The organism is Halomonas icarae, from assembly GCF_009901955.1.
GTDB lineage: Bacteria > Pseudomonadota > Gammaproteobacteria > Pseudomonadales > Halomonadaceae > Halomonas > Halomonas icarae.
Map to the genome: position 1 here is coordinate 2,938,575 of NZ_WUTS01000001.1, position 111,451 is coordinate 3,050,025.

The 111,451-nt window shown below is 65.2% G+C and carries 115 protein-coding genes and 1 tRNA gene (2 of these 116 only partly in view); 50 read left to right on the forward strand and 66 right to left on the reverse strand.

Translation table 11 applies throughout. The annotated features are described in order from the left end of the window. The 8 genes from rseP to rpsB form a co-directional block, all read right to left on the reverse strand. A protein-coding gene (gene rseP, locus GRB80_RS13380) for an RIP metalloprotease RseP (RefSeq protein WP_161423892.1) crosses the window boundary here: on the reverse strand, positions 1-41 show its start. 1,318 nt of this gene lie to the left of the window's left edge; 41 of the gene's 1,359 nt are visible here — the first part of the coding sequence; its start codon is at positions 39-41; its stop codon lies beyond the left edge, outside the window. Between the two features lie 48 nt (positions 42-89). Next, positions 90-1,289, reverse strand: coding sequence for a 1-deoxy-D-xylulose-5-phosphate reductoisomerase (ispC, locus tag GRB80_RS13385; protein ID WP_161423893.1), 1,200 nt, complete (start codon positions 1,287-1,289; stop codon positions 90-92). A gap of 1 nt (position 1,290) precedes the next feature. Then, positions 1,291-2,091 (reverse strand): phosphatidate cytidylyltransferase, encoded by an 801-nt coding sequence (locus GRB80_RS13390; RefSeq protein ID WP_161423894.1) that lies wholly within the window; start codon positions 2,089-2,091, stop codon positions 1,291-1,293. Next, a complete protein-coding gene (uppS, locus tag GRB80_RS13395) occupies positions 2,084-2,872 on the reverse strand; it encodes a polyprenyl diphosphate synthase (RefSeq protein ID WP_161423895.1) in 789 nt (262 codons plus the stop codon). Before uppS ends, GRB80_RS13390 begins: the two co-directional genes overlap by 8 nt. A gap of 58 nt (positions 2,873-2,930) precedes the next feature. Beyond that, positions 2,931-3,488 carry a ribosome recycling factor gene (gene frr, locus GRB80_RS13400; RefSeq protein WP_161423896.1) on the reverse strand — a complete coding sequence of 186 codons (558 nt, stop codon included), beginning with the start codon at positions 3,486-3,488 and terminating at the stop codon, positions 2,931-2,933. A gap of 4 nt (positions 3,489-3,492) precedes the next feature. Continuing rightward, positions 3,493-4,254, reverse strand: coding sequence for a UMP kinase (gene pyrH / locus GRB80_RS13405; protein WP_161423897.1), 762 nt, complete (start codon positions 4,252-4,254; stop codon positions 3,493-3,495). Positions 4,255-4,365: 111 nt separating this feature from the next. Continuing rightward, positions 4,366-5,235: a translation elongation factor Ts gene (gene tsf / locus GRB80_RS13410; RefSeq protein ID WP_161423898.1), complete on the reverse strand. Its 870-nt coding sequence runs from the start codon at positions 5,233-5,235 to the stop codon at positions 4,366-4,368. A 162-nt stretch (positions 5,236-5,397) separates the two neighbouring features. Beyond that, entirely contained in the window at positions 5,398-6,147 is a 750-nt protein-coding gene (gene rpsB, locus GRB80_RS13415; protein WP_132042857.1) for a 30S ribosomal protein S2, read from the reverse strand. Between the two features lie 320 nt (positions 6,148-6,467). Between rpsB and map the strand changes: the two genes are divergently transcribed. From map to GRB80_RS13450, 7 genes are all read left to right on the forward strand, one after another. Continuing rightward, complete coding sequence (gene map, locus GRB80_RS13420; protein ID WP_161423899.1) at positions 6,468-7,259, forward strand: type I methionyl aminopeptidase; 792 nt, start codon at positions 6,468-6,470, stop codon at positions 7,257-7,259. A 4-nt stretch (positions 7,260-7,263) separates the two neighbouring features. Further along, positions 7,264-9,945, forward strand: coding sequence for a [protein-PII] uridylyltransferase (locus tag GRB80_RS13425; protein ID WP_161423900.1), 2,682 nt, complete (start codon positions 7,264-7,266; stop codon positions 9,943-9,945). 115 nt (positions 9,946-10,060) lie between these two features. Further along, on the forward strand, positions 10,061-11,272 hold the full coding sequence (dapC, locus tag GRB80_RS13430) for a succinyldiaminopimelate transaminase (RefSeq protein ID WP_161423901.1): 1,212 nt from the start codon (positions 10,061-10,063) through the stop codon (positions 11,270-11,272). Beyond that, positions 11,272-11,616 (forward strand): arsenate reductase, encoded by a 345-nt coding sequence (locus GRB80_RS13435; protein WP_161423902.1) that lies wholly within the window; start codon positions 11,272-11,274, stop codon positions 11,614-11,616. The genes dapC and GRB80_RS13435 overlap by 1 nt, the downstream gene beginning before the upstream one ends. 45 nt (positions 11,617-11,661) lie before the next feature. Continuing rightward, complete coding sequence (dapD, locus tag GRB80_RS13440; RefSeq protein WP_161423903.1) at positions 11,662-12,687, forward strand: 2,3,4,5-tetrahydropyridine-2,6-dicarboxylate N-succinyltransferase; 1,026 nt, start codon at positions 11,662-11,664, stop codon at positions 12,685-12,687. Continuing rightward, a complete protein-coding gene (gene dapE / locus GRB80_RS13445) occupies positions 12,674-13,846 on the forward strand; it encodes a succinyl-diaminopimelate desuccinylase (RefSeq protein ID WP_161423904.1) in 1,173 nt (390 codons plus the stop codon). Before dapD ends, dapE begins: the two co-directional genes overlap by 14 nt. A 7-nt stretch (positions 13,847-13,853) precedes the next feature. Next, positions 13,854-14,255: a hypothetical protein gene (locus GRB80_RS13450; RefSeq protein WP_161423905.1), complete on the forward strand. Its 402-nt coding sequence runs from the start codon at positions 13,854-13,856 to the stop codon at positions 14,253-14,255. Between the two features lie 117 nt (positions 14,256-14,372). On the opposite strand, the gene GRB80_RS16490 is transcribed toward GRB80_RS13450, so the two are convergent. Continuing rightward, positions 14,373-14,837: a cold-shock protein gene (locus GRB80_RS16490; protein WP_272922913.1), complete on the reverse strand. Its 465-nt coding sequence runs from the start codon at positions 14,835-14,837 to the stop codon at positions 14,373-14,375. Between the two features lie 95 nt (positions 14,838-14,932). Between GRB80_RS16490 and GRB80_RS13460 the strand changes: the two genes are divergently transcribed. Continuing rightward, positions 14,933-15,181 (forward strand): SlyX family protein, encoded by a 249-nt coding sequence (locus tag GRB80_RS13460; protein WP_237561995.1) that lies wholly within the window; start codon positions 14,933-14,935, stop codon positions 15,179-15,181. Between the two features lie 54 nt (positions 15,182-15,235). Here GRB80_RS13460 and trxB read toward each other — a convergent pair whose 3' ends face one another. Both trxB and GRB80_RS13470 read right to left on the reverse strand, forming a co-directional pair. After that, positions 15,236-16,186, reverse strand: coding sequence for a thioredoxin-disulfide reductase (trxB, locus tag GRB80_RS13465; protein ID WP_161423907.1), 951 nt, complete (start codon positions 16,184-16,186; stop codon positions 15,236-15,238). A 107-nt stretch (positions 16,187-16,293) separates the two neighbouring features. Then, positions 16,294-16,503, reverse strand: a complete 210-nt coding sequence (locus GRB80_RS13470) for a CPXCG motif-containing cysteine-rich protein (protein WP_132042877.1) — start codon at positions 16,501-16,503, stop codon at positions 16,294-16,296. A 216-nt stretch (positions 16,504-16,719) separates the two neighbouring features. Between GRB80_RS13470 and acnA the strand changes: the two genes are divergently transcribed. Further along, positions 16,720-19,491 carry an aconitate hydratase AcnA gene (gene acnA / locus GRB80_RS13475; protein ID WP_161423908.1) on the forward strand — a complete coding sequence of 924 codons (2,772 nt, stop codon included), beginning with the start codon at positions 16,720-16,722 and terminating at the stop codon, positions 19,489-19,491. Positions 19,492-19,617: 126 nt separating this feature from the next. Here acnA and GRB80_RS13480 read toward each other — a convergent pair whose 3' ends face one another. The 10 genes from GRB80_RS13480 to radC all read right to left on the reverse strand — a co-directional run bounded on the left by GRB80_RS13480 (position 19,618) and on the right by radC (position 28,469). After that, a complete protein-coding gene (locus GRB80_RS13480; RefSeq protein ID WP_161423909.1) occupies positions 19,618-21,297 on the reverse strand; it encodes an NAD-dependent malic enzyme in 1,680 nt (559 codons plus the stop codon). 148 nt (positions 21,298-21,445) lie between these two features. Continuing rightward, positions 21,446-21,775 (reverse strand): hypothetical protein, encoded by a 330-nt coding sequence (locus GRB80_RS13485; RefSeq protein ID WP_161423910.1) that lies wholly within the window; start codon positions 21,773-21,775, stop codon positions 21,446-21,448. 187 nt (positions 21,776-21,962) lie between these two features. After that, complete coding sequence (locus tag GRB80_RS13490; protein WP_161423911.1) at positions 21,963-23,171, reverse strand: YeeE/YedE family protein; 1,209 nt, start codon at positions 23,169-23,171, stop codon at positions 21,963-21,965. 203 nt (positions 23,172-23,374) lie between these two features. Beyond that, positions 23,375-24,400, reverse strand: coding sequence for a tryptophan--tRNA ligase (gene trpS / locus GRB80_RS13495; protein ID WP_161423912.1), 1,026 nt, complete (start codon positions 24,398-24,400; stop codon positions 23,375-23,377). 186 nt (positions 24,401-24,586) lie between these two features. Then, positions 24,587-24,901, reverse strand: coding sequence for a putative signal transducing protein (locus GRB80_RS13500; protein WP_161423913.1), 315 nt, complete (start codon positions 24,899-24,901; stop codon positions 24,587-24,589). 4 nt (positions 24,902-24,905) lie between these two features. Beyond that, complete coding sequence (locus GRB80_RS13505; protein WP_161423914.1) at positions 24,906-26,099, reverse strand: class I SAM-dependent rRNA methyltransferase; 1,194 nt, start codon at positions 26,097-26,099, stop codon at positions 24,906-24,908. Positions 26,100-26,118: 19 nt separating this feature from the next. Then, positions 26,119-26,949: a bifunctional DNA-formamidopyrimidine glycosylase/DNA-(apurinic or apyrimidinic site) lyase gene (gene mutM / locus GRB80_RS13510; protein WP_161423915.1), complete on the reverse strand. Its 831-nt coding sequence runs from the start codon at positions 26,947-26,949 to the stop codon at positions 26,119-26,121. A 103-nt stretch (positions 26,950-27,052) separates the two neighbouring features. Further along, entirely contained in the window at positions 27,053-27,208 is a 156-nt protein-coding gene (gene rpmG / locus GRB80_RS13515; RefSeq protein WP_021819788.1) for a 50S ribosomal protein L33, read from the reverse strand. A 42-nt stretch (positions 27,209-27,250) separates the two neighbouring features. Further along, entirely contained in the window at positions 27,251-27,487 is a 237-nt protein-coding gene (rpmB, locus tag GRB80_RS13520) for a 50S ribosomal protein L28 (RefSeq protein WP_132042892.1), read from the reverse strand. A gap of 307 nt (positions 27,488-27,794) precedes the next feature. Then, positions 27,795-28,469 (reverse strand): RadC family protein, encoded by a 675-nt coding sequence (radC, locus tag GRB80_RS13525; protein ID WP_132042894.1) that lies wholly within the window; start codon positions 28,467-28,469, stop codon positions 27,795-27,797. 141 nt (positions 28,470-28,610) lie between these two features. Between radC and coaBC the strand changes: the two genes are divergently transcribed. The 5 genes from coaBC to slmA are packed head-to-tail and all read left to right on the forward strand — an operon-like array spanning position 28,611 to position 33,384. Beyond that, positions 28,611-29,864 (forward strand): bifunctional phosphopantothenoylcysteine decarboxylase/phosphopantothenate--cysteine ligase CoaBC, encoded by a 1,254-nt coding sequence (gene coaBC / locus GRB80_RS13530; protein WP_161423916.1) that lies wholly within the window; start codon positions 28,611-28,613, stop codon positions 29,862-29,864. A gap of 44 nt (positions 29,865-29,908) precedes the next feature. After that, positions 29,909-30,406, forward strand: a complete 498-nt coding sequence (gene dut, locus GRB80_RS13535; RefSeq protein ID WP_161423917.1) for a dUTP diphosphatase — start codon at positions 29,909-29,911, stop codon at positions 30,404-30,406. 44 nt (positions 30,407-30,450) lie between these two features. Then, complete coding sequence (locus GRB80_RS13540; RefSeq protein ID WP_161423918.1) at positions 30,451-31,851, forward strand: phosphomannomutase/phosphoglucomutase; 1,401 nt, start codon at positions 30,451-30,453, stop codon at positions 31,849-31,851. Between the two features lie 14 nt (positions 31,852-31,865). Beyond that, the gene (gene argB, locus GRB80_RS13545) at positions 31,866-32,765 is read left to right on the forward strand and encodes an acetylglutamate kinase (protein ID WP_132042902.1); all 900 of its coding nucleotides are present in this window, start codon (positions 31,866-31,868) and stop codon (positions 32,763-32,765) included. A gap of 7 nt (positions 32,766-32,772) precedes the next feature. Then, the gene (gene slmA, locus GRB80_RS13550) at positions 32,773-33,384 is read left to right on the forward strand and encodes a nucleoid occlusion factor SlmA (protein ID WP_161423919.1); all 612 of its coding nucleotides are present in this window, start codon (positions 32,773-32,775) and stop codon (positions 33,382-33,384) included. A gap of 99 nt (positions 33,385-33,483) precedes the next feature. On the opposite strand, the gene rpoH is transcribed toward slmA, so the two are convergent. The 4 genes from rpoH to ftsY form a co-directional block, all read right to left on the reverse strand. After that, the gene (rpoH, locus tag GRB80_RS13555; protein WP_161423920.1) at positions 33,484-34,350 is read right to left on the reverse strand and encodes an RNA polymerase sigma factor RpoH; all 867 of its coding nucleotides are present in this window, start codon (positions 34,348-34,350) and stop codon (positions 33,484-33,486) included. Between the two features lie 159 nt (positions 34,351-34,509). Then, positions 34,510-35,484 carry a permease-like cell division protein FtsX gene (gene ftsX, locus GRB80_RS13560; protein WP_161423921.1) on the reverse strand — a complete coding sequence of 325 codons (975 nt, stop codon included), beginning with the start codon at positions 35,482-35,484 and terminating at the stop codon, positions 34,510-34,512. Continuing rightward, positions 35,481-36,149 (reverse strand): cell division ATP-binding protein FtsE, encoded by a 669-nt coding sequence (gene ftsE / locus GRB80_RS13565; RefSeq protein ID WP_161423922.1) that lies wholly within the window; start codon positions 36,147-36,149, stop codon positions 35,481-35,483. Before ftsE ends, ftsX begins: the two co-directional genes overlap by 4 nt. Continuing rightward, positions 36,146-37,468 (reverse strand): signal recognition particle-docking protein FtsY, encoded by a 1,323-nt coding sequence (gene ftsY, locus GRB80_RS13570; protein WP_161423923.1) that lies wholly within the window; start codon positions 37,466-37,468, stop codon positions 36,146-36,148. Before ftsY ends, ftsE begins: the two co-directional genes overlap by 4 nt. 89 nt (positions 37,469-37,557) lie before the next feature. On the opposite strand from ftsY, the gene rsmD reads away from it, so the two are divergent. Further along, positions 37,558-38,214: a 16S rRNA (guanine(966)-N(2))-methyltransferase RsmD gene (rsmD, locus tag GRB80_RS13575; protein ID WP_161423924.1), complete on the forward strand. Its 657-nt coding sequence runs from the start codon at positions 37,558-37,560 to the stop codon at positions 38,212-38,214. A 97-nt stretch (positions 38,215-38,311) separates the two neighbouring features. Continuing rightward, positions 38,312-38,506: a cell division protein ZapB gene (locus tag GRB80_RS13580; RefSeq protein WP_132044500.1), complete on the forward strand. Its 195-nt coding sequence runs from the start codon at positions 38,312-38,314 to the stop codon at positions 38,504-38,506. An 18-nt stretch (positions 38,507-38,524) separates the two neighbouring features. Here the strand turns inward: GRB80_RS13580 and GRB80_RS13585 are convergent, their stop codons facing one another. The 8 genes from GRB80_RS13585 to GRB80_RS13620 form a co-directional block, all read right to left on the reverse strand. Next, positions 38,525-38,977 (reverse strand): GNAT family N-acetyltransferase, encoded by a 453-nt coding sequence (locus GRB80_RS13585; RefSeq protein ID WP_309663442.1) that lies wholly within the window; start codon positions 38,975-38,977, stop codon positions 38,525-38,527. Between the two features lie 19 nt (positions 38,978-38,996). Continuing rightward, complete coding sequence (locus GRB80_RS13590) at positions 38,997-39,818, reverse strand: hypothetical protein (RefSeq protein ID WP_161423926.1); 822 nt, start codon at positions 39,816-39,818, stop codon at positions 38,997-38,999. Beyond that, entirely contained in the window at positions 39,815-40,123 is a 309-nt protein-coding gene (locus GRB80_RS13595) for a BolA family protein (RefSeq protein ID WP_161423927.1), read from the reverse strand. The genes GRB80_RS13590 and GRB80_RS13595 overlap by 4 nt, the downstream gene beginning before the upstream one ends. An 82-nt stretch (positions 40,124-40,205) precedes the next feature. Further along, positions 40,206-41,588: an MFS transporter gene (locus GRB80_RS13600; protein ID WP_161423928.1), complete on the reverse strand. Its 1,383-nt coding sequence runs from the start codon at positions 41,586-41,588 to the stop codon at positions 40,206-40,208. Between the two features lie 76 nt (positions 41,589-41,664). After that, positions 41,665-42,051, reverse strand: a complete 387-nt coding sequence (locus GRB80_RS13605) for a hypothetical protein (RefSeq protein WP_132044510.1) — start codon at positions 42,049-42,051, stop codon at positions 41,665-41,667. Positions 42,052-42,130: 79 nt separating this feature from the next. Further along, the gene (lysS, locus tag GRB80_RS13610; RefSeq protein ID WP_132044512.1) at positions 42,131-43,681 is read right to left on the reverse strand and encodes a lysine--tRNA ligase; all 1,551 of its coding nucleotides are present in this window, start codon (positions 43,679-43,681) and stop codon (positions 42,131-42,133) included. 159 nt (positions 43,682-43,840) lie between these two features. Next, positions 43,841-44,939 (reverse strand): peptide chain release factor 2 gene (prfB, locus tag GRB80_RS13615; RefSeq protein WP_161423929.1). Its coding sequence is split into 2 segments (ribosomal slippage): positions 43,841-44,863 and positions 44,865-44,939, totalling 1,098 coding nucleotides; the frame shifts between segments, so codons are not numbered across the junction. Between the two features lie 196 nt (positions 44,940-45,135). Continuing rightward, positions 45,136-46,488: an OmpP1/FadL family transporter gene (locus GRB80_RS13620; RefSeq protein WP_161423930.1), complete on the reverse strand. Its 1,353-nt coding sequence runs from the start codon at positions 46,486-46,488 to the stop codon at positions 45,136-45,138. 316 nt (positions 46,489-46,804) lie between these two features. Between GRB80_RS13620 and GRB80_RS13625 the strand changes: the two genes are divergently transcribed. Together GRB80_RS13625 and GRB80_RS13630 are read left to right on the forward strand one after the other, a co-directional pair. After that, the gene (locus tag GRB80_RS13625) at positions 46,805-47,266 is read left to right on the forward strand and encodes a MerR family transcriptional regulator (RefSeq protein WP_161423931.1); all 462 of its coding nucleotides are present in this window, start codon (positions 46,805-46,807) and stop codon (positions 47,264-47,266) included. Further along, positions 47,263-49,854, forward strand: coding sequence for a heavy metal translocating P-type ATPase (locus GRB80_RS13630; RefSeq protein WP_161423932.1), 2,592 nt, complete (start codon positions 47,263-47,265; stop codon positions 49,852-49,854). Before GRB80_RS13625 ends, GRB80_RS13630 begins: the two co-directional genes overlap by 4 nt. Before the next feature lie 83 nt (positions 49,855-49,937). Here GRB80_RS13630 and GRB80_RS13635 read toward each other — a convergent pair whose 3' ends face one another. The 11 genes from GRB80_RS13635 to ffh all read right to left on the reverse strand — a co-directional run bounded on the left by GRB80_RS13635 (position 49,938) and on the right by ffh (position 60,960). After that, positions 49,938-50,555 (reverse strand): YitT family protein, encoded by a 618-nt coding sequence (locus GRB80_RS13635; RefSeq protein WP_132044522.1) that lies wholly within the window; start codon positions 50,553-50,555, stop codon positions 49,938-49,940. Positions 50,556-50,635: 80 nt separating this feature from the next. Continuing rightward, on the reverse strand, positions 50,636-52,429 hold the full coding sequence (locus tag GRB80_RS13640) for a single-stranded-DNA-specific exonuclease RecJ (protein WP_374708601.1): 1,794 nt from the start codon (positions 52,427-52,429) through the stop codon (positions 50,636-50,638). 206 nt (positions 52,430-52,635) lie between these two features. Beyond that, positions 52,636-54,024, reverse strand: coding sequence for a threonine synthase (gene thrC / locus GRB80_RS13645; RefSeq protein WP_161423934.1), 1,389 nt, complete (start codon positions 54,022-54,024; stop codon positions 52,636-52,638). A gap of 3 nt (positions 54,025-54,027) precedes the next feature. Further along, a complete protein-coding gene (locus GRB80_RS13650; protein ID WP_161423935.1) occupies positions 54,028-55,344 on the reverse strand; it encodes a homoserine dehydrogenase in 1,317 nt (438 codons plus the stop codon). 139 nt (positions 55,345-55,483) lie between these two features. After that, positions 55,484-56,233: a DsbC family protein gene (locus GRB80_RS13655; protein WP_161423936.1), complete on the reverse strand. Its 750-nt coding sequence runs from the start codon at positions 56,231-56,233 to the stop codon at positions 55,484-55,486. 3 nt (positions 56,234-56,236) lie between these two features. After that, the gene (gene xerD, locus GRB80_RS13660; RefSeq protein ID WP_161423937.1) at positions 56,237-57,136 is read right to left on the reverse strand and encodes a site-specific tyrosine recombinase XerD; all 900 of its coding nucleotides are present in this window, start codon (positions 57,134-57,136) and stop codon (positions 56,237-56,239) included. Between the two features lie 118 nt (positions 57,137-57,254). Next, positions 57,255-57,611, reverse strand: coding sequence for a 50S ribosomal protein L19 (gene rplS, locus GRB80_RS13665; protein ID WP_132044532.1), 357 nt, complete (start codon positions 57,609-57,611; stop codon positions 57,255-57,257). Positions 57,612-57,764: 153 nt separating this feature from the next. Beyond that, positions 57,765-58,526 carry a tRNA (guanosine(37)-N1)-methyltransferase TrmD gene (trmD, locus tag GRB80_RS13670; RefSeq protein WP_161424355.1) on the reverse strand — a complete coding sequence of 254 codons (762 nt, stop codon included), beginning with the start codon at positions 58,524-58,526 and terminating at the stop codon, positions 57,765-57,767. A gap of 53 nt (positions 58,527-58,579) precedes the next feature. After that, positions 58,580-59,131, reverse strand: a complete 552-nt coding sequence (rimM, locus tag GRB80_RS13675) for a ribosome maturation factor RimM (RefSeq protein WP_161423938.1) — start codon at positions 59,129-59,131, stop codon at positions 58,580-58,582. A 38-nt stretch (positions 59,132-59,169) separates the two neighbouring features. Further along, positions 59,170-59,418, reverse strand: a complete 249-nt coding sequence (gene rpsP, locus GRB80_RS13680; RefSeq protein ID WP_132044536.1) for a 30S ribosomal protein S16 — start codon at positions 59,416-59,418, stop codon at positions 59,170-59,172. A 123-nt stretch (positions 59,419-59,541) separates the two neighbouring features. Then, the gene (ffh, locus tag GRB80_RS13685; RefSeq protein WP_161423939.1) at positions 59,542-60,960 is read right to left on the reverse strand and encodes a signal recognition particle protein; all 1,419 of its coding nucleotides are present in this window, start codon (positions 60,958-60,960) and stop codon (positions 59,542-59,544) included. Between the two features lie 187 nt (positions 60,961-61,147). Here ffh and GRB80_RS13690 point away from each other — a divergent pair, with 187 nt between their 5' ends. After that, entirely contained in the window at positions 61,148-61,948 is an 801-nt protein-coding gene (locus GRB80_RS13690) for a cytochrome C assembly family protein (RefSeq protein ID WP_132044540.1), read from the forward strand. Between the two features lie 79 nt (positions 61,949-62,027). Then, positions 62,028-63,293 (forward strand): HlyC/CorC family transporter, encoded by a 1,266-nt coding sequence (locus tag GRB80_RS13695; RefSeq protein ID WP_132044541.1) that lies wholly within the window; start codon positions 62,028-62,030, stop codon positions 63,291-63,293. A 22-nt stretch (positions 63,294-63,315) separates the two neighbouring features. Here GRB80_RS13695 and GRB80_RS13700 read toward each other — a convergent pair whose 3' ends face one another. Both GRB80_RS13700 and GRB80_RS13705 read right to left on the reverse strand, forming a co-directional pair. Next, positions 63,316-64,038 carry a 1-acyl-sn-glycerol-3-phosphate acyltransferase gene (locus GRB80_RS13700; RefSeq protein WP_309663440.1) on the reverse strand — a complete coding sequence of 241 codons (723 nt, stop codon included), beginning with the start codon at positions 64,036-64,038 and terminating at the stop codon, positions 63,316-63,318. Positions 64,039-64,046: 8 nt separating this feature from the next. Continuing rightward, entirely contained in the window at positions 64,047-64,652 is a 606-nt protein-coding gene (locus GRB80_RS13705; protein ID WP_132044542.1) for a TetR/AcrR family transcriptional regulator, read from the reverse strand. A gap of 115 nt (positions 64,653-64,767) precedes the next feature. Here GRB80_RS13705 and GRB80_RS13710 point away from each other — a divergent pair, with 115 nt between their 5' ends. Then, on the forward strand, positions 64,768-65,442 hold the full coding sequence (locus tag GRB80_RS13710) for an SOS response-associated peptidase (RefSeq protein ID WP_161423940.1): 675 nt from the start codon (positions 64,768-64,770) through the stop codon (positions 65,440-65,442). Positions 65,443-65,469: 27 nt separating this feature from the next. Further along, on the forward strand, positions 65,470-68,382 hold the full coding sequence (locus tag GRB80_RS13715) for an insulinase family protein (protein WP_161423941.1): 2,913 nt from the start codon (positions 65,470-65,472) through the stop codon (positions 68,380-68,382). Positions 68,383-68,473: 91 nt separating this feature from the next. Here the strand turns inward: GRB80_RS13715 and sbcB are convergent, their stop codons facing one another. The 4 genes from sbcB to minC all read right to left on the reverse strand — a co-directional run bounded on the left by sbcB (position 68,474) and on the right by minC (position 71,920). Then, positions 68,474-69,967, reverse strand: coding sequence for an exodeoxyribonuclease I (sbcB, locus tag GRB80_RS13720; protein ID WP_161423942.1), 1,494 nt, complete (start codon positions 69,965-69,967; stop codon positions 68,474-68,476). An 87-nt stretch (positions 69,968-70,054) separates the two neighbouring features. Then, complete coding sequence (gene minE, locus GRB80_RS13725) at positions 70,055-70,315, reverse strand: cell division topological specificity factor MinE (protein ID WP_132044546.1); 261 nt, start codon at positions 70,313-70,315, stop codon at positions 70,055-70,057. Further along, positions 70,312-71,130, reverse strand: coding sequence for a septum site-determining protein MinD (gene minD / locus GRB80_RS13730; RefSeq protein WP_161423943.1), 819 nt, complete (start codon positions 71,128-71,130; stop codon positions 70,312-70,314). Before minD ends, minE begins: the two co-directional genes overlap by 4 nt. Positions 71,131-71,185: 55 nt before the next feature. Continuing rightward, positions 71,186-71,920, reverse strand: coding sequence for a septum site-determining protein MinC (minC, locus tag GRB80_RS13735; protein WP_161423944.1), 735 nt, complete (start codon positions 71,918-71,920; stop codon positions 71,186-71,188). Positions 71,921-72,162: 242 nt separating this feature from the next. Here minC and GRB80_RS13740 point away from each other — a divergent pair, with 242 nt between their 5' ends. Then, complete coding sequence (locus tag GRB80_RS13740) at positions 72,163-74,937, forward strand: DUF349 domain-containing protein (RefSeq protein ID WP_161423945.1); 2,775 nt, start codon at positions 72,163-72,165, stop codon at positions 74,935-74,937. A gap of 94 nt (positions 74,938-75,031) precedes the next feature. On the opposite strand, the gene phbB is transcribed toward GRB80_RS13740, so the two are convergent. Further along, entirely contained in the window at positions 75,032-75,778 is a 747-nt protein-coding gene (gene phbB, locus GRB80_RS13745; RefSeq protein WP_132044550.1) for an acetoacetyl-CoA reductase, read from the reverse strand. 188 nt (positions 75,779-75,966) lie between these two features. Between phbB and GRB80_RS13750 the strand changes: the two genes are divergently transcribed. Next, positions 75,967-76,043 (forward strand) — tRNA-Met (locus tag GRB80_RS13750). Between the two features lie 249 nt (positions 76,044-76,292). After that, entirely contained in the window at positions 76,293-77,240 is a 948-nt protein-coding gene (locus GRB80_RS13755) for a tetratricopeptide repeat protein (protein WP_161423946.1), read from the forward strand. A 166-nt stretch (positions 77,241-77,406) separates the two neighbouring features. Here GRB80_RS13755 and GRB80_RS13760 read toward each other — a convergent pair whose 3' ends face one another. After that, on the reverse strand, positions 77,407-78,570 hold the full coding sequence (locus tag GRB80_RS13760; protein ID WP_161423947.1) for a MalY/PatB family protein: 1,164 nt from the start codon (positions 78,568-78,570) through the stop codon (positions 77,407-77,409). A 51-nt stretch (positions 78,571-78,621) separates the two neighbouring features. On the opposite strand from GRB80_RS13760, the gene GRB80_RS13765 reads away from it, so the two are divergent. From GRB80_RS13765 to GRB80_RS13795, 8 genes are all read left to right on the forward strand, one after another. Continuing rightward, positions 78,622-79,056, forward strand: coding sequence for a hypothetical protein (locus tag GRB80_RS13765; protein WP_161424357.1), 435 nt, complete (start codon positions 78,622-78,624; stop codon positions 79,054-79,056). 76 nt (positions 79,057-79,132) lie between these two features. Then, positions 79,133-79,945, forward strand: coding sequence for a hypothetical protein (locus GRB80_RS13770; protein WP_161423948.1), 813 nt, complete (start codon positions 79,133-79,135; stop codon positions 79,943-79,945). Between the two features lie 61 nt (positions 79,946-80,006). Further along, complete coding sequence (locus GRB80_RS13775; RefSeq protein WP_132044557.1) at positions 80,007-80,414, forward strand: acyl-CoA thioesterase; 408 nt, start codon at positions 80,007-80,009, stop codon at positions 80,412-80,414. Continuing rightward, positions 80,411-80,881 carry a Cys-tRNA(Pro) deacylase gene (ybaK, locus tag GRB80_RS13780; protein ID WP_161423949.1) on the forward strand — a complete coding sequence of 157 codons (471 nt, stop codon included), beginning with the start codon at positions 80,411-80,413 and terminating at the stop codon, positions 80,879-80,881. Before GRB80_RS13775 ends, ybaK begins: the two co-directional genes overlap by 4 nt. A gap of 64 nt (positions 80,882-80,945) precedes the next feature. Then, a complete protein-coding gene (locus tag GRB80_RS13785) occupies positions 80,946-81,263 on the forward strand; it encodes a hypothetical protein (RefSeq protein ID WP_161423950.1) in 318 nt (105 codons plus the stop codon). Beyond that, entirely contained in the window at positions 81,244-81,765 is a 522-nt protein-coding gene (locus tag GRB80_RS13790) for a DUF501 domain-containing protein (protein ID WP_161423951.1), read from the forward strand. The genes GRB80_RS13785 and GRB80_RS13790 overlap by 20 nt, the downstream gene beginning before the upstream one ends. A 38-nt stretch (positions 81,766-81,803) precedes the next feature. After that, complete coding sequence (locus GRB80_RS16495) at positions 81,804-81,926, forward strand: hypothetical protein (RefSeq protein WP_272922917.1); 123 nt, start codon at positions 81,804-81,806, stop codon at positions 81,924-81,926. A gap of 116 nt (positions 81,927-82,042) precedes the next feature. After that, entirely contained in the window at positions 82,043-82,597 is a 555-nt protein-coding gene (locus GRB80_RS13795; RefSeq protein ID WP_161423952.1) for an LOG family protein, read from the forward strand. A gap of 1 nt (position 82,598) precedes the next feature. On the opposite strand, the gene GRB80_RS13800 is transcribed toward GRB80_RS13795, so the two are convergent. Then, complete coding sequence (locus GRB80_RS13800; RefSeq protein WP_161423953.1) at positions 82,599-83,099, reverse strand: 3'-5' exonuclease; 501 nt, start codon at positions 83,097-83,099, stop codon at positions 82,599-82,601. Positions 83,100-83,161: 62 nt separating this feature from the next. Beyond that, positions 83,162-83,677: a tetratricopeptide repeat protein gene (locus GRB80_RS13805; protein ID WP_161423954.1), complete on the reverse strand. Its 516-nt coding sequence runs from the start codon at positions 83,675-83,677 to the stop codon at positions 83,162-83,164. Positions 83,678-83,886: 209 nt separating this feature from the next. Between GRB80_RS13805 and GRB80_RS13810 the strand changes: the two genes are divergently transcribed. Beyond that, positions 83,887-84,918, forward strand: a complete 1,032-nt coding sequence (locus GRB80_RS13810) for an NADP(H)-dependent aldo-keto reductase (RefSeq protein ID WP_161423955.1) — start codon at positions 83,887-83,889, stop codon at positions 84,916-84,918. Positions 84,919-85,011: 93 nt separating this feature from the next. Continuing rightward, positions 85,012-85,791, forward strand: coding sequence for a peroxide stress protein YaaA (gene yaaA / locus GRB80_RS13815; protein ID WP_161424358.1), 780 nt, complete (start codon positions 85,012-85,014; stop codon positions 85,789-85,791). Positions 85,792-85,999: 208 nt separating this feature from the next. Here the strand turns inward: yaaA and GRB80_RS13820 are convergent, their stop codons facing one another. After that, positions 86,000-86,575, reverse strand: a complete 576-nt coding sequence (locus GRB80_RS13820; protein WP_132044573.1) for an isochorismatase family protein — start codon at positions 86,573-86,575, stop codon at positions 86,000-86,002. Positions 86,576-86,709: 134 nt separating this feature from the next. Here GRB80_RS13820 and GRB80_RS13825 point away from each other — a divergent pair, with 134 nt between their 5' ends. After that, the gene (locus GRB80_RS13825; protein WP_202597231.1) at positions 86,710-87,549 is read left to right on the forward strand and encodes a Tim44 domain-containing protein; all 840 of its coding nucleotides are present in this window, start codon (positions 86,710-86,712) and stop codon (positions 87,547-87,549) included. A 158-nt stretch (positions 87,550-87,707) separates the two neighbouring features. On the opposite strand, the gene GRB80_RS13830 is transcribed toward GRB80_RS13825, so the two are convergent. Further along, positions 87,708-87,902, reverse strand: coding sequence for a hypothetical protein (locus GRB80_RS13830; RefSeq protein WP_132044575.1), 195 nt, complete (start codon positions 87,900-87,902; stop codon positions 87,708-87,710). Between the two features lie 444 nt (positions 87,903-88,346). On the opposite strand from GRB80_RS13830, the gene GRB80_RS13835 reads away from it, so the two are divergent. The 3 genes from GRB80_RS13835 to GRB80_RS13845 all read left to right on the forward strand — a co-directional run bounded on the left by GRB80_RS13835 (position 88,347) and on the right by GRB80_RS13845 (position 91,029). Beyond that, positions 88,347-90,227, forward strand: a complete 1,881-nt coding sequence (locus tag GRB80_RS13835) for a beta-ketoacyl synthase (RefSeq protein WP_161424360.1) — start codon at positions 88,347-88,349, stop codon at positions 90,225-90,227. A 5-nt stretch (positions 90,228-90,232) separates the two neighbouring features. Then, positions 90,233-90,712: a pantetheine-phosphate adenylyltransferase gene (gene coaD, locus GRB80_RS13840; RefSeq protein ID WP_161423956.1), complete on the forward strand. Its 480-nt coding sequence runs from the start codon at positions 90,233-90,235 to the stop codon at positions 90,710-90,712. Positions 90,713-90,780: 68 nt separating this feature from the next. After that, complete coding sequence (locus tag GRB80_RS13845; RefSeq protein WP_161423957.1) at positions 90,781-91,029, forward strand: YfhL family 4Fe-4S dicluster ferredoxin; 249 nt, start codon at positions 90,781-90,783, stop codon at positions 91,027-91,029. A gap of 95 nt (positions 91,030-91,124) precedes the next feature. Here the strand turns inward: GRB80_RS13845 and GRB80_RS13850 are convergent, their stop codons facing one another. Beyond that, positions 91,125-91,439, reverse strand: a complete 315-nt coding sequence (locus GRB80_RS13850; protein ID WP_161423958.1) for a hypothetical protein — start codon at positions 91,437-91,439, stop codon at positions 91,125-91,127. Positions 91,440-91,656: 217 nt separating this feature from the next. Here GRB80_RS13850 and GRB80_RS13855 point away from each other — a divergent pair, with 217 nt between their 5' ends. The 4 genes from GRB80_RS13855 to GRB80_RS13870 all read left to right on the forward strand — a co-directional run bounded on the left by GRB80_RS13855 (position 91,657) and on the right by GRB80_RS13870 (position 95,822). Further along, positions 91,657-92,268: an outer membrane beta-barrel protein gene (locus GRB80_RS13855; RefSeq protein ID WP_161423959.1), complete on the forward strand. Its 612-nt coding sequence runs from the start codon at positions 91,657-91,659 to the stop codon at positions 92,266-92,268. Positions 92,269-92,376: 108 nt separating this feature from the next. Beyond that, positions 92,377-93,741 (forward strand): MATE family efflux transporter, encoded by a 1,365-nt coding sequence (locus GRB80_RS13860; protein ID WP_309663439.1) that lies wholly within the window; start codon positions 92,377-92,379, stop codon positions 93,739-93,741. 172 nt (positions 93,742-93,913) lie between these two features. After that, a complete protein-coding gene (locus tag GRB80_RS13865; protein ID WP_132044587.1) occupies positions 93,914-95,224 on the forward strand; it encodes a short-chain fatty acid transporter in 1,311 nt (436 codons plus the stop codon). 70 nt (positions 95,225-95,294) lie between these two features. After that, positions 95,295-95,822, forward strand: a complete 528-nt coding sequence (locus tag GRB80_RS13870; protein WP_161423961.1) for an acyl-CoA thioesterase — start codon at positions 95,295-95,297, stop codon at positions 95,820-95,822. Here GRB80_RS13870 and GRB80_RS13875 read toward each other — a convergent pair. The 3 genes from GRB80_RS13875 to GRB80_RS13885 all read right to left on the reverse strand — a co-directional run bounded on the left by GRB80_RS13875 (position 95,819) and on the right by GRB80_RS13885 (position 97,202). Beyond that, positions 95,819-96,079, reverse strand: coding sequence for an I78 family peptidase inhibitor (locus GRB80_RS13875; RefSeq protein WP_161423962.1), 261 nt, complete (start codon positions 96,077-96,079; stop codon positions 95,819-95,821). The genes GRB80_RS13870 and GRB80_RS13875 overlap by 4 nt on opposite strands. Positions 96,080-96,258: 179 nt before the next feature. Further along, on the reverse strand, positions 96,259-96,375 hold the full coding sequence (locus GRB80_RS13880) for an entericidin A/B family lipoprotein (RefSeq protein WP_374708600.1): 117 nt from the start codon (positions 96,373-96,375) through the stop codon (positions 96,259-96,261). Positions 96,376-96,455: 80 nt separating this feature from the next. After that, positions 96,456-97,202, reverse strand: a complete 747-nt coding sequence (locus GRB80_RS13885) for a sulfite exporter TauE/SafE family protein (RefSeq protein WP_132044595.1) — start codon at positions 97,200-97,202, stop codon at positions 96,456-96,458. Positions 97,203-97,328: 126 nt separating this feature from the next. Between GRB80_RS13885 and GRB80_RS13890 the strand changes: the two genes are divergently transcribed. Further along, positions 97,329-97,772, forward strand: coding sequence for an HIT family protein (locus GRB80_RS13890; RefSeq protein WP_132044597.1), 444 nt, complete (start codon positions 97,329-97,331; stop codon positions 97,770-97,772). 2 nt (positions 97,773-97,774) lie between these two features. Here GRB80_RS13890 and GRB80_RS13895 read toward each other — a convergent pair whose 3' ends face one another. Beyond that, the gene (locus GRB80_RS13895; protein ID WP_161423963.1) at positions 97,775-98,143 is read right to left on the reverse strand and encodes a hypothetical protein; all 369 of its coding nucleotides are present in this window, start codon (positions 98,141-98,143) and stop codon (positions 97,775-97,777) included. Further along, positions 98,140-98,679, reverse strand: coding sequence for a hypothetical protein (locus tag GRB80_RS16275; protein ID WP_202597232.1), 540 nt, complete (start codon positions 98,677-98,679; stop codon positions 98,140-98,142). Before GRB80_RS16275 ends, GRB80_RS13895 begins: the two co-directional genes overlap by 4 nt. A 261-nt stretch (positions 98,680-98,940) precedes the next feature. Between GRB80_RS16275 and GRB80_RS13905 the strand changes: the two genes are divergently transcribed. After that, a complete protein-coding gene (locus GRB80_RS13905; RefSeq protein ID WP_161423964.1) occupies positions 98,941-99,414 on the forward strand; it encodes a Dps family protein in 474 nt (157 codons plus the stop codon). A 105-nt stretch (positions 99,415-99,519) separates the two neighbouring features. On the opposite strand, the gene GRB80_RS13910 is transcribed toward GRB80_RS13905, so the two are convergent. Together GRB80_RS13910 and GRB80_RS13915 are read right to left on the reverse strand one after the other, a co-directional pair. Further along, positions 99,520-100,980: an aminoacyl-histidine dipeptidase gene (locus tag GRB80_RS13910; protein WP_161423965.1), complete on the reverse strand. Its 1,461-nt coding sequence runs from the start codon at positions 100,978-100,980 to the stop codon at positions 99,520-99,522. Positions 100,981-101,014: 34 nt separating this feature from the next. After that, on the reverse strand, positions 101,015-103,198 hold the full coding sequence (locus GRB80_RS13915; RefSeq protein ID WP_161423966.1) for a tRNA(Met) cytidine acetyltransferase TmcA: 2,184 nt from the start codon (positions 103,196-103,198) through the stop codon (positions 101,015-101,017). 351 nt (positions 103,199-103,549) lie between these two features. Here GRB80_RS13915 and dctP point away from each other — a divergent pair, with 351 nt between their 5' ends. The 4 genes from dctP (at position 103,550) to GRB80_RS13935 (ending at position 108,422) form a co-directional block, all read left to right on the forward strand. Further along, the gene (gene dctP / locus GRB80_RS13920) at positions 103,550-104,659 is read left to right on the forward strand and encodes a TRAP transporter substrate-binding protein DctP (RefSeq protein ID WP_161423967.1); all 1,110 of its coding nucleotides are present in this window, start codon (positions 103,550-103,552) and stop codon (positions 104,657-104,659) included. Positions 104,660-104,750: 91 nt separating this feature from the next. Next, complete coding sequence (locus tag GRB80_RS13925; RefSeq protein ID WP_132044611.1) at positions 104,751-105,254, forward strand: TRAP transporter small permease subunit; 504 nt, start codon at positions 104,751-104,753, stop codon at positions 105,252-105,254. Next, positions 105,251-106,579: a TRAP transporter large permease gene (locus tag GRB80_RS13930; protein ID WP_161423968.1), complete on the forward strand. Its 1,329-nt coding sequence runs from the start codon at positions 105,251-105,253 to the stop codon at positions 106,577-106,579. Before GRB80_RS13925 ends, GRB80_RS13930 begins: the two co-directional genes overlap by 4 nt. A gap of 157 nt (positions 106,580-106,736) precedes the next feature. Beyond that, positions 106,737-108,422, forward strand: coding sequence for an ABC transporter permease (locus GRB80_RS13935; RefSeq protein WP_161423969.1), 1,686 nt, complete (start codon positions 106,737-106,739; stop codon positions 108,420-108,422). Here the strand turns inward: GRB80_RS13935 and GRB80_RS13940 are convergent. Further along, complete coding sequence (locus GRB80_RS13940) at positions 108,336-109,523, reverse strand: ABC transporter ATP-binding protein (protein WP_237561997.1); 1,188 nt, start codon at positions 109,521-109,523, stop codon at positions 108,336-108,338. The genes GRB80_RS13935 and GRB80_RS13940 overlap by 87 nt on opposite strands. A 224-nt stretch (positions 109,524-109,747) precedes the next feature. Between GRB80_RS13940 and GRB80_RS13945 the strand changes: the two genes are divergently transcribed. Beyond that, the gene (locus tag GRB80_RS13945; RefSeq protein ID WP_161424362.1) at positions 109,748-110,776 is read left to right on the forward strand and encodes a Fe(3+) ABC transporter substrate-binding protein; all 1,029 of its coding nucleotides are present in this window, start codon (positions 109,748-109,750) and stop codon (positions 110,774-110,776) included. 60 nt (positions 110,777-110,836) lie between these two features. Here GRB80_RS13945 and polA read toward each other — a convergent pair whose 3' ends face one another. Beyond that, positions 110,837-111,451, reverse strand: the 3' end of a protein-coding gene (gene polA, locus GRB80_RS13950) for a DNA polymerase I (RefSeq protein WP_161423970.1). It continues 2,148 nt past the right edge of the window; only the last 615 of its 2,763 coding nucleotides appear in the window; its start codon lies beyond the right edge, outside the window; the stop codon is at positions 110,837-110,839.

A 111,451-nucleotide genomic window follows, 5' to 3' on the forward strand; every position in this document is an offset into this window, starting at 1 on the left:
AGCACCACGACCACGGCCAGGATATTCTGGATCACGCCCAAGTCACTCTCCTCCTGACATCATTGACGCCATGATGTTGCGGCCTCGCCTCAAAGGCGTGCCAGATACCTCTCGGCGGCACGCCGCGCCTGGGCATCGGCCGCGAGAATCACTTCAAGCTCGGTGGCCGGCTGCACCGGTTCGGCATCACGCACCCTCGCCACCAGCTCGGCAATGCCGGTGAAGGGCAGCCTGCCGCCCAGAAAGGCCGCCACCGCCATTTCGTTGGCGGCATTGAGCACCGCCGGCGCCGTCCCTCCCGCCGCCATGGCGTCACGCGCCAGCCGTAGGCAAGGGAAGGCCTCCTCGTCGGGCGGCTCGAAATCGAGTCGCGCCACGGAAAACAGGTCCAGCGACTGGACGCCGGCATCGATTCGCTCGGGCCAGGCCAGCCCATAGGCGATGGGCGTGCGCATATCAGGGTTGCCGAGCTGGGCGATGACCGAACCATCGCTGTAGGCCGCCATGGAGTGGATCACGCTCTGTGGATGCACCACCACCTGAACCTGGTCGGGGGAGGCATCGAACAACCAGCACGCCTCGATCAGCTCGAGCCCCTTGTTCATCAGGGTGGCGCTGTCCACCGAGATCTTCTGCCCCATGCTCCAGTTGGGGTGAGCACAGGCCTGGGCCGGGGTGACCTCGGCCAGGGCCTCGGCCGCCCACCCCCGAAAGGGGCCGCCGGAGGCGGTCAGCAGCAGCTGGGTCACGCCGTGACGAGCCAGGCCGCCGCGATGCTCCAGAGGTAGACACTGGTAGATGGCATTATGTTCGGAGTCGATGGGCAACAGGGTAGCGCCATGCTGTGACACTGCCTCCATGAACAGCGCCCCGGACATCACCAGGGCCTCCTTGTTGGCCAGCAGCACCCGCTTGCCGGCACGCACCGCGGCGAGCGTCGGCAGCAGCCCCGCGGCGCCGACGATGGCCGACATCACCACCTCGGCCTCGCCGGCCTCGGCGACCTCCACCAATGCCTCGGGGCCGCTGCGCACCTCGGTGGAGAGGTCTGCCTCGGCCAGGCGCTCGCGGAGCCAGCAGGCGTCACTTTCGCGTTCGAGCACCGCCACCGCCGGCCGATGGTGCCGACATAGCGCCAGCATCGGCTCACGGGAACGGTGGGCAGTCAGGGCATGGACCCGGTAGCGCTCCGGGTGCCTCGCGATCACGTCCAGGGTGCTGGTGCCGATGGAGCCGGTGGCGCCCAGCACGGTAACCCCCTGGCGGCGCTGGCGGGTGTCGCTGCCCATGCTAGACCACCCCCGGTGCAAGAAGGGCGAACAGCGGCAGGGCCGCGGTCAGGCTGTCGATACGGTCGAGCACGCCGCCATGGCCGGGCAGCAGAGCGCTGGAATCCTTGATGCCACGATGGCGCTTGAGCATGCTCTCGAGCAGGTCACCCAGCACCGAGACCAGTGTCACCGCCAGGGTGGTCAGCACCAGCAGGACGGCGTCGACCGGCGTCAGCGCCTGAGCGAAGGCGAATATCAGGGCCAGCACCAGCGTGGCCGCCATGCCTCCCATCACGCCCTCCCAGCTCTTGCCGGGGCTGACCCGCGGCGCCAGCTTCAGTCGGCCGAAGGCGCGACCGGCGAAGTAGGCACCGATATCCGCACTCCACACCAGCAGCATCACGAACAGCAGCCAGATGCCACCGATCTCGCGCAGCACATTGAGCCCCACCCAGGCCGGCAGCAGCACCCACAGGCCCATGGCCAGGCGCCGCGCAGATGAGGCCCACTGACGCGTGTGATCGGGATAGTGGGTGACCCAGTAGAGGTTGAGCCCCCAGCCGGCCAGACCCAGCCAAAGCGGCCAGACGGCCCGAGCACCGCCGCTACCCCACAGCAGCGCCATGGTCAGGGCCAGGAGTCCGACAACGCCCAGCCGCCGAGCACGCCCGGCGATACCGGCCAGGTTGGTCCACTCCCAGCCACCCAGCAGCACGATGGCCGCGGTGAAGCCCGCGAAGGCGCCCCCCGAGAGGCCGAACAGGCCGGCCAGCATCAGCGGAGCCAGCCAGGCGGCGGTAATAATGCGCTGTCTAAGCACCTTGGGCCTCGTCGATCTGATCATCGGTCATGCCGAACCGCCGCTTGCGACGCCGGAAGTCCTCCAGCGCGGCATCGAAGGCATCGGCATCGAAGTCGGGCCACAGGCGCTGCGTGAAATGGAGCTCGGCATAGGCCAGTTCCCAGAGCACGAAGTTGGAGATGCGCTGCTCCCCACTGGTGCGGATACAGAGATCCACCGGCGCCACGCCGGCGAGGTTCAGCTCTGAGGCCAGGGCCGCCTCGTCGATGGCATCCGTGGCAAGCTCGCCGGCGGCGACCCGCTCGCCCAGACGGCGCGCCGCCTGGGCGAGGTCCCACTGACCGCCATAGTTGGCGGCAATCACCAGATGCAGTCGCGTATTGTCTCGGGTCTTGGCCTCGGCGCGAGCAATATGCGCCTGAATCGCCTCGGAGAAACCACTGCGATCACCGATGACCGTGAGGCGAATACCATTGGCATGAAGCTTGTTCACCTCGCGCTTGAGCGCCAGCAGGAACAGCTCCATCAGCGCGCTCACCTCGGCCTTGGGCCGTTTCCAGTTCTCGCTGGAGAAGGCGAACAGGGTGAGGACCCCGACCCCGCGCTCGGCGGCACGTCGAATCGTGGCCCGCACGGCTTCGACGCCGGCGTGATGGCCGCGAACGCCGGAGAGGCCACGGGCCTTCGCCCAGCGGTTGTTGCCATCCATGATGATCGCCACGTGGCGCGGAAGACCGGTCTCGGTGGCGGAGGAAGTGCCGGTGGGAGTTCCGGCGCTGGGGGGGAGCGGTGACGTCATGGGGTCTCGCTTTGGGTGTGTCGCCACGCCCGGCCGCGAGCGGGCCGGGCGGATGTCCTCAGACCTGCATCAGGTCGCGTTCCTTGGACTCCAGGATCTTGTCGATCTCGGCGATGTACTTGTCGGTCAGCTTCTGGATCGCCTCTTCGGCTTGGCGCTGCTCGTCCTCGCTGATCTCCTTATCCTTGAGCAGGGACTTGATATCACCGTTGGCATCACGACGCACGTTGCGCACGGCCACCCGGGAGTTCTCGGCCTCGTGGCGCGCCTGCTTGATGTAGCCCTTGCGGGTCTCCTCGGTGAGCATGGGCAGCGGCACGCGAATATTGTTGCCGGCAGTCGAAGGATTCAGCCCCAGGTCGGAGGTCATGATCGCCTTCTCGACCTTGGGCACCATGCTCTGCTCCCAGGGCACGACCGAGAGGGTACGAGCGTCTTCGGTATTGATGTTCGCCACCTGGTTCAGGGGCACCTGGCTGCCGTAGTACTCGACGGTCACCGAATCCAGAATGCTGGCGTGAGCTCGCCCGGTACGAATCTTGTTCAGGTTGCCGTGGAGCGCCTCGACGCTCTTCTTCATGCGGCTCTCTGCGTCCTTCTTGATGTCATTGATCACGATATCAGCCTCTGTCTATCAGCGTGCCTTCCTCGCCGCCCACCACCAGGTTGAGCAGGGCGCCAGGCTTGTTCATGTTGAAGACGCGTACCGGCATGTCATGGTCCCGCACCAGGCAGATGGCGGTCAAATCCATGACACCGAGCTTCTGGTCCAGCGCATCATCATAACTGAGCTGGTCATACTTCACCGCGTCCGAATACTTGACCGGATCCTTGTCATACACCCCATCTACCTTGGTGGCCTTGATCACCACGTCGGCATCGATCTCGATGCCGCGCAGGCAGGCCGCCGAGTCGGTGGTGAAGAAGGGGTTGCCCGTGCCCGCGGAGAACAGCACCACGTCGCCGGAAGTCAGGTAGCGAATGGCGGTACGCCGATCATAGTGCTCCACCACGCCACTCATGGGAATCGCCGACATCACCCGCGAGCGGATATTGGAGCGCTCCAGGGCATCGCGCATGGCCAGGGCATTCATCACCGTGGCCAACATGCCCATGTGGTCACCGGTGACTCGCTCCATGCCGGCCTCGTGCAGGGCGGCACCCCGGAACAGGTTGCCACCTCCGACCACGATGCCCACCTGAACGCCGATGCCGACCAGCTGCCCGATCTCCAGCGCCATACGATCGAGAACCGTGGGATCGATGCCGAACTCGGCATCCCCGGTCAACGCCTCGCCGGAGAGCTTGAGCAGGATACGCTTGTACTTCGACTTCTGAGAGCGTGGCTTGGCGGGGGCTTCGAGGTGTTCGGCGGTGGACATGGCAACATCTCCTGGCATCTGGGGTGGCATGACATGGGGCCGGTTTAACCGGCCGGATACGCGAAGGCGTGCGCTCGCGCGCACGCCATCACGGTAGCGGAACTTCTGACCTCAGCTGCGCTTGGCCTGTTCCATCACTTCCTTGGCGAAGTCGACCTCTTCCTTCTCGATGCCCTCACCCACCTCGAAGCGGGTAAAGCCGATCACCTCGCCGCCGGCGGCCTTGACGAACTCGGCCACGCTCTGGTCCGGGTTCTTGACGAACGGCTGCTCGGTCAGGCTGTTCTCGGCCAGGTACTTCTTGAGGCGACCCTGGACCATTTTCTCGGCGATCTGCTCAGGCTTGCCGGCCATATCGGGCTGCGCCAGGATGATCGCCTTCTCGGCGTCCAGCTGCTCCTGGGGCATGTCCTCGGGGCGTGCCACGGCCGGGTTGATGGCGGCGACGTGCATGGCAACGTCCTTGGCCGCCTCGGCGTTGCCGCCCTTGAGCTTGGTCAGCACGCCGATACGGCCACCGTGGACGTATTCACCGACCAGGTTGCCGTCGCCGGCCTCGACCACCACGCTGCGACGCACATCAATGTTCTCACCGATCTTCTGGACCAGCTGCTCGCGAGCGGTCTCCAGGTCGCCTGCCATCACGGCGGCCACGTCCTCGCTCTTGGCGGCGAAGAAGGCATCGGCGATCTTCGCGGCGAAGGCCGTGAAGTTGTCGTCACGAGCGACGAAGTCGGTCTCGGAGTTGATCTCGATCATCACGCCGTAGCTGCCGTCTTCGGCCACACGAGTCACCACGACGCCTTCGGCGGCGGTGCGGTCGGCCTTCTTGGCGGCCTTGAGGCCTGAGTTCTTGCGCAGGTTCTCGATCGCCTGCTCGATATCACCGCCGGTCTCGGTGAGGGCCTTCTTGCACTCCATCATGCCGAGCCCGGTACGCTCGCGCAGTTCCTTGACCTGTGAGGCGCTGATAGCTGCCATGGGTGTCACCTCTGAATATCTCGGGTAGTGGGCCGAAACCCCCGTGGCGGAGATTTCGAAAATTCGGAGAAGAAAGGGGGCCGCGGCCCCCTTCTCGTCCAACCAACGGCGCTGTCAGCAGCATGACTGGCCGACGGCCGCCGTCGATCAGACGGGCCGCGATCACTCGGCGGCGCTGTCGCTTTCCTGAGCGGCGGCCTCTTCGGTCACCTCGACGAACTCGTCGGGACGACCTTCCTTGGCACGCGCGCAGGCATCGGCGATGGACTTGACGTAGATCTGGATGGCGCGGATGGAGTCATCGTTGCCGGGGATCACATAGTCGACGCCATCCGGATCGGAGTTGGTATCCACCACACCGATGACCGGGATGCCCAGCTTGTTCGCCTCGTTGATGGCGATGCGCTCATGGTCGACATCGATCACGAACAGAGCGTCGGGCAGACCACCCATCTCCTTGATACCACCCACGGACCGCTCGAGCTTCTCCTGCTCGCGGGTCGCCATCAGCACTTCCTTCTTGGTCAGCTTGTCGAAGGTGCCGTCTTCGTGCATGGCCTCGAGGTCACGCAGACGCTTGATGGAGACGCGAATGGTCTTGTAGTTGGTCAGCATGCCGCCAAGCCAGCGATGGTTGACGAATGGCTGGCCGGCGCGAGTGGCCTCTTCCTTGATGATCTTGCTCGCGCTGCGCTTGGTGCCGACGAACAGAATCTTGTTGTTCGCCGCCGCCATCTTCTCGACCACATCGATGGCCTCGTTGAGCGCCGGCAGGGTGTGCTCGAGGTTGATGATGTGGATCTTGTTGCGTGCACCGAAGATGAACTTGCTCATCTTCGGGTTCCAGTACTTGGTCTGGTGACCGAAGTGAGCACCTGCCTTGAGCAGGTCACGCATATTGACGTGTGCCATGGATGACTCCTGAAATATCGGGTTAGGCCTCCATGCACCCCATGGATCCGACCGCTACACCTCCATTAAGAGACGCTGCGGCACCCGGGACCATGTGCCGGTGCATGTGTGTTTTCAAGGCGTTATGTTGATTGGCACCCTCGCTATCGAAGATTTCCGGCACGGCTGGGCGACCCGAGGATCACCAGACACGCTGCCACGAAGGCTCGACGATTGCAGGAAGGCGCGCAGCTTTATACCATGGAATAAGCCCGAGATGAAGCAGTCCGCGCGCGTGAATGGCTATCGCGGACGCCCTCCACCCCCAAATCCGAGACCCCATGAACGTACCCATCAAGACGCTCGACGAGATCGAGAAGATGCGTGAGGCGGGCCGCCAGGCTGCCCGTGTGATCGAGATGATCACCCCCCATATCAAGGCCGGCATCTCCACCGGCGAGATCGACCGCCTGTGTCACGACTTTATCGTCGAGGAGCTGGGATCGACCCCCGCCCCTCTCGATTACCATGGCTTTCCCAAGTCGGTGTGCACCTCGATCAATCACGTGGTGTGTCACGGTATCCCCGACGACGCCAAGAAGCTCAAGAGCGGCGACATCATGAACCTGGACATCACCGTGAAGACCGCCGATGGCTATCATGGCGACTCCAGCGTGATGTACGTGGTCGGCGAGAATATCCAGGGCGAGCGCCTGTGCCGCATCACCCAGGAGTGTCTCTACAAGAGCATGGCGCTGATGCGCCCCGGCGTGCGCCTCTCGGAGCTTGCCCGCGCCATCCAGAAGCATGCCGAGGCCAACGGCTACTCGGTGGTGCGCGACTTCTGCGGCCACGGCATCGGCGCCAGCTTCCATGAGGACCCGCAGGTGCTGCACTACGACGGCTATGCCCCCGAGGCCGATATCGAACTCGCCGCCGGCATGTGCCTGACCGTCGAGCCGATGATCAACGTGGGAGGCTACCGCACCAAGGTGTTGCGCGATGGCTGGACCGCCGTGACCCGCGACCGCAGCCTCTCCGCCCAGTGGGAGCACACCCTGCTGGTCACCGAGTCCGGCGTCGAGGTACTCACCGCGCGCAGCGACGAAGACCTCACCTTCCTCGAGCCCTGAGCCGATGCTGCTCCACCACTATCGCTTTACGCCGGACGAATCTCTGTTCGACGTCGAGGGTTTCCGGGCGGAGCTCTCTGCCAGCCACTCGCTGATCGCGCCGTTCAAGGCCGCCCTGCGCGAAATCCAGGCGCGTCTCGACGAGCGGTTTCGCGCCGGGGCCGATATTCGCGACCTCGTTCACGGTCGCGCCTGGTGCCTGGATCGGCTGTTAGCAGCGGCCTGGGAGCATCACGCTTGGCCCGATAACGGTGTATCACTGCTCGCCGTGGGCGGCTATGGCCGCGGCGAGCTGCATCCTTACTCCGATGTCGACCTGCTGCTGCTGCTCGAACACGACGATGATGCGCCCTATCGCGAGCCGCTATCGGCCTTTATCACCTTCCTGTGGGACATCGGCCTGGAAATCGGGCACAGCGTGCGCTCGCTGGCCGACTGCGAACGCGAGGCAAGGGCCGACCTTACGGTCATCACCAACCTGCTCGAGAGCCGCACCATCGCCGGCCACGAACGGCTGCGCGAGTCGATGAAGGCACGCCTGGCCGCCGATCGCGTATGGCCGGCGAAGCATTTCTTCGAAGCCAAGTGGCAGGAGCAGATCAGCCGCCACCAGCGCCACAACAACTCCGAGTACCACCTGGAGCCCAATATCAAGAGCGCGCCCGGCGGGCTACGCGATATCCAGATGATCGGCTGGGTCGCCAAGCGACATTTCGGCAGCGAGCGCTACAGCGACCTGGTGGCCGCCGGCTTCATGAACGACGCCGAGCTCCGCATTCTCAGCCAGGGGCAGGCCTTCCTGTGGCAGGTGCGCTACGCCTTGCACATGCTTGCTGGCCGCGCCGAGGATCGTCTGCTGTTTGACCACCAGCGCACCATCGCCGAGCTTTTCGGCTTTCGTGACACACCGGAGCGTCTCGCCGTCGAGCAGTTCATGAAGCGCTACTACCGCCATATCACGGCCCTGGCGGGCCTCAACGACATGCTGCTGCAGCATTTCGACGAGGCGATCCTGCATGCCGGCGAGGTGCTGCCGGTCGAGCCACTCAATGAACGTTTCGAGGTCAAGGATGGCTTTATCCAGGCGCGCTCGCGAACCGTCTTCCGCGACCGCCCCTCGGCCCTGCTCGAGCTCTTCCTGCTGATGGCCGAGCATCCCGACATCGAAGGCGTACGTGCCGACACCATCCGCCAGATCCGCGACCACCGCCACCTGATCGACGACCTCTACCGCGATGACGTGCGCCACCAGAGCCTGTTCATGGAGCTGCTGCGCTCCGGTGGCAACGTGGCACGCCAGCTACGGCGCATGAATCGTTACGGGGTGCTGGGCAAGTACCTGCCGGAATTTGGTCGAGCCATCGGCCTGATGCAACATGATCTCTTCCATATCTATACCGTGGACGCCCACACCCTGCATCTGCTGAAGTTCATTCACGGCTTCCGCAAGCCCGAGGCCCGCGAGACCTTCCCGGTGGCCGCCAATATCATCCACCAGCTGCCCAAGCTGGAGCTGCTGTGGATCGCGGGGCTCTACCACGATATCGGCAAGGGCCGCGGCGGTGACCATTCGATCCTCGGCGCCCGGGACGTCGAGGTCTTTGCCGAACGCCATGGCCTCTCCCCCCGGGATACGCGCCTGGTAAGCTGGCTGGTAGAGCAGCATCTCACCATGTCGATGGTGGCCCAGAAGCGCGATATCACCGACCCCGACGTGATCGCCGACTTCGCCCGCCTGGTCGGCGACGAGACACGCCTCGACTACCTGTACGTACTGACCGTTGCCGATATCAATGCCACCAACCCCAGCCTCTGGAACGGCTGGCGCGCCTCGCTGCTGCGCCAGCTGCACGCTGAGACCAAGCGCGCCCTGCGTCGCGGCCTGGAGAACCCCCTGGAGCGCAACGACTGGGTCAACGAGACCCGCGACGAGGCACTCTCGCTGCTTGCGGCGGTGGGGGCCGACATGGACCGGGTGCAGCGCCTGTGGGAGTCGCTGGGCGAAGAGTACTTCCTGCAGTACGCCCCCAGCGAAATCGCCTGGCAGACCCAGGGCATCCTCGCCCACGGGACGAGCCAGCTGCCATTGATCCTGCTCAGCGCTCCGGCCGACGGCATGGTCGAGGGCGGCACCAAGGTGTTTATCCACACCCGCTCGGTGGATGACCTCTTCGCCGCCACCGCCGCCGACCTCGACCAGCTCGGCCTCTCCATCCACGATGCGCGTATCGCCACCTCCAGCAACGACTGGACGCTGAACACCTTTATCGTGCTCGACGACCAGGGGCGCCCCATTCGCGACCCGATCCGCCTGGAAGAGATTCGCGCCCATCTGGTCGAGGAGCTCGACGACCCCGACGACTACCCGCAGATCGTCACCCGTCACACCCCACGTCAGCTCAGACACTTCAAGGTTCCCACCCGGGTGATCATCGAGCAGGACCCGGCCAACGAGCGCACCCTGCTGGAGTTGATCGCCCCGGACCGCCCCGGCCTGCTGGCCCGGGTCGGCCGCATCTTCATGGAGCAGGATATCGCTCTCTCCGCGGCCAAGATCGCCACCCTGGGCGAGAAGGTGGAGGACGTCTTCTTCATCACCGACAAGACCGGCCGCCCGCTCACCGACCCCGAGCGCCAGGCGCGCCTGCGCGAGCGCCTGGTGGAGGTGCTGGATGTCTCAGGCTAGCCGCGTTTGAGGCCTTCCCTGGCCTTCCCTATAATCGAGCCTCCTGCGTTCACCCCGCGACACATCATAACGACGACGCCTGCGGCCACGGCCCAAGAGGCGCGCCTGGACACCCATGAACCCTGATCTCGACGCCCTCAAGCCCTACCCCTTCGAGCGGCTGGCCGCCCTCAGGGCCGGCGTGACGCCTCCCGCGGAGCTCGCGCCTATTACGCTGACCATCGGCGAGCCCCAGCACGCCCCCTATGCCGGCGCCCTCGAGGCGCTGCAGGCGAGTCAGGCCGACTTCGCTCGCTACCCGGCCACCGCCGGCAGTGCCGAGCTTCGTCAGGCCATCGCCGACTGGGCCAGGCACCGTTTCGGCCTTGACGGCCTCGACCCCGACACCCAGGTATTACCGGTCAACGGCACCCGCGAGGCGCTGTTTGCCTTCGTTCAGGCGGCGCTGGACCGCACCCGTCCGGCGAAGGTGGCCATGCCCAACCCCTTCTACCAGATCTACGAGGGCGCCACCCTGCTCGCCGGTGGCGAGCCCTACTACCTCGACTGCAACGCCGAAAGCGGCTTTCGTCCCGACATCGAGGCCGTGCCCGCCGACGTCTGGCGCCAGGTACAGATCGTCTTTCTCTGCTCGCCCGGCAATCCGACGGGGGCGGTCACGCCACTGGCCGAGTTCCAGCGACTGATCGAGCTCGCCGACGAACACGACTTCATCATCGCCTCGGACGAGTGTTACTCGGAGCTCTATCTGGACGAGACATCCCCACCCCCCGGGCTGCTCGAGGCCTGCGCGGCCCTGGGGCGTCACGACTATCGACGCTGCCTGGTCTTCCACTCCCTCTCGAAACGCTCCAACCTGCCCGGGCTGCGCTCGGGTTTCGTGGCCGGCGATGCCGGGCTGATCGCCCCCTTCAGGCGCTATCGCACCTACCACGGTTGCGCCATGGCGCTGCCGGTGCAGCACGCCTCGATCGCCGCCTGGCGCGACGAGAGCCATGTGCGCGCCAATCGCGACGCCTACCGCGAGAAGTTCGACGCCGTGACCCGCATTCTCGCCCCGGTGATGGCGTTCCCCACCCCGGAGGCAAGCTTCTACCTGTGGCCGGCGGTACCCGGCGGTGACGACGAGGGCTTTACCCGGGAGCTGCTGCGCCATGCCAACGTGAGCGTACTTCCCGGCAGCTATATGGGCCGCCCCGCACCCGACGGCCGCAACGCTGGCATCAACCCCGGCAGCGGCCGCCTGCGGCTGGCGCTGGTCGCCGAGCCCCAGGCCACCGCCGAGGCGGCGCGCCGCATCCGCGACTTCATCGAAAGGAGGCTGTGATGTTTACCCTGTACGGCATCAAGAACTGCGACACCTGTCGCCGTGCGCGCAAGGCGATGGACAATTCCGGCGTTCCCTACCAGTTCCACGACCTGCGCGAGGATGGCCTCTCCGCGCCACTGCTCGAACATATCCTCGACAAGGTGCCGGTGCTGACGGCGCTCAACAAGCGCAGTACCACCTGGCGCAACCTGTCCGACGAGGAGAAGCGGGAGGTGGATGCCAACAGCGCCCGCGAGCTGCTGCTCGCCCACCCCACCCTGCTCAAGCGCCCTCTGCTAGATACCGGCGATGACATCCGCGTGGGGTATCGCGACGGCGACTACGACGACCTTCAGGGCTAAGCGCCCCCTCTGAACACACGACTCGACTCTACAAGGACTCTCGATATGCTGAGCTTTGCACTCGGAACCGGCACCCAGAACACCCAGGGCGACTGGCTGGAGATCTACTACCCCGCCCCCCTCCTCGAGCCCGATGCCGACCTGATCGCGGCGGTCAAGCGGGTGCTGGACGTTCCGGAAGGTAACGCTGCGGTCAGCTTCCTGCCCGAGCAGTGTGGCGAGCTGGCCGGCGCCCTCAAGGACGCCGGTCACGCCGAGCAGGCACAGCTGGCCGAGACCTTCGCCGCGGCCACTCGCCCGCTGGTGGCGATGTTTATCACCGAGGACCTGCCCCCGCAGAGCGTCCCCGAGGTCTACCTCAAGCTGCACCTGCTGTCTCACCGCCTGGTCAAGCCCCACGGTCTCGACCTTACCGGCATGTTCGGCCTGCTGCGCAATATCGCCTGGACCAGCGAGGGCGCCATCGACGTCCAGGAGCTGCCCGCCCGCCGCCTCAAGGCGCGCCTGGAGGGCCGAGCCCTCTCCGTCGACTGTGTCGACAAGTTCCCCAAGATGGCCGATTACGTGGTTCCCGGCGGTGTGCGTATCGGTGACACCGCTCGGGTGCGCCTGGGTGCCTACCTCGGCGAGGGCACCACCGTGATGCACGAGGGCTTCGTCAACTTCAACGCCGGTACCGAAGGGCCGGGCATGATCGAAGGCCGGATCTCGGCCGGGGTGATGGTCGGCAAGGGCTCCGACCTCGGTGGCGGCTGCTCGACCATGGGCACGCTCTCTGGGGGCGGCAATATCGTGATCAAGGTCGGCGAAGGCTGCCTGATCGGTGCCAATGCCGGTATCGGCATCCCGCTGGGGGACCGCTGCACCGTGGAGGCGGGTCTCTACCTTACCGCCGGTGCCAAGGTCACCCTGCTCGACGACCAGGGCCAGGAGGCCGGTACCGTGACCGCACGTGAGCTGGCCAATCAGGACGACCTGCTGCTGCGCCGCAACTCCCAGAACGGTCGCATCGAGTGCCTGACCAACAAGAGCGCCATCGCGCTCAACGAGGCACTGCATGCCCACAACTGATCCCACTGGCCTCTCGCCCACCCTGCGGCTCGCCTTCGACCTGCTGGCACGCCCTTCGGTGACGCCGGACGACCTGGGGTGTCAGGAACTGATGATCGAGCGTCTCGCGGCGCTCGGTTTCCATATCGAACGCCTGCCCTACGGCGATGTCGAGAACTTCTGGGCCACCCGCGGCCACCACGGTCCACTGCTGGCCTTCGCCGGCCACACCGATGTGGTGCCCAGCGGCCCTCACACCCACTGGGACACCCCCCCCTTTACGCCGTGTATCGATGACGACGGTATGCTGCGAGGCCGAGGCGCCGCCGACATGAAGGGTAGCCTGGCGGCCATGATCACCGCGGTGGAGCGCTTTCTCGCCGACCATCCCGATCACCACGGCCGACTGGGGTTTTTGATCACCTCCGATGAGGAGGGCCCGGCCAAGGATGGGACGCGCGCTGTGGTGGAGCATCTGCGTGAACGCCACGAGCGGCTCGACTACTGTATCGTCGGCGAGCCCTCCTCCACCGCTCGACTGGGGGACGTGGTCAAGAACGGTCGTCGTGGCTCCCTGGGCGGCGTGCTGCATATCAAAGGGGTACAAGGCCATGTGGCCTACCCTCACCTGGCGCGCAACCCCATCCATCAGGCCATGCCCGCGCTGGATGCGCTGACCCGGGAGCACTGGGACGACGGCAACGACTTCTTCCCCGCGACCAGTTTCCAGATCTCCAACTTTCGCTCGGGTACCGGCGCCACCAACGTCATCCCCGGCGAGGTGGAGGTCGTGTTCAACTTCCGCTTCTCCACCGAGGTGACCCAGGAGCAGCTCAAGTCGCGCACCGCGAGGATTCTCGACGCCCACAGCCTGGACTACGAACTGGACTGGACCCTCAACGGCGAGCCCTTCCTCACCGCCGAGGGCGAACTCGTGGAAGCCAGCGTACGTGGCGTCGAGGAGGTCACCGGACAGACCCCCGAACTCTCCACCAGCGGTGGCACCTCGGATGGACGCTTTATCGCTACCCTGGGCAGCCAGGTGGTAGAGCTGGGCCCCCTCAATGCCACCATCCATCAGGTCAACGAGCGGGTGCGGGCCAGCGACCTGGACGAGCTGAGCCGCATCTATGAAGCGATCATGAAGCACCTGTTCATCAACGGCAGTGCCCGACCCTGAGGCTTGCATGACAGCTGACAGCGAACCCCGTTATCCCGATATCGAGATCTACCTGGCCAAGGCGCCCGTGGAGGCACTGAATGCGTGGCTGGGCGAGGCCATCGGAGCCGATCCTCTGGCCCCGGCCGGCAAGGGCAAGTGGCGCACCCGTGGCCAGCATGCCGGCAACGAGATCCCGGTGCTGCTGGTGGAGCGTGCCGCCGACGGCTTCGCCAGTCTCTGGTTCGATAGCGCCCAGACTCCCTGGTCGAATGACGCGGCCTGTGCCCGCTCCGCCGCCCGTCACCTGGGCGGCGAGGTACGCTGCTCGCTGGGCGGCTGGCAACCCGGCGACGAGCCCGACCGCTTTCTGCAGGTGCTTCCCGACGGGCGTGAAGCAGAGATCCACTGGCCCGACTCCGGCCGGTAGCACGAAACAACATCGCCCCGCGGCTGCGGGGCGATGTTGAAAGGCGTAAGCACCAAAGGCTTGAGTACTACAGGTGTGAGCACAGGGCGCCCCGGAGCCAGCCGATGACGCTGCGCTTCAGGTAATCACCGTGACATCGTCGGCCTGTAGCCCCTTTTCGTTCTCCACCACGTAATAGCGGACCTTCTGGCCCTCGGCCAGGGTGCGGTGACCACGGCCACGAATGGCCCGGAAGTGAACGAAGACATCCTCGCCGCTGTCGCGAGTGATAAAACCATACCCCTTGTTGACGTTGAACCACTTCACCTCACCGAGTTCACGATCATCGCTCTCGATCTCGGCCAGGTTGACCAGCTGGGGGCTGAGGGCATTGACTGCCAGGGTGGCGACCAGCAGCACCAGGAAAACCGCCAGGGCCGCGGCAGCATAGACCACGGCGACACCGCCTAGCTGGAGGCTGTCGAACAGCGCTTCGGACAGGGCGCCGCCGGCCAGGTGAATAAACAGGGCGATCAGCAACGGCGCCGGGGCAGCTAGCAGCAGACTGATCAGACTACAGCGAAACATGAGCTTACGATTCATGGACTCGAATGACTCTCTAGTTGGCAATGAACGATATTGATAACCACGAGGAAGGTGCCACGATGAACGGTGGCACGCAGCGCAAGGATTCTAGCATGAGCACGACCCACACGTCCGACACCCTTGACGAGCGCCTCACCGCCCTGGAGAGCCGTATCGCCTACCAGGAACACTGGCTGGACACCCTGGACCAGGCGGTCGTCGCCCAGGAGGCGCGCCTGACCAGGCTGGAGCGCATCAATGACTTGATGCAGCAGAAGGTTCGCGAGCAGCAGCAGGCACTGCAGGAGGGAGGAGATGCGGCGACACCAAGCGCCGAGGACGAGCTACCGCCGCACTATTAGCCTCAAGGGGCAAGGAAAGCGTAGCGCCACCACAGGGTGAGCGGCGCAGCCGGGTTATAGCTCGTCGAGGTAGCGCTCGGCATCCAGGGCGGCCATGCAACCACTGCCGGCGGAGGTGACCGCCTGGCGATAGACATGGTCCATGACGTCGCCGGCGGCGAACACGCCCGGCACGCTGGTGGCGGTGGCGTTGCCATCGAGGCCCGAGCGGACCCGAATATAACCACCATTCATCTCCAGCTGCCCCTCGAAGATGCCGGTATTGGGGCTATGACCGATGGCGATAAACACGCCCGGTGCCGCGAGCTCCTTGGTCTCGCCGGTCGTGGTGGAGGCCAGACGCACACCGGTCACGCCGCTGTTGTCACCCAGCACCTCCTCCAGTGTGTGGTTCCACTCCAGCACCACCTTGCCCTCCTCGGCCTTCTGGAACAGCTTGTCCTGAAGGATCTTCTCGGCACGCAGGCTGTCACGACGGTGCACCAGGGTAACCTTCGAGGCGATATTGGCCAGATACAGGGCCTCCTCCACGGCGGTATTGCCGCCACCGACCACGACCACCTCCTGGTTGCGGTAGAAGAAGCCATCGCAGGTAGCACAGGCCGACACGCCCTGGCCCATCAGCTTCTGCTCGGACTCCAGCCCCAGATAGCGGGCGCTGGCGCCGGTGGCGATGATCAGTGCATCGCAGGTATAGGTGCCGTTGTCGCCCTTCAGGGTGAAGGGGCGCTCACGCAGTTCCACCTCGTGGATATGGTCGAACAGCACCTCGGTATCGAAGCGTTCGGCGTGGCGCTGCATGCGCTCCATCAGCTCGGGCCCCTGTACGCCGGTATCATCGCCAGGCCAGTTGTCCACATCGGTGGTGGTGGTCAGTTGCCCGCCCGCCTGCATGCCGGTGATCAGCAGCGGCTTGAGGTTGGCGCGGGCCGCATAGACGGCGGCGGTATATCCCGCCGGACCGGAACCGAGAATGATCAGGCGCTCATGACGCGCATCGCTCATGGAAAAACCTCGTGGCAGTAACGTTCAGAAGAAAGTGGCGTCATTGTAACAGGCACGCCGGATCATAGGGGCCGTACCCCCGACCGAGGCAGCCGTGCCGCGAGTCGCTAGAGCACCTCGTCATCGCGGCCCAGCACCACCGTCAGCACCTCGGGATCGCCGGGGTCGGCCTCGATGCGCACCTGGATAGGCGCACAGCAGACGTGGCAATCCTCCCAGGTGATCTGGCTGCCCTGGGAGGCATCCAGCAGCAGATCGAAGGGGGCATCACAGTAGGGACAACGCACCCGTCGCGGGGTCAGTGCCTCTTCATGCATGGTAACTCCCCGGCCCTGCTCGGCCTGTCATGAAAGCATGGGTTGGCGTATGGCTTTCCGGCGTTTGATCCACGCTGACGCAGATAACATGAGATGGCGACGCCCGGCGAGCATTTCAAGCACCCTCCGGGCAGCAGTTGAAAAGCCTGCCTATCATGACCATATACATTAAGGCGTACCAGGAAGGTTCGTTCACACTCCGATGGGAGGATTTCGATGAGCACCGACTCTTTTTCCGATACTCTGCAGAGCCTCGAGGCCGCAGGCCGGACCTACCACTACTACAGCCTGCCCAAGGCAGCCGAGGCCCTGGGAAGCATCGAGCGTCTGCCCAAGACCCTCAAGATCCTGCTCGAGAATCAGCTGCGCTTTGCCGATGACGAGAGCGTGTCCCGGGAGGACATGCAGGCACTGGTGGACTGGCAGCAGGAGGGACGCTCCGACCGTGAAATCGGTTACCGCCCGGCTCGTGTGCTGATGCAGGACTTCACCGGCGTGCCGGGGGTGGTCGACCTCGCCTCCATGCGAGCGGCCGTCGAGCGCCTCGGCGAGGACCCGGCGCGGATCAATCCGCTCTCCCCGGTGGACCTGGTCATCGACCACTCGGTGATGGTGGACAAGTTCGGCAACCCCTCCGCGTTCAAGGATAACGTGGCCATCGAGATGGAGCGCAACCGAGAACGCTACGAGTTCCTGCGCTGGGGCCAGGAGGCCTTCGACAACTTCCGCGTGGTGCCACCGGGCACCGGCATCTGCCACCAGGTCAACCTCGAGTACCTGGGCAGAACGGTGTGGACCAGGGAGCAGGACGGCAAGACCCTCGCCTACCCCGACACCCTGGTGGGCACCGACTCTCACACCACCATGATCAACGGCCTTGGCGTACTCGGCTGGGGCGTGGGGGGTATCGAGGCCGAGGCCGCCATGCTGGGGCAGCCGGTCTCGATGCTGATTCCCGAGGTGGTCGGCTTCAAGCTCAGCGGCAAGCTGCGCGAGGGAATCACCGCCACCGACCTGGTGCTTACGGTGACCCAGATGCTGCGCAACCACGGCGTGGTGGGCAAGTTCGTGGAGTTCTACGGTGACGGCCTCAAGGATCTGCCGCTGGCGGATCGCGCCACCATCGCCAACATGGCACCGGAATATGGCGCCACCTGTGGCTTCTTCCCGGTAGACGACGAGACGCTGACCTATATGCGCCTTACCGGCCGCGACGATGCGCAGATCGCCCTGGTGGAGGCCTACAGCAAGGCCCAGGGTCTGTGGCGCGAGTCCGGTGAGGAGCCGGTGTTCAGCGATACCCTGGCGCTGGACATGACCGAGGTCGAAGCCAGCCTGGCCGGCCCCAAGCGTCCTCAGGATCGCGTGGCCCTCTCCGACATGAAGTCAACCTTCGAGGCGCTGCTCGAGGACGACACGGAGACCAGAACCACCAAGCCGGGCGTCAAGCAGGCCGCCTCCGTGGAGAAGGGGCGCCTGTTCTCCGAGGGCGGGCAGACCGCGGTGGGCGTCGAGCGCAGCTTCGAGCATGCCGACAGCCAGGACGTCGACCTCGACGGCGAGCAGTTCAAGCTCAACCCGGGCGACGTGGTGATCGCCGCCATCACCTCCTGTACCAATACCTCCAACCCAAGCGTGATGATGGCTGCCGGCCTGCTGGCCCGCAAGGCCCGCGAGCAGGGGCTATCCACCAAGCCTTGGGTGAAGACCTCACTGGCGCCGGGCTCCAAGGTGGTCACCGACTACCTGGCCGCCGGTGGCGTGCAGGAGGACCTCGATGCCCTCGGCTTCAACCTGGTGGGCTATGGCTGCACCACCTGCATCGGCAACTCTGGTCCACTGGCGGAGCCCATCGAGCAGGCCATCAATACGGCCGACCTCACCGTGGCCTCGGTCCTCTCCGGTAACCGTAATTTCGAGGGTCGCGTGCACCCGCTGGTCAAGACCAACTGGCTGGCTTCACCGCCCCTGGTCGTGGCCTATGCCCTGGCCGGCAACGTCCGGCTCGACCTGACCCAGGAACCTCTGAGCACCGGCAAGGACGGTGAGCCGATCTACCTCAAGGACATCTGGCCCAGCCAGGCGGAAATCGCCGAAGCGGTGGAGCGGGTCAACACCGAGATGTTCCGCAAGCAGTATGCCGAGGTCTTCGACGGGGACGAGGTCTGGAAGGCCATCGAAGTCCCCCAGAGCAAGGTCTACCAGTGGTCGACGGACTCCACCTACATACAGCATCCGCCGTTCTTCGACGGCATGGGACGAGAACCCGATGTCGTGGAGGACGTCAAGGACGCCCGTATCCTGGCCATGCTGGGCGACTCGGTGACCACCGACCATATCTCGCCGGCCGGCGCCATCAAGCCCGACAGCCCCGCCGGTCGCTACCTGCAGGAGCACGGGGTCAAGCCGGTGGACTTCAACTCCTACGGTTCGCGGCGCGGCAACCATGAAGTGATGATGCGCGGCACCTTCGCCAACGTCCGCATCAAGAACGAGATGCTCGACGGCGTGGTGGGCGGCGAGACACGCCATGTGCCCTCCGGCGAACAGATGGCGATCTATGACGCCGCCATGAAGTACCAGCAGGAGAACACTCCGCTGGTGGTGGTGGCCGGCAAGGAGTACGGCACCGGCTCCAGTCGTGACTGGGCCGCCAAGGGGACGCGCCTGCTTGGCGTCCGCGCGGTACTGGCCGAGTCCTACGAGCGTATCCATCGCTCCAACCTGATCGGCATGGGCGTGGTGCCGCTGCAGTTCCCCGAGGGCGAGAGTCGCCAGTCGCTGGGGCTCACCGGCGATGAGCAGATCTCCATCGAAGGGCTCTCCGAGCTCACCCCGGGCAGCAGCGTCAAGGTGTCCATCAAGAGCGACAAGGGCGAGAAGAACATCGAGGCGCTGTGCCGCATCGATACCGCCAACGAGCTGGAGTACTACCGCCATGGCGGCATCCTGCACTATGTGCTGCGCAAGATGATCGGTTCGGCCTGACCCCCTTCGGCCGACTCAACCGCACCAGCAACAGCCCCGCCGGGATATCCGGCGGGGCTGCTTGGTTTCGAGCGTCAGATGTCGAACAACCTCTTGGCTCAGAGCGCTTGACTCGGCGCTTCTGGCCTAGAAGGAACGGCGGCGATAGCGCCGATACTCCGGGGTCCAGCTGTTGCGCTCGATGGCCTCGCGCAGCTTGATGCCGTTGGTCTTCAGCGCCATGCCCTCCCCCTGAGCCTGACCGGCCACATCGAAGGCGATCGACTTGGAGAGCTCGCGAATCTTGCTCAGCGGTGGCAGCAGCGCGCCCCTGCCCTCCTTGACGATAGGCGCCTCTCGCGCCAGCGCTCGCGAGGCGGCCATCAACATGTCGTCGGTGACTCGCCGCGCCTCGGCGGCGATCACCCCAAGGCCGATTCCCGGGAAGATATAGGCATTGTTGCACTGGGCGATGGGAATCGTGCGCCCCTCGTACTCCACCGGAGCGAAGGGGCTACCGGTCGCAACCAGCGCCGCCCCGTCGGTCCAGCGGATCACATCCTCGGGCAAGGCTTCGGCCTGTGAGGTGGGGTTGGAGAGTGGCATGATGACCGGCGTCTCGCAGCTGGCGTGCATGGTACGCACCACCTCTTCGGTGAAGATGCCCGGCCGCCCGCACACCCCGATCAGCACCGTCGGCTTGACCTGTCGCACCGTCTCCACCAGATCCTGGCCGTTCCAGTCCTCGGTGAGGGCCGCACCGTGGGCCAGACGGCTCTGGAAGTCGCGCAACCAGCTCTGGTCGTCGGTGACCAGCCCCTCCCGGTCGACCATGTAGATACGGTCACGCGCCTCGCGTTCGCTGAGCCCCTCCGCCTGCATGGCCACCACCACCTGTTCGGCGATGCCACACCCGGCGGAGCCCGCCCCCACGAACACCACACGCTGCTGAGTGATCCCCTCACCACGGGCCTTGCAGGCCGCCATCAGGGTGCCCACCACCACCGCGGCGGTACCCTGGACATCGTCGTTGAAGCAGCACAGCTCATCACGGTAGCGCGTCAGCAGCGGCACGGCATTGGCCTGGGCAAAATCCTCGAACTGCAACAGCACCCCTGGCCAGCGCCGCTTCACCGCCACGATAAACGCTTCGATAAAGGCGTCATACTCTTCCTGGGAGATCCGCGGGTGGCGCCATCCCATGTACATCGGGTCATCGAGCAGGGCCTGATTGTTGGTCCCCACATCGAGCATGATCGGCTGGGTATAGGCAGGACTGATGCCACCACAGGCGGTGTACAGCGACAGCTTGCCGATCGGAATTCCCATGCCACCGATCCCCTGATCCCCCAGGCCAAGAATGCGTTCACCGTCGGTGACCACGATCACCTTGACCTTCTCCTTGGTGGAGGAGCGCAGGATGTCATCCATCCGGTCACGATCGGGATAGCTGATGAACAGCCCCCGGTGATTGCGGTAGATATTGGAGAACTCCTGGCACGCCTTGCCCACCGTGGGCGTATAGATGATGGGCAGCATCTCTTCGAGGTGCTCCGAGACCAGTCGATAGTAGAGGGTCTCGTTGTCATCCTGAATGGCACGCAGATAGATATGCTTGTCGAGATCGGTCTGACACTGTCGGTACTGTCGGTAGGCCCGCTCCAACTGCTCCTCGATGGTCTCCACACACTGCGGCAACAGGCCGATCAGGTTGAACTCGATGCGCTCCTCCTGACTGAAGGCACTGCCCTTGTTGAGCAGCGGCATCTCCAGCAACGGTGGACCGGCATAGGGGATATACAGCGGGCGCTTGGATTCGGTGGTCATCTCAGCTCTCGATCGGTTGACGGGAACAGGCCGGGGGGCGTCCTATCGGCACCCGCCAACTACTCTACCATGCACGAAACGGCAGCGCCCCGGCCTTGGCCGGGGCGCTCAATGCTGGGTTGATAATCCCTGGCGATCAGCCTGGGTCTCAGTCGAGGTCGCCGAGGGTTACCACCAGGTCGCGACGCGACACATCAACCCCCCAGAAGGTGTAGGAGTCGCCGTCCGAGTCGACCAGCTTGATATCGAAGATAGGGCTCTTGTATCCGGTCAGCGTGACCCGACGAGTGGCACCATCGAGCATCACCTCACTTCCCAGAACATCCTCCTCCCAGGAGGTCGACTTGTCCGGGCTGACATAGAGATAGTAGATCGTATAGCCAGTGTCATTGGTGATATCAACATAATAGTCCCGCGCCTGTGCTGTCACCGCGAACAGGATCAGGAAGAGTGCCAGCAGCCAGCGTTGAATCGGCATCGTCGGTTCCTTTCATTAGAGTGGCGCACTAGCCACGGGAGTCATTATTGTTAATTTAGAATAATCACACTCATGGCAGAGTGCCAACCCCTTTCGGGTCACCGCACCTGATGAGAGAAGATCATCTCGACGCAACCACCGCTCCCCACTCATAAAACCCATTCCGAAAGCGTCTGGCGAGGTGCTGTCAGCTACCCTTGACTGGCGCGATGGATGAGGCCGATGCCTTGAAGAAGAATGGCCGCAGTTTCACCCCGAGCATATTGCCGGCGAAGGCCGCCACCAGCCACACCCAGCCATGCAGGCTGCCGGAGGCGATACCGCTGAAGTAGGCGCCGATATTGCAGCCGAAGGCCAGACGAGCACCATAGCCGAGCATAATGCCACCGATCACGGCTGCCACCACCGAGCGCAGGGGGATGCGAAAGCTGGGGGCGAAGCGGCCGGCCAGCGAGGCGGCGATCAAGGCGCCGACCATCAAGCCGATGTTCATGACGCTGGTGATATCACGCCAGATCGTGGCCTCCAGGGCGGCAGCATTCCACGAGGACTGCCAGTAACCCCACTGGCTGACATCTCCCCCCAGTGCCGTGAAGCCCTTGGCGCCCCACAGGGCGAAGGCGGAGGTGATGCCCCAGGGGCGCCCGGCCAAAGCCAGGGTGGCAAAGTTCAGCAGCGCCAGGGCCACGGCCCCCACCAGCAGTGGCCAGGGACCGACAAGCCAGCGCCGATTGCCGACATCGATCTTCGCTGCCCGCTCAAGCTGCCCGTGACGGCGCTTCTCCATCACCACCGTAAAGGCGGCGATGGCCGCAAACAGCGCCAGGCTGATCGCCATTCCGCCACCGGTGCCCGCGGTCTTGACCAGCGACACCGGCTGGAAGGCCGGCAGGCTCTGCCACCAAGCGAAATGAGCCGTACCGATCAGCGAACCGATAATGAAGAACACCAGGGTGATCAGCATGCGCGCGTTGCCGCCCCCGGCGGTAAACAGGGTGCCGGAGGCACAGCCGCCTCCCAGCTGCATGCCCACCCCAAAGAGAAAGGCTCCGAACAGCACCGACACACCAATGGGTGCCACGAAGCCATAGACCGGCTGACCCAACAGGCTGCCGGCCCCCAATGCCGGGAAGAACAGCAGCACCGCGATGGCCAGCATCACCATCTGCGCGCGCAGGCCGCGACCTCGCCGCTCGGTGATAAAGACCCGCCAGGCGGCGGTAAAACCGAAGGCCGCATGGTAGAGCACCATGCCCAGCAGGCCGCCAACCACCATCAGCCCACCCAGGCGCGCACCGAAGACGGTGCCCACGACCAGCGCTCCCAGCAGCAGGGCCCCGGCCGCCACGGCGGGAAGGGAGAGTCGCTTAGGTCGGGTCAAGGCGAATTCACTCATGGCAGGTTCACTCGGAGGCAGAGGAGTATCACGGGGAGATGGACATCACGGGACAGGATGCCCGCAAACCGGTCAGGATAACGGAACCCGCAAATCGCGTAAAAGTATTTAAAAGAAGAAATTGATGCCAAAAAGTAATTAAAGGCTTGAACGAATGTCGGCCGCCAGCAGGCGCCCGACATATCAACGCAACCGAGGTGGCGTCAGACGAAGCGACCCAGTCCTGCCGCCTGCCGCAGCCGATCCATCAACGGCGCCGCCTCGGCCCGAGCGCGCTCTGCTCCCTTCAGCAGTACCTGCTCGATATGCCCTGGGTCCTCCAGCAACGCCTGGTAACGCTCGCGAGGCTCGCGCAGGTGATCGTTGAGGTATTCGAAGACACGGTTCTTGGCCTCGCCCCAACCGATACCGCCAACATACTCCTCGCGCATGGCCGCCGTCTCCTCGGCCGTGGCGAACGCGGAGTAGATCTGGAACAGGGTGCAGGTATCCGGATCCTTGGGCTCGCCGGGCTCCAGCGAGTTGGTCTTGATCTTGCGCACCAGCTTCTGCAGTTTCTTTTCGGAAACGAACAGCGGAATGGTGTTGTTGTAGCTCTTGGACATCTTGCGTCCGTCCAAGCCCCCCAGCACCTCGACCTTCTGGTCCACCACCGCCTCGGGCAGGGTAAAGTACTGCCCCTTGTAGAGATGGTTGAAGCGACCCGCCATATCACGGGCCATCTCGATATGCTGGATCTGATCCCGCCCCACCGGCACCCGGTTGGCGTTGAACATCAGGATATCGGCCGCCATCAGCACCGGATACCCAAACAGACCCATGGTGATGCCCTTGTCAGGGTCCTGGTTGCCGGCCGCCTCGTTCTCGGCTACCGCCGCCTTGTAGGCATGGGCACGATTCATCAGCCCCTTGGCACAGACACAGGTGAGCATCCAGGTCAGCTCGGGAATCTCGGGAATGTCCGACTGCCGGTAGAAGATGGCGTTGTCGGTGTCCAGACCGAGCGCCATCCAGGTGGCGGCGATCTCCAGACGCGACTCCTGCACCCGACGGGGATCCTGACACTTGATCAATGCATGCAGGTCGGCCAGGAAGTAGTAGGACTGGACTCCCGGATCCTGGCTCGCCTCGATGGCGGGCTTGATGGCACCGACATAGTTACCCAGATGGGGGGTACCGGTGGTGGTAATGCCGGTAAGGACGCGGATCTTCTCGGAAGCTGCACTCATGGAAAGCGGACTCTGCGGTTCGTAAATGGTCGCTATGGTAACGCGCGGGCCCCCACAAGGCGACCAGGGGCAGACGCCGCTCCTCCCCCCACCCCCGATGACCAATGACCGATAGCCGAGGGCATAAGCGGGAGCGTGTGGCAAAGGGCTCGACCAGGCTCTGGGCCCGATCTCGCACCTTCGCCTTCAGGGACGTCCAGCTCCACACTTCCAGCAGGCCTCGAAGACCCCCTCCAGGGTCTCGCCGCAGCCCGGGCAGTGCCAGGCCGCGGCATCGCTCCTGCCCGTCAGGGCATCGCCTATCAGGGCGTCGGCACGCTCGCGATTATGCGACTTCACCCACACCTCGGGCTCGCACTCCCCGAGCGGCAGCTCACCGGCGCCGCCACCCAGGGCCATGTTGCGCAACTCCGCGGGGATGCCCGCCGCTTCGAGCAGGTTATACACATGGCTGACCAGCAGCGCATTGCTGTGGGCAAAGACACGCACCGACTCTCTCATCCTGTCAGTCCCGGAAGACCCGCACCCCCAGAGCCTTCAGGTAGCTGGTCTCGGGAATCGCCGGATGCACCGGGTGGTCCGGCCCCTGATGGCCTTGGAAGAGAATCTGGCCGTGGCGATCCTGATGGCGCACCGCTCCACGCACCACGTCGACCAGCCGTTCCGGTGCCAGGTGCATGGAGCACGATGCCGATAGCAGCAGGCCATCGCGGCCCAGCAGGCGCATCGCCTCACGGTTGAGCTTGCCGTAGGCGCGCTCACCATTGGGAATATCCTTGCGCTTCTTGATGAAGGCGGGCGGATCGAGGATCACCACATCGAACTGCTCGCCCTCCGCCTTGAGAGCCGCCAGAACGTCGAAGGCATCCCCCTCCCCCACCGACACCTGCTCGTGCAGGCCATTGAGTGCGGCATTGTCGGCCACCCGCTCCAGCGCCGGGGCCGAGGCATCCACGCAGAGCACCTCCCGAGCACCATGAGCCGCGGCCTGTACGCCCCAGCCGCCGACATAGCTGAACAGGTCCAGCACCCGCTTGCCGGCCACGAACTGATTGAGCCAGGCGCGGTTGACGCGGTGGTCATAGAACCAGCCGGTCTTCTGGCCATCCAGCACCGGTGCCGAGAAGCGCACGCCATTCTCCTCCAGCAGCACGGGGTCACCCACGTCGCCCTTGACCACCTCCACGGAGCGCTCGAGGCCCTCCTGACGGCGCCCCGAAGTATCGTTGCGCAGCACCACGTTCACGGGTGAGAGCACCTTATCCAGGGCATCGAGGAGCTCGGTCAGCACCGCCTGCATGCCGGCGGTATTGAGCTGCACCACCAACGTATCGCCGAAGCGGTCGATCACCAGCCCAGGCAGCAGGTCGCCCTCGCCGTGCACGAGGCGGTAGTAGGGGGCAGCGAACAGCCGCTGTCGAAGGGCCAGGGCCTGATTGAGGCGATGTACCAGCAGCGAGCGATCGAGACTCTGCTGCGAATCCCGGGAGACCAGACGCGCGCAGATCAGCGAGTTGGGATTGACGTAGGCCACGCCCATGGCCTTGCCATTGGCCGCCTCCACCACCACCTGCTGCCCCGGCTCCAGGCCCTTGAGCGGTGTCGCAGCGGTATCGATCTCGTTGGAGTAGAGCCACAGGTGGCCGGCCTTCAGGCGGCGGTCGGCGTTCTTCTTCAGGCGAAGTGAGGACAGGGTCATGGTGGGTCTCTCCGGGAAGTCAGGTCTGGCAACGAGGGCAGTAGACACTGGCCCGCTGCCCGAGGGTAATAAGGCGAAGCTCGGTGCCACAGCACCGGCAGGGCTCGCCATGGCGGCCGTAGACATTGAGCCGCTGCTTGAAGTAGCCGGGCTCGCCGGTGCCTCCGACGAAGTCACGCAGGGTCGTGCCCCCCTGGGTAATGGCGGCGGCCAGTACCTCCTTGGCCGCGGCGGCCAGACGTGCATAGCGCTCGGCCGAAATCCGCCCGGCGGCGCGGCGCGGATCGATGCCGGCCATGAACAGCGCCTCGGAAGCGTAGATATTGCCGACCCCCACCACCACGGCGTTATCCATCAGGAAGGGTTTGACCGCGACACGCCGCCCTCGCGAGAGGCGGTAGAGCCGCTCACCGTCGAAGGCCTCCGAAAGCGGCTCCGGCCCCAGTCGCCTCAGGCGCGAGTCCTCTTCAACGCTGCCGGCCAGCCAATCGACGAAGCCGAAGCGCCGCGGGTCGTGATAGCGCAGGATGGCACCATCATCGAGCACCAGGTCGAGGTGGTCATGCTTTCTAGGCAGCTCACCGAGACGCACGATTCGCAGACTGCCCGACATGCCCAGATGCCATAGCAGGGTCGCTCCGGCAGAGTCTCCTCCGGCAAGGGGGAGCAGCAGGTACTTGGCACGACGGGCCAGCGAACCAATGCGAGCACCAACCAGCCGGTCGGCCAGGTCGGCCGGTACCGGCACTCGCAGACGGGACTGGCGCACGATCACTTCACCGATCTCACGCCCCTCGACATGCGGGGCGATGCCACGGCGGGTGGTCTCGACTTCGGGGAGTTCTGGCATCGGTGACAGGCTCTACGGCTTCCTCAGAAACGCCTGAACCCGGCTGAGGGATCAGCCGGGTTCAGATCAACAGGCTTGAACACCTGCGGAAGAGGATCAAGGCTTACTTGATCTTGGCTTCCTTGTACATCACGTGCTTGCGAACGACCGGATCAAACTTCTTCATCTCCAGCTTGTCCGGAGTGTTCCGCTTGTTCTTGTCGGTGGTGTAGAAGTGGCCGGTACCGGCGCTGGACACCATTCTGATCTTGTCACGCATGACTATTTGCTCCCCTTGTATGGATCGCTAGACGCGAATCGCTTAGACGGCTTCGCCGCGCTTGCGGATATCGCCCAGAACCGCATCGATACCCTTCTTGTCGATGATACGCATGCCCTTGGAAGAGACGCGCAGCTTGACGAAACGGTTCTCGGACTCCACCCAGAAACGGTGGGAGTGCAGGTTCGGCAGAAACCGGCGGCGGGTCTTGCGCTGGGAGTGTGAAACGTTGTTACCAGTCACCGGGCGCTTGCCGGTAACCTGACATACTTTGGACATGGGAGCCTCCAACCACTGGCCAGGTGTCAATCACCTGTTGTGTTCAAAACCTGTCGGGCAAACCGGGAGATCCCGTGACATTTGACCCAAGGGAATTCAAAGGCTGCACTTTATACCAGAGACCGCCTCACCGGACAAGCCCGTAGCGCAAGGACAAATCTGTCCAGCGACGGCAAGGGCGACGCGAAAGACGACTGATGGTGGGCCGGTGCTTGGCAGGCAGCCCCCGTACTCTTCACTCAACTCTCTCGGGGGCCAGGCGCAGCCGAGGCGACATTATAGAGCAAGTCGCGCCCCGCGTCATGTCCTACAGCCACCCTCGCTCGGCGAAGGAGACGACCTCGCCATCCCCGACCACGAAGTGGTCGAGTACGCGGATCTCGAACAGTCCGAGGGCCTCGCACAGGCGGTCGGTGATGCGCCGGTCGGCGTCACTAGGCTCTGCCACCCCCGATGGATGGTTGTGGGCCAGGATAAGCGCCCCGGCGCCCAGCTCCAGGGCACGCCGCGCCACCTCGCGAGGATAGACGGAGGCGCTGTCCAGGGTGCCGCGGAACAGTGATTCATAGCGAATCACGCGGTGCTGGGTATCGAGGAATAGCGCGGCAAACTCTTCATGCCCCAGGTGACGCAGCTGGCTGGAGAGATAGGCACGCACCAGGGTCGGCGAGGTGAGCGCCTCCCCCCGGGCCAGCTGGCTTGCCAGGTGCCGCCGCGACAGCTCGAGGGTGGCCTGAAGCTGGACATACTTGGCATCCCCCATGCCCCGCGCCGCACAGAAGCGCTCGCGCTCGGCCTCCAGCAGCTGTCGCAGGCCACCGAACTCCAGCAGCAGATCGCGGGCCAGGTCCACCGCCGAACGGCCCTGCACGCCGACCCGCAGAAAGATCGCCAACAGCTCGGCATCCGAGAGCACCTCGGCACCCAGCGCCAGCAGTTTCTCCCTGGGGCGCTCCCCCTCAGGCCAGTCCTTGATCGACATCGCTCGCCCCTCCCCTCAGCCTGGCCCTCAGTGTAGTCACTCTGCTGCAGGGCCAGCCCGGCTTGCCATACCGGCTCGGCTACGCAAGGTGGGGCGCCAGTGGTAAGGTAGGCGGCTGAGATACTCGCCGGGAACCTGTCCATGTCATCGCTATCCGGAACCGGACTCACAGGCCGCCGCATTCTGCTCGGCATCAGTGCCGGTATCGCCGCCTACAAGAGCGCCCTGCTTGCTCGTCTGCTCAAACAGGCGGGCTGCGAAGTGCGCGTCGTCATGACCGAGGGGGCCCAGGCCTTTATCACGCCGCTGACCCTGCAGGCCCTGACCGGTGAGCCCGTACGTACCTCGCTGCTTGACCCCGAGGCCGAGGCCGGCATGGGGCATATCGAGCTGGCGAAGTGGGCCGACACCATTCTGATCGCTCCGGCCACCGCCGATCTGATGGCACGCCTGGCCGCGGGCATGGCCGACGACCTGCTCACCACCCTGTGCCTGGCCAGTGATGCCGAGAAGGTCATGGCACCCGCCATGAATCAGGCCATGTGGCGCCAGCCCGCGACCCGGCGCAACGCCACTCGTCTCGGCGAGGATGGCTGGCGCCTGCTGGGGCCGGACAGTGGCGATCAGGCCTGTGGCGATACCGGCCCCGGGCGCATGCTGGAGCCCGAGGCGATCCTCGGTTCACTGCTCTCACCGCAGGCCGCCGATCACGCGTCGGCCACCGGCCTGACCATCACCATTACCGCCGGCCCGACCCGGGAGCCCCTGGACCCGGTGCGCTACCTCTCCAACCACAGCTCCGGCAAGATGGGCTACGCCCTGGCCACGGCTGCCGCGGCACTGGGCGCCCGGGTCAAGCTGATAAGCGGCCCGGTGACCCTGCCCTGTCCGGCCGGTGTGGAGAGAGTCGCGGTGGAGACGGCGCTCGAGATGCATGAGGCGACGGCGCGACTCGCCCCGCAGAGCGATATCTTTATCGGCTGCGCCGCGGTCGCCGACTACCGCGCCGAAGCGGCCGCCGAGCACAAGATCAAGAAGGTCGAGGGCGAGGATGTCCTGACCCTGCGCCTGGTCAAGAACCCCGACATCATCGCCGCGGTGGCCGCACTGCCGGTGCCGCAGCGTCCGCTGGTGGTCGGCTTCGCCGCCGAGACCCGGGACGTCGCGAGCTATGCCCGCGACAAGCTGGCTCGCAAGCGGCTCGACATGATCGTCGCCAACGATGTCTCCCGCGAGGGGCTCGGCTTCGGCAGCGATCATAACGCCGCCCTGCTGCTCTGGCGCGGCGCCGCGGGAGAGGAGCGGGAGAGCCTCGCTCCCCAGCCGAAGCGCGAGATGGCCCAGGCGATCATGCGTCGTGCCCTGGCCTGCCTGGCCGAGCGAGCCGACGACTGAGCCACCCACCGATCCACGACCCCGAACCGTATCAGGAACCTCCGATGCCCCAACCCGATGCCAAGCCCCGCCTGGCCGTCAAGCTGCTCGACGAACGCCTGCGCGACTACCTGCCCCACTACGCCACCCGGGGCTCTGCCGGCATGGACCTGCGCGCCCTGCTCGACGAACCCCTGACCCTGAGCCCGGGACAGTGTGAGCTGGTACGCACTGGGCTGGCCATTCATATCGCCGACCCGGCCCTCGCCGGCCTGATCCTGCCCCGCTCGGGGCTGGGCCACAAGCACGGCATCGTGCTCGGTAATCTGGTGGGACTGATCGATTCGGACTACCAGGGCGAGCTGATGATCTCGGTCTGGAACCGGGGTCAGGCCGACTTCACCCTGGAGCCCTTCGAGCGCCTGGCCCAGTACGTGCTGGTGCCGGTGGTACAGGCCGAACTCGAGCTGGTAGACGACTTCGCTACCGGCCAGAGCAGCAGCCCCCAGAACAGTAACGGCCAGCGTGGCAGCGGCGGCTTCGGCAGCTCCGGCCGCCACTGACCCAGCCAGCGCCTCCAGTCACCGCTCACAGGAACGTACGCTTCATGACGCAACACAGCCAGACCGTACCCGCCTCCATCTTCCGTGCCTACGATATTCGCGGCATCGTCGACGACACCCTCACCGAGCCCGCCGTCGAGCTGATCGGCCGCGCCATCGGCAGCGAGGCCGCCGCCCGCGGGGAGCCCAGCGTGGTGGTTGCCCGCGATGGCCGGCTCTCCGGCGAGCGCCTCAAGGCCGCCCTGGTGCGGGGCCTGATCGCTACCGGCCGCGACGTCATCGACATCGGCATGGTGCCCACCCCGGTCCTCTACTTCGCCACCCACGTGCTGGACGGCGCCACCTCCGGGGTGATGGTCACCGGCAGCCACAACCCTCCCGACTACAACGGCTTCAAGATCGTGCTGGGCGGCGAGACCCTCTCGGGCGAGGCGATCACCGCCCTGCACGAGCGTATCGCCACGCACGACCTGAGCGAGGGCCAGGGCAGCCTGCGTGAGGTGGACGTGCGTGACGCCTATCTGGCACGCATCCTGGCCGACGTGCGCCTGCCCCGTCCGCTCAAGGCGGTGGTCGACTGCGGCAATGGCGTGGCGGGCGAGCTCGGCCCGCAACTGGTGGAGAGACTCGGCGTCGAGACCCTGCCGCTGTTCGCCGAGATCGATGGCACCTTCCCCAACCATCACCCGGACCCGGGCAAGCCCGAGAATCTTCGCGACCTGGTTCAGGCGGTGCAGGAGAGCGGCGCCGACATCGGCCTGGCCTTCGACGGCGATGGCGACCGCCTGGGGGTGATCACGCCCTCCGGCCGACTGATCTATCCGGACCATCTAATGATGGCCTTCGCCGAGGACATGCTCGAACGCAACCCCGGCGGCAAGGTGATCTACGACGTCAAGTGCACGGGCAACCTGGCCCGGGTGATCGATGAGGCCGGTGGCGAGCCCGAGATGTGGCGTACCGGCCACTCGCTGATCAAGGCACGCATGAAGGAGACGGGCGCCCTGCTCGCCGGCGAGATGAGCGGCCACATCTTCTTCAAGGAGCGCTGGTACGGCTTCGATGACGGCCTCTACGCCGCCGCCCGCCTGCTGGAGATCCTCGCTCGCCAGGAGCAGGACGCGGACGCCTTCTTCGACCGCTACCCTCAGGACAAGGGCACCCCGGAGATCAACATCACCGTCACCGACGAGACCAAGTTCGATCTGGTGGCACGCCTGGCCCGGGAGGGCAACTTCGGCGAGGAGGGCGTGAAGACCACCCTCGACGGCATCCGTGTCGACTACCCCGACGGCTGGGGACTGTGCCGCGCCTCCAACACCACCCCGGTGCTGGTGCTGCGCTTCGAGGGCAAGAGCGACTCGGCGCTCGAGCGCATCAAGGCGCGCTTCGCCGACGCCCTGGCCCAGGTGGCCCCCGAACTGGATCTGGCGCTCCAAGCATGAACAAGGAACCCGCAATGACCGAACAGACCCGTGACCCGCGCCTGGTGGTGGAGGTCCTCTCCGAGGCACTGCCCTACATCCAGCGCTTCTCCGGCAAGACCGTGGTCGTCAAGTACGGCGGCAACGCCATGACCGAGGACACCCTGATCGACTCCTTCGCCCGCGATATCGTGCTGATGAAGGAGGTGGGCATCAATCCGGTGGTGGTCCACGGCGGCGGCCCGCAGATCGGCGAGCTGCTCGGCAAGCTCAATATCGAGTCACGCTTCGTCAATGGCATGCGGGTGACCGACGCCGAGACCATGGATGTGGTGGAGATGGTGCTCGGCGGACTGGTCAACAAGGGCATCGTCAACCTGATCAACCAGTGCGGCGGCAAGGCAATCGGCCTGACCGGCAAGGATGGTGCCCAGATCCGTGCCCGCCAGCTCAAGGTCGAGCATCAGTCCCCCGAGATGACCGCCCCCGAGATCATCGATATCGGTCATGTCGGCGAGGTGGAGCATATCTCTACCGACCTGATCGACATGCTCGCCAACCGCGACTTCATTCCCGTCATCGCCCCCATCGGCGTGGACGAGGCGGGCCACAGCTACAACATCAACGCCGACCTGGTGGCGGGCAAGGTCGCCGAGGCACTCTGCGCCGAGAAGCTGATGCTGCTGACCAATGTGGCCGGCCTGATGAACAGCGCCGGCGAGGTACTGACCGGCCTGACCACCACTCAGGTGGATGAACTGATCAGTGACGGCACCATCCATGGCGGCATGCTGCCGAAGATTCGCTGCGCCCTGGAGGCGGTGAAGGGCGGCGTGAAGAGCGCCCATATCATCGACGGCCGAGTCCCTCACGCCACCCTGCTGGAGATCTTCACCAACGCCGGGGTCGGCACCCTGATCACCGACGAAAGCTGATCACACCATGAGCCAGGCAACCCCCACCCCCAGTCGTCGCGATCAGATTCTGCAGGCGCTGGCCATGATGCTTGAGGAGGACAGTGGCAAGCGTATCACCGTGTCTGCCCTGGCGAAGCAGGTCGGCGTCACCGAGGCCGCCCTCTATCGCCACTTCCCCAGCAAGGCCCGCATGTTCGAAAGCCTCATCGAGTTTATCGAGGAGACCCTGTTTGCCCGCATCGGGCGCATTCTGGAAGAGGAGCACGAGGCGCTGCCCCGCTGCGCCGCCCTGCTTGCCCTGCTGCTGGGGTTCGCCGAGAAGAACCCTGGCCTCTCGCGACTGCTCGACGGCGGGGTGCTCACCGGCGAGACCGCCCGCCTGCGAGTCCGTATCCATCAGCTCTTCGAACGGCTCGAGACCCAGCTCAAGCAGATCTTGCGCGAGGCCGAACTGCGCGAGGGGCGGCGCACCACTCTGCCCGCCTCGGCCGCCGCCAACCTGCTGCTGGCCACCGCCGAGGGGCGCATCAGTCAGTACGTGAGAAGTGACTTCAAGCGCCGCCCCACCGAGCACTGGAAGGAGCAGTGGTTGCTGCTCTCCAACCAGCTGCTCAGGGAAAGCCCGCAGCCAGCGTAGGCTCAACCCCCGCCAGAGACGCCAGAGCCCCCGCCGGATACACTCCGGCGGGGGCTCTGTGGGACTTGGTGGCAACGTCAGGCGTGTCACTCAGGGGCGTCAGGCCACCAGGGCATCACCGATCTGCTGCTTGATCTTCTTCATGGCATTCTTCTCGAGCTGACGGATACGCTCGGCGGAGACGCCATAGATATCGGCCAGGTCATGCAGGGTGGCCTTGGGCTCGGTGAGCCAGCGACGCCGCAGGATATCGCGCGAACGCTCGTCCAGCCCCTCCATCGCTTGCTGCAGACGGCGGGTGGAATCCCCCTCCCAGTCGCTCGCCTCGAGCTGAACGGCCGGGTCGGCGGAGGCGTCATCGAGATAATGCACCGGCGCCTGCCAGTTGCTCTCATCGTCCTCACCGGGCGCCGCATCGAAACCGGCATCATGGGAAGCCAGGCGGCCCTCCATCTCACGCACCACCTCGGGCTTGACGTCGAGATCCTTGGCAATCGCCTCGACCTCATCGCTGTTGAGCCAGGCCAGGCGCTTCTTGGCGCTGCGCAGGTTGAAGAACAGCTTGCGCTGGGCCTTGGTGGTGGCGATCTTCACGATACGCCAGTTGCGCAATACGAACTCGTGAATCTCCGCCTTGATCCAGTGCACGGCGAAGGAGACCAGCCGCACCCCCTGATTGGGGTCGAATCGCTTGACCGCCTTCATCAGGCCGACATTACCCTCCTGAATCAGGTCCGCCTGGGGCAGGCCATAGCCGGAATAGCTGCGGGCAATATGCACGACGAAGCGCAGGTGCGACAGTACCAGGCGGCGCGCCGCCTCCAGATCGCCCTCGTCATGCAGTTGGAAGGCCAGCTCCCTCTCTTCATCGGGGGTCAGCATCGGAATGCCGGTCACCGCCCGGATATATCCGTTGAGGTCGTGCCCCGGGGAGAGTTGGCCCACCGGAAGAAGACTGTTGCTCATGTGCAGGATGTCTCCTCAATCAGCCCATTCGTGCGTGTCTATACGTTATGGTGTCTATGCGTTGTGCGTGCGGCACCTAAGACACCAGAAACAATGTAAGGTTCCGCGAAATTTCAAGTCCCGTCTACCCGACGGGTCAATCAACACGGCGCCCAGGTATCAGCGCGGCTTCACCTCGGCGAGGTGGCGGCTGACCGCAATCCAGGCACCCAACCAGCCCAACAGCATACTACACCCCACCAGGAAAGCGGAACCGCCTACCCCCAGCCTCGGCAGGCTGAAACTGGCGCCGTAGCTGGCCGCCAGGGCCGAGACCGGTGTCGCCAGCCACTCCCCTCCCAGGGTCAGCAGCCCCCAGGCCAGCAGGCCACCACCCAGGCCATACCAGGCCCCGCTGTAGAGGAAGGGGCGGCGCACGAAGCCATGGGTGGCGCCGATCAAGGTGACCACTTCGATCTCCTTGCGACGACTCTCAACCGCCAGGCGGATGGTATTGCCTACCACCAGCAGCACACCTCCCCCGAACAGCACCGCCAGCGCCAACGTCACGCGCTGGCCGAGCTCGGCCAGGCTGCGCAGCCGTTCGATCCAGGCCAGGTCCAGGCGCACCTCCTCTACCCCGGGAACCGCCGCCAGCGACTCGGCCAGCGCGCGGACGGCCTCCGGTGCCGGGGCTTCGGGCGTCACAACCACGCTGGCCGGCAGAGGATTGTCATCGAGGCGCCCCAGGGCATCCTCCAGCCCCAGCGCCTGCTGAAACTCCGCCATGCCCTCGGCCGCGGTGATCAACCGGGTGCGGGCCACGCCGGGCTGAGCGCCCAAGGCCTCGTCGATGCGTGCCGCTTCCCCATCGCCAACCCCAGGCGCGAGGTAGACAGTGAGGGTCGCGCTCTCGGTCAGTTCGGCATCGAGCAGTCGCGCACTGTCCAGGGTCAGCCACAGCCCCGCGGGCAGCACCATGGCGATGGCGATGGCCAGCATGGTCACCAGGCTGGCGACGGGCGTTCGCAGCAGCCGCCAGGCGCTGTCCAGACACATCGCCCGGTGGTGGCGCAACCAGCCGCGGAGGCGACTCGAGGAGCGTGTGCGGTGGGTGCGAGCACCCCGTGGAGAGGGCGCGGGGCGACGACTCATGCGGCCTCCCGGTCGCCCACCAGGCGACCCTCGCGCAGGCGCAGGGTGCGATGCTGCAATCGCGCGATCAGCGCCAGGTCGTGGCTGGCGATCATCACCGTGGTGCCGATGCGATTGAAGTCCTCGAACAGCGTCATGATGTCGGCAGAGAGCTGGGGGTCGAGGTTGCCGGTCGGCTCGTCGGCGAGCAGCAGCGCCGGCTTGTTGACCACGGCACGGGCGATGCCCACACGCTGCTGCTCACCACCGGAGAGCTCGATCGGCAGTGCCTTCTCACGGTGCAGCAGCCCGACCTTGTCCAGTGCGGCGCGCACCCGGCGCGCCGATTCGCGGGGCTCGACCCCCTGGATCGTCAGGGGGAGCGCCACGTTATGGAAGATCGAGCGGTCATGGAGCAGCTGGTGATCCTGAAAGACCACGCCGATCTGGCGGCGATAGAACGGCACCTGGCTGGGGTGGAGCCGGTCGATATCGTGGCCGGCGACCAGAATGCGTCCCCGGGTGGGGCGCTCCAGGCGCATGATCAGGCGCAACAGGGAGCTCTTGCCGGCCCCCGAATGGCCGGTCAGGAACAGCATTTCGCCGCGATGCACGCGGAAGTCGAGATTGGCGAGGGCCTCGAAGCGCCCACCGTAGCGCTTGCCGACGTGCTCGAAGACGATCATCCCTGGGCGTCGTTCCTCTCACGGTCGAACAGCGCATCGACGAACTCGCCGGCCACGAAGGGGCGAAGGTCGTCCAGTGTCTCGCCGACACCGATAAAGCGGATCGGGGTGCCCAGCTGCTTGGCCAGGGCGAAGATGATGCCCCCCTTGGCGGTGCCATCCAGCTTGGTCAGCGTCACTCCCGTGATTGGCACAGCCTCGTTGAAGGTGCTGGCCTGGGAGAGAGCGTTCTGCCCGGTACCGGCATCGAGCACCAGCATCACCTCATGGGGTGCACTGGCATCGAGCTTGCCCATCACACGGTGGACCTTCTTGAGCTCCTCCATCAGGTGCGCCTTGTTGTGCAGACGCCCGGCGGTATCGGCGATCAGCACATCGACGCCGCGTGCCTTGGCGGCCGCCACCGCATCGTAGACCACCGAGGCGCTGTCGGCACCGGTATGCTGGGCGATCACCGGCACCTGGTTGCGCTCGCCCCACACCTTGAGCTGCTCCACCGCGGCGGCACGGAAGGTATCGCCGGCGGCCAGCATCACGCTGCGGCCCTCGCGCTGGAAGCGCTGGGTCAGCTTGCCGATGGTGGTGGTCTTGCCCACCCCGTTGACCCCGACCACCAGAATCACGAAGGGCCCCTCCCCCTTGGGTGGCAACTCCAGGGGCGTGCTCACCGACTCGAGCATGAGGGCCAGCTCTTCCTGGAGGGCACGATAGAGCGCGTCGCTGTCCTTGAGTTCCTTGCGCGAGACACGCTCGGCCAGGCGATCGATGATCGCGGTGGTGGCCTCGATCCCTACATCCGCCATCAGCAGCTGGGTCTCGAGATCCTCCATCAGATCATCATCGATCTGCTTCTTGCCCAGAAACAGATCGGCCAGGCCGTCGGTCAGGTTGGCACGGGTCTTGCCGAGCCCCGAACGAATGCGCGCGAACCAGCCCTTCTTCTCGCCGGCGGCAGGCTTCTCCTGCAACACGGCGGGCTCGGGCTCGGGCTCGGGCTCGGGCTCGGGCTCGGGCTCGGGCTCGGGTACAGGCTGCTGCCTGACGGGGTCAGGGGCAATGCTCGCCGAGGCGGCGGCCGTGTCCTCGCCCGACGTCTCTGTCACCTCGGCAGGCGAAGATTCGACGGTGCGTGACTCGGGCCGAGCCTGCGTCTCGGCGACGCGCCCTTCTTCGATGGCGTGCTCTTCGTCGACGGGGCGCTCACCCTGGTCGGAGCCCTCCTCCTCTTCGGAGGGCGGAGCGACCTCGTCCTGGAGCTCCTGCTCCTCCCGGATCGCTTCTTGCTCCTGCTTCTTCTTGCGCTTGAAAAAACCGAACATGGACAGTATCAGCCTCGCGGATGAACGAATCGTCACATCCTACCACTGCCCACCATGACTGTGGACAAGTCGCCGGTTACAATCCCGTCATGACTCGACGCTCCCCACGCCCACGCCGTTCAGGCAAGCCCACGACCGCCGGCCGCCGAAGCTCCGACCGACGCCATGCGGGCCGCCTGCGCATCATCGGCGGCGACTTCCGCCGCCGGCTGCTGCCGGTACTCGACAGCCCCGGCCTGCGTCCCACGCCAGACCGAGTGCGCGAGACGCTGTTCAACTGGCTTGCCGCCACCCTGCCCAGCGCCCGGGTGCTTGACCTCTTCGCGGGCACCGGCTCCCTCGGCCTGGAAGCGCTCTCGCGCGGCGCCCGCGAGACCATCTTCGTGGAGCGCGACGCCCGGGTGGCCGACCAGCTGGGCAGGAACCTCGACACCCTGGGGGCCACATCGCGGGGGCGCGTCATCAACGCCGATGTCGACCGCTTCCTGAGCGATGCGCCCTCCCCGGCCACTCTGGTCTTTCTCGACCCCCCCTTCCGCCAGGGGCTGGCCGAGCCGTGCTGTGCCGCGCTGGAATCGGGCTGGCTGACCGACGAGGCCTTCATCTATCTGGAAACCGAAGCCGGGCTCGACCCGCAGGTGCCTCCCAGCTGGCGGCTACACCGTGAGGTTCACGCCGGCGACAGCCATGGTCGACTCTATCGGCGTGACGCGACCGCCCTGTCGCCGGCCGAAGACGCTTGCTGAGCCAGGGGCTCGGCGTTACGCTGCGGGACTGGAACGCCCGCTGCGGGCGCCGGCTCGGCCACAAGGACCACCCGGAACGACACCTCAGGAGAACAGGATGAGCATCGAACTCTTCAACCGGCTCGAACAGAAGGTCACCAGCGCCGTGGAGGCCCTGGAACTGCTTAAGATGGAAGCCGAAGAGCTGCGCGAGGAAAACAGCCGCCTGAAGCAGGAGCGCGAGGAGTGGGAGAGCCGTCTGACCGCCGTGCTCGGCAAGCTGGATGAGCTGGATACCAGCAGCCAGAGCTGAGCCACCACCGCGCCGGTCTCACGCCAGCGCCAGTGACATCAGCAACGCATCTTCCCTGACCGCCCCGGCCTGCCGGGGCGGATAGTATCCGCGGCGAACGCCGTCCTCCGCGAAGCCTGCCGCGCGATAGAGCGCGATGGCCGAGACATTGCCAGCCCGCACCTCCAGCAACAGGCGCTCGCTGCGCCAAACTCGGGCCTGCTCGACCACCTCCGACAGGAGCCGACGAGCCACTCCTCGCCCTCGCCAGCGCGCATCCACCAGAATCGCCTGCAGCTCGGCCTCGAAGGGCTGCCGCTCCAGCGCGGCATACCCCACCACGACATCATCGACCACCTGGCCCACCACCCACATCGTCGACGACCGCAGGGTTGCCGCGAGCTGGCTCGTCGAGCCGGCGGTTGCCCACCCATGGGCGGCTTCCAGGGCCGTCAGCGATTCCAGCGCGGCCTCATCCAGGGACGTCAACACCGGCCGGTCGCCAGACACCTCACTGCTCACTCGATGCTCCACCCTGTGTCTCGCGCCATGCCTCGCCCAGGGCCAGCAACCGGGGCAGCAGTGCGCGCTTGGCCTCGGCGCCATTAACGAGCTCGGCCAGCGAAGGCCCCTGCCAGGCGGGCAGCCCGAACAGCGGACAGTGCTCTCCCTCGAGCGACAGCACTCGCTCCAGCACCTCGTCCCGGCCGAACACCAGCAACCGCTCAGGCTCCCAGCCGCGCCTGCTGGCCCCGGCCACAAAGGCCTTCAGCCCCTCCCGGGCCTCCACCAGAGGCTCCTGTACCGGAAGTCCCTCCTGCAGTGGCCAGCGAAAGTCCTGAAACACCGGGGGCGGCGACTCGATACCTGCGGCGCGCAGGAGATTGGCGAGCAACATCAGCTGAAGACGCCCCGGTGCCTGGTCGCCCGGCAGCACCAGCAGCCAGCGCCCCTCCAGGCAGGCCACCTGAAAGGCGAAGCGCAGGGCTTCCCGGGGCGCCTCATCGGCCATCGCGCGCGACGGTTCGGCCTCGGCACTGACCTCCTCGAGAGGCGCCATATCGCCCAGCAAGGCCGCTCGCGCCTTGCCAGGACGCGGCACGCGCTCGGTGCGCTCCTGAGCTGGGCTCTCGGCCGGCGGGGCCGCCGGTTGCTCCCGCGCCTCATCCAGCAGCGCCTGCAGGCGCTGACCATGCCCGACCTCGGGAGGCCGCTCGGGCAGCTCCCACTCACAGGCCGGCGTGGGATGCGCATTGGGCAGCGCATAGCGCGCCACCCAGGCGGTCAGACCCATCGCCTCCAGATACTGGAGGCGCTGCGGCTCGCTGGTCACCGGCCGCCGCCCCGGCAGTCCGGCGAGTCGGGACGCGCCTGGCCGCTGGCCTGCCACTCCTGGGGCGTATAGAGGTGCAGTGCCAGGGCATGCACCGGCCCGGCCAGCTCATCGGCCAACAGCGCGTAGAGCTGCTGATGGCGCTTGACCGGCATCAGACCCTCGAAGCGCTCGCTGACCAGCGTCACCTTGAAGTGGGTTTCGGAGTTGGGCGGCACGGCGTGCCGATGGCTCTCGTTCTCCACCTGTAGAAAGGCGGGCTCGAGGGCCTGGAGCTTCTCTTCGATGCTTGACTGGATGCTCATGGCGGCTTCCCAAAATGGTGAAGTGAAACACCCATTGTACTCGCTATAGGCAAGGCGAACGATGCACCGCGACCCGGCGACGCTATCCACGCCGGGCGGCTGCGGCAAGCGGAATTCGCAGCAGGCTGAACAACAGGGCGGCCAGGGTCGTCAGGGCACCGAGCCATAGCGTGGCCTGCACCGCCACGCCGGCGGCCAGGAAGGCGCCGACCAGGGCCACCCCCAGCGACTGCCCCACGGTACGCGACGTGCTCATGACCCCGGACGCATTGGCGCTGCGCGACAGCGGTACGCTACCGATCAGCTCGCGGTTGTTGGGCGGCTGAAAGAGCCCGAAGCCCATACCGCACAGCGCCATGGGCCACAGCACCTCGATCACCCCGGCCTCGGCATCGAGCCAGGCCAGGGCAGACAGCCCCCCCATCAGCAGCAGCAGGCCCAGCGACGCCAGCAGGGAGGGGTTCACCCGGTCGGCCAGCCGGCCCGCCAGCGGCCCCACCAGCATGATCGCCAGCGGCCAGGGGGTGAAGAGCCAGGCGGTCTCGAGGGGAGAGAACCCCATCTGCTGCTGGAACAGGAAGGAGAGCGCCACGAAGGCGAGCCCTTGCCCGATGAAGGCACTCCCCTGAGCGGCCAGCGCCAGGCTGAAGCGCCGCTCGGCAAAGATCACCAGCGGCAGCAACGGGTGAGTGGCACGTCGCTGGCGACGCACGAACAGCAGAGCCGCCACCAGACTGGTGCCCAGCCAGGCCGCCAGGGCCCAGGCCGCCATGCCATGACCGAGGCCATCCATGGCGACGAAGAGGCCGCCGAGCATGGTGATCGAGAGCAGCGCCCCCTGCCAGTCGAAGCCACCGGGGCGCGCCGCTTCACGCGGCAGTGCCCTCCAGGCCAGCACCACCGCTACCGCACCAAGCGGCAGGTGCAGCGCAAACAGCCATGGCCAGTCGGCCACCGAGAGCAGGGCTCCACCGATCGCCGGGCCGGCAGCATAGCCCCCCGCCACGACCATGGCCGAGAGTCCCAGGGCGCTTCCCAGCAGCCGCGTCGGAAAGACCTGGCGATAGATCGAGGGGCCGATGGAGAGTGTCGCCGCCGCGCCAAGTCCCTGCAGGGCACGAAAGACCAGCAGGCTCTCGAGAGTGGTCGAGAGGGCGCTGCCCAGCGCCGCCAGGGTGAATACCGCCACCCCCGCCACATAGAGCCGGCGTCGGCTCAGCAGCTCGCTCAGGGCGGCGAAGACCAGCAGGAAGGCGGCCGAGCTGACCTGGAAGAGGTTGGTGACCCATACCACACGCGACGCCGACACCTCGAGGCCGGTGGCGATGGAGGGCAGCGCGATATTGACCATGGTGGTATCCACCACCGCCATCAGGGTACCGAGGATCAGCGCCAGCACCGCCAGGCGTCGCTCGGGCCCCGGCAGGCCATCATCATCGGGGCGCGTCTCGAACAGTCGGCTCATTCCATGTTCCGCATCAGGGTCTGTTAACGAAGAAACCGGCCGAAGCCGGTTTCTCTCGCGAATCTCCGATCAGGCGTCAGTCCTGGTCGGTCTCCAGCAGCAGGCTATCGTCGATCTCGGAGATCTCCAGCGCCGCCTCATCATCCAGGTCGATGGCGAGATAGCTGTGCTCGAGCTGCAGGAAGCGCTGAAACAGCGGCCAGTCGAGGACCTCGGGCCACTGCCGCTGATCCTCTTCCCAGGCGCGGAGCTCGGTCTCGAGGATCTCGAGGTAGCGCTCACGCACGAAGCCCTGCAGGGCCTCAGGGGTATCCATCTCCGGGATCAGGTAGATGGTGCTCTCGTGTTCGACGTCGGCCAGCGTCAGGTCCTCGTTGCCGAGGGTGGGCTCGAGCCCATTGATCCAATCCACGAAGTGCTGGGTCGGGCGGACGCTCAGGGCAGAGCGGTTGAGCAGTTTCATGGCGGTCTCCTCGACGTCGAAACGCTGACCATTATGGGCGCTACCCACGGCGTTTACCAATGCTTCCCGAACCGCTCCTCTACTCGACTTCTGGCCTCATGGCAGGGAACAGCAGCACATCGCGGATCGAGGCGCTATCGGTCAGCAGCATCACCAGACGGTCGATGCCGATGCCCTCGCCGGCGGTGGGCGGCAGACCATATTCGAGAGCCCGCACATAATCGGCGTCGAAGTACATCGCCTCGTCGTCGCCGGCCTCCTTCTCGGCCACCTGCTCGCGGAAACGCTCGGCCTGATCCTCGGCGTCGTTGAGCTCGGAGAAGCCGTTGGCGATCTCGCGCCCCCCGACGAAGAACTCGAAACGCTCGGTGACGAAGGGGTTGGCATCCTTGCGCCGCGCCAGAGGACTCACCTCGGTGGGATACTCGGTGATAAAGGTGGGCTGCTGCAGACGATGCTCCACGGTCTTCTCGAAGATCTCGATCTGGATCTTGCCCAGCCCCCAGCCATCCTTGACGTCGATATCCAGGCGTTCGGCGATCTGACGCGCCGCGGCCTCGTCGGCCAGCGAATCGGCGTGGATATCGGGGTTGTACTCGAGAATTGCGTCGAACACGCTCAGGCGACGCAGCGGCTGGCCGAAATCGTACTCGAAGGTTTCCAGCACCTCGCCATCACGATTGCGCACGGTGTTGACCACGGTGGTGCTGCCCAGCACCTCCTGGGTCAGGGTACGCAACATCTCCTCGGTCAGATCCATCAGGTCATGGTAATCCGCATAGGCCTGATAGAACTCGATCATGGTGAACTCGGGGTTGTGGCGCGTGGAGAGCCCCTCGTTACGGAAGTTGCGGTTGATCTCGAAGACCTTCTCGAAGCCCCCCACCACCAGGCGCTTGAGGTAGAGCTCCGGCGCAATGCGCAAGTACATGTCCTGGTCCAGCGCATTGTGGTGGGTCACGAAGGGGCGTGCCGTGGCACCACCAGGGATCGCCTGCAGCATGGGGGTCTCCACCTCCATGAAGCCGCGCGCCTCGAAGAAGCGACGCATGGCACTGATGACCCCGGCACGGGTCTCGAACACCTGGCGCGAGTCAGGGTTCATGATCAGGTCCACATAGCGCTGACGATAACGCGCCTCCATATCGGTGAGGCCGTGGAACTTGTCGGGCAGCGGCCGCAGGCTCTTGGTGAGCAGCACCGCCTCTTCCATCATCACATAGAGGTCACCCTTGCCCGACTTGTGCACCGGGCCACGCCCGGCGACGATATCGCCGATGTCCCAGCCCTTGATCTCCTCGAGCAGCTCGGCCGGCAGTCCCTTCTTGTCGACGTAGAGCTGAATCTGGCCGCTGACATCCTGAATAACGATAAAGGGACCACGCTTGCGCATGATACGGCCGGCCACACTGGCCTGGTGGCCCAGCGCCTCGAGCTCGGCCTTGTCCTTGTCACCCAGTGCCGCCTCGAGTTCGGCGGCCTGGCTGTCACGACGGAAATGGTTGGGGAAGGCGCTCTCGCCCTGGGCGGCGGCCCGCTCGCGGCGTGCCGCCAGCTTGGCGCGGCGCTCGGCGATCAAGCGGTTCTCTTCGTTCTGCGGGCTTTCCGCTGAGGGACTCTCGTTGGCCATATCGCTACCTGTTGGAAATCTCGAATACGAAAGCTGAGACGCATCTAGAGCCGTGCAAGCGACGCCGATACAAGCCGCCCCTCTGCGGAGAGCGGCATCGACTCGGGCCGATGGACATCTCGAGCAGAGGGGCGGGGGCGCGTCGGCGAGCGCAGCAGGCTATAGACCCTGTTTGAGGCTGGCGACGATAAACTGATCCAGATCGCCGTCCAGCACCTTGTCGCAGTTGCTGGTCTGTACACCGGTACGCAGGTCCTTGATGCGCTGATCATCCAGCACATAGGAGCGGATCTGGCTGCCCCAGCCGATATCGGACTTGGAGTCCTCGGCTTCCTGCTTGGCAGCGTTGCGCTTCTCCATCTCATGCTCCCACAGCCTCGCCTTGAGTTGTTTCATGGCGAAGTCGCGGTTGGCATGCTGGCTACGCTGGCTCTGACAGGCCACCACGATACCGGTGGGCTCATGGGTGATGCGCACCGCCGAGTCGGTGGTGTTGACGTGCTGACCGCCGGCGCCGCTGGAGCGGTAGGTGTCGACGCGCAGGTCCGAGGGATTGATATCGACCTCGAAGCTGTCATCGATCTCCGGGGAGAGGAACACCGACGCGAACGACGTATGGCGGCGACCGCCGGAGTCGAAGGGACTCTTGCGGACCAGGCGGTGCACGCCGGTCTCGGTGCGCAGCCAGCCGAAGGCATGATCACCCTGAATATGCAGGGTGGCCGACTTGATGCCCGCCACATCGCCGGCGGAGAGCTCGGTAATATCGGCCTTGAAGCCATGATGCTCGGCCCAGCGCAGGTACATGCGCAGCAGGATGTTCGCCCAGTCCTGGGCCTCGGTCCCGCCGGAACCGGCCTGGATATCGAGATAGGCGTTGTTCTCGTCCATCTCGCCGGAGAACATCCGCCGAAACTCGAGCTTCTCGAGGCTGGCATGGAAGCCCTGGAGCTCCTTCTCCACCTCGGCGACGGTGGCCTCGTCATCCTCCATCTCGGCCAGCTCCAGCAGGTCGCGACTATCGCCCAGCCCCTGGTCCAGCTCGTCGATGGTGGCCACGATGGTCTCGAGGGAAGCGCGCTCCTTGCCCAGCTTCTGGGCATAGTCCGGATCGTTCCAGACATTGGGGTCTTCCAGCTCGCGGGTAACTTCCTCTAGCCGATCCTTCTTTTCGGCATAGTCAAAGATACCCCCTCAGGACGTCTGTCCGCTCAGACAGGTCCTTGATGAGGTTGTGAATCGGGTTGGTTTCCAGCATGGGGCGTCTCGCCTGAATTCGGGTGGACGTACGGCCGTCGCGGGCGGGCAGGAGTGCGGCCCGCAGCGGCACGGAAAAGACGGCCATTGTAGCGAAAGCCGCGGCGAGCCGCACCCATCCGCCCCACTCGCACGACCCAGACGCCAAGACCCCGGCCTGGGCCGGGGTCTCTGTCCTGCGCTTGGCAGACTCTCGCTTAGAAGCGGTAAGTCAGCTGGGCGCCGAAGCCATGGGCCTCGTTCTTGTAGTCAGCTGCGTAAGTGGTGCCCCCAACCGGTACACCGCCGGTTGCTGGACTTGCCAGGTGGTCTGTGCGGTTCTGTTCGATGCGAGTGGCCTGCTCGGTGAGGTAGGAGTACGCAAAGTCGATCGTGAGAGAGTCGGTCGGCGTCCAACCGGCGCCAAGCGAGAAGATTCGGCGATCATCGGAGGGAATACGCACGCTGCGATGCCGGTCGTTGCTCGGGGTCTCATCCAAGGTCAGGCCGGCACGCAGCACCCACTGCGGGTTCAGCTGATACTGCCCACCCACTGCGAAGGCCCAGGCGTTGCTGTAGTTCTGTGTCTCATCGGTGATGACCGGAATGGCATCACCGATGACGCGGATCTCCTGGAACTTGCTCCAGCGTGACCAGGAGGCACCGAACATCAGCTTGAGCCTATCAGTCATCTGCTGGGTCACGGAGAAGTTGACGGTTTCGGGAGTAGTCAGATCGAGAGAAGCATTGTCAGACCTGACGATATTGCCCATCGGGTCGATGGCCTTGAAATCCCCCTCAAGCTCATATTCGACTTCGGAGCGATACGTCAGCCCAAGGGTCGTCTCCGGCACCGGCCGATACATGACCCCCAGGTTATATCCCCAGGCCTCATCATCGCCATCGACACGTGCATCGACATCGCCCGCAGGATCATAGCTTTGAACACTAGGAATCTGGCGACGCAGCTCACCCTCCACCTGATTGTAGGTAATACCGGCGCCGACCGACCACTGGTCATTGAAGCGATAGGAGACCGTCGGCTGTGCACTGACGACCGTGACCTCGGTGTAGTTGCCGAAGTAGCGCCCCTGGAAATCATCCTCATAATCGGTCTTGGAGCCAAAGGGCGCATAAACCCCGAAGCCGAAGGCCAGCCTGTCATTGACCGGATGTGCATAGAAGGCGAAGGGCACCGCCTTGTTGCCTACCATATCGCCCTCATTACCACCGGGAATCTCACCGACCGGCACCTGAACACCATTTGGCATGCCGCCGCCAAGGATACCAGCATCAACGTTACGCGTAGCGGTAACGTTGCTGATATCGTTATTGACAACCAGATAGGTGGCACCGGCAGAGAGCTGGGCGCGATCCAGGAACGACATCCCTGCCGGGTTGCCAAAGACGATGGTGGCGTCGTTGACGTTGGAGCTGCGCCCGGCATGACCATAGCCCTGGCCGCTGACGCTCTGCTCGTTAAGCTGGAAGCCCCCGGCCTGGGCCTGGCTGGCAAATGCGGCGGCCGCCACGGCGGCGGCGAGCGTCAGGCGATTGAACTTGTTCTTCATGAGATCCATCCCTTGCGGTGCGGTTGTTGCGGTACGATTGTTACGTTGGCGCTGGTATTGCCTCTCCCCGGAGGCGGGCGCGTGCCCTCCCCTTTTCGCGTATGCCAACGCTTGTTTCAACCCCAAACGACCGTTTTAATGTCGAATACACTAATACTTTGGTCGCACAGCTGTTTGATGTTGTGAACTTTCAGTGGGTTACACAACACCTCACGGGATATGCCGCAACGACGCGCGCCCTGACTCGGGACGGCTTGACCCTTGGGTAACCCAAAGGTTTTACACTGCAGGCATGCCACTCTCGAGAGACACCGTCATGAAGGTCAGTGAACTGGCGAAGGGGGCCGGGGTTACCGCCGAGACCGTGCGCCACTATGTACGTGAAGGGCTTCTGCATCCCGAGCGCCACCCCGACAACGGTTACCAGCTATTCACCCAGGCCGACCTGGAGCGACTGCGCTTTATTCAGCGCGCCCGCACCCTGGGCTTCGGTGTGGCCGAGATACGCGAGATCCTCGACCACGCCGATCACGGCGACTCTCCCTGCCCCATGGTGCGCGACCTGCTGGCCAGTCGCCTGCCACAGATCCATGCGCGCATCGCCGAGCTTCAGGCGCTGGCCGAACGCATGGAGCAGGCACTGGAGACCTGGGCCGACATGCCCGATGGCACCCCGGACGGCCACAGCCTGTGCCGGCTGATCGAGAGCTTTCCCGAACCGCTGCGGGGCGATGCAAGGCATCGCGCCGACGAGCACGCCCCCAAGGAGGAGCCATGAACGCCACCCTCGAACGCCAGATCCCCGGCATGAGCTGCCAGGGCTGCGTCAAACGCATGCGCGAGGCGATTCAGGCCGAGGACCCGAACGCCGAGGTGGTCGGTGTGCCGGCGGAGAAGCGCCTTGACGTGGTAACCCGGCTGGATGGCCAGACACTGGACCGCGTGTTGAGCGAGGCCGGCTATCCGGCGGAGGGGGCAGCGGCATCCGGCGAAGAAGAGGCCCCTATCAGGCAAGCCGATGCTCCTGGCGGCGAGGCACCGGCCGAACCAGACGCTGGCAGCGGCGAGCGCGCCACCACTCGACGGCTCGCCATCGGCGGCATGACCTGCGCCAGCTGCGTGAAGAGCGTACAGCAGGTGCTGGAGCGCACCCCGGGCGTGGTCTCGGCCACCGTCAACTTCGGCACCCATACCGCCCAGGTACAGGGCAGCGCTACCGAGGAGGCGATGGTCCAGGCCGTGGAGTCAGTGGGCTATAGCGCCGACCCCATCCACGACCTTCGCCAGGCCGAGGAGGCCAGAGCCCAGCGCGGCCAGCGTGAGTATCGTCGCCTGCTGCGAGGCAGCGTCTGGTCACTGGCACTGGCCATCCCGCTGATGATCAGCATGTTCGTCTTCCACCCTCAGCCGGAGGGCGCAGGCCGACTCTTCTGGATGCTGATCGGCGGGCTGACGCTGGCGGTCATGGCCCTCCCCGGCCGCCACTTCTTCGTCAACGCCTGGAAGAACTTTCGACACCATCAGGCCAATATGGACACCCTGATCGCCATGGGAACCGGTACCGCCTGGGCCTACTCCATGGCGGTGGTGGCCTTCGCTCCCTGGCTGCCGGAGATGGCCCGCGGCATCTATTTCGAGGCCTCCTCGATGATCATCGGCCTGGTGCTGCTGGGTAACGCCCTGGAGCTGCGCGCCCGAGGACGTACCAGCGACGCCCTGAAGCGCCTGCTCGACCTGCAGAGCCGCACCGCACGCGTGATCCGTGACGGCGAGGAGCGTGAGGTCGAGATCGATGAGGTGCGCGAAGGTGACCATATCCGCGTGCGCCCCGGCGAGCGCCTGCCGGTGGATGGCGAGGTGATCGAGGGCCAGAGCCATATCGACGAGTCGATGCTCACCGGCGAGCCCCTTCCGGTCAGCAAGGCGCAGGACGATGAGGTAAGCGCCGGTACCGTCAACGGCAAGGGTTCGCTGGTCTATCGCGCCACCCGCGTCGGCGCCGACACTCGCCTGGGACGCATCACCGAGCAGGTGGCCAGCGCCCAGAACTCGCGCCCCCCCATCGGCCAGCTGGCCGACAGAATATCGAGCATCTTCGTGCCTTCGGTGATGATCATCGCCGTGCTTACCGCCCTGGTCTGGTACAACGTCGGCCCCGAGCCGCGGATATTGCATATGCTGGTGACCGCCACCACGGTGCTGATCATCGCCTGCCCCTGCGCCCTGGGCCTGGCCACGCCGATCTCCACCATGATCGGTGTGGGCAAGGCCGCCGAGCACGGCGTACTGGTCAGAAGCGGTGACGCCCTGCAGACGGCCAGCCGCCTCACCACCCTGGTGGTGGACAAGACCGGCACCCTGACTGAAGGCAAGCCGCAGGTCACCGAGACCCATTTTTTCTCAGACGCGGGCCTCGCTGGCGACGACGCGAAGCAACTCGGCCTAGTAGCGGCCCTGGAGCGTGGTTCGGAGCACCCCCTGGCCGCGGCCCTGCTGGCCTATTCTGAGGAACGGGCCGAGGAGGCCGTTGCCGAACCCGCCGAGATCAAGAACTTCGAAAGTGTCACCGGGGGCGGGGTCAAGGCCGACACCCTAGACGGCAGGGCACTGCTGCTGGGCAATGCTCGACTGCTGGAGGAGGCCGGTATCGACCTCGGCAAGGCACGTCACAGCGCCGAGGAGCTGGAGAGGAAAGCACGCACCGTGGTCTACCTGGCGGTGGACGGCAGCCTCACGGCGCTATTCGGCATCAGCGACCCGCTACGCCACGACACCGTCGAGGCGGTCAAGCGCCTGCAGGACGACGGCCTAAAGGTGGTGATGCTGACCGGCGATAACGAGCACACCGCCCGGGCCATTGCCCGCGCCGTGGGCATCGATGAGTTCCGCGCCGGCCTGCTGCCCGAGGACAAGCACGCCGAGATCGAGCGCCTGCAGGGTGAAGGCGAGGTGGTCGGCATGGTCGGCGACGGCATCAACGACGCCCCGGCCCTGGCCCAGGCCGATGTCGGCTTCGCCATCGGCCAGGGCACCGATGTGGCCATCGAGAGCGCCGGCATCACCCTGGTACGCGGCTCGCTGCATGGCGTGGCCGCCGCCATCGAGATCAGCCGCGCGACGCTTGCCAATATCAAGCAGAACCTGGTGGGCGCCTTCGGCTACAACACCCTGGGCATCCCCATCGCCGCCGGGGTGCTCTACCCCATCACCGGCACCCTGCTGTCGCCGATGATCGCCGGGGCGGCGATGTCGCTCTCCTCGATCACCGTGGTCAGCAACGCCAACCGGCTGCGGCTGTTCAGCCCCTCCGGCGAGTCCGGGGGCGGCGAAGAGAACAGCAGCCAGCACAAGGAGGCTACGTCATGAGCTGGATCGTCAATCTGGCAGGACTCGCCCTGATCGGTCTGATCGCCTGGTGGTTCTGGGGCAGCGGCTGAGCCGCTGCCGTCTCAGCTGACCCCCATATAGCGCCCCGGCTTGTGGTTCAGCGCGATGATCAGGTTGAGCGCCACCGCCCCGAGTACCGACAGCCCCACCCGGTCGGCCGGCAGCAGCGCCAGGCCGACCAGCATGATGACCCCGTCGATCGCCAGCTGCACATAGCCGGCACGCAGCCCATAGCGATCCTGGAGATAGAGCACCAGGATATTGACCCCTCCGAGGCTGGCGCGGTGGCGAAACAGGATCAGCATGCCGATGCCGATCAGGCAGCCGCCCATCAGCGCTCCATAGAAGGGTGCCAGCGAATCGATGCTGATCCAGCGGCCGGTAAGCTCGGAAAACAGCGACACCAGCCCGATGGCGGCGAAGGTACGCAATGTGAACGACCAGCCCATGCGCTTGATGGCCAGCCAGTAGAACGGCAGATTGATCAGGAAGAACCAGACGCCGAAGGACCAGCCGGTAGCGTACTGCAGCAGGAAGGCCATGCCGGCGGTGCTGCCGGTGAGCAGCGTGGCCTGGGTGTAGAAGGCCACCCCGAGGGCCACGAACAAGGTACCGAGCAGCAGTGCCAGGGCGTCCTCATAGGGACGATGCGGGGATGAGGGGGATACCTGGGGCTCCATCGCGACTCTCTGGGTCAGGAAAGGGGACGCGACGCAGTGTATCGAAGCGCCGCCCCCGGCGCCTGCCTGGATTCGATGTCTCAGCCCTGCTCGGCGTGTTCGATCATCAGCTGCAGGTTCTCGCGACCCCGCCAGCGATTGCGGTTGAGCTTGTAGGCACAGCGCAGCCGATCACCCACGCCGAAGGCCGGCACCTCGCCAGGCGTCAGTGCCCGGAACCAGATCGCCCGATGGGTTACCGCCCCCAGTGATAGCTCCAGCATCAGGTGAGTGCCGTCGGCACCCACCGGGCGCAGGCGCTCGACGACAAACTCGCCCTGAAACAGCGGCGGATCGAACTCACGACCGAAGGGCCCTACCGCCTGCAGCTCCTCGAGGGTCGCGAGGCTCAGCTGCTCGGGGGCCAGGTCGCCATCGGTCAGGATCCTGGGATAGAGCTCGGCCTCGCCCAGCTGTTCGGCCACCGCCATTAGAAAGGCGGCCTTGAAGGCATCGAGCTGCTCGGCGGGCACGCCGACGCCGGCCGCCCCACGATGCCCTCCGAAACGCGGCAACGCCTCGGGGGCAAGCTCGAAGGTGCGCTGCAGGGCATCTCGCAGATGCAGCCCCTCGATGGAGCGCCCCGAACCGGTCAGCATGCCGGGGGCGGCCGCCGGCGTGAGCACCAGCGCCGGGCGGCCGTAGGCCTGCACCAGCCTGGAGGCGACGATGCCCTGCACCCCCGCATGCCCATCCTCCAGAAAGACCACGACGGCCGGTTCATTGGCACTCAGCGCCGGCATCGCCAGCGCTCGCGCCTCCTCGGCCATGTCGGCCTCGATCGCCTTGCGAGACTGGTTGTCCTGATCCAGCGTGTCCAAGTGCCGCGCCGCCGAGACATCATCCGCCGCCAGCATGAAGTGCAACGCGGCATAAGGGTCATCGAGGCGCGAACGAGCGTTGATCCGCGGCCCCATCTGGAACCCCAGGGTCTCGGCGTCGAAGGGCACGCTATCGGCGCCCAGCCGCTGCGCCATGGCTCGCCAGCAGGCCGCCTCCATGCGGTTGATCAACGCCAGACCGTGGGTTACCACCGCGCGGTTGGCGGGGCTGCCCCCCAGGGAGACACAGTCCGCCACGGTGCCCAGCGCCACATAGGAGAGCCAGGGCGAGAGCTTGGGCGTCGCCTGGGCCAGCACACCCCACTCGATCAACACGCTGCGGGTCAGCGACATGACCAGCCAGGCCACCATGCAGCCGGCGATGGTCGGGTCGGGGTAGTCGCAGTCGTCGCGAGTCGGGTTGACCACGGCACGCGCCGAGGGCGGTGGCCCCTCCACCGGCAGCGCGTGGTGGTCGCTGACCACCACCTCGATGCCCTGGGCCGCCAAGCGTGCGATACGCGGCTCGTCGCTGCTGCCACAGTCGGCGGTAATCACCAGGCTGGGCCGCGGCTTGAGGGCCAGGGCTCGCTCCACCAGCGGCAGACTGATGCCGTAGCCGTCATGGATACGATGACCAATCAGGCTGTGCAGCTTCGCCTCCGGCACGCCGAACAGCTCGTGCAGGGTGCGCCGAATCACCACATGGGAGGTGATGCCGTCGACATCGTAGTCGGTCAGGATGCCGATATGCTCGCCGTCGACCACCGCCTGAGCGATGCGCTCGGCGGCACGCCGGCCATCGGCCAGCTTCTCGGGGTGGGCCAAATGTCGCAGGCTGGGCGAGACCAGCGGATCAAGCTCCCCCCGATAGCCCGGCAGACGCCCGGCCAGCACCCGAGCCTGAAGCTCGCTGAGCCCTTCTCGCTGGGCGCGAGCATAGAGCGCGGCATCCCGGGGCCGCGGCAGGATGCGCGGCCTCAGGCGCTCGTTCAGATCGTTGGGGTCGCGTATGGCGTTCAAGCCAGGCTCCTGCGGGTTATCGCGGACGGTTGAGTAGAGGTAACAGCTCGCTCGGGGCTGATCCGGCGAAAGGCCTGTTCGGGGGCGCTGTGAATACCTCCCTGTACGCTACTTTTTCCTTCCCTGGAAAAAGACCCCCTCCAGACCTGTCCCCGGCGCCCCTCGCTACTTACGCTTCCGACTTCCGGCTTCCGACCTCAGCGGCGATTCTCGGCGACGAACCGTTGCACCGCAGAAAGCTCCGCCGGCAACACCGTGTAGCGCTCCTCACGCTCCAGCAGGTCGTCCATATGCGGCGGCAGCGGTACCCCCGGGAAACCGGCCTTGACCACCGCCTCGGCGAACTTGGCCGGGTGCGCGGTGGCCAGGGTGATCATCGGTACGCTCTCGTCACCCCGTTCGCGCTCGGCGGCGCGGTAGCCGGTGGCGGTGTGCGGGTCGAGGATCTCCTGGGTGCGATGGTGCGCCTCGCGGATCACCTCCAGAATGGTGCTGTCATCGACGCTGTGGCTGGCGAAGCGCTCACGCAGGCGCGATAGCGGTGCCTCGGCCAGGGCCGTGGGCTCGGCCTGGAAGCGCTCAAGCAGGGCATCCACGGCCTTGCCGTCGCGATCATACGCCTCGAACAGCAGGCGTTCGAAGTTCGAGGAGACCACGATATCCATGGAGGGCGCGAGCGTGGCCACCAGCTCCTTCTTCGAGAAGTCGTTGGCGGCCAGGGTGCGGTGCAGGATGTCGTTGGCGTTGGTAGCAATCACGAAGCGCTCGACCGGCAGGCCCATGCGATAGGCCATGTAGCCGGCGAAGACATTGCCGAAGTTGGCCGATGGCACACAGAAGCTCACCTTGCGCTGGGGCGCTCCCAGGGCCACGGCGGAGGCCACGTAGTAGACGATCTGGGCCATGATGCGCGCCCAGTTGATGGAGTTTACCGCCACCAGCCGGGTACCGTTCAGGAAGTCCTGATCGGCGAAGCTCGCCTTGACCATCGCCTGGGCGTCGTCGAAGTTGCCCTCGATGGCGACGTTGAAGACGTTGTCCGCCAGCACCGTGGTCATCTGGCGACGCTGCACCTCCGACACCCGATTGTGCGGATGGAGGATAAAGATATCGAGGTTGTCGCAGTGGCGGCAGCCCTCGATGGCCGCCGAGCCGGTATCGCCAGAGGTCGCCCCCATGATCACCGCCCGCTCGCCACGCTTCTTGAGAAAGTGGTCGAGGATGCGACCCAGCAGCTGCAGGGCGACATCCTTGAAGGCCAGGGTCGGACCGTGGAACAGCTCGAGCAGAAAGTGGTTGGCGTCAAGCTGATTGAGCGGCACCACGGCATCGTGACTGAAGGTGGCATACGCCTCCTTCACGATCCCGCGGAAGGTCTCGTCATCGATCTCGCCGTTGACGAAGGGCTTCATCACCCGGAAGGCGATCTCGGCATAGGAGAGACCGGCCATGGCCGCCAGCTCATCCTGCGAGAGCTCGGGCACATGCTCGGGCACGTAGAGGCCACCATCACTGGCCATGCCGGTAAGCACGACCTCCTCGAAGGAGAGTGCGGGCGCCTGCCCGCGGGTACTGATATAGCGCATGGGTTATTCCTGCTCGTCCAGGGATTCGACGCGAATCCGGGTCACCGGTCCGGCGACATCGGACATGGACTCGATCTGGCGAATCGCCTCGTTCATGCTCTTCTCGGGGGTGCGGTGAGTCAGCAGAATGATCGGCACCAGTTCACCCTCGGTGGCCTCCTTCTGGATCAGCGCCTCGATGGAGATGCCCTGCTCGGAAAGAATGGTTGCCACCCGGGCCAGTACGCCGGGGCGATCCACCGCCAGCAGCCGCAGGTAGTAGGCGGTGGTGATCTCCTCCATGGGCATGATCGGCAGCTGACTGACGTCCTCGCTGATGCCGCTGAAGGCCAGGTAGGGCACCCGGTAGTGGTGATCGGTGGCGATATCACGGGCCACATCGAGCAGATCGGCCACCACCGCGGAGGCGGTGGGCTCGGCCCCGGCGCCGGCGCCGTAGTAGAGGGTCGGCCCCACGGCATCGCCCATCACGGCGATGGCATTCTTGACGCCATGCACGTTGGCCAGCAGGCGCTCCTTGGGGATCAGCGTGGGGTGCACACGCAGCTCCAGGCCCTGCTCGGTCCGCTTGGAGATCCCCAGGTGCTTGATCACGTAGCCCAGGTTGTCGGCCTGCTCCACATCCTCGGCGGTGACCCGGGAGATGCCCTCGGTATAGGCCTTCTCGAACTGCAGCGGCACCCCATAGGCGATGGAGGCGAGGATGGTCAGCTTGTGCGCGGCGTCGATGCCCTCGACATCGAAGGTCGGATCGGCTTCCGCATAGCCGAGCGCCTGGGCCTCGGCGAGAACATCCTCGAAGGCCCGCCCATCGTCGCGCATATGGGTCAGGATATAGTTGCCGGTACCGTTGATGATCCCCGCCACCCACTCGATGCGATTGGCGCCAAGCCCCTCACGCAGCGACTTGATCACCGGGATGCCGCCGGCCACCGCGGCCTCGAAGGCCACGATCACGCCCTTCTCGTGAGCGGCCGCGAAGATCTCGTTGCCATGCACCGCGATCAGCGCCTTGTTGGCGGTGACCACGTGCTTGCCATTCTCGATGGCGGCAAGCACCAGCTCACGCGCCACGTCATAGCCACCGATCAGCTCCACCACCACGTCGACGTTGGGGTTGCTGGCCACCTCGAAGATATCGGCGGTCGTGTCGATGCCGGTGAGGTCACACTCGGGGTTGGGGGTGCGATAGGCGACCTGCTCGATGACAATCGGTCGCCCGGCCCGCCGGGTAATATCGTCGGCGTTGCGAGTCAGCACGTTGAAGGTTCCGCCACCGACGGTCCCCAGCCCACAGATTCCTACTCTCACCGGTTTCAATGTATTACTCCTGCTCGTGTGTCCGAGTTCGTTATATAGCGTGTCGTGTCCAGATGGCTCGGCGGCCCGCCACCGGGGCGGGCCAGGGCGCTCGGCCACCAGCGCCTGGCCTGCAGGCGTGCGGACAGAGCGGGATGCCCTACTCGTCGAGCCCCAGCATAGCGGCCAGGCGCTCGGCGGGCACATAGCCCGGTACCAGGCGGCCGTCAGGCAGCACAATGGCCGGCGTCCCCTGAACGCCAAGCTCGAGTCCCAGATGATACTGTGACTCGACCGGATTGTCGCAGTCCGCGGCGGTCGAAAGCGAATCCCCCCGCTTGGCGGCACTCATCGCCTCGGCGGGGTTGTCGGCACACCACACCTGCTGCATGGTACGCGCGCCCTGGCCGCTCATGCCGCTACGCGGGAAGGCCAGGTAGTGCACATCGATACCCAGCTCGTTGAGCCGCGGCACCTCTTCGTGAAGCTGCTGGCAGTAGGGGCAGGTGGTATCGGTGAACACCATCACACTGGCGCGGCTCTGGGCTCCGCGGAAGATCACCCGTTTGGATTCCGGTACCTGGCTCAGACGCTCGGCACGCTCGGCGTTGCGACTCTGCTCGCTCAGGTTGACCAGCCCCTGCTCGCCATTGCGGTAGAGGTCGCCCACCAGAAAGTGCTCGCCTTGCGCGTCGCTGTAGAAGCGCTCGCCGGTCTCCAGGCGCACCTCGAAGAGCCCCTCCATCGGCGCCTCGCGAACGCTGCGCACCGGCATCGCCTGGCCGCTGACCGAAAGCCGCTCGGCAAGACGCTCGGCCTCACCCTGCTGGGCCAAGGTTTGCGTCGAGAGCAGCATGGCAATAGGCGCGGCGGACAGCCCGATAAGAAGGAGCCGGGAAAGGGTCGTCATGATTCATCCTCGTGGGTGATGATCGGCATGCAGGCGCTCCAGACGCGCCTGGGCCACATGGGTATAGATCTGGGTAGTGGAAAGGTCACTATGACCTAGCAGCAACTGTACGACACGCAGATTGGCACCATGATTCAACAAGTGGGTGGCGAATGCATGGCGCAGGGTATGGGGCGACAGCGAGCGCTCGATGCCGGCCACCCTGGCGTGATGCTTGATCCGGTACCAGAAGGCCTGTCGGGTCAGCGGGCGGTCGTCACGCCCCGGAAAGAGCGCAGGCCGCATGACATCATGCATCAAGGCACCACGCGCGGTGCGCAGATAGCGCGTGACCCAGTGAACGGCTTCCTCGCCCAGAGGCACCAGGCGGTCCTTGTCACCCTTGCCGCGCACCCTGACCACTCCCTGGCGCAGATTCACGGCATCGGTGGTCAGTCCCACCAGCTCTGAGACGCGTAGTCCCGTGCCATAAAGCACCTCCAGCATGGTGCGGTCACGAAGCCCCAGATCCGTCGTCACATCCGGTGCCGCAATCAACCGCTCCACCTCGGCCTCCTCCAGGGTCTCGGGCAGGCTGGGTTGCACCCGGGGCAACCTGACCTCGGCCAGCGGGTCACGCTCGATACGCCCCGTCTCCAGCGCCCAACGATAGAAGCGACGCAGACTGGAGAGCAGGCGCGCATTGCTGCGCAGCCGATAGCCGGCCGCACGCCGCGCGTCGAGCCAGGCCGGCAGGCTCCTGGCATCTGGCGAGAGCAACCCCTCGCCAAGCTCGGCGAGATGCGCCGCCCAGGCGGTCAGGTCGCGGCGGTAGGCAGCCAGCGTATGCTCGCTGACCCCCTGCTCCAGCCACAGGGCATCGAGAAAGGTATCGATCACGGCTGTCTCGTCGACCCTACTCATGAGGTTCTCCGGCTGGCATGTTGCACCCAAAAGGAAACCCCGCCCCGCGAGAGCGGTGACGGGGTTTGTCGATCGAGCCGGGGCAGTGCCCCGACCCGAGGGCTCGGAGGCCTTGGCCTCAGGCCAGCTTTTCCTTGATGCGTGCAGACTTGCCGCTGCGCTCACGGAGGTAGTAGAGCTTGGCCTTGCGCACGTCACCGCGACGCTTGACGCTGATGGAGTCGACCAGCGGGCTGTAGGTCTGGAAGGTACGCTCGACACCCACACCGTGAGAGATCTTGCGCACGGTGAAGGCGGAGTTCAGGCCGCGGTTACGCTTGCCGATCACCACGCCTTCGAAGGCCTGGAGACGCTCACGGCTGCCTTCCTTGACCTTGACCTGGACGATAATGGTGTCGCCGGGGGCAAAGGTCGGGATCTCCTTGCTCATCTGCTCGGCTTCGAGCGCCTGGATCACCTTGTTCTTGCTGCTCATGACAATGACTCCTTGATAACGTTGACTCATCGATCGCCTGGGTTGCCGATGAATCGTGATCCCGGCGCTCGAATGCTCTCGAGAGCGCGGGAGATAATGGGTGACGCGGGGCAGTGAGTTCGATCGCTCAGCGCTCCCGCACCTCCGCCTGCCCTATCTGGCGGGCAAAGCGTGCTCCTCGAGGAACTCCTGCAACAGCTTGCGTTGCTCCTTGTTCAACTCCCTGCCCTCGAGCAGGTCGGGACGTCGCTGCCAGGTACGCCCAAGAGACTGCTTCAGCCGCCAGCGCCGAATGGCACCGTGATTGCCGCTGAGCAGGACTTCCGGCACCCGACGCCCGTCGATCACCTCGGGGCGAGTGTAGTGCGGGCAGTCCAGCAGTCCTTCGTTGAAGGAGTCCTCGACCGCGGAATCCTGATGACCCAGCACTCCGGGCACCAGCCTTGCCGCGGCATCGATCAGTACCATGGCCGGCAGCTCGCCGCCGCTCAACACATAATCACCGATCGACCACTCTTCATCGATGTCGCTCTCCACCACGCGCTCATCGATGCCTTCGTAACGCCCCGCCACCACGACCAGTGGCGGCCCGGCCGCCAGCTCCCGAGCCCCGGCCTGATCGAGCCGTCGCCCCTGGGGCGACAGATAGACCACCCTGGGACGCTGCCCGGTGGCCTGCTCGGCCCTGGCTTTGGCCGCATGAATCGCCGCGCGCAGGGTATCGACCTTCATCAACATCCCTGGCCCGCCGCCATAGGGGCGGTCGTCCACGGTGCGATGTCTGTCGGTGGCAAAGTCGCGAGGATTCCAGACCTCCAGCGCCACATGCCCCTTCTCGACTGCTCGACCGGTAACGCCGTAGCGCGTGATCGCCTCGAACATCTCCGGAAACAGCGAGACGACCCCGACCCACATATCGGCCACCCGTTCGGGTGCCGGAGAGTCAGCCGTCATCGAATCGGATTCCTTCAAAACTCGGGATCCCAGTCGACGTGCATCACGCCATCTTCGAGATCCACCTCGAGGATCACCTCTTCGGGCAGGAACGGCAGCAGTCGCTCGCGGGCATCAATGGCGTCCGTCTCGAGACTTCCCTTCACGACCATGACATCATTGGCGCCGGTCTCGAAGAGATGGTCGATACGGCCCAGCACGCTGCCATCACGGGTCACGACCCGCAGGCCTTCCAGCTCGTGCCAGTAGAAATCGTCGCCGCTGAGCTCGGGCAGTTCTGCCTTGGGCAGCACGATCTCTGCGCCGGCCAGCGCTTCGGCGGCCTCGCGGGAGTCGCAGCCTTCGAGCTGGGCCACCAGACCCTTGCCGTGGCGGCGCCCCTGCACCAGTCGACAACGCTTCAGCGTATCGCCCTGACGCACCACCCACTCGGGGTAGTCGAGGATGCCCTCCATGGGGCTGGTGTACGAATACACCTTGAGCCAGCCCTTAACGCCATAGGGGCTGGTCAACTTTCCCAGCACCACATGATCGTCGGCGGGCTGAGCCTTTGCAGATTCGCTCATCGACGACCTCGGAACCGAGACAATCATCGCATCAGACCTCAGGCCTGCTTGCGAGCTTCCTTGACCAGCTCGGCAACACGGCCGGAGAGCTGGGCACCCTGGCTCTGCCAGTGGGTGACACGGTCGAGATCGACACGCAGACGCTCTTCCTGACCACGGGCAACCGGGTTGAAGAAGCCGAGACGCTCGATGAAACGGCCATCACGGGCGTTGCGGGAATCGGTAACGGTCAGGTGGTAGAAGGGACGCTTCTTGGCGCCACCACGAGCCAGACGAATGGTAACCATGGCCTATTAAGTCCTTCGGTTGATTGGGATTCGTTCACGACGATGACCGCGACACTCGCGGTCCTGTCAGTCAAGACGCAGCATTCTACGGAAAACAGTCCCGCTTGGGAACCTTTTTCGGGCTTATCGCCAGGGCTTGCCACCGGGGCCGCCCATTCCCCCCATGCCACCCATGCCACCCATGCCGCCGGGGCCAGCGCCGCCCATCATGCCGGACATGCCACGCATCATGTTCTGCATGCCACCCTTCTTGCCCGCCTTCTTCATCATCTTCTGCATCTGCTTGTGCTGCTTGAGCAGACGATTCAGATCGGGCACCTGCAGGCCGGCACCGGCGGCGATGCGCCGCTTGCGCGAGCCGTTGATGATCTCGGGCTTGCGACGCTCCTGGGGCGTCATGGAGTTGATCAGCGCCTCGAGCTTGCCCATCTCCTTCTCGGGGCCGGGCCCCTGAGCCATCTCGGCCATCTGCCCCATGCCGGGCAACTTGCCCAGCAGACCGCCCATACCGCCCATCTTCTTGAGCTGCTGGAGCTGGTCGCGGAAGTCCTCGAGATCGAAGCCCTGGCCCTTCTTGACCTTCTTGGCCAGTTTCTCGGCCTTGCCCTTGTCGACGCTGCGCTCGGCCTCCTCGATCAGCGACAATACGTCGCCCATACCGAGGATGCGCGACGCCACGCGATCCGGATGGAAGGGCTCGAGGGCGTCGACCTTCTCGCCAACGCCCATGAACTTGATCGGCTTGCCGGTGATATGACGCACCGAGAGCGCCGCACCACCACGCGCATCGCCGTCGGCCTTGGTCAGGATCACCCCGGTCAGCGGCAGCGCCTCATGGAAGGCCTTGGCGGTATTGGCGGCATCCTGGCCGGTCATGGCGTCGACGACGAACAGCGTCTCCTGAGGCGAGACCGCCTTATGCAACGCCTGGATCTCGGCCATCATCGCCTCATCGATGGCAAGGCGACCGGCGGTATCCACCAGCACCACATCGTGGAACTGGATCTTGGCATGCTTGATCGCCGCCTCGGCGATAGCGACAGGCTGCTGGTCGGAGCGCGACGGGAAGAAGTCGACCTCGACCTCCTTCGCCAGGGTCTCGAGCTGGTCGATGGCCGCCGGGCGGTAAACGTCGGCAGAGACCACCAGCACCTTCTTCTTCTCGCGCTCGCGCAGATAGCGCGCCAGCTTGGCCACCGAGGTGGTCTTGCCCGCGCCCTGCAGGCCGGCCATCAGCACCACCGCCGGCGAGCCCTTGAGGGTCAGCCCCTCGTTGACCTCGCCCATGGTCGCTTCCAGCTCCTGCTGGACGATCTTGACGAACTGCTGACCGGGCGAGAGGCTCTTGGAAACTTCCTGACCCACGGCGCGTTCGCGCACGCGGTCGATAAAGTCCTTGACCACCGGCAGGGCGACATCCGCCTCGAGCAGCGCACGGCGCACCTCGCGCAGGGTGTCCTTTACATTGTCCTCGGTCAGGCGAGCCTGACCCTTGATCGATTTGAGCGTCTGCGACAGGCGCTCGCTGAGATTCTGAAACATTGGCCTCTCCACGTGTGCGATGGCCTGAAGGTTGGGGGCGATTATACGCGCTGTGGCCGCGAGTCTCCATGCACCACGTCCTGACCCAGACTCCAAGGCCTGTGCGCCAGCCGGGTGATTGGGTATAGTAACCGCACTGATGCCACCCTTATGCTGACCACTTTCACAAGCGCACGGATCGCAACCCATGCAGGCGCTCGCCCTGGCCGTAATGGCCTCTCTCTTCTATCTCGCCGCCGCCTCCTGGCAGGGACTGACTCTGGTTCGCCGGGTAGCGCCACAGCCGATGCTGGTACGCGGCCTGTCGCTGCTTGGCCTGCTCTGCCACCTGCCACTGGTCGTCAGCCTGTTCGGTCATGATGCTCAGGTACTGCCGGGGCTCTACACCAGCATGATCCTGATCAGTGCCATGGCGGTGGCGGTACTGCTGGGTGTCAGCCTGTTCAAGCCGGTACTGGGTGCCGCCGTCGGCGTACTGCCGATGGCAGGCCTTGCGCTGTTGCTGGCTGCCACGGTACCGGCACCACCCCCGGCCGAGGCACTCTCTCCCGGTGTCGCCCTCCATGCCATCAGCTCCCTGTTGGGATTCGCGGTGCTGGCCATCGCCGCCGTGCAGGCCATCCTGCTGGGTCTGCAGAACCGCGCCCTGCGCCACCACCACATCCGCGGAATTGTCCAGGCTCTGCCCCCGCTCACCTCCATGGAGCGGTTGTTGTTTGAGTTGATCTGGGCAGGCATGGCACTGCTGACCCTGGCGATCCTCAGCGGCTTCGTGTTCCTCGACAACATGTTTGCCCAGCACCTGGCTCACAAGACGATCCTCTCGTTGGCTGCCTGGGTAATCTTCGCCATCCTGCTGTTCAGCCACCACCGCCTGGGCTGGCGCGGCATGCGTGCCGTGCGTTGGACCCTTGGCGGCTGCGCCGTTCTGGTAGCGGCTTACTTTGGTAGCCTCTTCGTTCTGGAAGTGCTGCTCAACCGCGGCTGAGCGGCCCTTCTGATACCTTGACACCGCGCGCCCACCTCCCGTCAAATCGAGCCTGACCCGCGACCGAGGACTCTTCGACTTGAGCGACGACTTCCCATTGGGATTGCTGTTCGGCCTGCTGTTCCTGCTTGTCTGCCTGTCTGCCTTCTTCTCGAGCTCCGAGACCGGCATGATGTCGATCAACCGCTACCGCCTCAGCCACCGGGTCAGCAGTGGGGAGGCACGGGCCCAACGTGTCGCCAGACTACTGGCTCGCCCCGACCGGCTGATCGGCGTGATCCTGATCGGCAACAACTTCGTCAACAACCTGGCGGCCTCCATCGCCACCATCATCGCCATTCATTTTCTTGGCGACGTTACCGGCCCGGCCGTCGCCACCGCCGCATTGACCATCACCATCCTGATTTTCGCCGAGGTCACCCCCAAGACTTATGCAGCGGTGAAGCCGGAGCGCATCGCCTTCCCTGCTTCGCTGGTGCTCGAGCCACTGCTCAAGCTGCTCTACCCGCTGGTGTGGCTGGTCAATGTGATCTCCAATGGTCTGCTGCGGCTGATCGGCGTGCGCAGCATCGATGGGGATGGCGACAATCTGACCCGCGATGAACTGCGCACCGTGGTTCACGAGGCGGGCACCCTTATCCCTCACCGCCACCAGGCGATGCTGCTCTCCATCCTCGATCTCGAGAACGTCACCGTGAACGACATCATGGTGCCGCGCCACGAGGTGATCGGCATCAACCTGGACGATGATCTCGACGAGATCCTCACCCAGATCCGCACCAGCCAGCACACCCGGCTGCCGGTCTACAAGGGCGACATCAACAACATCATCGGCCTGCTGCACCTGCGCAATGCGGCACGCTTCCTATCCCGCGGCGAAGTGACCAAGGCCGCCATCGTCCAGGAGGCTCGTGAGCCCTACTTCATCCCCGAGTCCAATCCGCTGCACACCCAGCTGCTCCACTTTCAGCAGCAGAAGCGGCGTATCGGCATCGTGGTGGACGAGTATGGCGATGTGGAGGGCCTGGTGACCCTGGAGGATATCCTCGAGGAGATCGTCGGCGAGTTCACCACCGGGGTAGCAGGCATGCAGGAGGATATCCGGCACCAGGAGGACGGCAGCGTGGTGATAGAGGGCACCGCCAATATCCGCGACATCAACAAGTCGCTGGGCTGGCAACTGCCTACCGACGGCCCCAAGACGCTCAATGGCCTGATCCTCGAACACCTTGAGGGATTTCCGGAGGGCCCGACCTCGCTACAGGTGGGCGACGTGCGCATGGAGATCCAGGCGGTGCGTGACAACCTGATCACCGCGGCACGCTGCTGGCTGGCCCCGCGGTGAGCGCGACGCCAGGCACATGCCTCTAGCGACTCTGGGTCTGGTGTTCGACCGCCGGCTGGATCGAGGCATCCCCAACGCACTTGAGCTCCCGAACTCTGGCCTCCAGCTGGCAACGAGTCGCCGCCCCGGGAGAGAGCGGCTCGCCGAGCTGCAGCACCACTCGGGCGCGGAAACGTCGCGGTCGCTGACTCAGCGCACGACCGTGGCAGTGAGAGGTCCATGAGCCCCAGAGCCCGGAGAGGCTCGCCGGAATCACCGGCACCGGGTCACGGGCGAGGATCAGCTCCAGGCCACGACGAAACTCCTGCACCTCGCCATCCATTGTCAGACGCCCCTCCGGAAACAGCATCACCACCTCGCCATCGCGCAGCGCCCGACTCACCTCCTCCATCGCCCGGCGCAGAGTGCCTGGATCGCTGCGCTCCGACTCAACGGGAATCGCCCCCACCAGCCGGAACAGCCAGTTGAGCCAGGGTGAATCATAGATCGGCTTGTCCATCAGAAAGCGCAGTGGTCGCGGGCTCGCGCCACCCAGCACCAGGGCATCCATGAAACTGACGTGGTTGCACACCACCAGGGCCGCCCCACGCTCGGGAAGGTGCTCGAGCCCCGTCAGGCGCAGCCGATAGAGCAGGCGAACCAGCAGATAGACCAGCAGGCGTACCGCCGGGCGCGGCGCCCGAATGATCCGCCAGACGAGACACAGCGCCACACAGGCGATCAGGAACCAGCTAAACGCTGTCACGACGACACCTATCTGGCCCTCAGGCCGGCGAGGATGGTGTCGAGCAGCTGGTCGAGCAGCTCCCCCACTTCCAACTGCTGGCCCTGCCAGTAGCCCAGCCGCTCGTTAAGGCCCAGCTGTACCAGGCCATGCACGCTGCCCCAGAGGGTGCGCCCCAGCCGGCGCGCCTCGAGATCATCCAGGGCCGGCTGGTACTCCTTGAGAGTGGCTTCGACACGCAGGAAGAGCGCCTCGATCATCTCGTTCTGGCGCTGGTCCAGCTCTCCCTCCTGGGCCAGCGGGAAGTCGAACAGCAGCTGCCAGCGATACGCTTCGCGCTGGGCAAACTGCCAGTAGGCACGCGCCAGGGCGCGCAACCGCTCCTCCGGTGCTGCCTGGCCGGCCAGCGGCTCGACCACCTCGCGCAGATGCCCAAGGGTTTCGATGTTGACGTGCTGCAGGAGGTTGTGAAAGCTGCCATAAAGCTTGAGCAGGGTACTGGGCGCGCACCCCACCTCGCGAGCCAGCGCACGCAGTGACAGGCCGTGTACCGAGTTGCCCTGCAACCAGGCATCACAGGCCGCCATTACCTGGGCATGAAGCGCCTCGGGGGCATGTTGTCTGGGACGAGCCATCGAGTTCCTCGCGTGCCGAAGCAGGCAGTTGCGTGAAGGTCCCCAAGGATAGCGCACATCGAACACTGTTTTCGATAGCCATGTTACCCTGACACTCCCCAGACTCGGAGATTCCATGGCCGGCCGACTGCATATCGCCCCGATCGACATCAGCCAGCTCGTGCCCGACCTGGTGATGGAGACGCCCCTCTTGACCGGTGCCAACCTGGCCCCCCGACGCATGCTCTCGGGCATTCGCCTGGACGCGGGCCGGCCGCGCCTGGAACAACTGTTCTGGGGGCTGACGCCGCCCTGGCTGGAGGTGCTGGACCACGCGCCCCATTGCGCCCGCGCCGAATCCCTGGCGTCGCGCCGCATGTTCCGCGAGGCCTTTCACGCCAGGCGCTGTCTGATCCCGGCCACCGGCGTCTATGTATGGAAGCCCCAGCCACGCTTCAAGCAGCCCTTCCTGGTCACACGAGTGGACCGCGGCCCGCTGCTGCTGGCCGCGCTCTGGTGTCGCTTCCACACCAGCCTGGCCGAGCACACCGACTCCATGGCGCTGATCACCGTGCCGACCAACGGCCTGCTGGCGCCACTCAGCGATCGCCTCCCGGCGGCAATACCACCTGCCGAGGCACGGCGCTGGCTCGATCCGCAGACACCAAGCGAGGCGGCCCAGGCCATGCTGGCACCGGCGCCCAGGGAACTGTTGGGCGCTTTTCCGGTATCAAGACGTGTGAATAATCCGGCGAACCAGGACGCGGCCTGCGCCCACCCGGTCGGCCCCATGCTGCGCCACGAGGCCTGAGCCGGCATCCCTGCACAAGGAGTGAGAATGTTGCCTATCCTGTCCGTCGCCCGCTGCGGGCGACTGCTGCCCCCGCTGCTTGTCCTGCTGGGCCTGGCCTCACAGAGCCTAGCCTCCCAGGCCCTGGCCACCCAGACGGCGACCACCCCCACCGCGGCCGTCGAGGCAAGCACCACGCCCAGGGTCAGCCCTCACGACGAACGCGACTATCGCGTGTTGAGCCTGGAGAACGGCTTCACCGCCCTGCTGGTCAGCGACCCCGATGCCGACAAGGCCGCGGCCTCCCTCAATGTCTCGGTCGGCAGCGCCCAGGATCCGGAAGACCTGTCGGGTCTCGCCCACTTCCTCGAGCACATGCTGTTCCTGGGCACCGAGCCCTACCCCGAGGCGGATGCCTATCAGGGCTATCTGACCCGCCATGGCGGCAGCCACAACGCCTTTACAGCGCCCCAGGACACCAACTACTTCTTCACCATCGAGCCCGATGCCCTCGAAGGCGCCCTGGATCGCTTCAGCCAGTTCTTTATCGCGCCGCTATTCAACGCCGACCGCCTGGAGAGCGAACGCAACGTGGTGCACTCCGAATATATGGCGCGCATCCGCGACGAGGGCCGGCGGGTCAACGACGTGCTCGACCGCCTGCTGAACCCCGAACACCCCTTCACCGGCTTTTCGGTCGGCAGCCGCACGACCCTGGCCGACCGTCCCAGCGACGAGCCGAGTCTGCGTGAGCGGGTCATCGACTTCTATGCGTCGCACTACGATGCCAACGTCATGCACCTGGCGATCGTCGCCCCTCAGCCCCTCGACGAACTGGAGCGGCTAGTCGCCGAGCGCTTCGCCACGGTGCCGGACCGAGGCCTGGTGCGGCCGAAGATCAGCGACCCGCTGTTCCTGCCGGAGACACTTCCCAGGCGAGTCGCCGTGCAGTCCCTGCGTGACAGCCACCAGCTGCGCTTTCTCTTTCCGGTAAACGACCCCATCGCCGAGTACCGCCACAAGCCTGTCGACCTGATCGCCCACCTGCTCGGGCATGAGGGCGAGGGTAGCCTGCTTGCGGCCCTGCGCGAGGCGGGCTGGGCCGATGGGCTCTCCGCCGGCGTCTCGCGGGGTGACGGACGCCACGCCCTGTTCACCGTCGACATCAGCCTGACCCCTCTGGGGGCAGAACATCGCGATGCCATCGAGGCGAGCCTGTTCGCTGCCATCGAGACGATTCGCGAGGCCGGCCCCGAGGCGTGGCGCTACTCCCAGCAGGCGCGCCTGGCCGAACAGGGTTTCCAGTTTCAGCAGCACGGCTCGCCCCAGCAGGACGCCATGCGCCTGGCCATGAACCTGGCACGCTACCCGGTGGAGGATGTGCAATATGCCGACTATCGCATGGATGGCTTCGACCGGGGGCGGACCCGCGACTACCTGGCCGCACTAAGGCCCGACAACCTGATTCGGCTCTATAGCGCCCCGGACGTCGAAGGCGAGCGGACCTCGCCCTGGTTCGACACCCCCTGGGGCGACGACGCCTACACCGCCGATGCCACGCCTCGCGATGGGCTGATGCTGCCCGAACCCAACCCCTATATCGCCGAAGATCTCGCGCTGCTCGACGCCCAGGACGAGCGCCCTCGACAGCGTATCGATGAAGCCACCTTCACCTTCTGGCACATGGCAGACGCCAGCTTCGACACGCCCAAGGTGGAGTGGCGCTTCAGCCTGCAACACCCGCGTGCCGCCGAGGCGCCCCGCGAAGCGGTACTGGCCCGGCTGCTCGCCGGCTGGCTGGAGGATAGCCTCAACGAGGTGCTCTATCCCGCGCGGCTGGCCGGCCAGGGAGTCGAGGCCTACGCCCACGCCCGCGGCATTACCCTGGCCTTCTCCGGCTGGCGCGATCGTCAGACGGTGGTGATGGAGCGTGTGATCGAGCAGCTTCAGCAGGGGGCCATCAAGCCCGACGCCTTCGAACGGGTGCGCCATCGCCTGCAGCGGGAGTGGCGCAATGCGCCCCAGGACCCACTCCACCGACAGGCCAACCGAACCCTGGCCGAGACCCTGGTGCGCCCCCAGTGGCCCACCAATACACTGCTTGAGGCCAGCGAAGGCATGACGCCGGGGGACCTGCGTGAATTTCGCGACATCTTCCTCGACGAACTGCATCTGGAGGCCATGGCGGTGGGCAATATCGGCGCCGAGCAAGCCGATGAGATTGCACAGCAGATGGCCGACACCCTGGCGCCGAGCCTCACGGCGGCAGCGATTCCCGACCTGGTCCCGCTGGCTGCCTCCGCGGATCTTCCCGCCCTGACCCCACAGACAGGTCGCGAGGAGTCGATACTGCTGCGCTACCTGCAGGGCCCGGACCGCTCCCTCGATAGCCAAGCACGCCTGGCACTGCTCGGCCAGCTGATCGACACCCCCTTCTACCAGCGTCTGCGCACCGAGCAGCAGCTCGGTTACGTGGTTCACGCCGGCTACTCGCCGATGCTGGATGCCCCGGGTCTCGCCCTGCTGGTGCAGTCACCGGAGACCGATAGCGAGTCGATCGCCGACCATATGGATCGTTTTCTGCAGAGCTTCGGCGCCACCCTGGAAACGCTGGACGAGGAGGCACTCGCCCCTTACCGCCAGGCGGTGCATGCCGAACTGACCCGGCGCGATACCAGCCTGGGCGGCCGGACCAATCGCCTGTGGCGCACCCTGGCCTACGGCGATACCGAGTTCGAGCGGCGCGACAAGCTCGCCGAGCGGGTCCTGGCTATTACCGCCGACGAGCTGCGCGAGGCCTGGACGGCCCTGCTTGCCAGCCCCGAGGTGCGAGTCGCCTATGACCCGGGCGATGCGCCCACCGACGTGCTGGCATTCACGGCTGACCTCGAGCCGTTGCCGGAAGGTAAAGAGTGTGGGGCGAGGAGTGAACCCCGGCTGCGCCGGAACGATAAGCTGTAAGCTACAAGCCGGAAGAGGGCCACATCAAAAGTGATGTGGCCCTGACGATGGCAGGCCAGGCAAAAGCTGCTGCGAAGGAGAAGACAGCGCGTTAGCCCGCGTCGAATGCCTGGGGAGGCAGGATGGCCTCGACATGCATCACCAGCTCCTCGAGGATTTGACGGTCGCGGTCGCTCAGCTCGACCCGGTTGAGCCGTTCGATCTCTCGGGCGAAGCCCTTGAGGGTCAGGCTCGCCACCTCAGCGTCATTCATGCGAGCCCAGCGGTAGGCCTCCCACTGGGCCAGCTCATCGCCTTCAAGCGTCTCGGGGAAGCTGCGCGCGCGATAGCGAAACAGCATCTCCTCCAGGCGTGGATCCTGGAAGGCGAAGCTGGCACCCACCAGATCCCAGGCCGCCATCTCGCGCACCTGCTGCATCTGACGGCGATCCGCCGGCGAGAAGAAACCTCCCGAGTAGAGCATCAGGTCGGGGTCACCCGACCCCGCCGGGGGTGGCTCGGCGAACACCTCGGCGGCACGGGCGGCCACCTCCGGATGCCCAGCCAGACGCTTCCAGTGCTCGCGGCAGGTCGCCATATCCAGCCCCAGGCGCTCGACGATATCACCATGCTCTCCGCGCCGCGGACCCGCCACGTCCTTGAGGGCGCTGGCCGGGAACAGCACCGGGCACTTGTTGATATGGATCACCTTGAGCGGGATCCGCTCGGTGCCCTCGGCAAGGTCGTCATTACTGACGAAGACCCGCTGGCGTATCTGCTCGGCGGAGAGCTCGAGGAGTGGCGCGGGGTCCACCGAAAGATCATAGACGACGACCCCGTTGGGGTTGCTGGGATGCTCAGCAAGGGGCACCACCAGGGCGGCACAGCCGCGACTGGCCGGGTAACGCCGTGAGATATGCAGCAGTGGCTTGCGTCCAGGCACATCAAGCAGCTTGCCCACGGCGCGCTTGCCGCGCAGCTTGAGCAGAAAGTCGAAGAGGTTGGCATTGGCCTCACGCAGACGCCTGGCCAGGGCGATGGTCGCCCGCACGTCGGCCAGGGCATCGTGGGCCCCGACATGCTCGATGCCGTTGGCGGCGGTGAGATCCTCGAGCCGGAAGCTGGGCGCCCCGTCCTCGCGACGCGGCCACTCGAGCCCCTCCGGACGCAGGGCGTGAAAGGCCCGCACCACATCGATCAGGTCCCAGCGCGAATTGCCGTTCTGCCACTCCCGGGCATAGGGGTCGAGCAGGTTGCGGTAGAAGAGATGACGACTGACCTCGTCGTCGAAACGCACGCTGTTGTAGCCTACCGCGCAGGTGCCCGGCACGCTCATCAGCGCCTCGATCTGCCCGGCAAACTGCGCCTCGGGCAGCCCGCGGCGACGCGCCTGCTGGGGCGTGATACCGGTGACCAGACAGGCCTGGGGATGCGGCAGGAAGTCATCTGCCGGCCGGCAGTACCAGGTGACCGGCTCACCGATCTCGTTGAATTCGGCATCGGTACGGATCGCGGCGAACTGAGACGGACGGTCACGACGGGGGTCGGCACCGAAGGTCTCGTAGTCGTGCCACAGGAAGGTCTTCGGGGCGTCAGGCGGCGCCATCAAGGTTTCTCCGGCGATTCAGCATGGAGCCAACAGCCTAGCACAGCCCAACGACTCACTCAGCCAGACAGGTTCAGCCAGACCGGCTCAGCCCGGCGCCCCCTTGGGCAGGGTCACATTGAGCTCGAGCACCGAACAGTTGTCCTCACTGTCGAGGCTGATATTGATGGCGTCATCATCCACCTGCACATAGCGGCGAATCACCTCCAACAGCTCCCGCTCCAGCATCGGCATGTAGTCCGGCTGGCCGCGCTGACTGCGCTGGTGAGCGACGATGATCTGTAGCCGCTCCTTGGCGACTGGCGCGGACTTCTTGCGCTCCCGTTTCAGGAATTCAAGCAGCTTCACCGACGACCTCCTCCAAACATGCGACTGAGCAGACTCTTCTTCTGATACTCGTGAAAGCGCAGCGGCACATCCTCGCCAATCAGCCGCGATACGGTATCGGTATAGGCCTGACCGGCATCGCTGGAGGCGTCGTGGGTTACCGGCACCCCCTGGTTGGAAGCACGCAGCACCGCCTCCGACTCCGGTATCAAGCCGATCAGGTCGATCGCCAGGATCTCGCGGATATCCTCGAGGTTGAGCATATCGCCGGTATCGACCCGCAGCGGGTTGTAGCGAGTGATCAGCAGGTGTTCCTTGATGGCTTCCTCGCCACGCTCGGCACGTCGTGTCTTGGAGGCCAGCAGGCCGAGAATACGATCGGAATCACGCACCGAGGAGATCTCGGGGTTGGTGACCACGATCGCCTCATCGGCGAAGTACATGGCCAGCTGGGCTCCCCCTTCGATGCCGGCGGGCGAGTCGCAGAGGATGTAGTCGAAGTCCTTGCTCAAGGTCTCGAGTACCTTCTCGATCCCTTCACGCGTCAAGGCCTCCTTGTCACGAGTCTGGGAGGCGGGAAGGATGTGCAGGTTTTCCACACGCTTGTCGCGGATCAGAGCCTGGCTCAGCCCCGCTTCACCCTGAATGACGTTGACCAGGTCGTAGACCACACGCCGCTCGCAGCCCATGATCAGGTCCAGGTTACGCAGCCCGACGTCGAAGTCGATGACCACGGTCTTGTTACCGCGCAGTGCCAGGCCAGTGGCAATGGCTGCCGCGCTGGTTGTCTTGCCGACGCCTCCCTTGCCGGAGGTCACAACGATGATCTTGGCCAAGAGTCACTTCCTGTCGTGTTGTTGAAATGGCGCGAGCCATCGACGGAGATACCGCTCAGGTGAGCGAGGTGATGCCCAGCTGATCCCCATCGAGGCGAACCTGTACCGGGGTGCCCAGCAACCGCCGGTCGATGTCCTCGAGGCGCTTGTAGTTCCCGGCCACCGAGAGCAGCTCGGCGTGGAGCTCACGGCAGAAGATGCAGGCCAGGGCATCACCATGGATGCCGGCCAGAGCACGTCCACGCAGAGCGCCGTAAACATGCACGCTGCCCGCCGCGAGCACCTCGGCGCCGGCATTGACCGCCCCGATCACCACCAGATCACCGCTGGGGGAGGTGATCTGCTGCCCGGAGCGCACCGTGCCACGAAAGATGCGTCCACCACCGATGCTATCCGCTGGCACCGCCAGCTCGGCCGGCGCCTCTTCATCGGCGGCAACGCTTTCCAGAGGGCGAGCCCTGCCGGCCTCCTGGGGTGGAAACCAGCCCAGACCCAGTGCCCAGGCCGACTGCTTGATCGGATCGGCTCCCCCGCGCACCGCCACGGGCAGCAGCTTGTGAGCCCGGCAGACGGCGCAGATGCGCTCCAGGGCGAGGTGAGGCTCGTCGAGCTTCTCGACACTGAGCACCACCGGCGTGTGCTGAAAGAAGGCCGGCGACTGGCTGAGCTTGCCGGCGAGCTGATCGCGGATCAGCTCGGGGTCCGCACTGGTCAGCTCCATGACCGTCATCGGCAGCATGCCTCCCTTGAAGGTGAAGGCCGTGCTTTCCCTGTCCAGTTTGAGGCTCATTGCCGAACTCCAGGTCGCTGTGATGGGAGTAAAGTCAAAGCTAAGCGACTCCTACTGCCCCTGCAACTCCCATCATACGCGCGACACACCTTATCTGTCAGTGTCGCCATATAACCACAAGGGCCCGTGGCACGGACTTTTCCCCAGCGGCGCCGCATGCTTAGATAGCCCTTGCCCGATTGACCAACAATGATATGAGCAGATGCGTTTTAACACACCTGCCCCTCTTGCCAGGATAGCCAATGTCCGGACTCCTTCGCCGCTTCTTTGCTCCCCGCTGGCAGCACCCTAACCCCGACGTGCGCCGCCAGGCCATCGAGCGCCTCGACCCCACCCGTCACGACCAGCGCCATACTCTGGAGCGACTGGCAGCGGACGCCGACCCGGGCGTGCGGACCGCGGCACTGGCCCGGCTCGAGGACCCCGATGCCCTAATCGCTCTGCTCGGCGAGGCGACACGCTCGCCGGAGCTCAAGCGACGCCTGACGTCACTGGTTTGTGGGAAGGAGGGACGGCTCGAGCTTTCCGCACGGGTCGCCGTGGTCGCCCGCCTGAGTGAGACAGAGCTGCTCGAGACCGTCGCCCTGGAGGGTGACAATCAGCAACTGCGTCTGGCAGCGATCGAGCGGATTAATGACGAGGACGCCCTGGTACGCCAGGCGTGCGACAACGGCATTGCCGCCGTGCGCCATGCGGCAGCGGCAAGGGTCGACAGTGACGCCGGCCTGTCACGCCTGGTGCGTGAAGCAAGGCGCGACCGCCAGGTGGTGCGCCAGGCCCGCGAGCGGCTCAACCGGCGGCGTGCCGATGCCGCTCAGCTGGCCGCCGCCAGGGAGCACCGCGAGGCACTGGTCAGCGCACTGGAGCGCCATGCGAGCGCACCCTGGGAGCCTCTCTACGCCGGCCGAATGCGCCACCTGATGCGCGAGTGGCAGCAGCTCGAAGACACACCCGACCCAGGCCTGGAGCTACGCTATCACGATGCCTGCCTGCGCTGTCGCAAGGTGATCGAGGATCATGAAGCCCAGCAGCGTGCCAACGCCGCGGTCCATCGACATCGCGAAGATGTCCAGCAGGCCAGCGCAAGCCTGGTGGAAGCGCTGGAGGAGAGTATCGAGGCACTCGAGCGCAGCGAAACACTGGGCGCCCAGGATATCGCCAGCCTGCGCTCTCAGAAGCGCCTACTGGCCCACCGCTGGCAGGAACTGGCCGACCAGCATGTCACCGATGCAGCGCTGCGCCGGCGTTACGACACCGCCCTGGGGCGCATCGAGAAGATCGGTAGTGCCTGGGCTCGCCTCGACCAGCGGGCCGGCGATCTGGAGCGTGCCCTCGAAGAGAATGACAGGGAGCGCCTGAAGACGCTGCTCACCGCAATCGACTGGCCCGACAGCCTGGCCCCCACATCACTGCTCCACACCTGCCACCAACGCCTCGAGCAGCATGCCACGCCTGCCGGCGTATCGGCTGAACACATTGAGACCCAGCTCGATGAGCTCGAGCGCCTGCTGGAACGCGGTGCCTTCAAGCCTGCCAGCCGCTTGCATCAGCAACTGCGCCAGCTTGCCGATAAGGTAGACCCCACCACCCTTCGCCCCCTGGAGGCACGCGTTAAGCGACTTGGCGCACGGCTGGCCGAACTGCGCGACTGGCGAGGATTCGTGGCCGGCCCCAAGCGTGAACAGCTGGTTGCTAGTATTGAGGCGCTAGCCGATGACGAGACCAGCGTAGAGACGGTCCTGGACCGACGCCACCGTCAGCTGGTGAAAGAGTGGAAGTCACTGGGCGATGCCGCTGCCAATCGTGAGCAGTCGACACGCTTCCGCACCGCTTCGGACCGCATTCATCAGCGTCTGGCGCCATGGCGAGCGCGCCTGGAGTCCGAACGTGCCAATAATCTGGCGACACGCATCGCGCTCTGCGAACAACTTGAGACGCTTCTCGACCACCCCGCACAGGAGGCCGACCCCGACGCTCTGCGTGAGATCCGTGATCGTGCTCGAGATCAGTGGCGCCGAGCCTCACCGGTTCCACGCGAGAAGTCGGAGGCCATCGGCCGACGTTTCGGCGCCATTCGCCACCGCCTTCAAGCGCTGATCGATCAGCGCGCCCGGGAGATCGCCGAGGCCAAGCACGAACTTGTCGATAAGGCTCGACAACTATCGGAAGAAAAAGAGATACCGGCAGCCAGGCGGGCCGAACAAGCCAAGGAGCTCCAGCGCCGCTGGCGAGCGCTGGGCAGAGCCCCAAAGCGCGAAGAGCAGGCCTTGTGGCGTGAGTTCCGCGGCCTCTGCGACACCATTTTCGCGAGCCGCGAAGCGGCCCGTGACGATCGTGTTCGCCGTGCCGAAGAGCGACTGAATGCCATGCAGGGCCTGATCAATCGTCTGCATGGCTGGCAGCCTGTCCGATCAAGTGACGAGGTGATATTGACCCAGGCCATCGCCGAGGCTGCCACACTGGAGCCCCTTCCCGGTGGCCGCCGTAGCGAGGGCATGCGTCGGCGCTGGTCGGGCATCGTGCGTGCTAGGCGCCAACGGCTGGAGAGGCTGGCGGTGATCGAACAGGTAACCGACTGGCAGGAGGTGAGGCCGCTGCTCGATGCCCATCTGCAGGCGGATGCCGAGCACCTGGCGGGCAACGAACCCGGCGATGTCCCCCTGCCGGAAGGCCAGATGCTTGCCGAGGACATGCGCAGCGCTCACTTCCGCCGCAATGCCGCGCGCCGGGACAGCCCCCCCCTTGATACGGTAGAAGAACGCCTTGCACGCACCCGGGTGCACCTTGCGCTACTGGCTGAGGGCAGCGTCAGCCATCGTGATGAGCCACTACGTCTGGCCATTCAGGTCGAGCGCCTCAACGACAACATGGGCCGCGAACTTTCCCGAGCCGAAGAGGTACGCAGCATACTGGCCGAGCTGCTCGCCACCGGGCCGGTGCCTCCTGCTCTCTGGGAGCATACCGTCGGCGAGCTGGACCATATGCTGGAGCGACTGTCGAGCCTGCCCCCTCCCTAAGCCTTCTTCTCCCCTCCTGAGCGACACGGGAGCGCGAGGTATCCCCCACGCTCCCGTGTGATTCTGCCCGTAACAAGACGGAAGGAAACCGGCGTCAACCCATGAACTGGCCGCCGTTGATATCGATATTGGCACCGGTGATAAAGCCGGACTCCTCGTCGGCCAGGTAGGCCACCAGGCGACCGATCTCCTCGGGCTTGCCATAGCGCTTCACCGGAATGGTCTCACGAATCGATTCGCGCACCTTCTCGGGGATATTCATGATCATGTCGGTCGCGATATAGCCCGGCGACACGGTGTTGACGGTGATGCCCTTGGTAGCGGTCTCCTGCGCCAGAGACATGGTCAGGCCATGCATCCCCGCCTTGGCGGCGGCGTAGTTGACCTGGCCAAACTGCCCCTTGCGGCCATTGATCGAGGAGATGTTGATGATTCGGCCATACTGCCGCTCGAGCATGCTCTCGACCACGCTGCGGCAGGTATTGAAGACACTGTTCAAGTTGGTATCGATAACCTCGTGCCACTGCGCGGGGCTCATCTTCTTCATGGTGCCGTCGCGGGTGATGCCGGCACAGTTGACCAGAACGTCAATGGGGCCGTGCTTCTCCTCGATCTCCTTGACACCCTTCACGCAAGCGTCGTAGTCGACCAGGTCGACTCCGGCGATGTCGATGTTGTCGAAGCCAGCAGCCTTCTGCTCCTCGAGCCAGGCCTTGGCCTTCTCCGGGTTATGGTAACCGGCCACTACCTTGTAGCCTTCGGCGGCCAGTGAGCGGCAAATTGCACTGCCGATGCCGCCAGTACCACCGGTGACCCAAGCGACGCGTGATGAATTGGCCATGTAAATCTCCCTGAAAATGATGACACTACGATCCGACAGCATCGGCCGGACATCGCATTGTTCTTGGTCAAGCTGTCACCTTGATGACAAGCCGGATTCAGTATGGCCCATCGAGGGCACAAGGGACGAGCGTTTGAGAGGAGGGCTTGACTAAAGGCGAATCCCGTGTAAAATATGTCCTACATTGATGCGGGGTGGAGCAGTCTGGTAGCTCGTCGGGCTCATAACCCGAAGGTCATCGGTTCAAATCCGGTCCCCGCTACCAAATACCGAGAAAGCCGATTCCTTAGGGGGTCGGCTTTTTTTGTGCTCATAACCCGGCGGTCATCGGTTCTCTCTCGCTTCAGAGTCAGCGGTCCCCGCTACCCAATACCGAGAAAGGCGATTCCTCAGGAGTCGGCGTTTTTCGTGCCCATGACCCGAAGGTCATCGGTTCCCTCTCCCTCTCCCCTTGAATCCGACCGTTCTCACCCGCATATCCTGAGCAAACACACTCGTTTCCGGGAATCCAACCATGTCCATCGTCGATCCGCGTACCGGTGAGCCGCTCACCGCCGATATCAGTGCCCCGCAGGAAGCCCAGCCACAGCCCTCCCAGCCAGAAGCAGGCGAGGCTCCCGAGGTCATCATCGACGTCGATGCCAGCAATATCCAGCAGGTGCTGGAGCTCTCCATGCAGGTGCCGGTACTGCTCGACTGCTGGGCACCCTGGTGTGGTCCCTGCAAGAACCTGATGCCGGTGCTGGAGAAGCTGGCCCACGAATACCAGGGCGCCTTCCTCCTGGCCAAGCTCAATATCGACGAGAACCAGGAGATCGCCGCCCAGCTGGGGGTGCGCTCGGTGCCCGACGTCAAGCTCGTCAGCCAGGGAGGCCTGGTCGATCACTTCCAGGGCGCACTACCCGAGAAGGAGATCCGCGAGTGGCTGGGGCGTTACTTCCCGGCGCCGGAAAATGTCCCGGCGAGCCCCGAAGACCAGGCCGCCGAGGCACTGGCCGCCGGTGATGCCGCCGGTGCCCGCGCCATCTACCAGGAGCTGGTCCAGCAGTATCCGGAGCATATCCCCTACCAGATCGAGCTGGCGCGAACCCTGGTGGCCGAGGGGGGCGCCGATGAGGCCCGCAGTGTGCTCGACAATCTGCCGCCGGAAGAGCGCGATGCCGCCCCGGCCAGAGGCGTGCGGGCCAGCATCGAGTTCGGCGAGGAGGCCCCCTCCGCCGAAGAGTTTGCCGCCCTCGGTGAGCGCGATGACAGCGAGGCCCAGTATCTGCGCGCCATGCGCCGAGTCGCCGACGGCGACTACGAAACGGGCCTCGAGGGACTGCTGACCTTGATGAAGGCCGACCGCAGCTATGGCGACGATGCCGCACGCAAGACCCTGCTACGGGTCTTCGATGCCCTGGGCGCCGATCATCCGCTGACGGTCAGCTACCGCCGCAAGCTATTCACCATGCTCTACTGATCCAGCTGTGGTGAGTGGTGAGTGGTGAGTGGTGAGTGGTGAGTGGTGAGTGGTGAGTGGTGAGTGGTGAGTGGTGAGTGGCAACGATTAACGACTCGCCATTCACAAGCGCGAAGCGCACTCACCACGCGCAGCGGCGCTCACCCCTCACCAGCCCAAAGGGCGCTCACTCGCTCAGCACCCCATCCAGCCGAGAGAGCGCCGCTTCCAGCTGTGTGGCGGTGGTACCGAAGTTGAGCCGAACAAAGCCAGGCCAGCCGAAGTCGGCACCATCGGAGAGCGCCACCCCGGTGCGCTCCAACAAGGCTCGCTGGGGTGACTCACCCAGCCCAGCCTGGCGCAGATCGAGCCAGGCCAGATAGGTGGACTGCGGCGGCGCCATGCCGACCCCGGGCCAGTGTTTCTCCCTCTCCGTCAGCATCTGTCGGTGACCACGCAGCACCTCGAGCAACGCCTGTCGCCAGGGCTCCCCTCGAGCATAGGCGGCCTCGGCGGCCACCAGCCCCAGCACATTGCCATCCGGCATCATCCCCTTCGCCGCCGCGGCGAAGCGCTGGCGCAGCCGCGTATCGGGAATCACCGCGCAGGCGGCTGTCAGTCCGGCCAGATTGAAGGTCTTGGAGGGCGCCCAGAGCGTGATGGTGCGAGCCGCCAGTACCGGAAAGGCCGCGGCCAGCGGTTGATGGCAGGCGCCGGCCTCCAGCAGCAGATCACAGTGCAGCTCGTCGGAGACCACATAAAGATCATGGCGCTCCACCAGTTCGGCCAGGCCGGCCAACTCTTCATGGCGCCACACCCGCCCGGTCGGATTATGGGGATGACACCACAGCAGCAAGCGAGTTCGGGGGGTAATCGCCGCCTCCAGCGCCTCGAGATCGAGGCGCCAGGGCTCATCCGGAGAGGACGGCTCGCGCATGGTGGCCTGCTGGGGCAGGCGCCCGGTATGTTCGGCCACCTTGAGGAAGGGCGGATAGATCGGTGTGACCGTCAGCACCCCGTCGCCCGGTTCGGTCAGTGCCAGGCTCGCAAGATGCAGCGCCGGCACCACTCCGGGCAGCCAATGCTGCCACTCCGGCGCGATGGTCCAGCCATAGTGCGCCGAGCTCCAGGCGCACAGCGTCTCACGCAGCGAGTCCGGCACCTGGCCATAGCCATAGACACCGTGATCAACCCGCGCACGCAGTGCCTCGATGACCGCCGGAGGCGAGACAAAGTCCATGTCGGCCACCCACAGGGGCAGCACCTCCTCGCCATAGCGATGCCATTTCTGTGACGGCCAGTTTCCGGACGGGTGCCGACGCTCAACTGGCGTGGCAAAATCAAACACCATGCACACTCACTCCTCTGTCTCGCAGACCAGGACGGCCTCATGCCCACGACCATGCCCCAGGATGACTTCTATGCCAAGATGCGCCGCGGCATGCCGCAGCTGATCGCCCAGTGGCTCGAGCTGGGACAGGACACACCGGAGCGGCTGGCCCTGTTGCTCGCCGAGACCGCCCGAGTGACGCGCATCGGCCTGCCGGAAACCACGCCCGATGCCACCACCCTGAGGGCCTGGAGCGAGGCCGCAAATGGCGAGGAGATCCCGCTGTGGGCAGCACGTACGGCTACCTTCCTGCTGGTGCAGATGCCAGCTCGACCACTTCCCCATGACACCGACGAGGCCTGTGCCTGGGCCTACTGCTGGCTGCGCAATCATGACTTCGCCTCGCTGGAGGCGGCCGAATCAGCACTCCCGATGCACCTGCATGACCCGCTGGCAGACGTCCTGCCCGCCGCCTGGCAGGACCGCTGCGGCCTACGCCTCGTCTAGCGCCGTACGGCACGCATCCCGGGCCTGAGCAACACAATAAGGGCAACAGCCCTTTCACATGGATAAGGAAAGCGATATGGATGTTCCCCTGAGCTGGCAGCTGGCCAAGCTGGTGATCTCGGTCGGCATGGTGCTGGGGCTCGGCGCCATCGCCGTGCGTGTCAGCCCGCGCGTTGCCGGCTTGCTGGCGGGCTACCCATTGGGCACCGCCATCGCGCTGTTCTTCATCGGCCTCGAGCTCTCCCCGGGCTTCGCCGCCGAGAGCGCCGTGCATACCCTGGCCGGCTTCACGGCGACGCTGGCGCTGGGCGGCGGCTACCTGCTGGCCGGTCGCCGACCAGGGCTTCCCGGCGTGCTGGCCGGTACCGCCGTGGGGCTGGCCGCCTTCCTGGTGGTAAGCCTGGTGCTCACTCGTGTGGAGTTCGACCGCATCACCGGCACCCTGACCACCCTGGCTGCCATTGCGCTGTTTACCTGGCTCTATCGCCATGTGCCCGAGAGCGTGGCGCGACCCGCCGGGCGCTTCTCCTGGAGCGCTCTGATGGTGCGCGCCCTGCTCGCCGCCGTGATCATCTTCGTCATCACCGGCCTGGCCCATGTACTGCCGGCGGCCTGGGCAGGCGTGATGGCTGCCTTTCCGGTCACCATGTACCCCTTCCTGGTGATCCTGCATCTGACCCACGGCCCGGGGCCGGTGGCCACGGTGATCAAGCATTACCCGATGGGGCTCGGCTCACTGCTCAGCTATGCATTGTGCGTCTCGTTCACCTACCCCACTCTGGGCCTGGCGCTGGGCACCCTGGCCGGCTTCGCCGTGGCCACCCTCTGGCTCATCGCCTGGACCCGCTTTCAGGGGTGGCTGGGAGCGCGACGAGCCGCGAGGACTTGACCAGGCGCCAGCCAGGCGCAACGCTATTCGGCCTGGAGCAATAACCACAAGGAAACGCCAGATGTTTATCCGCAAGATCGAGCCCGCCTTCTACGACACCGACGCCCTGGGTCACATCAACAACACGCGACTGCCGGCCTGGTTCGAGCTCGCGCGCAACGACCTCTTCCGCCTGTTCACCCCGGACCTGGACCCGCGCAAGTGGCGGTTGATAATGGCCCGCATGGAAGTCGACTATCGCGCCGAGCTGCAGTATGGCCGGGAGATCGAGATTCGCACCTATATTTCACGGCTCGGCAACAGTTCCTTTACCGTCAGTCAGGAGGCGCGACAGGAGGGTCAGCTCACCAACCTGGGCCATACCGTAATGGTGCATTTCGACCACACTACCAAGAAATCCATTCCCATCGAGGGCGCGCTACGCGAATCCCTGGAGGCGCATCTACACGAGGAGCCCGCCGAGGCATGACCCCCGCCGTCAAGCAGCTGGAGAAGGCCGGCATCGCCTTCACGCTGGCCGAGTATCCTCATGACCCACGTAGTCCCGCCTATGGCGAGGAGGCCGCCCAGGCACTGGGGCTCTCGGTCGATGAGGTCTTCAAGACGCTGCTGGCCAGGCTCGATGATGGCCGCCTGGTGGTAGCCATCGTGCCGGTCTCGAGCCAGCTCGACCTCAAGGCCCTGGCCCGCGCCGCCGGCGCCCGCAAGGCGCGGATGGCCGAGGGCGAGGAGGCCCAGCGAGCCACCGGCTACGTGCTGGGCGGTATCAGTCCCCTGGGCCAGAAGCGGCGCCTGCCGACTTTCCTCGACGCCAGCGTCGAGGCCCTGGCGTCGATTCATGTCAGCGGTGGTCGCCGTGGCCTGGAGATCTGCCTGGCACCTGCCGATCTGCTCAGGCTGACCTGCGGACGCCTGGCAGCGCTCGCCCGCGGCTAAGATACCACCTGGCCGCCCCACCATGTCCGGGCAAGCCCGGGCCATGCACCCACAGGAGCCCGCCATGGCCATCCGCTACACCCTCTGGCTGGACCCGGAGGATACCGAGCGCCACCGCGCCATGGAGGCGCAGCTGCGGCACTACTTTCTCGAGCGCTTCGCCGACTACCCCCATATCCGCTTGTTCGGTGCCGACCCCTACGATTATGATGCGCCGTTCAATCGACTCCATGATGTTCTGATGGCGCGGGCCGCAGAGTACTGCGAGCGGGAGTGGCGTTACGTGCCCACCCCGGAGCAGCTCAATCGGGCCTTCTTCCTGGCCGTCGGTGAGTCCAACAAGTTTCTACGAGAACCCGACGATGGTGATACGCACCGATAACCCGCCCAACCCTCGCCAGCTGACGATCATCGGCGAGCAGCTGGGCCGCGCCCCTCGCGGCATCGAGGCCGTGGCAGCCATCGACGGCGAAGGCACTCCCCTGGTGTTGCGCATGGCACCGATCGTCGATGGCAAACCCTTTCCGACCCTCTACTGGCTGAGCTGCGAGCGTCTCAAGGTGGTCATCTCGCGCATCGAAGCCGACGGCGCCATCAAGCGCCTCGAGGCGCGCCTGCAGGAAGAGCCCGAGCTGCTCGCCGCCTACCACACCAGCCATCGCGACTATGTCACCGCCCGCTGGCGGCACATGAGCGCGTCACAAAAGGCAGAGGTAATGCAACTGGGCTATGATGGCGTGCTGACGGAGCGAGGCATCGGCGGTATCGCCAACTGGAACCAGGTGCGCTGCCTGCATACCCAATACGCCCACCATCTGTGCGGTGACAACGTCATCGGCCGCTGGATGGATGCCGAATACGGCGTCGTCGACTGCCTGCCCTGAGCCCCCTGACCCTAGACCGCTCAACAAAGGAGCCCATGATGTATTTCGATATTCATGTCGTAGCAAGCCTCGCCCTGGTCGCCAGCCTGGTCGGCATCTCCGTTGCCGGCGTCAAGCTGCTGCGTGATGCCATGAAGCGTGACGCCGACGCCGCCCGCTAAGTGAGACTTCTGCGATTGACAAGGGCGCCTGACGGCGCCCTTTTTCGTTAGACTTCAAGATATTGCAGTGTAAGACCGAGCCCGCCAGTATGGGCATTATCATCGAGGAGAAGAGCATGGCGAGATTCTGCGTTTTTCTGGGTTCACGGGAAGGCCGTGACCCGCAGTACCTGGCCGATGCGCGGCGGTTGGGCGAAGCACTGGCCAGGCGTGGCCACACCCTGGTCTACGGCGGGGCTCGCATCGGCATGATGGGGGCCCTGGCCGACTCGACCCTGGGGGCCGGCGGCAAGGTCATCGGCGTCATGCCGGACCATCTGGTGGATCGCGAGCAGGCTCACCTCGGGCTGACCGAGCTGATTCGCGTGCGTAACATGCACGAGCGCAAGGCCAGCATGGCGGCCCATGCCGATGCCTTTATCATGCTGCCCGGGGGGATCGGCACCCTGGAGGAGTTCTTCGAGGCCTGGACCTGGCACTACCTGGGGCTTCACGACAAGCCCATCGGCGTCCTCGACAGCGAAGGCTTCTACGCCCCCTTGCTAAGCTTTCTCGACAATACCGTGGAACAGGGCTTCCTCAATGCCCGTACCCGGGCCGAGCTGTTCGACGCGACCGACGCTCTCGAACTGCTGGATATCCTGGAGGCACAGCTGGCTCGCCCGCGCTGAGTCAGGCCTCGCCAGCCAGTTCACGTGTACGCTGATAGGTAAGCTGCAGCAGCCGGGCATCCTCACCGGCTCGATGTCGCAGGATGCCCAGCTCCTCGATCAGCGCCTCCTTGGTGGGCTTCCACAGCGCAAGCTGCTCCTCGCTGAGCAGCTTGCGCAGCGCCTCCAGGCGAAAGGCCGGCAGCATGCCGGCATGGTGGAAGAGCAGCGATAGCCAGGTGTTGTCGTAACCCCAGCTGTCGCTGTAGCAGATCTTGAGCTCACCGAGCTCGTCATTGAGCCACTGCGCGACCTGACGCAGGGGGTACCCCTCGCGCTGCAGCCGGGCACGACTGATGCCGTGGAGCAGTTCAGCCTTGGGGTCCCAGTGGGTCCATTCGGCCAGGGGCTGAATCAGGAAGGCGCAGCTGCTGCCATCCGGGCGGGCCAACCCCACCTCGATGGGGTAGCTGCCGCGTCCGAATCCAGACGCCTCGATATCGAGCAGGGCCGGTAGCGTCACGGTGGGCAGGAGTCCTTGCGGCGGAAAACAGGAAGGGGCGCCATCTCGCTGGCGCCTCCTCGCTAGTGTCGCGTTTCGGTTTCCGCGCTGTCCAGCCCCTCACCCAAACCGGCGGCGTGGTCGGCCAGCCTCTGCCAGTGGGCGGCACGCTCGGCATCCACCGCCAGCCCCAGCTGTCCCTCGCGATAGGCACGCGCCAGCCGTTCGGCGGCCAGTGGATGCCCCGCCTCGCCGGCACGGGCAAACCAGGTCACGGCGTGGTCGTCGCGGCGAGGATAGAGCGCGCAGCCATGCTCGTAGATTTGCCCCGCCTGGTACTGGGCACGTGAGTCGCCAGCATTGGCCGCTTCCAGCACGTAGCGCGCACCGCGCGCCTTGTCCTGGGGCGACATGCCGCGGTGAAACAGCATATGACCATAAAGGGAGAGCGCCGCCGGATGGCCGGCATCGGCACAGCGCTGGAAGAGGTGCATGGTCAGGCGCTGGGTGCGCGGCGAACGAGGCAGCCAGCGGGTATGGAAGAGCTGCTCCGCCAGGCGGTACTCGAGCCGGGTGAACAGTGATGATGCCTGCGTCATGGCCTTCTACCGGATCCTGTATCACAAGAAAAAGACACTCCGCACCACCCTGTGCGCGGCGTCTGATGTCTGCCCAGCCCCGGTCCCCGGGGCGTAACGGGCGGCCAGCATACGCCCGCCTTTGCGCCGACTCAACCCTGGTCATTTGCCGCCCTGGCAGGGCCTGGCTACCATGCCGGTTCCATTTCCCGATCCACGAGGACGTCACGATGCAGACGCGACCGCTGGGCGATACCGGCATCGAGGTCAGCCGCCTCTGTCTTGGCACCATGACCTTCGGTGAACAGAACAGCGAGGCCGAGGCCCACGCGCAGCTCGACCGCGCGGTGGCCTTCGGCATCAACTTCATCGATTCCGCCGAGATGTACCCGGTACCACCGAGGGCGGAGACCCAGGGACGCACCGAAGCCTATATCGGCAGCTGGCTCAGGCACCGCGGCAGCCGTGACGATATCATCCTCGCCACCAAGGTGAGCGGTCCCGGCCCCGAGCATATCCGCGGTGGCCCACGGCTGAGCCGTGACCATCTCCACCAGGCCATCGACGCAAGCCTCAGCCGCCTGCAGACCGACTACATCGACCTCTACCAGCTGCACTGGCCGGAGCGCAGTGCCAACTTCTTCGGCAAGCTGGGTTATGCACACGACGACGAGGAGGATGCCACCCCGCTGGAGGAGACACTGGCCGCTCTCAAGGAGCTGGTAGACGCCGGCAAGGTGCGTGCCATCGGACTCTCCAACGACACCCCCTGGGGCGTGATGCGTGCCCTCCACCTGGCCGAGACCCAGGGCGTGCCGCGAGTTGCCGCGGTGCAGAACCCCTACAACCTGCTGAATCGCAGCTTCGAGGTGGGCCTGGCCGAGATCGCCCACCGCGAGCGGGTGGGACTGCTGGCCTACTCGCCGCTAGCCTTCGGCATGCTCTCCGGCAAGTACCTTGATGGCGCCCGCCCCGAGGGGGCCCGGCTGACCCTGTTCGAACGCTTCCAGCGCTATACCAATCCCCAGGCCCAGGCCGCCACCGCCGAGTACGTGCAGATTGCCCGGGATGCCGGCCTGGACCCCGCTCGCATGGCACTGGCCTTCGTCAACTCGCGAGACTTCCTGACCAGCAATATCATCGGCGCCACCTCGATGACTCAGCTGGAGAGCAACCTGGCCAGCGAATCCCTGCGTCTGGACGGCCAGGTGCTGGAGGCGATCGAGGAGGTTCATCGCCGCTACTCCAACCCCGCGCCCTGAGGCCCTTCACCCGGGGGCTATCGACCCGATAGCCCCTGAGCCTGGGCGTGCTTGGTATACTCCATGCTCACTTCATCGGATCTGGAGCGCCCCATGCTGAGCGTGATCTCGCCCGCCAAGAAGCTGGACTTCGAGACCCCGGCCACCACGGCCCGCCACACCCAGCCGGACTTTCTGGAACAGAGCCAGGAGTTGATCGAGATCCTGCGCGACTACTCGCCACAACGGCTCTCCGAGCTGATGGGCATCAGCGACAAGCTGGCCGCCCTCAATGCCGCCCGCTACGCCGACTGGCACACACCCTTTACTGCGCAGAACGCCAAGCCAGCAATCCAGGCCTTCCAGGGCGACGTCTACGTGGGGCTCGAGGCCGACACCTTCACGGATGACGAGAACGCCTTCGCCCAGCAGCATCTGCGCATTCTCTCGGGGCTCTACGGGCTTCTACGCCCGCTGGACCTGATCCAGCCCTACCGCCTGGAGATGGGGACGCGGCTCGAGAACCCTGCGGGCAAGGATCTCTATGCCTTCTGGAAGGAGACCCTCACCGCCGAGCTCGACCGTGCCGTGGCGGCCAGCGGCAGTCCGGTACTGATCAATCTCGCCTCCAACGAGTACTTCAAGGCCATCGATACCAGGCGGCTCGAGGCCCGGGTGATCACTCCGGTGTTCAAGGACGAGAAGAGTGGCAAGCTCAAGATCATCAGCTTCTACGCCAAGAAGGCCCGCGGCCTGATGACGGCCTGGATGATCCGCGAACACCTCGACGACCCGGAGGGCCTGAAGGAGTTCGACATGGCCGGCTACCGCTTCAACGCCGCCATGAGCGAGGGTGACACCCTGGTCTTTACGCGCCCCGAAGGCGCCGCCTGAGCCTATATGGGAGACGTCATCCGGGGAGGCCTCCGGCCTCCAATCGCCCGGGGGACCCGGCCTCCTACAGGGTGGCGAAACCGCCATTGAGTGGCGATCAACGTAGGAGGGAGGCTCCGCCTCGCGACTGGCGCCGCCTGGCGCCGCCTGGCGCTCCGATGGTGTTGCCAGACCTCGCAACTTCTGCAGGGAGGCCTTCTTGTGCTCCCTATGCAAACACCAACGGCCGCGAGGCGCGCGCCTTGAGGAAGCGGCGGTGGGCCTGCTTGAAGCGGTCGTTGTCGCAGCGCTGCAGCCATTCGTAGGCCACCATGTCCGCGCTTACCGCCACACCACCGGCCTGCACCAGCCGCTCCCGGGCCAGGCGTGCCTCCGCGGCGCGCCGACTGACGCAGGCCTCGCTGAGCCAGTAGACATCGTATCCCGCCGCCAGTAGCCCCAGGCCGGTCTGCATGACACAGATATGCGCCTCGCTGCCGCACAGCACCACCTGACGCCTGCCGCTCTGCTCGAGTGCCGCGATGAACTCGGGGTTAGCACAGGCATCGAAGGTCAGCTTCTGCCATAGCCGATGTCCCGGGAGCGCTTCCAGCAGGCGCGGCTCGCTGCCCCCCAACCCCTCGGGATATTGCTCGGTGACCCATACCGGCACCTCAAGGGTAGCGGCCAGGCCGCCCAGCCAGACCGCCTCGTTTACCGCCTGGTCGGCATGTTCGATCACCGGCAACAGTCCCGCCTGCAGGTCGACAACCAGCAACAGGCTCTCTTCACGTTTCAGGCGCATGGTGTTCAACTCCCCGGCATTGTGGAATGGTAGTGGAGCCCACCAGCATAGTCGGTAGAATCAACCAACTCGACTCACCCCCTCACCATTCACGACTCACCGACCATTAATCCACTACTGATGACGATACTGCCATGACTTCGACACTCCGCCAGACCTCTCTGATACGTCACCTGCTGATCATGCTGGTGGCAGGACTCCTGACCCTGGGTCCGGCCATGCAAGACGCCGAAGCCCGTCGCCTCGGCGGCGGCAAGAGCTTCGGCTCTCAATCACGCAGCGTGCAGCAGCAACCCTCTGCCACCCAGAACCAGACCTCCGGCACCCGCGCCACCCAGGGGCGAGCCGGGTCGAAAATGCCCGGCATGCTGGGCGGCCTGCTCGCCGGTGGCCTGCTCGCCGCGCTGTTCTTCGGCGGCGCCTTCGACGAACTTCGGCTGATGGACATCCTGCTGGTGGCCGGCATCGCCTTCCTGCTCTTTCGGCTGCTGGCACGCCGCCGTCCGGCCGTGGCAGGTGGCCCCTCGCCAGCCTCGCAGGAGCCCCGTGAATCCGCCGCCCAGCCCTTCCAGGCCAGCGCCGCTCCGGCCGGTGGCGCCTTCGCCAGCGAGCCCGAATGGTTCGACCGCGAGCGCTTCCTCGGTGGTGCCAAGGAACACTTCATGACCCTGCAGCGTGCCTGGGACAACAACGACCTCAGTGGCATTCAGGAGTACGTCACCCCGGAGCTCTACAACCTGCTGCGCGAGGAGCGCAAGCAGCATCCGGCCAATAACCGCACCGAGGTCGTTCGCCTGTTCGCCGAACTGGGCATGGTTCAGGAAGTGGGCCAGCAGGCTGAGGCCAGCGTGATCTTCCACGGCATCCTCGACGAGAATGGCGAGCACAACGAGTTCAACGAGACCTGGCACCTGGTGCGGGAGCTGCGCGACGGCGCTCCTTGGTATGTGCAGGGCATCGAGCAGAACGGCTAACGCTCTCCCCGCCCCTGAAACGCAACAGGCCGGGCTGACAGCAGCCCGGCCTGTTGTTTCACGCATGGATGTTAAGCGTAGCTGTTAATCGTAGTTGTTGAGCATGGTGGTTGAGCACAGTTGTTGAGAGTCGTTGTTAAGCGTGGCTGCTCACGGCGTCAATTACCCTCGCTGGCATCCTCGATGGCGTCACCCATCTCCTCGACACCCTCACCCGCCTCTTCAACTGCCTGATCAATCTCCTGACCGGCCTCTTCGGCAGGCCCCTGGTCCTCCTCGCAACCAGCAAGCCCCAGCGCCAGCAGGCCGGCCAGCAGAGCCAGGAAAAGCTTCCGTGTCATGGTGCGCTGCATGATGTTTCCCTCCTGTGAAACATGAAAAAAGTGACAAACAACCGTATCCATCAAGAACAAGCTAGCGCTTGTGCCGGGCTGCTTCCACCCAGGGTGTCACTTTGGATCACGCTTGAGCAAGGGCTGGCCGGCGTCGCGCCCTACCGCCGGGCAGGTCGATCATAAGTCGAAAAAAAGGGCACCCTCCGCAGAGAGGCGCCCCTGTAAGCACTCGTATGACTCAAACAGCAGAGGTATGCTAGCCGAGCCAAAAAACAATTTCAAACATACGTTTTATCGACACCCTGCGTACCACCGATCTCGCCAGTCGACCCTTGTCCCACTCTCTGCCACCGCATGACGCCGCGGCTGGCCGGGTGCTATGATCCATCATCATTACACACTCGTAGACACCAACAGCACAACGAGGAATCCGGCTTGTCACACTTACCGGTGATCGTCGGCATGGGCGGCGTGAACCCTGCCGGCAGAACCTCGGGCCACCAGGCGTTTCGCCGTACCGTGCTCGACGCCCTGCCCGTGGAGGAGCAGACCCGTACCCTGCTGGGCCTGGCCGCCATGATGCGCCTGGCCAGCGGCCAGGAAGACGGCAGCTGGCATGACGCAGATGGACGCCCCGTGGACCCCGCCACAATCGTTGAACAGACCCGCCAGCAGGTCCTCGACCATACCCTGATACGCCGCATCGAGGACCCGCGCTTCAATGATCCAGGCCTGCCCGCCAACCGTCAGGCCAGTCTGGCGCTGGAAGTCCCCCTCACCTTCCGCGTCCGCCGCCGTCAGCTGCCTCAGGACCTGCCAGCAACCTGGCAGGTACGCGAACTCGATCACAAGCTTCTCGAGGTCACGGTGCCCGCCGGCGAAATGGACGTCATGCTGCCCGAGCACCGCCCCGCCCAGGTGCGCTCAGCCGGTCAGCTGCCGAGCGGCTTCGAACCCAGCCAGCTCTACCGCAGCGTGCATCACCCCCGCGGACTCTCGATGGCGATCTTCGCCGCCAGCGACTGCCTGGGAGACAGCGGGCTCGACTGGGATATCCTGCGCGATCGCCTCGATCCCGATGAGATCGCCGTCTACGCCGGCAACTCCATCGGCCAGCTCGACGAAGAGGGCTGGGGCGGGCTGCTCAAGAGTTTCGTCTCCGGCAAGCGAGCCACCTCCAAACAGATGCCGCTGGGCTACGGGCAGATGCCCGCCGATTTCCTGAACGCCTATGTGCTGGGTAGCGTAGGCAGCACCGGCGCGGCCATGGGCGCCTGCGCCAGCTTTCTCTATAACCTGCGCCTGGGCGTAAACGACATCCGTGAAGGGCGCTGCAGGGTGGTGATGGTCGGCACCGCCGATGCTCCGGTCACCCCCGAGATCATCGAAGGCTTCCGTGCCATGGGCGCCCTGGCCGACGACGACAGCCTGCGAGCCCTGGACGCCCTGGAGTTGCTGACCGACGCCGATTACCAGAAAAGCTGCCGCCCCTTCGCCCGCAACTGTGGTTTCACCATCGCCGAATCCAGTCAGTTCGTGATGCTGATGGACGACGCTCTGGCCATGGAGGTAGGCGCCGAGCTCCTCGGCAGCGTGCCGGAGGTATTCGTCAATGCCGACGGTTGGAAGCGCTCCATCTCCGCCCCCGGCATCGGCAACTACATCACCCTGGGGAAGGCCGCCTCCCTGGTGCGTGAGATGCTTGGTGAGCAGGTCCTGCGCCAGCGCTCGTTCGTCCACGCCCATGCCACCAGCACGCCCAAGAACCGCGTCACCGAGTCCCACGTCCTCGACCGGGTGGCCGAGGCCTATGGCATCGACGCCTGGCCCGTGGTCGCGGTGAAGTCCTATGTGGGCCACTCCCAGGGCAGCGCCGCCGGTGACCAGCTGACCAGTGCTCTGGGCAGCTTCGCCCACGGCCTGCTACCGGGTATCGCCAACCTCGACGCCGTGGCCGATGACGTCCATGCCGAGCGCCTGGGACTCTCCCGGGAGACGCGGCCATTTGCGGCCGACGCCGCGCTGATCAATGCCAAGGGATTCGGCGGCAACAACGCTACCGGCGTGCTGCTCTCCCCGGACGTTACCGAACGCCTGCTGGTGCAGCGTCACGGCGAGGCCGCCGTGGCCGCCTGGCAGGTTCGCCGCGAGGCGACTCGCGAGGCCGCCGCCGCTTACCGTCAGCAGGCCGACCGGGGGCTCTTCTCCCCTCGCTACCGTTTCGGCGAGGGCGTGCTGGAAGGCCCCGAGCTCTCGATCAGCGACGCCGAGATCCATATCCCCGGCTACGCCCGTCCGGTCTCCCTGGCGGTCAACAACCCTTTCGGCAAACTCGAGGAGTGACGGCAATGAATATCGCGGTCTACCCCGGCACCTTCGATCCCATCACCAACGGCCACTTCGACCTGATCGAACGCGCATCCCGGCTGTTCGACAAGGTGGTGGTGGCCATCGCCACCAGTCCCGGCAAGGGCCCGGCGCTGGATCTCGATACACGAATCGCCCTGGCCCGAGAGGTGGTCTCTGGGCTGGACAACGTCGAGGTGACCGGCTTCTCGGGTCTGATGACCGAGTTCATGAAGCAGCAGCAGGCACGCGTGCTGCTGCGGGGGCTGCGCGCGGTCTCGGATTTCGAGTACGAGCTGCAGCTGGCCAACATGAATCGCGCCCAGATGCCGGAGCTGGAGACCGTCTTCCTGACCCCGGCGGTGGAGAACTCCTATATCTCCTCCACCCTGGTGCGCGAAATTGCCAAGCTGGGCGGCGATGTCTCGCAGCATGTGCATCCCGGGGTCGCCGCGAGGCTGAAGAGCCATTACAATACCTGACCACAAGGCTCGGGATTGTGCCGAGCAGATCCCGATGACCGCGGCCAGCGACTTCCGTGAGGTACCCCATGGCCCTGATGATCACCGACGAGTGCATCAACTGCGACGTCTGCGAGCCGGAATGCCCCAACGGGGCCATCTCGCCAGGCGAAGAGATCTATATCATCGACCCGGCGCTGTGCACCGAGTGTGTCGGTCACTATGACGAGCCCCAGTGCCAGCAGGTGTGTCCGGTGGACTGTATCCCTCTGGACCCGGAGCGCGAGGAGAGCCACGAGGAATTGATGGCCAAATATGAGCGCATCACCGCGGCCTGATGATTGGCAAGCCTGGCAAGCAAGGACGACTCTGCATCACGAAACGCCCCGCCAAGTGCGGGGCGTTTCGCGTTGTGTGGGACCGTCACCTTTGGCTATAGCTCGTCGGCCCGCTTGCTGACCGTGCACCCGAGGCAACGGCGGAAGGCCGCCTCGGCCGGGGTCTTGATCAGCGTCTCGGCCGCGCTGTCCACCCCGCCGCCCAGGGCGGTAAAGGGCAGTGTCACCAGAAACACGGCGGTACCGCCCACCGTGGCCGCCGCCAGCAGCGGTCGCGCGATTACCGCATCGGCAATCATCGCCCCGCCACTCGGCTGAACCCCCACGCGCTGCTCCTGAGCGATCGCCGGAGAGGTTGCCATCAGCGCCACCAGCGCCAGTGTAAAGAAGATCATGATCCGCTTGCTCATCGCTTGCACTCCCCGTGCTCCCTGCCATCTATGCTGCGTCGTCACCACCCGGCGCTCGCCTGTAGCGAATCGAGTATGGTGTTAGTCATCATGAGGCCTTAGAATCGCTAAGGTTACATCCTCTCACGGGATCTTACATCAGGATAGGCGGCTTTCGCCGCTTGCCCACCCCAGGACAGGCCTCACCTGCTCCGATCACCATGCAAAGGAGAGCATGATGAAGCGTCTTATCGCCACCGCCGCCCTGGCCACCCTGGTCGCCAGCCCCGCCTTCGCCCAGAGCTATCAGTATGACCCTAATGAGGGACCGTATATTGGTGCGGGCCTGGGGTACTCGAAACTGGATAATGACACCCTCGACTGGCTCGGGGATGTTGGCGCGAGCACCGATGACAGCGATACCGGCTATAAACTGTTTGTAGGCTATCAGTTCAACCCCAACTTCGCTGTTGAAGCGGGCTACGTAGACTTTGGTGACTTCAAAGCTAGTGAAGCGGATGGTACTGACAGTCCCCGCCTGAAGCTTGGAGTGGAAGGCTTTACTGCTGCTTTGGTTGGAAAACTGCCCATCCAGAATGGTTTCAGTGTCTTCGGCAAGCTCGGCATGGTCGCATGGGATGCTGACGTGGACTTGGATGCCACCATCGGCGGAGACGTTTATCGTGAATCCGCCAGCGAAGACGGCTCCGATCCCTATTACGGCATCGGCGCTGAATATGAAGCCGAGCGCATCCTGATGCGCGCCGAGTTCGAACGCTACGATATCAGCGAAGATGGCGAAGACTTCGAGATCGACCTGATCTCCGCCAGCATCGGCTACCGCTTCTAAACGATAATCGCCCTTTATTGCCACCGCCGCCCCGCCCTTGTGCGGGGCGGTTGCGTTATGCCCCGCCGCCGGCCATGCTGCCCGGCTCGTCAATCTCGGGAGCCCCCTGTGAGCCGTTCGGAGTCCTCGTCATCCGGGGCCGCGCGCCGGCGCATCCTGGCGCTGGCCTGGCCGATCATCCTCTCCAATATCACCGTGCCGCTGCTGGGGCTGGTGGATACCGCCGTGGTCGGCCATCTGCCGGACTCGCGCTATCTGGCGGCGGTCACCCTGGGCGCTACCCTGTTCAGCTTCCTGTACTGGGGCTTCGGCTTCCTGCGCATGGGTACCACGGGGCTCACCTCCCAGGCGGTAGGGCGCGAGAACGACACGGACGTACGCAACCTGCTGGGCCAGTCGCTGCTGATCGCGGCGGGCATCGGTGCGGCACTGATTCTCTTCTCACGACCGCTGATCAGGCTGGGACTATGGCTCCTCGATGGCAGTGACGTCGCCACGGCACTGGCCGCCGAGTATGCCGAGATACGAATCCTCTCGGCGCCGGCGGTACTCGCCAACTACGCCATCCTGGGCTGGTTCCTGGGACAGCAGAACTCGCGAGTGACCCTGGCGATCCTGGTGCTCACCAACGGGGTCAATATCCTCCTCGACCTGCTCTTTGTCATCGGCCTCGGCATGACCAGCGATGGCGTGGCCTGGGCCACGGTGATCGCCGACTATACCGCTCTGACCTTCGGCCTGTGGCTGGTCTCGCGACAGCTCAGATGGCTGTCGGGCCGCTTCCTTCGCCATCGGCTCCTGGCCGTTTCAGCCTATGGCGAGCTCTTCTCGGTCAATGCCAATCTCTTCGTGCGTACCCTGGGGCTGCTCTTCGTGATGGCCTTCTTTACCTCGCGAGGGGCGGCCCAGGGCGATACCGTGCTCGCCGCCAATGCCGTGCTGCTGCAGTTCATCATGCTCACCAGCTACGCCCTGGATGGCTTCGCCCACGCCGCCGAGGCGCTGACCGGACGCTCGGTGGGGGCAAGGCGCTGGACGGAATTCGCCCAGTCGGTGCGGAGTGCCGCCTGGTTCTCGCTGCTGACGGCCGGTACCGCCGCCCTGGCTTTCGCCCTGGGGGGCGAGGCGCTGATCGCCCTGCTTACCGGCCTGCCCGAGGTGCGAGAGACCGCCTCCACCTACCTGCCGTGGATGGTCGCCATGCCGCTGATCGCGGTATGGGGCTACCTGCTGGACGGCGTCTTTATCGGTGCCACGGCGATTCGCGAGATGCGCAACAGCATCTTTGCCGGGCTCGCCGTCTATCTGCCCGCCTGGTGGTTGGGCCAGGCCCTGCTTCCCGAGGCGCTCATCAACCACGGCCTGTGGCTCGCCTTCACGCTGTTCATGCTGACGCGTTCGGCGACGCTGATCGCCTATTACTGTCAACGGCGCCGCAGCGACTGGCGCGATGCCAGCCACGACGCCTCATAGCGTCTCATATCGATTCATGGCGATGCGTCACGCGGACACCGGCCCCAATCTGCGGGTTGGCGCGGGCGGCGCGGGCCGCCTGGACCGTCAGCGAGGGATAGCGCAAGATACTGATGCTGCGCTACTTTATGCCATGAAACACCAATAACACTCAAAACAGTAAGGGAACGCCATGCTCAAGGCCCTCTCCAGACCGGCGGTCAAGCTGGTCGAACGCTACCTGCCCGACCCCTATATCTTCGTGCTGCTGTTGACCATCATCGCCGCCGTGGCGGCCATTGCCGTGGAACGCCAGACGCCACTCGCGGTGATGCGCATGTGGGGGGACGGCTTCTGGAACCTGCTGACCTTCTCGATGCAGATGCTGCTGGTGCTGGTGACCGGCTTCATGCTGGCCAGCTCTCCCCCGGTGAAAAAGCTACTGCAACGACTCGCCGCTCTGGCCAAGGGCCCCGGTGGCGCCATCCTGCTGGTCACCTATGTATCGCTGGTCGCCAGCTGGATCAACTGGGGCTTCGGCCTGGTGGTGGGGGCGCTGTTCGCCAAGGAGCTGGCGCGCCTGGTGCGGGTCGACTACCGCCTGCTGGTGGCTAGCGCCTACTCCGGCTTTATCGTCTGGCACGGCGGTCTGGCCGGCTCGGTACCGCTGACCGTGGCCACCGACGGCCACTTCAGCGCCGACCAGATCGGCGTGATCGGCACCGGTTCGACCATCTTCTCCTTCTTCAACCTGGCCATCGTGGTGATGCTGTTTATCGCGGTACCGCTGGTCAATCGCATGATGCTGCCCGACGAAAAGGATAGCGTGTTCGTCGACCCAAAGCTGCTCGGCGATGATGAAGCACACCAGGTGCGTATCACCCGTCCCGCCGAGCGCATGGAGAACAGCGTGGTGCTGGCCTGGCTGGTGGGTATTCCCGGGCTGATCTTCCTGGCAGACCACTTCTTCCTGCGCGGCGGTGGCCTCAACCTGAACGTGGTCAACTTCATGTTCCTGTTCCTGGCCATCGTGCTGCATCGCACCCCGCGCAGCCTGCTGGAGAGTCTCCAGGAGGCGATCAAGGGTGGGGCCGGCATCGTCATCCAGTTCCCGTTCTACGCGGGGATCATGGCGATCATGGTGCAGTCCGGTCTGGCAACCAGCATGTCCGAGGCGCTGGTCTCCTTTGCCACCGACACCACCCTGCCGGTCTGGACCTTTATCAGTGCCGGCATCGTCAACCTCTTCGTGCCCTCCGGCGGCGGTCAGTGGGCCGTGCAGGCGCCGGTGATGATCCCGGCCGCCCAGGCACTGGGTGTGGATATTCCCCGGATGGCCATGGCCGTGGCCTGGGGTGATGCCTGGACCAACCTGCTACAGCCCTTCTGGGCCCTGCCGGTACTCGGCATCGCCGGGCTCAAGGCCAAGGACATCATGGGCTTCTGTCTGATCCAGCTGCTGATCACCGGGGTGCTGATCTCCATCGGCCTGACCTGGTTCTGATCCTCCAGCGAGGTGCCCTGCCCCCAGACGGGCAGGGCACCCGGCTGTGGATAACTCACAAGGAGATCGAATGGACGATAACGACCTGGCCGGCGCCCTGCCCGGCCAGCACGAGCTGTCGATGACCGTGTTGATGACTCCCGACATGGCCAACTTCAGCGGCAAGGTGCATGGCGGCGCCATCCTCAAGAAGCTCGACGAAGTGGCCTACGCCTGCGCCAGCCGCTACTCGGGCCACTATGTGGTTACCCTCTCGGTGGACCAGGTGCTGTTCAAGCAGCCGATCCATGTGGGGGAGCTGGTGACCTTCCTGGCGTGCGTCAACCATGTGGGCCGTTCTTCCATGGAGATCGGCGTCAAGGTGGTGGCCGAAGATATCCAGAACAAGCTGATCCGTCACACCAACAGCTGCTACCTGACCATGGTGGCGGTGGATGGCGATGGCAAGCCGGCTCCAGTGCCTCCGCTGGCGCTTGACACGAAGGTGCAGAAGCTACGCTTCGAGAAGGCGGCCCTGCGCAAGAAGCTTCGCAAGCGGGCCGAAGAGGAGGAGCGCCGCACCCAGGCCGAGCACGGCGCCAGAGGAGAAGACGACTAGCCGCAGTCCAGGCTGAGAATGATGTCCGCCTCGTCCAGGTGGACATTGAGGCGATCTGGCCGGTGATCGAGTGTCACCGCCGTACCGGGGCGAATCACCCGAATGGCCGACGCGTCACTCTCGGCATGAATCGCCTTGCCGAGGGATACGCTGTAGGTACGACCGATACGGTCCTGAACGCGCTGGGCACCACACTCCCCGCCGCTTTCCACGCGAGGCGGCAGCGGAGCTGGTTCGGGCTCCGGCGCCGAACTCATGCCACTGCAGCCCACCAGAAGAAGGCCTAAGAGTAGCGGCGACAACCTCGTTACAATCATCTGGGCTTCCTTGATCCATACCAAAGAAAGTGCCGGAACGGACTAGCCGATCCGGCAGTTGACTCACCATGGCTCGGCTCAGAGTGCCGTAGCAGACTAGCCGCCCCCCGGGGCTCTGTTTAGGAAGCGGCGTCCTGAACGGCCTCTCCACCCTGCTCGATATCCTGGCCGGCACCGCGAATGGTGTTACAGCCGGAGAGAAGCGAAACGGCGAACAGTGCCGCCACCAGCATCATCAGAGTACGCCTCATGATCGACCTCCTTGTGCGTTGAAAATGTTGCACCCGTAATTTAGCAGCTCACGGCGAGCTTCGCCTTATCCCAGCAGCAGCCTGAGGATAATCGCCGCGATCACGGCCACCGTTAGCCACTTGACCACAAAGGCGCCACGCGGACTGACATTGACCCTTACCGCCAGCCAGGCGCCCGACATGCTGCCCACCGCCAGCACCAGCCCATGGCTCCAGCGCACCTGATCATTGACCACAAAGATGGCCAGTGCCGGCAGGGTGTAGACCAGTACGATCAACACCTTGAAGACGTTGACCTGGGCCAGGTCGATCTTGAGCATGCGATAGAGCACCACGATAAAGAGAATTCCTACCCCCACCTGGATAAAGCCGCCATAGAGGCCGATGACAAACATCGCCAGGTAGACCGCCGGCGTCAGCCGCTCGGGGGTCAGCGGCCGGGTATCCAGGCGCGGCTGTGGCAGCAGCATCAACAGCGCCGAGCCCGCCATCACCACGATCAGAATCGCCTCGAACAGGGCATCACCGGTGAGCAGAGCCAACCAGGCCCCGACCAGCGAACCCACCACCGCCGGCACGGAGAGGCGCAGCGAGAGCCCCAGATGGCGTGCCCCGGCACGGAAGAAGTTGTATACCGCCGACACGCTCTGCAGGGCAATGGAGACACGATTGGTACCGTTGGCCTCCTGAGGCGGCAGACCCAGGAACATCAACAGCGGCAGGGTAAGCATGGAGCCCCCCGCAGAGAGCACGTTGATAAAGCCGGCCAATGCACCTACCAGCAGCAGGGCCAGCGCTTCGAACAAGGTCATGGAAGAGTCCTTTCAGGAAAGAGCCGCACAGCTTATCCGCCCGAGCAAACGGGGAAAACTCCCTACGGTTATATGGCATGATGCCGGACAGTCGATACCACTCGCTGATTACGCCGGAGAGCCCTGATGGATCATTTCGAGCCAGACCCCCGCCTGGTTGAAGACAGCTACCCGATCACCGAGCTGCCGCTTTGCCAGCTGCGCCTGATGAACGACAGCCGTTTTCCCTGGCTGCTGCTGATCCCACGCCGGCATGGCGTCAGCGAGGTCTTCGAGCTGAGCGAGGCGCAGCAGCGGCAGCTATGGCGTGAGACGAGCCGCATCGGCCAGGCCTTCAAGGCCCTGATGGAAGCCGACAAGCTCAATGTGGCGAGCCTCGGCAATGTGGTGGAACAACTGCATGTGCATCTGGTGCTGCGCCGCACGGATGACGGTCTCTGGCCAGGGCCTGTGTGGGGGCAGGGAGAGGCGTTGCCCTATGACCTCGACACCCTGGCCGCCATGCGTGACAGGGTGCTGGCCATGCTCGAGGGGCTCGACCTGCAACCCGAGGAGTCGCAGGCCTCCTGAGACTATTGCCTGGCCTCGCAGTCGACGAGGCGTGCGGCAATATCCGACACCAGCCGCTCCAGGGTGGCGGAGGGCATGGGGCGTCCGCCACGGAGGGCCGTCAAGGCAAGGCGGCCATCGGTGCCAGGCGGCTCGAGCGTCACCAGCACTCGGTAGCCCGGCCAGCGCGAGAACACCGCCTCCAGGCGCCCCACCGACGCATCGGCATGGCGCACCACATAGCCGCGCACCATCAGCGCCTCGGCGGTAACCTCCAGGGCACAGGACGGGGAGGCCTGTGAGGAAAGTGTCATCGGCGGCACCGATGATAAAGGGGTCGCACAACCAGCCAGCAGCCCCACCACCAATAGCATGCCAGGCAGACGACTCATGGCTCATCTCCTGTGCCCATGGAACGGCGCAAGCCACCACAGAATGCCTCGCTGCTGGCGCTTCGCGACTCCACGAGCTCACCTCGCCAGTCGATGACCTGAAGATCGCGACTGACCCGCACCTCTCCGCCACTGACCAGCAGCGAGACACGCTCCAGCTCGGTGGCATCGCGGGTCAGGCTGCCCACTCCACCGAAGCCGATCATCACCCCTCCACCGAAACCACCACGACCACCACCCAGGCCGATACCGCCGAACACACCACGACGCTCCCAGTCACCATGGCGGTCGCCGTAGCCGGGCAGGATGCGGGTACGCTCGGCGCTTACCAATGCCGGAGCGGTCGCGGTATGGCGGATCAAAAAGCCATCATTCTCCAGGGCAACCACCGCCCGGCGCAGCGTCTCGGTGACCGACACACCCTCGTCTGACCAGAGGCAGGCCGCCGCGGGGGTCGGCTCCGCCACCGGCAACGTGGCGGGAACGGTCTGGCAACCGACCAGCACCAGCAGGACAAGCAACGGCCAGGGACGCATGATTTCTCTCCCGTGATTGGACGACTGACGACTTCAGTGTAGGCAGGCGGCCGTGACGAGGGAATATTGCACGACGGCGGCATCCGAGCCCGACGCCCGTCGCCCGTCGCCCGACGCGTCAGGATGACGCAGTCCCCTTGAAGTCAGCCCCCACCGCCAAGATGTCATGCAACATGGCTATGATGCCCATGGTCAGGATTCACTGTCCGCCAGCGGGCGATACATGGATCATGGAAACCAACACCACCAAGGAGGCATTACATGAGCGATACCAACCGCATCGGCCTGCATGAGGCCAGCGCCAGCCAACTCGCCGAGAAGCTCAACGAGCTGCTGGCCAACTACCAGGTCTTCTACATGAACGTGCGCGGCTACCACTGGAACGTGAAGGGGCCGCAGTTCTTCCAGCTCCACGAGAAGTTCGAGGAGCTCTATACCGACCTGCTGACCAAGATCGACGAGGTCGCCGAGCGCGTGCTTACCCTGGGCCACCAGCCGCTGCATGCCTACAGCGACTATGTGGAGGTCTCACGCATCACCGAGGACAAGAACGTCTCGGACGGCAAGGCCTGCGTCGAGGGCGTGCTGGCGGGCTATCAGGTACTGATCGAGTTGCAGCGCGAGATCCTCTCCCTGGCCTCGGATGCCGACGACGAGGGCACCGCCGCCCAAGCCGGCGACTATATCCGCGAGCAGGAGAAGACCGTGTGGATGCTGGCCAGCTACCTGGCCTGACTCCGGACCCGACCCGATCAGGCATCACGGGTCATGTCACCACAACGCCGGGCCCAAGGCACGGCGTTGTGGTGTCTGGCACGATTACCTCGGACCACGCACCTGTCAGCGCGTCAGATCCTCCACCAGGGCGCGCAGCAGCGTCCAGAACTCCTCCACCGAGGCGACCTCGACCCGCTCATCCGGCGAATGGGCACCGCGAATCAGCGGACCGAAGGAGATCATCTCAAGCGCGGGATACTTGCCGTCCAGGATGCCGCACTCGAGCCCGGCATGGATGACCTTGACCGCCGGCTCGCTGCCCAGCTGTTCATGGTGCACACGCTGAAAGCGCGTCAGCAGCTCGCTGCCTGGCTGGGGTGTCCACCCCGGATAGCCATTCTCGAGGCGCACCTTGGCCCCGGTCAGCTCGAACACGGCACGCAGGCGATCGGCCAGGTCCTGGGCCGCGCTGTCATGCAGCGAGCGCACCAGGGCGCCGAGATGGAACCGCCCCGCCGCTAGGCTCACGACCCCCAGGTTGTTGGAGGTCTCCACCACCCCCGGCACCTCCTGACTCATGCGCTCGACGCCACAGGGAGCGGCGTGCAGGGCGGCCAGCAGTAGATGCGTCGCCTGACCGGTAAGCGGCTCATCGGCGGGCATCTCGACCGACTCGAGGCTCAGCGACAATGCATCATCGACACCGGCAAACTCCTTGCGCAGGGTGGCCTGCAGTTCCGCCACCTCAGCCTTGGCGGCCTCGAGCTCCTCTTCGGGCAACGCCAGGATCGCAAGGGCCTCGCGTGGCAGTGCGTTGCGCAGGGTACCCCCCTGGTAGCTCGTCAGCCGTGCATCGAGACGCTCCAGGACTCGCATCACCCGCACCAGCAGTCGATTGGCGTTGCCCCGCCCCTTGTCGATATCGATCCCGGAGTGACCGCCGCGCAGCCCGGTCAGCGACAGGCGGAGCGTCACCTCATCGTCGGCCAGCGCCGCAGTGGGCAATTGCGCCTCGACCACCACATCGGTGCCTCCGGCGCAGCCGATAAACACCTCGCCGCGATCCTCGGAGTCGAGGTTGAGCAGGTAATGTCCTTGCAGCCACCCTTCGGCGAGGTTAAGCGCCCCGCCCATGCCGGACTCCTCCTCCAGGGTAAAAATCGCTTCCAGCGGGCCGTGGATGAGCTCGTCATCCTCGAGTATGGCCAGGGCGGCGGCCACGCCGAGGCCGTTGTCGGCCCCCAGAGTAGTATTGCGTGCCCGCAGCCAGCCTTCATCGTCGAGATAGGTCTCGATGGGATCACGGGTAAAGTCGTGTGGATGGTCGCTGTTGGCCTGGGGAACCATATCCAGGTGGCCTTGGAAGATCACGCCGGGAGCCTGCTCGTGACCGGGGGAGGCCGGCTTGCGAATCAGCAGATTGCCGAAGGCATCGCGCTCATGCGCGAGCCCCTGTGCGTCGGCCCAGGCTTCGAGGCGAGCCGCCAGGGCGGCCTCGTGGCCGGAGGGGCGCGGAGTCTCGCAAAGGGTGCGGAAATGGCGCCAGAGCGGCTGCGGCGAGAGCCGATCGAGATGTTCGTTCATGGTGATCCCTTCCTGAGTAACCGGCCTACCTTACTCAGCCCATTGCGGAAGGGGAAGAGAAGGACAGAAGCATCGCCACCGCCTGGCGCAGCCGAGCGGTGGCCTGCCGCCGGCCCGATACACCGAGATGCCTGGCCAGGGCATCGCCGCTCAGCCCCTGAAAGCCCCAGGTCACCAGCAGCAGCAGCTCGGGATCGGCGAAGGAGATGCCACGGGACAGAGCGAGACGAACCAGGGCCTGCAGCGCCGGACGGGCCAGCGCCGGCTCGCGGTGACCGGCGGCGACGTCCTCTGCATCGCGGCGGTCGTCATCTGCAAGATTCACCCCACACCCCTCCGCCAGCAGAGCGGCGGCCACTGGCGGCGCCAGATCACGCAGCTCGAAGGCCAGCAGGCCAGGCAGGGCGCGTTGAAAGCGCGCGACGAGCGAGCCCATCAGCGCCTCACCGCGCTTGCTGGTGGCTCGAGCCACCATCAGGGCGTGTTCACCCGTGGCGGTCTCGCGGGTCAGCCCGAGGCGCAGAGCATGAAACCCCTGCCGCTGCCAGAAGGCCATCAGCGCCGGTTCGGCGCCGAAGCTCGCCCCCAACAGATCGCAGCCATCATCACGCGCTCGCTCCAGCTCCGCCTCGATCAGCCGCTTCCCCAGCCCCTCGCGACGGTGCTGGGGTGCCACGGCGATACGCACCACCCGCCGCAGATGCCCGGTAAGCGCCTCCCGGGACCCCACATGGGCAGCCAGGGACTGGGCCATAAGATGGCCACGAGGGCGTCGCTCGCCACGGGCGACCCCCTCGGCCAGGTCGGCCTCGAACCCCCCCTCATCTGCGGTCATCACTACCCCTAGCGGCACGTCACCGGCTGTCATTGCCCCAACGGTGAGGCCCGGGCCGTCCAGCAGCAGCCGCAGATCGCTGGGCGTGGTGCGATAGTGTGCCTGCACCAGCAGACCGAACAAGCTACGCAGACCAGGCTCGTCACCGGCCAGCGTGGCCCGCGACAGTCGCCGCACGCCATCGGTTGCTCGATCGTGAGGCTCTGGCGGGTCGGCATCCAGCATCAACAGGCGATGGATCAGCGGCTCGAGGGGGTCGTCACTCGCCCAACGGATCGGATCGGCCAGATGCAACCCTCGCCACTCTGGGGTGGTGCGCTCGAGACGCTCGCGGAAACGCAGGGCAAAACCGCGACCGGAGCCCTCGTAGCCGTGTACCGTGGTAGCAAAGGCGATCCGCGGAAAGGCGTCGAGCCACTCGCCGAGCAACCCGGCGGGAATCGCCGCCGCCTCATCCACCAGTAGCAGCCGGCCGGCACCGCCGGCCTGGCCCTGTCGGGCCAGCTCGGCAAGGGCATCCGGGGCCACGAAGCGAACCTCACCCTGGTCGGTAGCGAAGACATGTCCGCGCCGCTCACCCTGGGGGCAGAGCGCCGCAAGGCGTTCGAAGAGGCTCTCCACCGCCGCCGGTCGCGGCGCGGTCACCAGCACCTCCTGCTCCCCCGTGGCCAGCCAGCGGGCGCAGGCGATGCCCAGGGCCGCGCTCTTGCCGCGCCCACGGTCGGCGGTGATCACCAGCGGACGACGGCGGCGCAGCCGTGCCAGGCGGGCCACCGCCTGGGCCTGGTCGTCGGTCAGGCAGTCTCCATCGGTCAGCGGCAGCTCGGCATGCGCCTGACGGATGGGAAGCCTAGGCAACCGAGGTGTTTCGCCGGCACGCCAGCGAATCACCTGGTCGTCGCGCGCCAGGAGGCGCGCCAGCCGGGCCAGATAGCGACTGGTCAGCGCCTCGGGGCGCCAGGGGTGCTCGGCCAGTCGTGCATAGTCGGCATCAGGTCGGCCTCCCCAGTCATGCGGGGTCATCAGCACCAGCAGGCCGCCTGCCGTCAGGGTGCCAACCAGAGCCGCCACGGCATCGGGGTCGAAGCCCGCCCCAGCGGAAACGGCGTCTATCACCAGCAGATCATGCTCGCCCCCCAGACGAGTTCGGGCACGGGCAGGAGCCAACCAGTGCGCCGTATCGACCTGCCCTGGTAACTCCGGCGCCACCCAGAGCGGGGAGTGCCAGGCGCCGGCTCGCCATAACTCGACGGCCGCATCACAGCAGGTCTGGGGCGCACACTGCAGCCAGACCAGGCCCCGCCAGCGACGGCGGGCAAGTCGTGAGATGTGGGCCAGCAGCGCCCGCGTCGACAGGTCATGCTCCCTCTCTCCCCTATTCATCGGCCCTCCACAGCCTCACCTAGCACTTTGGTCTTATGGCAGTGCACCATTCAACGCTAGCCACCGCCCATCATGGTACGTTGACGTCAACGTAAACATTTATTAAATATCTGATAGTATTGAATTATCAAACATCGACATTCCCTTTCGCGGTCAGGATAGCGATGCCTGGCCTCAGTCCACGGGCCGCACCAGCGTCGCAAGGCCATGATCGTTTTGCACACCAATGGGGTGTTAGTTTGAAGTGTCGTGGCGGGTCGTCGATGCACCCCTGTGCCGGCTACCGCTCCCAAGTCTTGTCCATGGCGCCGGGAGGCGCTATCTGCTGTCCAGTCCCGAAGGGAGAACAACATGAAAACACTGCGCACCTTCACGCTCACCAGCCTGGCCGCCGGCGTGGCCCTGGCCGCACTGAGCACCACCGCCCAGGCCAAGGAAACGTGGACCATGACCACCACCTGGCCGGATAATCTGGACCTGATCCAGATGGACCGCCACTGGGTCGAACTGGTCAACAAGCTGGCCGGTGACGAGCTCACCATCAACTTCCGTGCCGGTGGCACCCTGATGCCGGGCAGCGAGGTATTCGATGCCACCCAGACCGGCGCCATCCAGGCCGCCGCCGACTGGCCGGGCTACTGGGCGGGCCTGAGCCCGGCCTTCTCGCCGCTGGCCACCACGACCAGCCTGTTCAACGGCGTGGACTACCTCAACTGGATCAACCAGTGGGGCGGCTTCGAGCTGTATCAGGAAGTCTATGGCGAGTATGACATGGTCTACCTGCCCTACGGCATCACCAACAACGAATCCGGCTTCATGGGCGGCACCCCCATCGAGAGCATCGCCGACCTGGAAGGCAAGCGTCTGCGCCTCTCCGGCCGCGACCAGGGCCGCGTCCTGGAGAAGCTCGGCGGCTCCCAGGTCACCCTGGCCGGCGGCGAGGTCTACCAGGCCATCGAGCGCGGCGTGATCGACGCCGGCGAATTCTCCACCCCGGGGGTCGACTACAAGGCCGGCTTCGGTGAGGTGGCCGACTACTGGTCCACTCCGGGCTGGCACCAGTCCGCTAGCGTTTTCGGCGTGATGATCAACAAGGAGGCGTGGGACGCCCTCTCCGAGGAGACCCAGGAGAAGCTGAAGATCGCCGCGGAGGCCACCATGACCTGGTCACTGGCCTGGTCCGAGCGGCAGTCTACCGAGGCGACGGTCAAGTTCAAGGACGAGGGCATGACGATCAACCAGCTGCCCGAAGAGGACCTGGCTCGCATCCAGGAGATCACCAACGAGGTGATCCTGCAGGGCGCCTGCGAGGATCCGATGCACGCCAAGGTCTATCACTCCATGGTCAGCTACCTGGATCATTACGCCAACTGGCGTGACGTGACCGTGCCCTTCAACATGAGCCGTAGCATGGACAACCTGCCGCCCCTCGAGGAGCTCGAGAGCTGCATGAACCAGTAAGCGGACCGGGCCGGGCCCTGCAGGGCCCGGCCCTATCCGGTCGCTTTACCTCCTGTGTTCGCTTGATTAGCCCGACTCCGAGAGCCTCACCATGAACACCATTGCCAGGGCCATCGATGCCCTCAACGAGGGGTTCGGACGCCTGATCGCCCCACTCCTTGCCGTAATCACGCTGATTGTGATCTATGATATTGCCGCACGCTTCTTCATCGGCCGCCCCAGCGACTGGGCCTTCGATGTTACCAAGATGCTGTTCGGCGCCCATTTCATGCTGATGGCCGCCTACGGTCTGCGCCATCACGCCCACGTCGAGGTCGACGTGCTCAAGCGCCTGCTCACCCGCCGCAAGCAGGCCGCCCTCGAACTGCTCGGCTACCTGCTCTTCTTCGTGCCCTTCATCTGGATGCTGCTTACCTTCGGCTGGGCCTTCTTCGAGCGCTCCTTCAGCCGCGGAGAAACCACCTACGGCATGATGTCCATCCCGGTCTATCCGGTGAAGGGGGTGATCGTCGTGGCCGCCCTGCTCCTGCTGCTGCAGGCCATCGCCATCGTGATCCGCGCCTGCGGTGAACTACGCAAGGAGGGTGCCGCATGAGCCCCGAGATGCTCACTCTCTTCATGTTCAGCGGCCTGCTGATCGGGCTGTTCATGGGCCACCCACTGGCCTTCGTGCTTGGCGGCGTCGCCGTGCTAGGCGCCTGGCTCGGCCCCGGCGCCAATACGCTGGGCATTCTGATCAACAACATCTATGGCAACTCCATGGACAACTATGTCCTGGTCGCCATTCCCCTGTTCGTGCTGATGGCGCGCTTTCTCAATGACTCCGGCGTCACCGAGAAGATGTTCGACACCATGCGCCTGCTGCTCGCCAACCTGCGTGGTGGCCTGGCCCTGACCGTGGTCATCGTCTCGGTACTGCTGGCCGCCACCACCGGCATCGTCGGCGCATCCATCGCGGTGATGGGCATGATCGCCCTGGTACCGATGCTCAAGTACTCCTACAACAAGGAGCTCAGCGCCGGCGTCATCATGGCCAGCGGCTGCCTGGGCATCCTGATTCCCCCCAGCATCATGCTGATCCTGATGGCCAGCTACTCGCCGGTCTCGGTGGGCGCGCTGTTTGCCGGTGCCCTGGTACCGGGGGTGATGCTCGGCACCATGTACGCGCTCTACGTGCTGGTGATCTGTTTCGTCAAGCCACACTACGGGCCAGCCGTTCCCGCAGAGGAGCGCGCCGAGACCTCGACCGGCCAGCTGCTGATCATGCTCGGCAAGTATGTGCTGCCGCCCATGTCGCTGATTCTCGGTGTGCTGGGCTCGCTGTTCCTGGGGATCGCCACGGCCACCGAGGCCTCGGCCATCGGCGTGGCCATCGCCTTCCTGCTGTTCCTGATCTTCGGTGATCGCAAGGCGTCGACCTGCTATCGCACGCTGATCGAGGCCAGCAAGACCACCACCATGGTGATGCTGGTGGTGGTGGGGGCGACCGCCTTCACCGGGGTGTTCTCCATCGGCGGCGGCATGGATGTCATCCATAACGTGGTGACGGCGATGCCCGGCGGCACCATCGGGGCCTTGATCCTGATGCTGTTCCTGGTGTTTCTGCTGGGCATGTTCCTGGACTGGACCGGCATCGTGCTGCTCAGCTTCCCGATCATGCTCCCCATCGTCGACAGCATGGGGGTGGATATGCTGTGGTTCGTGGTGATGGTGGCCGTGGTGTTGCAGACCTCCTTCCTGACCCCACCGTTCGGCTATGCGCTCTTCTACCTGAAGGGGGTCGCGCCCCCCGGGGTGGAGATCGTCGATCTCTACAAGGCGGTCATTCCCTTCGTGGCGCTGATCGTGCTGGCCTGTGTGCTGATGGCCTTCTTCCCGGCCCTTATCACCGGTCTGCCATCGATGCTACTCGGCTACTGACCCATGAACGCGTAACGACGCCCGCCGTCAGCCGACGGCGGGCGTCGTCGTTTGACGGTGGTCAATCGATGTTGGCTGCAGCAGCCAAGCGCAACTGATACTATTTGCCGGCGTCAATGTCTCGCATTTACCATCCTGCGCCCGCGAGGAGCCTCCCTTGTCTCGACCTACCAGCGGCGACCTGCCCACCCTCTCACGCCGACTGTTTCCCTCCTTCACTCCCTGGACCGCCCTGCTGCTCGGGGTCGCGCTGGTCGTGGCACTGCCGGTGCTGGCGGTTCTGGCGCACATCCTGGTACCCACCGGTGGCGTCTGGCAGCACCTGGCCAGCACGGTGCTGCCCCGCTACCTGGCCAACACCCTGTTCCTGGTCATCACGGTGGGCCTCGGCACCCTGGTGATCGGCACCGGTACCGCCTGGCTGGTGGTGATGTGCCGCTTCCCAGGGCGACGGCTGTTCGAATGGGCGCTGCTGCTGCCGCTGGCCGTGCCGACCTATGTGATCGCCTACGCCTATACCGACTTCCTGCAGTTCTCGGGCCCCCTGCAGGGGTGGCTACGCGACCTGTTCGGATGGGGATTCGGAGACTACTGGTTCCCTGAAATACGCTCTCTGGGCGGGGCGGCAACACTGATCAGCCTGGTGCTCTACCCTTACGTCTACATGCTCGCACGCGCCTCCTTCATGGAGCAGTCGGTGTGCATGCTGGACGTGGGACGTACCCTGGGCCGCGGACCCTGGCAGCTATTCTGGAGCGTGGCGATCCCACTCTCGCGTCCGGCCCTGGTGGGCGGCGTATCACTAGCCCTGATGGAGACACTGAACGAGTTTGGCGCGGTGCAGTACTTCGGTGTGGATACCTTCACCACCGGCATCTACCGCACCTGGTTCGGCCTCGGTGAACAGGCCGCCGCCGCCCAGCTCGCCGCCTGCCTGCTGACCTTCGTAATCGCCCTGGTGCTGCTGGAGCGCTGGTCGCGGGGCAAGCGGCGCTACTTCCACACCTCCAGCCGCTATCAACAGCTGCCGGAGTTCCACCTCGGTGGCTGGGCCTCGGCAGGCGCCTTCCTGGCCTGTTTACTGCCAATCCTGGGCGGCTTTCTGATCCCCAGCGGCATCCTCGCCGAGCTGGCCATCCAGCAGGGCGACTCACTCTTCGGCAAGAGCTTTATCGGCTATGCCCGCAACAGCCTGATACTCGCCTCGATCGCCGCTCTGGTGGCGGTCACCCTGGCGGTGGTGCTCAGCTACGGGGTGCGCCTGAACAATACCCGGCTGACCCGAACCGCCACGCGTATCTCGGCCATGGGCTATGCGATCCCAGGGTCGGTGGTCGCGGTTGGTATCCTGATTCCCTTCGCCTGGCTGGACAACACCCTCAATACCTGGCTGCTTTCACGCGGTGGCGAGGTGATCGGACTGATCTTCAGCGGTTCGGCGTTTATCCTGGTCTACGCCTATGTGGTGCGCTTTCTGGCGGTCTCGTTCAACGCCGTGGAAGCCAGCCTGGGCAAGGTGACGCCGAGCATGGATGCCGCCTCCCGCACCCTAGGCCAGACCGCCACCGGCACACTGAAGCGGGTGCACACGCCAATCATGCGCGGCAGCCTGCTGGCGGCCTGCATCCTGGTCTTCGTGGATGTGATGAAGGAGCTACCGGCGACAATCATCCTGCGCCCCTTCAACTTCGATACCCTGGCGGTACGCGCTCACAACCTGGCGGCAGACGAGCGTCTCGCCGAAGCCTCGACGGCCTCACTGGCCATCGTGGTGGTAGGCATAGTCCCGGTGATCCTGCTCAGCCTGGCCATGCGACGCTCGCGCCCCGGCGGCGGAAAGTGACGAGGAGCGCGAGGGAAAGACAAATACCTGGGAGGGGTCCAGCCGCAGAGTCACGGGCTGGCCCTCGGCGGGCAGGAAGACCCCCGGCACCCGCGCATGGATATGGGCTTCATCACCGTCGGAGTCATGGGCACAGATATGCAGCAGGCTGCTGCGCCCCAGCAACTTGGCCATGACGATATGGCTGTGGCTGTGCGCTTCAGCCGGCACATCCAGCCTCGCCACCTGCAGCGCCTCCGGCCTTACCAGCACGCGTACCTCACTGCCCTCGGCCAGCCAACCGGCATCCACGATGCCCACCGGTGTCAGCACCTTGCCGTCGCGAACCATCCCGGAGAGTTCGTTCACCTCACCGAAGAAGGTCACCACGAAGGGGTCGCTGGGGTTGCAGTAGAGCTCGCGTGGCGTACCGACTTGAACGATATGGCCATCACGCATCAGGGCGATGCGGTCGGCCATGAACATCGCCTCTTCCGGGTCATGAGTCACCAGTAGGGTGGCGGCCCCGACCTCCTTGAGCACGTGCAGGGTGTCATCGCGAATCTGGTCGCGTAGCCGCGCATCGAGGCTGGAGAAAGGCTCGTCGAGCAGCATCAGGTGCGGCTCCGGCGCCAGCGCACGAGCCAGTGCCACGCGCTGCTGCTGGCCTCCGGAAAGCATGTGGGGATAGCCCTCGGCCCGGGCGCCCATCCCCAGCTGCTCGAGTAGCCTCAAGGCACGCCGACGACGCTCGCCTGTCGGCAAGTGCTTGAGCCCGAAGGTCACGTTTTCCAGCACGGAAAGGTGGGGAAAGAGCGCGGAGTCCTGAAAGGCCAGGCCGACGCTGCGCTTCTCGGGGGGGAGGTGACGCCCGCCAGGGCGGGCTACCTCATCGCCCTCCAGGACCACGCGACCGTGCTGTAGCTTCTCGAGGCCCGCGGCGATGCGCAGCAGGGTGGTCTTGCCACACCCCGAGGGGCCCAGCAGGCAGACCACTTCACCCGGCTGAATATCCAGATCGATGCCCTTCACCACCTCGTGCTTGCCGAAGGCGTGGTGAATGCCCTGCATGGAGAGTACCGGAGCGGAAGTGGCGTGCGGCTGTTGCAGATTCAGGTTCATTAGGGCCCTCGACGTCGTGTCGGTGGAGATCTCCCCATCATAACCGATCACGAGCGCTAATGCGTTTGAAAGCGACTCGCATTCAATATTTCACTGCTTCAGCGCAAGGAATCGCCGCCCTGCCCCTTGACGCCGCCGACGTACGGGGCTTCAATAAGCGGGTCATTAATGCAACGTATTATCATTCCACTATCTCCACTCTGCCGGATATCCCAGAGGTCATGATGATCAAGAACGTTCGTCTCGCCGCCCCCATCGCCGTCGCGCTGGCCGGTTCCGCCTTCGCTACCGCCGTCTCCGCCGACGAGCTGAACATCTACTCGGCACGTCACTACGACTCCGACGAGGCGCTCTACCAGGCCTTCACCGAGGAGACCGGCATCGAAGTGAACTTGCTGGAGGGCGATTCGGACCAGCTGATCGAGCGCATCACCCGCGAGGGCGTGGCCAGCCCCGCCGACGTGATGATCACCGTTGACGCCGGCCGCCTGTGGCGTGCCGAGCAGGAGGATATCTTCCAGAGCGTCGACTCCGAGGTGCTGAACGAGCGCCTGCCGGAAGCCATGCGTCACCCCGAGGGACTGTGGTTCGGCTTCAGTCAACGCGCCCGCGCCATCTTCTATGACCGCGAGAACTTCGACCCGAGCCAGATCGGCAGCTACGAGGAGCTCGCCGATCCGAAGTTCGAGGGTCAGGTGTGCATCCGCTCCTCGAACAATATCTACAACCAGTCGCTGCTCGCCTCACTGGTCGAGCACCATGGCGCCGAGGGCGCCGAGGAGTGGGCCCAGGGCGTGGTGGCCAACATGGCACGCGACCCCGAGGGTGGCGACACCGACCAGATCAAGGGCATTGCCAGCGGCGAGTGCTCCCTGGCGGTGGCGAACCACTACTACTACGTGCGCCTGCTGCACTCCGACAACGAGGCGGATCGTGAGGTCGCCCGCCGTGTCGGCGTGATCTTCCCCAACCAAGACGGCCGCGGCACTCATGTCAACGTGGGCGGCGCCGGCGTGGTCGAAGGGGCTCCCAACCGCGAAAATGCCGTGCGCTTCCTCGAGTTCCTGGCCTCCGATACCGCCCAGGAGATCTTCGCCAACGGCAACTACGAGTTCCCGGTGGTCGAGGGCGCGATGAAAAATCCGGTGCTCGAGTCCTGGGGCGACTTCAAGAAGGATAGCCTGAACATCAGCAAGCTCGGCGAGAACAACCCCGAGGCGATTCGGATCTTCGATCGCGTCGGCTGGCGCTAAGCCTTCCAGCCCAGGCCAACACCAGAAACGCCACCGCAGCAGCGGTGGCGTTTTTCATGGTCAGTGCGCCTCGTCCCAGTTGGCCCCACTCCCGGCTTCGACGATCAATGGCACATCGAGCTCGGCGGCGGCCTGCATGCGCGCCTTCACCTGCTCACTGAACGCCTCTACCCGGGCCTCGGCCACCTCGAACACCAGCTCGTCGTGAACCTGCATCACCATCCAGGCATCCATCTCCCCCTCCTGCAGCCAGGCGGCCACCTCGATCATGGCACGCTTGATGATATCCGCGGCCGTGCCCTGCATGGGAGCATTGATGGCAGTACGCTCGGCGCCCTGACGGCGGGCACGATTCTGGGAGCGGATCTCGGGCAGATGGAGGCGCCGACCGAACACCGTCTCGACGAAGCCATCCTCGGCGGCCTGGGCGCGAATGCGCTCCATATAGTTCGCCACCCCGGGGTAGCGGTCGAAGTAGCGGTCGATATAGACCTTGGCCTGACTCTGTTCGGTATGCAGCTGCCGTGACAGCCCCCAGGCACTCATGCCGTAGATCAACCCAAAGTTGATCGCCTTGGCGCTGCGCCGCTGATCTGCCGTCACCTTGTCGAGTGCCACGCCGAACACCTCGGCGGCGGTGGCGGCATGGATGTCACGCCCCTCGGAAAACGCCGC

Excerpts from the sequence above, each read along its gene's own strand:
- ispC (WP_161423893.1), bottom strand. The coding sequence starts at position 1,289 with ATGGGCAGCGACACCCGCCAGCGCCGCCAGGGGGTTACCGTGCTGGGC.
- uppS (WP_161423895.1), bottom strand. The coding sequence starts at position 2,872 with ATGACGTCACCGCTCCCCCCCAGCGCCGGAACTCCCACCGGCACTTCC.
- pyrH (WP_161423897.1), bottom strand. The coding sequence starts at position 4,254 with ATGTCCACCGCCGAACACCTCGAAGCCCCCGCCAAGCCACGCTCTCAG.
- tsf (WP_161423898.1), bottom strand. The coding sequence starts at position 5,235 with ATGGCAGCTATCAGCGCCTCACAGGTCAAGGAACTGCGCGAGCGTACC.
- rpsB (WP_132042857.1), bottom strand. The coding sequence starts at position 6,147 with ATGGCACACGTCAATATGCGTGACCTGCTCAAGGCAGGTGCTCACTTC.
- map (WP_161423899.1), top strand. The coding sequence starts at position 6,468 with ATGAACGTACCCATCAAGACGCTCGACGAGATCGAGAAGATGCGTGAG.
- GRB80_RS13425 (WP_161423900.1), top strand. The coding sequence starts at position 7,264 with ATGCTGCTCCACCACTATCGCTTTACGCCGGACGAATCTCTGTTCGAC.
- dapC (WP_161423901.1), top strand. The coding sequence starts at position 10,061 with ATGAACCCTGATCTCGACGCCCTCAAGCCCTACCCCTTCGAGCGGCTG.
- GRB80_RS13435 (WP_161423902.1), top strand. The coding sequence starts at position 11,272 with ATGTTTACCCTGTACGGCATCAAGAACTGCGACACCTGTCGCCGTGCG.
- dapD (WP_161423903.1), top strand. The coding sequence starts at position 11,662 with ATGCTGAGCTTTGCACTCGGAACCGGCACCCAGAACACCCAGGGCGAC.
- dapE (WP_161423904.1), top strand. The coding sequence starts at position 12,674 with ATGCCCACAACTGATCCCACTGGCCTCTCGCCCACCCTGCGGCTCGCC.
- GRB80_RS13450 (WP_161423905.1), top strand. The coding sequence starts at position 13,854 with ATGACAGCTGACAGCGAACCCCGTTATCCCGATATCGAGATCTACCTG.
- GRB80_RS16490 (WP_272922913.1), bottom strand. The coding sequence starts at position 14,837 with ATGAATCGTAAGCTCATGTTTCGCTGTAGTCTGATCAGTCTGCTGCTA.
- GRB80_RS13460 (WP_237561995.1), top strand. The coding sequence starts at position 14,933 with ATGAGCACGACCCACACGTCCGACACCCTTGACGAGCGCCTCACCGCC.
- trxB (WP_161423907.1), bottom strand. The coding sequence starts at position 16,186 with ATGAGCGATGCGCGTCATGAGCGCCTGATCATTCTCGGTTCCGGTCCG.
- GRB80_RS13470 (WP_132042877.1), bottom strand. The coding sequence starts at position 16,503 with ATGCATGAAGAGGCACTGACCCCGCGACGGGTGCGTTGTCCCTACTGT.
- acnA (WP_161423908.1), top strand. The coding sequence starts at position 16,720 with ATGAGCACCGACTCTTTTTCCGATACTCTGCAGAGCCTCGAGGCCGCA.
- GRB80_RS13480 (WP_161423909.1), bottom strand. The coding sequence starts at position 21,297 with ATGACCACCGAATCCAAGCGCCCGCTGTATATCCCCTATGCCGGTCCA.
- GRB80_RS13485 (WP_161423910.1), bottom strand. The coding sequence starts at position 21,775 with ATGCCGATTCAACGCTGGCTGCTGGCACTCTTCCTGATCCTGTTCGCG.
- GRB80_RS13490 (WP_161423911.1), bottom strand. The coding sequence starts at position 23,171 with ATGAGTGAATTCGCCTTGACCCGACCTAAGCGACTCTCCCTTCCCGCC.
- trpS (WP_161423912.1), bottom strand. The coding sequence starts at position 24,400 with ATGAGTGCAGCTTCCGAGAAGATCCGCGTCCTTACCGGCATTACCACC.
- GRB80_RS13500 (WP_161423913.1), bottom strand. The coding sequence starts at position 24,901 with ATGAGAGAGTCGGTGCGTGTCTTTGCCCACAGCAATGCGCTGCTGGTC.
- GRB80_RS13505 (WP_161423914.1), bottom strand. The coding sequence starts at position 26,099 with ATGACCCTGTCCTCACTTCGCCTGAAGAAGAACGCCGACCGCCGCCTG.
- mutM (WP_161423915.1), bottom strand. The coding sequence starts at position 26,949 with ATGCCAGAACTCCCCGAAGTCGAGACCACCCGCCGTGGCATCGCCCCG.
- rpmG (WP_021819788.1), bottom strand. The coding sequence starts at position 27,208 with ATGCGTGACAAGATCAGAATGGTGTCCAGCGCCGGTACCGGCCACTTC.
- rpmB (WP_132042892.1), bottom strand. The coding sequence starts at position 27,487 with ATGTCCAAAGTATGTCAGGTTACCGGCAAGCGCCCGGTGACTGGTAAC.
- radC (WP_132042894.1), bottom strand. The coding sequence starts at position 28,469 with ATGTCGATCAAGGACTGGCCTGAGGGGGAGCGCCCCAGGGAGAAACTG.
- coaBC (WP_161423916.1), top strand. The coding sequence starts at position 28,611 with ATGTCATCGCTATCCGGAACCGGACTCACAGGCCGCCGCATTCTGCTC.
- dut (WP_161423917.1), top strand. The coding sequence starts at position 29,909 with ATGCCCCAACCCGATGCCAAGCCCCGCCTGGCCGTCAAGCTGCTCGAC.
- GRB80_RS13540 (WP_161423918.1), top strand. The coding sequence starts at position 30,451 with ATGACGCAACACAGCCAGACCGTACCCGCCTCCATCTTCCGTGCCTAC.
- argB (WP_132042902.1), top strand. The coding sequence starts at position 31,866 with ATGACCGAACAGACCCGTGACCCGCGCCTGGTGGTGGAGGTCCTCTCC.
- slmA (WP_161423919.1), top strand. The coding sequence starts at position 32,773 with ATGAGCCAGGCAACCCCCACCCCCAGTCGTCGCGATCAGATTCTGCAG.
- rpoH (WP_161423920.1), bottom strand. The coding sequence starts at position 34,350 with ATGAGCAACAGTCTTCTTCCGGTGGGCCAACTCTCCCCGGGGCACGAC.
- ftsX (WP_161423921.1), bottom strand. The coding sequence starts at position 35,484 with ATGAGTCGTCGCCCCGCGCCCTCTCCACGGGGTGCTCGCACCCACCGC.
- ftsE (WP_161423922.1), bottom strand. The coding sequence starts at position 36,149 with ATGATCGTCTTCGAGCACGTCGGCAAGCGCTACGGTGGGCGCTTCGAG.
- ftsY (WP_161423923.1), bottom strand. The coding sequence starts at position 37,468 with ATGTTCGGTTTTTTCAAGCGCAAGAAGAAGCAGGAGCAAGAAGCGATC.
- rsmD (WP_161423924.1), top strand. The coding sequence starts at position 37,558 with ATGACTCGACGCTCCCCACGCCCACGCCGTTCAGGCAAGCCCACGACC.
- GRB80_RS13580 (WP_132044500.1), top strand. The coding sequence starts at position 38,312 with ATGAGCATCGAACTCTTCAACCGGCTCGAACAGAAGGTCACCAGCGCC.
- GRB80_RS13595 (WP_161423927.1), bottom strand. The coding sequence starts at position 40,123 with ATGAGCATCCAGTCAAGCATCGAAGAGAAGCTCCAGGCCCTCGAGCCC.
- GRB80_RS13600 (WP_161423928.1), bottom strand. The coding sequence starts at position 41,588 with ATGAGCCGACTGTTCGAGACGCGCCCCGATGATGATGGCCTGCCGGGG.
- GRB80_RS13605 (WP_132044510.1), bottom strand. The coding sequence starts at position 42,051 with ATGAAACTGCTCAACCGCTCTGCCCTGAGCGTCCGCCCGACCCAGCAC.
- lysS (WP_132044512.1), bottom strand. The coding sequence starts at position 43,681 with ATGGCCAACGAGAGTCCCTCAGCGGAAAGCCCGCAGAACGAAGAGAAC.
- GRB80_RS13620 (WP_161423930.1), bottom strand. The coding sequence starts at position 46,488 with ATGAAGAACAAGTTCAATCGCCTGACGCTCGCCGCCGCCGTGGCGGCC.
- GRB80_RS13625 (WP_161423931.1), top strand. The coding sequence starts at position 46,805 with ATGAAGGTCAGTGAACTGGCGAAGGGGGCCGGGGTTACCGCCGAGACC.
- GRB80_RS13630 (WP_161423932.1), top strand. The coding sequence starts at position 47,263 with ATGAACGCCACCCTCGAACGCCAGATCCCCGGCATGAGCTGCCAGGGC.
- GRB80_RS13635 (WP_132044522.1), bottom strand. The coding sequence starts at position 50,555 with ATGGAGCCCCAGGTATCCCCCTCATCCCCGCATCGTCCCTATGAGGAC.
- thrC (WP_161423934.1), bottom strand. The coding sequence starts at position 54,024 with ATGCGCTATATCAGTACCCGCGGGCAGGCGCCCGCACTCTCCTTCGAG.
- GRB80_RS13655 (WP_161423936.1), bottom strand. The coding sequence starts at position 56,233 with ATGACGACCCTTTCCCGGCTCCTTCTTATCGGGCTGTCCGCCGCGCCT.
- xerD (WP_161423937.1), bottom strand. The coding sequence starts at position 57,136 with ATGAGTAGGGTCGACGAGACAGCCGTGATCGATACCTTTCTCGATGCC.
- rplS (WP_132044532.1), bottom strand. The coding sequence starts at position 57,611 with ATGAGCAGCAAGAACAAGGTGATCCAGGCGCTCGAAGCCGAGCAGATG.
- trmD (WP_161424355.1), bottom strand. The coding sequence starts at position 58,526 with ATGTGGGTCGGGGTCGTCTCGCTGTTTCCGGAGATGTTCGAGGCGATC.
- rimM (WP_161423938.1), bottom strand. The coding sequence starts at position 59,131 with ATGAGCGAATCTGCAAAGGCTCAGCCCGCCGACGATCATGTGGTGCTG.
- rpsP (WP_132044536.1), bottom strand. The coding sequence starts at position 59,418 with ATGGTTACCATTCGTCTGGCTCGTGGTGGCGCCAAGAAGCGTCCCTTC.
- ffh (WP_161423939.1), bottom strand. The coding sequence starts at position 60,960 with ATGTTTCAGAATCTCAGCGAGCGCCTGTCGCAGACGCTCAAATCGATC.
- GRB80_RS13690 (WP_132044540.1), top strand. The coding sequence starts at position 61,148 with ATGCAGGCGCTCGCCCTGGCCGTAATGGCCTCTCTCTTCTATCTCGCC.
- GRB80_RS13705 (WP_132044542.1), bottom strand. The coding sequence starts at position 64,652 with ATGGCTCGTCCCAGACAACATGCCCCCGAGGCGCTTCATGCCCAGGTA.
- GRB80_RS13710 (WP_161423940.1), top strand. The coding sequence starts at position 64,768 with ATGGCCGGCCGACTGCATATCGCCCCGATCGACATCAGCCAGCTCGTG.
- GRB80_RS13715 (WP_161423941.1), top strand. The coding sequence starts at position 65,470 with ATGTTGCCTATCCTGTCCGTCGCCCGCTGCGGGCGACTGCTGCCCCCG.
- sbcB (WP_161423942.1), bottom strand. The coding sequence starts at position 69,967 with ATGGCGCCGCCTGACGCCCCGAAGACCTTCCTGTGGCACGACTACGAG.
- minC (WP_161423944.1), bottom strand. The coding sequence starts at position 71,920 with ATGAGCCTCAAACTGGACAGGGAAAGCACGGCCTTCACCTTCAAGGGA.
- GRB80_RS13740 (WP_161423945.1), top strand. The coding sequence starts at position 72,163 with ATGTCCGGACTCCTTCGCCGCTTCTTTGCTCCCCGCTGGCAGCACCCT.
- phbB (WP_132044550.1), bottom strand. The coding sequence starts at position 75,778 with ATGGCCAATTCATCACGCGTCGCTTGGGTCACCGGTGGTACTGGCGGC.
- GRB80_RS13755 (WP_161423946.1), top strand. The coding sequence starts at position 76,293 with ATGTCCATCGTCGATCCGCGTACCGGTGAGCCGCTCACCGCCGATATC.
- GRB80_RS13760 (WP_161423947.1), bottom strand. The coding sequence starts at position 78,570 with ATGGTGTTTGATTTTGCCACGCCAGTTGAGCGTCGGCACCCGTCCGGA.
- GRB80_RS13765 (WP_161424357.1), top strand. The coding sequence starts at position 78,622 with ATGCCCCAGGATGACTTCTATGCCAAGATGCGCCGCGGCATGCCGCAG.
- GRB80_RS13770 (WP_161423948.1), top strand. The coding sequence starts at position 79,133 with ATGGATGTTCCCCTGAGCTGGCAGCTGGCCAAGCTGGTGATCTCGGTC.
- GRB80_RS13775 (WP_132044557.1), top strand. The coding sequence starts at position 80,007 with ATGTTTATCCGCAAGATCGAGCCCGCCTTCTACGACACCGACGCCCTG.
- ybaK (WP_161423949.1), top strand. The coding sequence starts at position 80,411 with ATGACCCCCGCCGTCAAGCAGCTGGAGAAGGCCGGCATCGCCTTCACG.
- GRB80_RS13785 (WP_161423950.1), top strand. The coding sequence starts at position 80,946 with ATGGCCATCCGCTACACCCTCTGGCTGGACCCGGAGGATACCGAGCGC.
- GRB80_RS13790 (WP_161423951.1), top strand. The coding sequence starts at position 81,244 with ATGGTGATACGCACCGATAACCCGCCCAACCCTCGCCAGCTGACGATC.
- GRB80_RS16495 (WP_272922917.1), top strand. The coding sequence starts at position 81,804 with ATGTATTTCGATATTCATGTCGTAGCAAGCCTCGCCCTGGTCGCCAGC.
- GRB80_RS13795 (WP_161423952.1), top strand. The coding sequence starts at position 82,043 with ATGGCGAGATTCTGCGTTTTTCTGGGTTCACGGGAAGGCCGTGACCCG.
- GRB80_RS13805 (WP_161423954.1), bottom strand. The coding sequence starts at position 83,677 with ATGACGCAGGCATCATCACTGTTCACCCGGCTCGAGTACCGCCTGGCG.
- GRB80_RS13810 (WP_161423955.1), top strand. The coding sequence starts at position 83,887 with ATGCAGACGCGACCGCTGGGCGATACCGGCATCGAGGTCAGCCGCCTC.
- yaaA (WP_161424358.1), top strand. The coding sequence starts at position 85,012 with ATGCTGAGCGTGATCTCGCCCGCCAAGAAGCTGGACTTCGAGACCCCG.
- GRB80_RS13820 (WP_132044573.1), bottom strand. The coding sequence starts at position 86,575 with ATGCGCCTGAAACGTGAAGAGAGCCTGTTGCTGGTTGTCGACCTGCAG.
- GRB80_RS13825 (WP_202597231.1), top strand. The coding sequence starts at position 86,710 with ATGACTTCGACACTCCGCCAGACCTCTCTGATACGTCACCTGCTGATC.
- GRB80_RS13830 (WP_132044575.1), bottom strand. The coding sequence starts at position 87,902 with ATGCAGCGCACCATGACACGGAAGCTTTTCCTGGCTCTGCTGGCCGGC.
- GRB80_RS13835 (WP_161424360.1), top strand. The coding sequence starts at position 88,347 with ATGGGCGGCGTGAACCCTGCCGGCAGAACCTCGGGCCACCAGGCGTTT.
- coaD (WP_161423956.1), top strand. The coding sequence starts at position 90,233 with ATGAATATCGCGGTCTACCCCGGCACCTTCGATCCCATCACCAACGGC.
- GRB80_RS13845 (WP_161423957.1), top strand. The coding sequence starts at position 90,781 with ATGGCCCTGATGATCACCGACGAGTGCATCAACTGCGACGTCTGCGAG.
- GRB80_RS13850 (WP_161423958.1), bottom strand. The coding sequence starts at position 91,439 with ATGAGCAAGCGGATCATGATCTTCTTTACACTGGCGCTGGTGGCGCTG.
- GRB80_RS13855 (WP_161423959.1), top strand. The coding sequence starts at position 91,657 with ATGAAGCGTCTTATCGCCACCGCCGCCCTGGCCACCCTGGTCGCCAGC.
- GRB80_RS13865 (WP_132044587.1), top strand. The coding sequence starts at position 93,914 with ATGCTCAAGGCCCTCTCCAGACCGGCGGTCAAGCTGGTCGAACGCTAC.
- GRB80_RS13870 (WP_161423961.1), top strand. The coding sequence starts at position 95,295 with ATGGACGATAACGACCTGGCCGGCGCCCTGCCCGGCCAGCACGAGCTG.
- GRB80_RS13875 (WP_161423962.1), bottom strand. The coding sequence starts at position 96,079 with ATGAGTTCGGCGCCGGAGCCCGAACCAGCTCCGCTGCCGCCTCGCGTG.
- GRB80_RS13880 (WP_374708600.1), bottom strand. The coding sequence starts at position 96,375 with ATGATGCTGGTGGCGGCACTGTTCGCCGTTTCGCTTCTCTCCGGCTGT.
- GRB80_RS13885 (WP_132044595.1), bottom strand. The coding sequence starts at position 97,202 with ATGACCTTGTTCGAAGCGCTGGCCCTGCTGCTGGTAGGTGCATTGGCC.
- GRB80_RS13890 (WP_132044597.1), top strand. The coding sequence starts at position 97,329 with ATGGATCATTTCGAGCCAGACCCCCGCCTGGTTGAAGACAGCTACCCG.
- GRB80_RS13895 (WP_161423963.1), bottom strand. The coding sequence starts at position 98,143 with ATGAGTCGTCTGCCTGGCATGCTATTGGTGGTGGGGCTGCTGGCTGGT.
- GRB80_RS16275 (WP_202597232.1), bottom strand. The coding sequence starts at position 98,679 with ATGCGTCCCTGGCCGTTGCTTGTCCTGCTGGTGCTGGTCGGTTGCCAG.
- GRB80_RS13905 (WP_161423964.1), top strand. The coding sequence starts at position 98,941 with ATGAGCGATACCAACCGCATCGGCCTGCATGAGGCCAGCGCCAGCCAA.
- GRB80_RS13910 (WP_161423965.1), bottom strand. The coding sequence starts at position 100,980 with ATGAACGAACATCTCGATCGGCTCTCGCCGCAGCCGCTCTGGCGCCAT.
- GRB80_RS13915 (WP_161423966.1), bottom strand. The coding sequence starts at position 103,198 with ATGAATAGGGGAGAGAGGGAGCATGACCTGTCGACGCGGGCGCTGCTG.
- dctP (WP_161423967.1), top strand. The coding sequence starts at position 103,550 with ATGAAAACACTGCGCACCTTCACGCTCACCAGCCTGGCCGCCGGCGTG.
- GRB80_RS13925 (WP_132044611.1), top strand. The coding sequence starts at position 104,751 with ATGAACACCATTGCCAGGGCCATCGATGCCCTCAACGAGGGGTTCGGA.
- GRB80_RS13930 (WP_161423968.1), top strand. The coding sequence starts at position 105,251 with ATGAGCCCCGAGATGCTCACTCTCTTCATGTTCAGCGGCCTGCTGATC.
- GRB80_RS13940 (WP_237561997.1), bottom strand. The coding sequence starts at position 109,523 with ATGAACCTGAATCTGCAACAGCCGCACGCCACTTCCGCTCCGGTACTC.
- GRB80_RS13945 (WP_161424362.1), top strand. The coding sequence starts at position 109,748 with ATGATCAAGAACGTTCGTCTCGCCGCCCCCATCGCCGTCGCGCTGGCC.